86 protein-coding genes (1 of these 86 cut by a window edge) are annotated in these 93,787 nt (G+C 53.0%); 53 read left to right on the top strand and 33 right to left on the bottom strand.

Going from position 1 to position 93,787, the window contains the following annotated elements; translation table 11 throughout:
- Positions 1–532 precede the first annotated feature (532 nt).
- Positions 533–1,222 carry a FadR/GntR family transcriptional regulator gene (locus IV433_RS16170; protein ID WP_195814994.1) on the top strand — a complete coding sequence of 230 codons (690 nt, stop codon included), beginning with the start codon at positions 533–535 and terminating at the stop codon, positions 1,220–1,222.
- Here IV433_RS16170 and rbsR read toward each other — a convergent pair.
- From rbsR to kup, 7 genes are all read right to left on the bottom strand, one after another.
- Entirely contained in the window at positions 1,205–2,215 is a 1,011-nt protein-coding gene (gene rbsR, locus IV433_RS16165) for a ribose operon transcriptional repressor RbsR (protein WP_195814993.1), read from the bottom strand. The two genes, IV433_RS16170 and rbsR, sit on opposite strands and share 18 nt — an antisense overlap.
- A complete protein-coding gene (gene rbsK, locus IV433_RS16160) occupies positions 2,216–3,145 on the bottom strand; it encodes a ribokinase (protein ID WP_195814992.1) in 930 nt (309 codons plus the stop codon).
- A 60-nt stretch (positions 3,146–3,205) separates the two neighbouring features.
- Positions 3,206–4,096: a ribose ABC transporter substrate-binding protein RbsB gene (gene rbsB, locus IV433_RS16155; protein WP_152323778.1), complete on the bottom strand. Its 891-nt coding sequence runs from the start codon at positions 4,094–4,096 to the stop codon at positions 3,206–3,208.
- Positions 4,097–4,119: 23 nt separating this feature from the next.
- Entirely contained in the window at positions 4,120–5,091 is a 972-nt protein-coding gene (gene rbsC / locus IV433_RS16150; protein WP_195814991.1) for a ribose ABC transporter permease, read from the bottom strand.
- A 6-nt stretch (positions 5,092–5,097) separates the two neighbouring features.
- On the bottom strand, positions 5,098–6,603 hold the full coding sequence (gene rbsA, locus IV433_RS16145) for a ribose ABC transporter ATP-binding protein RbsA (protein WP_195814990.1): 1,506 nt from the start codon (positions 6,601–6,603) through the stop codon (positions 5,098–5,100).
- A gap of 7 nt (positions 6,604–6,610) precedes the next feature.
- On the bottom strand, positions 6,611–7,030 hold the full coding sequence (gene rbsD, locus IV433_RS16140) for a D-ribose pyranase (RefSeq protein ID WP_195814989.1): 420 nt from the start codon (positions 7,028–7,030) through the stop codon (positions 6,611–6,613).
- Positions 7,031–7,246: 216 nt separating this feature from the next.
- Complete coding sequence (gene kup, locus IV433_RS16135; protein WP_195814988.1) at positions 7,247–9,115, bottom strand: low affinity potassium transporter Kup; 1,869 nt, start codon at positions 9,113–9,115, stop codon at positions 7,247–7,249.
- Between the two features lie 267 nt (positions 9,116–9,382).
- Between kup and ravA the strand changes: the two genes are divergently transcribed.
- The 23 genes from ravA to phoU all read left to right on the top strand — a co-directional run bounded on the left by ravA (position 9,383) and on the right by phoU (position 33,509).
- Positions 9,383–10,891, top strand: a complete 1,509-nt coding sequence (gene ravA, locus IV433_RS16130; RefSeq protein WP_195814987.1) for an ATPase RavA — start codon at positions 9,383–9,385, stop codon at positions 10,889–10,891.
- Between the two features lie 2 nt (positions 10,892–10,893).
- Positions 10,894–12,363 (top strand): ATPase RavA stimulator ViaA, encoded by a 1,470-nt coding sequence (gene viaA / locus IV433_RS16125; RefSeq protein WP_195814986.1) that lies wholly within the window; start codon positions 10,894–10,896, stop codon positions 12,361–12,363.
- 20 nt (positions 12,364–12,383) lie between these two features.
- Entirely contained in the window at positions 12,384–12,845 is a 462-nt protein-coding gene (asnC, locus tag IV433_RS16120; protein WP_195814985.1) for a transcriptional regulator AsnC, read from the top strand.
- 89 nt (positions 12,846–12,934) lie between these two features.
- On the top strand, positions 12,935–13,378 hold the full coding sequence (gene mioC, locus IV433_RS16115) for an FMN-binding protein MioC (RefSeq protein ID WP_195814984.1): 444 nt from the start codon (positions 12,935–12,937) through the stop codon (positions 13,376–13,378).
- Positions 13,379–13,757: 379 nt separating this feature from the next.
- The gene (gene mnmG, locus IV433_RS16110; RefSeq protein WP_101077839.1) at positions 13,758–15,647 is read left to right on the top strand and encodes a tRNA uridine-5-carboxymethylaminomethyl(34) synthesis enzyme MnmG; all 1,890 of its coding nucleotides are present in this window, start codon (positions 13,758–13,760) and stop codon (positions 15,645–15,647) included.
- 130 nt (positions 15,648–15,777) lie between these two features.
- Positions 15,778–16,398, top strand: coding sequence for a 16S rRNA (guanine(527)-N(7))-methyltransferase RsmG (rsmG, locus tag IV433_RS16105; RefSeq protein ID WP_195814983.1), 621 nt, complete (start codon positions 15,778–15,780; stop codon positions 16,396–16,398).
- Positions 16,399–17,047: 649 nt separating this feature from the next.
- The gene (gene atpI, locus IV433_RS16100; RefSeq protein WP_195814982.1) at positions 17,048–17,446 is read left to right on the top strand and encodes a F0F1 ATP synthase subunit I; all 399 of its coding nucleotides are present in this window, start codon (positions 17,048–17,050) and stop codon (positions 17,444–17,446) included.
- A gap of 22 nt (positions 17,447–17,468) precedes the next feature.
- Positions 17,469–18,251 carry a F0F1 ATP synthase subunit A gene (gene atpB, locus IV433_RS16095; protein WP_195814981.1) on the top strand — a complete coding sequence of 261 codons (783 nt, stop codon included), beginning with the start codon at positions 17,469–17,471 and terminating at the stop codon, positions 18,249–18,251.
- Between the two features lie 49 nt (positions 18,252–18,300).
- Positions 18,301–18,540, top strand: coding sequence for a F0F1 ATP synthase subunit C (atpE, locus tag IV433_RS16090; protein WP_004093904.1), 240 nt, complete (start codon positions 18,301–18,303; stop codon positions 18,538–18,540).
- 65 nt (positions 18,541–18,605) lie between these two features.
- On the top strand, positions 18,606–19,076 hold the full coding sequence (atpF, locus tag IV433_RS16085) for a F0F1 ATP synthase subunit B (RefSeq protein ID WP_104923890.1): 471 nt from the start codon (positions 18,606–18,608) through the stop codon (positions 19,074–19,076).
- 14 nt (positions 19,077–19,090) lie between these two features.
- Positions 19,091–19,624 carry a F0F1 ATP synthase subunit delta gene (gene atpH, locus IV433_RS16080; RefSeq protein ID WP_152323765.1) on the top strand — a complete coding sequence of 178 codons (534 nt, stop codon included), beginning with the start codon at positions 19,091–19,093 and terminating at the stop codon, positions 19,622–19,624.
- Between the two features lie 12 nt (positions 19,625–19,636).
- Positions 19,637–21,178 carry a F0F1 ATP synthase subunit alpha gene (gene atpA, locus IV433_RS16075; protein ID WP_152323764.1) on the top strand — a complete coding sequence of 514 codons (1,542 nt, stop codon included), beginning with the start codon at positions 19,637–19,639 and terminating at the stop codon, positions 21,176–21,178.
- Between the two features lie 71 nt (positions 21,179–21,249).
- Complete coding sequence (atpG, locus tag IV433_RS16070; RefSeq protein WP_152323763.1) at positions 21,250–22,113, top strand: F0F1 ATP synthase subunit gamma; 864 nt, start codon at positions 21,250–21,252, stop codon at positions 22,111–22,113.
- Between the two features lie 32 nt (positions 22,114–22,145).
- The gene (atpD, locus tag IV433_RS16065) at positions 22,146–23,528 is read left to right on the top strand and encodes a F0F1 ATP synthase subunit beta (RefSeq protein ID WP_101077832.1); all 1,383 of its coding nucleotides are present in this window, start codon (positions 22,146–22,148) and stop codon (positions 23,526–23,528) included.
- Between the two features lie 27 nt (positions 23,529–23,555).
- Positions 23,556–23,978, top strand: a complete 423-nt coding sequence (locus IV433_RS16060; RefSeq protein ID WP_101077831.1) for a F0F1 ATP synthase subunit epsilon — start codon at positions 23,556–23,558, stop codon at positions 23,976–23,978.
- Positions 23,979–24,250: 272 nt separating this feature from the next.
- Positions 24,251–25,621, top strand: a complete 1,371-nt coding sequence (gene glmU, locus IV433_RS16055; protein ID WP_195814980.1) for a bifunctional UDP-N-acetylglucosamine diphosphorylase/glucosamine-1-phosphate N-acetyltransferase GlmU — start codon at positions 24,251–24,253, stop codon at positions 25,619–25,621.
- Positions 25,622–25,846: 225 nt separating this feature from the next.
- Positions 25,847–27,676 (top strand): glutamine--fructose-6-phosphate transaminase (isomerizing), encoded by a 1,830-nt coding sequence (glmS, locus tag IV433_RS16050; protein WP_195814979.1) that lies wholly within the window; start codon positions 25,847–25,849, stop codon positions 27,674–27,676.
- A 154-nt stretch (positions 27,677–27,830) separates the two neighbouring features.
- The gene (rluF, locus tag IV433_RS16045) at positions 27,831–28,703 is read left to right on the top strand and encodes a 23S rRNA pseudouridine(2604) synthase RluF (protein WP_152323760.1); all 873 of its coding nucleotides are present in this window, start codon (positions 27,831–27,833) and stop codon (positions 28,701–28,703) included.
- A 215-nt stretch (positions 28,704–28,918) separates the two neighbouring features.
- Entirely contained in the window at positions 28,919–29,959 is a 1,041-nt protein-coding gene (gene pstS / locus IV433_RS16040) for a phosphate ABC transporter substrate-binding protein PstS (RefSeq protein ID WP_152323759.1), read from the top strand.
- 94 nt (positions 29,960–30,053) lie between these two features.
- On the top strand, positions 30,054–31,010 hold the full coding sequence (gene pstC / locus IV433_RS16035) for a phosphate ABC transporter permease PstC (RefSeq protein ID WP_152323758.1): 957 nt from the start codon (positions 30,054–30,056) through the stop codon (positions 31,008–31,010).
- A gap of 1 nt (position 31,011) precedes the next feature.
- The gene (gene pstA, locus IV433_RS16030) at positions 31,012–31,899 is read left to right on the top strand and encodes a phosphate ABC transporter permease PstA (RefSeq protein ID WP_195814978.1); all 888 of its coding nucleotides are present in this window, start codon (positions 31,012–31,014) and stop codon (positions 31,897–31,899) included.
- 100 nt (positions 31,900–31,999) lie between these two features.
- Entirely contained in the window at positions 32,000–32,767 is a 768-nt protein-coding gene (gene pstB / locus IV433_RS16025; protein WP_013577692.1) for a phosphate ABC transporter ATP-binding protein PstB, read from the top strand.
- Between the two features lie 10 nt (positions 32,768–32,777).
- Positions 32,778–33,509 carry a phosphate signaling complex protein PhoU gene (phoU, locus tag IV433_RS16020; RefSeq protein ID WP_152323756.1) on the top strand — a complete coding sequence of 244 codons (732 nt, stop codon included), beginning with the start codon at positions 32,778–32,780 and terminating at the stop codon, positions 33,507–33,509.
- An 80-nt stretch (positions 33,510–33,589) separates the two neighbouring features.
- Here the strand turns inward: phoU and IV433_RS16015 are convergent, their stop codons facing one another.
- Positions 33,590–34,282: a TetR family transcriptional regulator gene (locus IV433_RS16015; RefSeq protein ID WP_195814977.1), complete on the bottom strand. Its 693-nt coding sequence runs from the start codon at positions 34,280–34,282 to the stop codon at positions 33,590–33,592.
- A gap of 110 nt (positions 34,283–34,392) precedes the next feature.
- Here IV433_RS16015 and IV433_RS16010 point away from each other — a divergent pair, with 110 nt between their 5' ends.
- Positions 34,393–35,223, top strand: coding sequence for a sugar phosphate isomerase/epimerase family protein (locus IV433_RS16010; RefSeq protein WP_195814976.1), 831 nt, complete (start codon positions 34,393–34,395; stop codon positions 35,221–35,223).
- On the opposite strand, the gene yieH is transcribed toward IV433_RS16010, so the two are convergent.
- Positions 35,213–35,878 (bottom strand): 6-phosphogluconate phosphatase, encoded by a 666-nt coding sequence (gene yieH, locus IV433_RS16005; RefSeq protein WP_195814975.1) that lies wholly within the window; start codon positions 35,876–35,878, stop codon positions 35,213–35,215. The genes IV433_RS16010 and yieH overlap by 11 nt on opposite strands.
- A gap of 152 nt (positions 35,879–36,030) precedes the next feature.
- On the opposite strand from yieH, the gene IV433_RS16000 reads away from it, so the two are divergent.
- Positions 36,031–37,368 carry an NCS2 family permease gene (locus IV433_RS16000; RefSeq protein ID WP_104923876.1) on the top strand — a complete coding sequence of 446 codons (1,338 nt, stop codon included), beginning with the start codon at positions 36,031–36,033 and terminating at the stop codon, positions 37,366–37,368.
- Positions 37,369–37,458: 90 nt separating this feature from the next.
- On the opposite strand, the gene IV433_RS15995 is transcribed toward IV433_RS16000, so the two are convergent.
- Together IV433_RS15995 and IV433_RS15990 are read right to left on the bottom strand one after the other, a co-directional pair.
- The gene (locus IV433_RS15995; protein ID WP_195814974.1) at positions 37,459–38,028 is read right to left on the bottom strand and encodes an NADPH-dependent FMN reductase; all 570 of its coding nucleotides are present in this window, start codon (positions 38,026–38,028) and stop codon (positions 37,459–37,461) included.
- Positions 38,029–38,121: 93 nt separating this feature from the next.
- Positions 38,122–38,847, bottom strand: a complete 726-nt coding sequence (locus IV433_RS15990; protein WP_195814973.1) for a 4'-phosphopantetheinyl transferase family protein — start codon at positions 38,845–38,847, stop codon at positions 38,122–38,124.
- Between the two features lie 324 nt (positions 38,848–39,171).
- Here IV433_RS15990 and IV433_RS15985 point away from each other — a divergent pair, with 324 nt between their 5' ends.
- Complete coding sequence (locus IV433_RS15985) at positions 39,172–41,067, top strand: methyl-accepting chemotaxis protein (RefSeq protein ID WP_195814972.1); 1,896 nt, start codon at positions 39,172–39,174, stop codon at positions 41,065–41,067.
- 68 nt (positions 41,068–41,135) lie between these two features.
- Here IV433_RS15985 and IV433_RS15980 read toward each other — a convergent pair whose 3' ends face one another.
- Positions 41,136–42,023, bottom strand: a complete 888-nt coding sequence (locus IV433_RS15980) for a LysR family transcriptional regulator (RefSeq protein WP_195814971.1) — start codon at positions 42,021–42,023, stop codon at positions 41,136–41,138.
- A 100-nt stretch (positions 42,024–42,123) separates the two neighbouring features.
- On the opposite strand from IV433_RS15980, the gene IV433_RS15975 reads away from it, so the two are divergent.
- Positions 42,124–42,723 (top strand): short chain dehydrogenase, encoded by a 600-nt coding sequence (locus IV433_RS15975; RefSeq protein WP_195814970.1) that lies wholly within the window; start codon positions 42,124–42,126, stop codon positions 42,721–42,723.
- Positions 42,724–42,787: 64 nt separating this feature from the next.
- Here the strand turns inward: IV433_RS15975 and mnmE are convergent, their stop codons facing one another.
- From mnmE to rpmH, 5 genes are all read right to left on the bottom strand, one after another.
- The gene (mnmE, locus tag IV433_RS15970; protein WP_195814969.1) at positions 42,788–44,152 is read right to left on the bottom strand and encodes a tRNA uridine-5-carboxymethylaminomethyl(34) synthesis GTPase MnmE; all 1,365 of its coding nucleotides are present in this window, start codon (positions 44,150–44,152) and stop codon (positions 42,788–42,790) included.
- Positions 44,153–44,256: 104 nt separating this feature from the next.
- Complete coding sequence (gene yidC / locus IV433_RS15965) at positions 44,257–45,891, bottom strand: membrane protein insertase YidC (protein ID WP_195814968.1); 1,635 nt, start codon at positions 45,889–45,891, stop codon at positions 44,257–44,259.
- Between the two features lie 2 nt (positions 45,892–45,893).
- Positions 45,894–46,151, bottom strand: a complete 258-nt coding sequence (gene yidD / locus IV433_RS15960; protein WP_095924029.1) for a membrane protein insertion efficiency factor YidD — start codon at positions 46,149–46,151, stop codon at positions 45,894–45,896.
- A complete protein-coding gene (gene rnpA, locus IV433_RS15955) occupies positions 46,115–46,474 on the bottom strand; it encodes a ribonuclease P protein component (RefSeq protein ID WP_071823635.1) in 360 nt (119 codons plus the stop codon). Before rnpA ends, yidD begins: the two co-directional genes overlap by 37 nt.
- An 18-nt stretch (positions 46,475–46,492) precedes the next feature.
- Complete coding sequence (gene rpmH / locus IV433_RS15950; RefSeq protein WP_009637487.1) at positions 46,493–46,633, bottom strand: 50S ribosomal protein L34; 141 nt, start codon at positions 46,631–46,633, stop codon at positions 46,493–46,495.
- A 685-nt stretch (positions 46,634–47,318) separates the two neighbouring features.
- Here rpmH and dnaA point away from each other — a divergent pair.
- From dnaA to IV433_RS15895, 11 genes are all read left to right on the top strand, one after another.
- Positions 47,319–48,710 carry a chromosomal replication initiator protein DnaA gene (dnaA, locus tag IV433_RS15945; RefSeq protein ID WP_014333276.1) on the top strand — a complete coding sequence of 464 codons (1,392 nt, stop codon included), beginning with the start codon at positions 47,319–47,321 and terminating at the stop codon, positions 48,708–48,710.
- Between the two features lie 4 nt (positions 48,711–48,714).
- Complete coding sequence (gene dnaN / locus IV433_RS15940) at positions 48,715–49,815, top strand: DNA polymerase III subunit beta (protein WP_195814967.1); 1,101 nt, start codon at positions 48,715–48,717, stop codon at positions 49,813–49,815.
- 9 nt (positions 49,816–49,824) lie between these two features.
- Positions 49,825–50,913, top strand: a complete 1,089-nt coding sequence (recF, locus tag IV433_RS15935; RefSeq protein WP_195814966.1) for a DNA replication/repair protein RecF — start codon at positions 49,825–49,827, stop codon at positions 50,911–50,913.
- 19 nt (positions 50,914–50,932) lie between these two features.
- Positions 50,933–53,347: a DNA topoisomerase (ATP-hydrolyzing) subunit B gene (gene gyrB, locus IV433_RS15930; protein ID WP_195814965.1), complete on the top strand. Its 2,415-nt coding sequence runs from the start codon at positions 50,933–50,935 to the stop codon at positions 53,345–53,347.
- A 147-nt stretch (positions 53,348–53,494) separates the two neighbouring features.
- Positions 53,495–54,310, top strand: coding sequence for a sugar-phosphatase (gene yidA, locus IV433_RS15925; RefSeq protein ID WP_195814964.1), 816 nt, complete (start codon positions 53,495–53,497; stop codon positions 54,308–54,310).
- Positions 54,311–54,617: 307 nt separating this feature from the next.
- A complete protein-coding gene (locus IV433_RS15920; protein ID WP_195814963.1) occupies positions 54,618–55,316 on the top strand; it encodes a FadR/GntR family transcriptional regulator in 699 nt (232 codons plus the stop codon).
- Positions 55,313–56,203: a 2-dehydro-3-deoxygalactonokinase gene (locus IV433_RS15915; RefSeq protein ID WP_195814962.1), complete on the top strand. Its 891-nt coding sequence runs from the start codon at positions 55,313–55,315 to the stop codon at positions 56,201–56,203. The genes IV433_RS15920 and IV433_RS15915 overlap by 4 nt, the downstream gene beginning before the upstream one ends.
- Positions 56,187–56,804 carry a 2-dehydro-3-deoxy-6-phosphogalactonate aldolase gene (locus IV433_RS15910; protein WP_195814961.1) on the top strand — a complete coding sequence of 206 codons (618 nt, stop codon included), beginning with the start codon at positions 56,187–56,189 and terminating at the stop codon, positions 56,802–56,804. Before IV433_RS15915 ends, IV433_RS15910 begins: the two co-directional genes overlap by 17 nt.
- Positions 56,801–57,949, top strand: a complete 1,149-nt coding sequence (dgoD, locus tag IV433_RS15905) for a galactonate dehydratase (RefSeq protein WP_195814960.1) — start codon at positions 56,801–56,803, stop codon at positions 57,947–57,949. Before IV433_RS15910 ends, dgoD begins: the two co-directional genes overlap by 4 nt.
- Positions 57,950–58,058: 109 nt before the next feature.
- Positions 58,059–59,354 (top strand): MFS transporter, encoded by a 1,296-nt coding sequence (locus IV433_RS15900; protein WP_195814959.1) that lies wholly within the window; start codon positions 58,059–58,061, stop codon positions 59,352–59,354.
- Between the two features lie 67 nt (positions 59,355–59,421).
- The gene (locus tag IV433_RS15895; protein WP_195814958.1) at positions 59,422–60,687 is read left to right on the top strand and encodes a DUF3748 domain-containing protein; all 1,266 of its coding nucleotides are present in this window, start codon (positions 59,422–59,424) and stop codon (positions 60,685–60,687) included.
- Positions 60,688–60,738: 51 nt separating this feature from the next.
- Here IV433_RS15895 and IV433_RS15890 read toward each other — a convergent pair whose 3' ends face one another.
- Positions 60,739–61,116, bottom strand: coding sequence for a YceK/YidQ family lipoprotein (locus IV433_RS15890; RefSeq protein WP_195814957.1), 378 nt, complete (start codon positions 61,114–61,116; stop codon positions 60,739–60,741).
- A gap of 391 nt (positions 61,117–61,507) precedes the next feature.
- Between IV433_RS15890 and ibpA the strand changes: the two genes are divergently transcribed.
- Complete coding sequence (gene ibpA / locus IV433_RS15885; protein ID WP_195814956.1) at positions 61,508–61,918, top strand: small heat shock chaperone IbpA; 411 nt, start codon at positions 61,508–61,510, stop codon at positions 61,916–61,918.
- A gap of 118 nt (positions 61,919–62,036) precedes the next feature.
- A complete protein-coding gene (gene ibpB, locus IV433_RS15880; protein ID WP_195814955.1) occupies positions 62,037–62,471 on the top strand; it encodes a small heat shock chaperone IbpB in 435 nt (144 codons plus the stop codon).
- Between the two features lie 78 nt (positions 62,472–62,549).
- On the opposite strand, the gene IV433_RS15875 is transcribed toward ibpB, so the two are convergent.
- The 11 genes from IV433_RS15875 to IV433_RS15825 all read right to left on the bottom strand — a co-directional run bounded on the left by IV433_RS15875 (position 62,550) and on the right by IV433_RS15825 (position 74,907).
- A complete protein-coding gene (locus tag IV433_RS15875) occupies positions 62,550–63,800 on the bottom strand; it encodes a valine--pyruvate transaminase (protein ID WP_195814954.1) in 1,251 nt (416 codons plus the stop codon).
- 129 nt (positions 63,801–63,929) lie between these two features.
- On the bottom strand, positions 63,930–64,907 hold the full coding sequence (ghrB, locus tag IV433_RS15870) for a glyoxylate/hydroxypyruvate reductase GhrB (protein ID WP_195814953.1): 978 nt from the start codon (positions 64,905–64,907) through the stop codon (positions 63,930–63,932).
- A 14-nt stretch (positions 64,908–64,921) separates the two neighbouring features.
- Positions 64,922–66,199 carry an MFS transporter gene (locus tag IV433_RS15865; RefSeq protein WP_195814952.1) on the bottom strand — a complete coding sequence of 426 codons (1,278 nt, stop codon included), beginning with the start codon at positions 66,197–66,199 and terminating at the stop codon, positions 64,922–64,924.
- Between the two features lie 28 nt (positions 66,200–66,227).
- The gene (locus IV433_RS15860) at positions 66,228–66,977 is read right to left on the bottom strand and encodes a sugar phosphate isomerase/epimerase family protein (protein ID WP_195814951.1); all 750 of its coding nucleotides are present in this window, start codon (positions 66,975–66,977) and stop codon (positions 66,228–66,230) included.
- Positions 66,978–67,188: 211 nt separating this feature from the next.
- Entirely contained in the window at positions 67,189–68,223 is a 1,035-nt protein-coding gene (locus IV433_RS15855) for a LacI family DNA-binding transcriptional regulator (RefSeq protein WP_195814950.1), read from the bottom strand.
- A gap of 67 nt (positions 68,224–68,290) precedes the next feature.
- On the bottom strand, positions 68,291–69,577 hold the full coding sequence (locus IV433_RS15850) for an MFS transporter (RefSeq protein WP_195814949.1): 1,287 nt from the start codon (positions 69,575–69,577) through the stop codon (positions 68,291–68,293).
- A gap of 57 nt (positions 69,578–69,634) precedes the next feature.
- Positions 69,635–71,761 (bottom strand): alpha-galactosidase, encoded by a 2,127-nt coding sequence (locus IV433_RS15845; protein ID WP_195814948.1) that lies wholly within the window; start codon positions 71,759–71,761, stop codon positions 69,635–69,637.
- A 141-nt stretch (positions 71,762–71,902) separates the two neighbouring features.
- A complete protein-coding gene (locus IV433_RS15840; RefSeq protein ID WP_195814947.1) occupies positions 71,903–72,910 on the bottom strand; it encodes a LacI family DNA-binding transcriptional regulator in 1,008 nt (335 codons plus the stop codon).
- 104 nt (positions 72,911–73,014) lie between these two features.
- Positions 73,015–73,677, bottom strand: coding sequence for an OmpA family lipoprotein (locus IV433_RS15835; protein ID WP_195814946.1), 663 nt, complete (start codon positions 73,675–73,677; stop codon positions 73,015–73,017).
- 223 nt (positions 73,678–73,900) lie between these two features.
- Positions 73,901–74,344 (bottom strand): N-acetyltransferase, encoded by a 444-nt coding sequence (locus tag IV433_RS15830; RefSeq protein WP_195814945.1) that lies wholly within the window; start codon positions 74,342–74,344, stop codon positions 73,901–73,903.
- Positions 74,341–74,907 (bottom strand): DNA-3-methyladenine glycosylase I, encoded by a 567-nt coding sequence (locus tag IV433_RS15825; protein ID WP_195814944.1) that lies wholly within the window; start codon positions 74,905–74,907, stop codon positions 74,341–74,343. Before IV433_RS15825 ends, IV433_RS15830 begins: the two co-directional genes overlap by 4 nt.
- 183 nt (positions 74,908–75,090) lie before the next feature.
- Between IV433_RS15825 and IV433_RS15820 the strand changes: the two genes are divergently transcribed.
- The 10 genes from IV433_RS15820 (at position 75,091) to IV433_RS15775 (ending at position 87,674) form a co-directional block, all read left to right on the top strand.
- Entirely contained in the window at positions 75,091–77,085 is a 1,995-nt protein-coding gene (locus IV433_RS15820) for an autotransporter outer membrane beta-barrel domain-containing protein (RefSeq protein WP_195814943.1), read from the top strand.
- A 73-nt stretch (positions 77,086–77,158) separates the two neighbouring features.
- Positions 77,159–77,407 (top strand): type II toxin-antitoxin system Phd/YefM family antitoxin, encoded by a 249-nt coding sequence (locus tag IV433_RS15815; protein WP_152323719.1) that lies wholly within the window; start codon positions 77,159–77,161, stop codon positions 77,405–77,407.
- Complete coding sequence (locus tag IV433_RS15810; RefSeq protein WP_195814942.1) at positions 77,397–77,681, top strand: type II toxin-antitoxin system RelE family toxin; 285 nt, start codon at positions 77,397–77,399, stop codon at positions 77,679–77,681. Before IV433_RS15815 ends, IV433_RS15810 begins: the two co-directional genes overlap by 11 nt.
- Before the next feature lie 111 nt (positions 77,682–77,792).
- The gene (glyQ, locus tag IV433_RS15805; protein ID WP_195814941.1) at positions 77,793–78,713 is read left to right on the top strand and encodes a glycine--tRNA ligase subunit alpha; all 921 of its coding nucleotides are present in this window, start codon (positions 77,793–77,795) and stop codon (positions 78,711–78,713) included.
- 7 nt (positions 78,714–78,720) lie between these two features.
- Complete coding sequence (glyS, locus tag IV433_RS15800) at positions 78,721–80,790, top strand: glycine--tRNA ligase subunit beta (RefSeq protein WP_195814940.1); 2,070 nt, start codon at positions 78,721–78,723, stop codon at positions 80,788–80,790.
- Between the two features lie 779 nt (positions 80,791–81,569).
- Complete coding sequence (locus IV433_RS15795) at positions 81,570–82,292, top strand: DUF3053 domain-containing protein (protein ID WP_195814939.1); 723 nt, start codon at positions 81,570–81,572, stop codon at positions 82,290–82,292.
- 186 nt (positions 82,293–82,478) lie between these two features.
- Positions 82,479–83,273: a DsbA family protein gene (locus IV433_RS15790; protein WP_195814938.1), complete on the top strand. Its 795-nt coding sequence runs from the start codon at positions 82,479–82,481 to the stop codon at positions 83,271–83,273.
- Positions 83,274–83,801: 528 nt separating this feature from the next.
- On the top strand, positions 83,802–85,715 hold the full coding sequence (locus IV433_RS15785; protein ID WP_195814937.1) for a PTS mannitol transporter subunit IICBA: 1,914 nt from the start codon (positions 83,802–83,804) through the stop codon (positions 85,713–85,715).
- Positions 85,716–85,840: 125 nt separating this feature from the next.
- Positions 85,841–86,989 (top strand): mannitol-1-phosphate 5-dehydrogenase, encoded by a 1,149-nt coding sequence (mtlD, locus tag IV433_RS15780; RefSeq protein ID WP_195814936.1) that lies wholly within the window; start codon positions 85,841–85,843, stop codon positions 86,987–86,989.
- 136 nt (positions 86,990–87,125) lie between these two features.
- On the top strand, positions 87,126–87,674 hold the full coding sequence (locus IV433_RS15775) for an MltR family transcriptional regulator (RefSeq protein ID WP_101077866.1): 549 nt from the start codon (positions 87,126–87,128) through the stop codon (positions 87,672–87,674).
- 130 nt (positions 87,675–87,804) lie between these two features.
- Here the strand turns inward: IV433_RS15775 and IV433_RS15770 are convergent, their stop codons facing one another.
- A complete protein-coding gene (locus tag IV433_RS15770; RefSeq protein WP_101077782.1) occupies positions 87,805–88,413 on the bottom strand; it encodes a LysE family translocator in 609 nt (202 codons plus the stop codon).
- Positions 88,414–88,553: 140 nt separating this feature from the next.
- Here IV433_RS15770 and IV433_RS15765 point away from each other — a divergent pair, with 140 nt between their 5' ends.
- A complete protein-coding gene (locus tag IV433_RS15765; protein WP_195814935.1) occupies positions 88,554–90,032 on the top strand; it encodes an aminotransferase-like domain-containing protein in 1,479 nt (492 codons plus the stop codon).
- 88 nt (positions 90,033–90,120) lie between these two features.
- Positions 90,121–90,480: a YibL family ribosome-associated protein gene (locus IV433_RS15760; protein WP_195814934.1), complete on the top strand. Its 360-nt coding sequence runs from the start codon at positions 90,121–90,123 to the stop codon at positions 90,478–90,480.
- Between the two features lie 169 nt (positions 90,481–90,649).
- Here IV433_RS15760 and yiiM read toward each other — a convergent pair whose 3' ends face one another.
- From yiiM to sodA, 3 genes are all read right to left on the bottom strand, one after another.
- Complete coding sequence (gene yiiM / locus IV433_RS15755) at positions 90,650–91,330, bottom strand: 6-hydroxyaminopurine reductase (RefSeq protein WP_195814933.1); 681 nt, start codon at positions 91,328–91,330, stop codon at positions 90,650–90,652.
- A 107-nt stretch (positions 91,331–91,437) separates the two neighbouring features.
- A complete protein-coding gene (locus tag IV433_RS15750; RefSeq protein ID WP_195814932.1) occupies positions 91,438–93,381 on the bottom strand; it encodes a methyl-accepting chemotaxis protein in 1,944 nt (647 codons plus the stop codon).
- A 307-nt stretch (positions 93,382–93,688) separates the two neighbouring features.
- Positions 93,689–93,787: the end of a superoxide dismutase [Mn] gene (gene sodA, locus IV433_RS15745; RefSeq protein ID WP_195814931.1), read on the bottom strand. It continues 522 nt past the right edge of the window; the window shows 99 of its 621 coding nt (coding positions 523–621); its start codon lies beyond the right edge, outside the window — the gene reads right to left on this strand; its stop codon occupies positions 93,689–93,691.

Genomic DNA, 93,787 nt, shown 5'->3' with positions numbered 1-93,787 from the left:
GATCAAACTCTTCAATTAAAAGTTCGATTTGCTTAAACAAGTTAAGCGGTGCTCAAAGTTTACTTTCGTAATAATTCAACTAAATGAATTACTGCTTGGTCACTCTAAGACTTGATATTTTTTTGCCACCGAGGTGGCTGATATCGTCTTGTGAGTGCCCACACAGATTGTCTGATAAATTGTTAAAGAGCATGCCGCGGTTCGCAAGGAATCTTATGCGGCGTGGGAGGCGTATATTACGTTTTCCCGCTGAAGAGTCAAGAGATTATTCATTCGAACTTTCATCTTTTTCTCTTCCTGTCCGAGCGACTTGTCAGTCGTTGTTCCCGGTCAGTGGAGGCGCATTATAGGGAGTTCTCAGAAGGCCGCAACCCCTAATTTCAATTATTTTATCAACCGTTCACTAATTCAACAATTTCGCCCGAATTGGATAATAAACAATCTAAATCGGCCCAAAAAGCGTCAGTTTAAAGCCAGAGGCTGGCGTAAACTCTCCTTTATAATAAGAGAAAGACATTCAGGAATACCTTACATGCTACTCAATGCACATCAACAGGCTGCTCAACGCAACCTTTCTTATTTACTGGCGGAGAAGATTGCACAGCGCATTTTGTCTGGCGAGTATCCGGAGGGTTCTATCCTTCCTGGTGAAAACGAGCTGGGCGAGATTTTTGGCGTCAGCCGGACAGCAGTGCGTGAAGCGGTCAAAACGTTAACTGCAAAAGGGATGCTATTACCGCGGCCACGTATTGGTACGCGGGTGATGCCACAGTCCAGCTGGAATTTCCTCGATCAGGAATTACTGACCTGGTGGATGACGCGTGAGAACTTTGATGAGGTGATGGCGCATTTTATTGTTTTGCGCCGGGCGCTGGAGCCACAGGCTTGTGCTCTTGCGGCCATCTCAGCCACGCGGGAGCAAAAGCATCAGCTCTCTCTATATATGTCAGAGATGCGCCAGCTGCATAAGCGCTTTGACCGGGAACGCTGGATAACCGTCGATACACAGTTCCACCAGCTAATCTATGAAGCAGGAAAAAACCCTTTCCTGACTTCATTTTCGAATTTGTTCAGTTCTGTCTATCAGAGTTATTTCCGGGCCATCACCGAGAATGAAGTTATCAGGCTGGAACATCATCAGCGCCTGACGGACGCAATCCTTGCAGGCAATGCGAAAGCCGCATTACAGGAATGCCAGCGTCTGTTACTTGCTGATGAGTGATCCCACGGACTGGCGTACAACCAGTTCCGGCGTCAGCACTAAAACCTGAGGCTCTGATTCAGGCTCTTGCAGACGATGTAATAATGCATCCACGGCCAGCTCACCCAGAGAATCTTTCGGCTGATGGATGGTGGTTAACGGAGGCATCAGATATTGCGCCAGCTGAATGTCATCGTATCCCACGACAGCGACATCATCGGGCACGCGCAATCCGCGCTGATAAAGTGCCTGATAGACGCCCACGGCCATCGCATCATTGCTGGCAAAAACGGCATGAGGCGGTTCGGGCAACATCAGCAACTGCTCCATCGCCACCAGACCGCCGCCAAATTCAAAGTCACTGCTGACTTCATAACCCGGCAGGATCTCCAGCCCGGCTTTTTTCATGGCCTGACGATATCCGTTCAGCCGTTCCTGCGCCGTCGTTTTGTCCAGCGGGCCGGAAATGCAGGCAATACGACTGTATCCATGACGGATTAAATAGTCCGTCGCCATTTCTCCACCCAGCAACGCATTATCCTGAATTACATCGATTGAACCTTCAAACGGCGACCAGTCCATCATCACAATAGGTAATGAAGGATAACGGCTGATGGCATCTTTCGAAGGCCGGTGATTTTCAGTACACATGATCAGTAACCCGTCGACGCGCTTTTGCAACAGCGTTTCCAGGCTGCGGTTCATGCGTTCCGCGTCCCCGTCGGTGTTACAGAGGATCAGACTGTAGCCGCGTTCATAGCAACTACGCTCAACGCCACGAACCACTTCGGAATAAAACGGGTTACTGCTGGCGGTCAGCAACATTCCGATGGTACGGGTTTGATTGAGTTTAAGGCTTCGGGCTAACGCGGAAGGGGCATAGTTAAGTTGTTCAACAGCAGCATTCACTTTGTCGGCAATGGATTCACTGACAAAGCGATTTTTATTGATGACATGAGAGACTGTAGAGGTTGAAACGCCCGCGAGGCGGGCGACATCTTTCATGGTGGCCAATCAGGCCTCCTGTTGAGCAAGAAAATCGTCGATTTCTTTACGCCACGGAACCGAGGGCTGCGCGCCAAGACGTGTTACGGCTATCGCGGCAGCGGCATGGGCGAAACGCACGGCGCTGTCCATAGCTTTGCCTTCAAGCAACGCAGTGACTAATGCACCGTTGAAGGTATCACCGGCGGCGATGGTATCCACTGCTTTGACGCGGAACCCGGCAACCTGCTTGCCTTCACCGTTCTGGCTGAGCCATACACCTTTACTTCCCATCGTAATAATGACCGTCGCGATACCTTTATCATGCAATACGCGGGCGGCGCGTGTGGCGTCATCATTATTTTCGACTTTAATCCCCGTCAGCTTTTCAGCTTCGGTTTCGTTCGGGGTGATCATATCCACCCGCGCCAGCAATTCATCTGGCAGTTCACAGGCCGGTGCCGGATTAAGGATAACCTGCGTGTCATTGTCTTTAGCCAGCTTCGCCGCTGCAATAACCGTTTCCAGCGGAGATTCCAGCTGCATCAGCAAGGCTGAAGCGTCGATTACGTTTTGTTTGTAACGCTCAAGGTAATCAGGCGTGACGGCTTTGTTTGCCCCCGCATCGATACCAATGACATTCTCACCTTCCGCATTCACAAAAATCAGCGCTACGCCGGTGGTTGTCTCTTTAATGGCTTCGATAGGTTGCGTATTAATGTGGTCACTCGCCAGCTGCTTGCGAACACGCTCGCCAATATCGTCATCACCGACACAGGCAATAAATGAAATATCAGCGCCACAGCGACCAGCGGCGACCGCCTGGTTTGCACCTTTACCGCCGAAAGCCACGGTGTATTGCTTACCGATTACGGTTTCACCCGGTTGCGGGAAATGGTTGATATTCAAAATATGGTCGGCATTGATACTGCCGAGAACCACCAGTTTGCCTGTCTTCACGTGTTGCTCCCTGAGTTAAATAGCGCCCCCGTAAGGAGGCGCGCGGATACAGCGTCAATATTACGGCTGAGCAACCAGTTTCAAATCAACAGGGATAACCGCCGGAACTTTTTCGCCTTTCAGCACTTTATCTGCGGTTTGGACGCCGATTACGCCGATTTGTTCAGGGCGTTGTGCCACGGTAGCGCCCATTTTGCCGCCATTGACCGCTTTGATGCCGTCTTCTGTGCCGTCGAAACCGACAACCAGCACGTCAGTTTTACCGGCAGTCTGCAGGGCACGCAATGCGCCGAGTGCCATTTCATCATTCTGAGCAAAGACTGCCTGCACGTCCTGATGCGCAGTCAGCAGGTTTTGCATAACGTTCAGACCTTTGGTGCGGTCGAAGTCAGCAGGCTGGCTGGCGAGGATCTGGAAGTGGTGTTTTTCAGCGGCCTGAGCGAAACCTTTACCACGTTCGCGGGCAACAGACGTCCCGGCAATCCCTTCCAGTTCAATAACTTTCGCGTTATCGCCCAGTTTCTTAGCAATGTAATCACCCGCCATCTGGCCGCCGAAGGCGTTATCAGAAGCAACGTGGCTGGCTACAACGCCCTTGGTCGCCTGACGGTCAAGGGTGATCACCGGGATTTTCGCCTGATTTGCCATCGCGACGGCGTTACCTACCGCGTCAGAATCGGTCGGGTTGATGAGCATCAGCTTGGTGCCACGAACGGTCAGGTCCTGCACGTTGGCCAGTTCTTTAGCCGGGTTGTTCTGAGAATCAAGAACCACCAGGTTGTAGCCCAGTTTATCAGCTTCTTTTTGCGCGCCGTCTTTCATGGAAACGAAGAACGGGTTATTCAAAGTTGAAACGACCAGCGCAATGGTATCTTTCGCCAGAACGTTTGCACTGAAGGAAGCGGTGATCGCTGCGGCGGAAACCCAGACAGCCAGTTTTTTCATATTCATGGTCATAAGTCCTGTAGGAGAGTTTATTTGTTGCTTTTGTTATCCACCAGAACCGCCAGCAGAATGACGACTGCTTTTACGATCATCTGGTAGTAGGAAGAAACACCTAATAAGTTCAAACCGTTATTCAGGAAGCCAAGGATCAAAGCACCGATCAGGGTGCCGACAATACGTCCTTTCCCGCCGGAAAGGCTGGTTCCCCCTAATACCACAGCGGCAATCGCATCCAGCTCGTAACCGGTACCTGCGTTAGGCTGCGCAGAAGACAGACGCGCCACTTCGATGATGCTGGCCAGAGCCGCCAGCAATCCGCACAGGGAGTAGACGATTATTTTGACTTTATCGACACTGATACCTGACAGACGCGTGGCAGATTCATTACCGCCCAGTGCGTAGATATAACGCCCTAAGCGTGTGTGATGGAGCATGTACCAGGCAGCAATAAACACTACAGCCATCAGCCAGACCGGCGTCGGAATGCCCAGCGGACGTCCGATACCAAACCAGCCGAACACGTCTGCCACATCGTTAAAACCGGTGCTGATCGGGCTGCCGTTGGTATAAACCATCGTGATACCGCGCAGCAGTAACATCATGACCAGCGTGGCGATAAACGCCTGCACCTTGCCTTTAGCGACAATCAACCCCGTGACAGCGCCGACACCGGCACCCAGCGCCAGCGCGCCCGCCACAGCAACCAGCGCATTAACTTCCAGCCCGACAATTGAAGCGGCAACCGCACCGGTCAGCGCCAGCAAAGAGCCGACAGACAAATCGATCCCGGAAGTCAGAATAACCAGCGTCATACCCACGGCCATAATGGCGTTGACCGACGTCTGCTGAAGAATATTGAACAGGTTATTGACCGTGAAGAAATTCGGGCTCATGGAGGAAACCACGGCAATCAACACCAGCAGCGCAATCAGAGACTTTTGCTCCAACAACCACTCTTTACTGATCCAGCGCTTTTTGGCTGGCAATGTCTGAGAACTCATATCTGATTACTCCTGCGTCACGCCGTATTGCTTGCCGACAGCGGCTGCCATCAGCACTTCTTGCGTTGCCTGTTCTATCGGGAATTCACCGCTCAAATGGCCTTCATGCATCACTAAAATCCGGTCGCTCATGCCGATGACTTCCGGCATTTCCGAGGAGACTAAAATGATGCTCAGCCCTTCGCGCTTGAACTGGTTAATAAGCTGGTAAATCTCTTTTTTCGCACCAACATCAACGCCGCGTGTCGGTTCGTCGAGGATCAGAACTTTTGGCCGCGTCATTAATCCGCGGGCAATCGCCACTTTTTGCTGATTCCCGCCGGAAAGCAGGCCGATGGTCTGCATCATTGATGGCGTTTTGATATTGAAGAGTCGGATGAAATCGCCCACAGCCTGTTGCTCATCGGCATGTTTCAAACGCCCGCCGCCGTGGCTGAAATAGCGCAACGCGGTCAGTGACATGTTTTCTTTCACTGACATCCCGAGCACCAAACCATCGCGCTTACGGTCTTCGGAAATGTAGACGATGCCGTTTGCCAGCCCGTCCTGCGGAGAATGTGTGACGACCTCGCGGCCATCCAGCGAAACGTAACCACTTTTACGTGGCAACGCGCCGTAGAGAATTTTCATCAGTTCAGTACGGCCCGCGCCCATCAGGCCGGACACGCCGAGGATTTCGCCGCTGTGAAGTTCAAAGCTGACGTTATCCACGCCCGGACCGCATAAATTACGGACCTGCAAACGCAGTGCGCCGCGTTCGTGGTTTATGCGCGGGTACTGCTCTTCGAGACGACGGCCCACCATCATTTCGATCAGCGTATCTTCCTGCAGCTCGCTGACCGGACGTTCGGCAATAAACTGACCGTCTCGGAATACGGTGACGTCATCGCAAATCTCAAAAATCTCTTTCAGGCGATGGGAGATATACACCACACCACATCCGGCAGCTTTCAGTTCGCGAATGACGTTAAATAAAGAGGCCGTTTCGGTATCGGTGAGCGCATCCGTCGGCTCATCCATAATGATGACTTTGGATTCAAAGCTCAGTACTTTGGCGATCTCAACCATCTGCTGGTCGCCAATCGATAATTCACCGACCAGCCGGTCACTTTTGTAACGCAGATTCAGACGCGCCAGCAGTTTATCGGCTTCGGCGTACATCTTCTTCCAGTTGATGCAGCCAAAGCCGTTGACGAACTCACGGCCAAGAAAGATGTTTTCAGCGATAGTCAGCTGTGGGATCAGGTTTAATTCCTGATGGATGATGCCAATCCCCGCTTCCTGAGAAGCTTTCGGGCCATTGAAGGTGGTTTCCTTGCCAAGAAACTGTACTGAGCCGGCGTCTTTCTGGTAGATGCCGGTCAGCACTTTCATCATGGTGGACTTGCCCGCGCCGTTTTCTCCCACCAGCGCCATCACACGTCCCGGATAAACGCTGAGCGCCGCGCCGGAAAGTGCTTTTACGCCGGGAAAGGCTTTATCAATCCCTGTCAGTTTCAGCAAAGGTTGCATAAAGGCCTCAGAAGGTTACGCCGGCACACAGAATAACATTCGCGTATGGCGAACATTCCCCGCTGCGGATCACAGCCCGACTTTTTTCGCTTTGCGCTTTGAATGCCTCATGACTGACGTAATCCAAAGCAATGGTGTTTCCCTGGTGTTGTTCGAGTTGTGTCAATTGGGCGAGCAACGCTTCATGGAGTTGAGGATTTTTAGTGAGGATTTCCTCCGCGAGGATAGCCCGCTCAACCTGCATCTCGTGTGTCACTACCTCAAAGACTTGTAAAAAGGTGGGGACTCCCTGGGTTAGCGCCAGATCGATGCGTTGGCAAGCTGCTGGCACCGGAAGACCGGCATCGCCAATAACCAGCTGATCGGTATGACCTAACCGGGCAATAACATTTGAGATTTCGGCATTTAATAGCGGTGACTTCTTCATTGTTAACTCCTACAGCGAAACGTTTCGCTCACAGATGAGTTTATGAGACTCGCAGAACTTGGCAATCAAGATGTGATGGAATTGTGATCAGCGTCGAAACGTTTCGCTGAACGTTTCGTAAAACGCCGATCAATTTGAGTTAGCGAATAAATAAAGGGAGAAGGCAGAAATAAAACAGGGCACCCGAAGGTGCCCTGTTCACAGCAGAATGGGAAATCAGATTTCCACCTGCGTACCGAGTTCGATCACACGGTTCGGCGGGATCTCAAACTGGTCCGGCGCGCGCAGGGCGTTACGGCTCAGCGCCATAAACAGTTTGCCGCGGAAATACAGATACCACGGACGCTTGGTAAGGATCAGCGATTCGTGCGACATAAAGAATGAGGTTTCCATCATCCTGCACGGCAATCCTTCCAGACCACAGCGGTGGAAGACTTCTTCCACATTCGGCGTTTCTTTAAATCCGTAACTCGCGACCACGCGCCAGAATGTTGGCGAAAGCTGCTCAATGGTGACGCGCCGGACGTTATGCACATAAGGCGCATCTTCCGTTCGCAACGTCAGCAGGACAACACGCTCATGCAACACTTTGTTGTGCTTGAGGTTATGCAGCAGCGCAAACGGGATCACGTTGATGGCGCGCGACATATAAACCGCAGTCCCCGGAACACGAACCGGCGGTGATTTCTCCAGTGATGCAATCATCGCTTCGAGAGAATTCCCGTGCTCGTTCATGCGACGCATAAGACGGAAACGCTCGCTTTTCCAGGTGGTCATGACGATGAACATGCAAAGACCCAGCGTCAGCGGCAGCCAGCCACCGGAGAACAGTTTCGTGGCGTTCGCAGCGAACAGCGGGATATCCATGAACAACAAGGCAATCAGCAAAAGCCCGACCAGGAACGGTTTCCAATGCCAGTTTTTAAGCGCCACCGTGCAGGAAAGAATGCTGGTCAGCACCATGGTGCCGGTGACAGCAATACCATAAGCCGCCGCCAGATTACTCGAATGCTCGAAGCTGGCAATCACGATAACCACCGCGAAATACAGCAGCCAGTTAATCGCAGGAATGTAGATCTGACCCGCTTCCATTTCTGAGGTGTGGATAATGCGCATCGGCGGTAAATAGCCCAAACGCACAGCCTGACGGGTCAGGGAGAACACACCGGAGATAACGGCCTGAGACGCGATGATAGTTGCCAGCGTCGCCAGAATCAGTAAAGGAATCAGCGCCCAGTCGGGTGCCAGCAGGAAGAACGGGTTTTTGATCGACTCCGGGTTTTTCAGCAGTAATGCGCCCTGACCGAAGTAATTCAGCACCAGAGAAGGCAATACCACGGTGAACCAGGCCAGACGGATCGGGAATTTCCCGAAGTGCCCCATATCGGCATACAACGCTTCTACCCCTGTGATCGACAGAACGACCGCGCCGAGCGCCAGGAAGGAGAAGGATTTATGCTCAATAAAGAAGTTAACCGCCCACATCGGGTTCATGGCGCGCAGCACTTCCGGGTTCTGCATGATGCTGTTCACACCGAGAACCGCCAGCGACAGGAACCAGAGCAACATTACCGGTGCAAAGAGTTTGCCCACAATGCCGGTGCCGTGCTTTTGAATAATGAAGAGCAACGTCAGGACAGTAATAGAAAGAGGGACGATATAAGGATCAAGGGCAGGCGCGGCGATTTCCAGACCTTCCATCGCGGAAAGCACTGAGATAGCCGGCGTGATGACCACTTCGCCATAGAAGAAGCTGCCACCAATCAGGCCGAGGATCACCAAAACGGCGGTGGTACGTGCCGACGTATTTCTGCCAGCCAGAGACATCAGCGTAAGAATACCGCCTTCACCTGCGTTGTCTGCCCGCATCACGTAAGTGAGGTATTTGAGCGAAACAATGAGGATTAACATCCAGAAAATCAGAGAGAGAAAACCAAAAACGACGCTGGGTTCAACGTTGAAACCATAGTGACCAGAAAAGCACTCTCTTAAGGTATAGAGAGGACTGGTACCGATGTCGCCATAGACCACACCAATGGCGGCCAGGGTTACTGCTGGGAGTGACCGTTTATGTTCAGTGCTCATATTTCGTTTCTTTTTTGCTCGAACATCCGTAAGCGATGCGTGCGCTCAGTCTTATGATGCCCACTAAAAGGCGCACAGTATGCACGAATAAATCAGATTGCCTACCCTTAAATGTGCAGCTAAACCGCCATTCAGATGAACGCGGTCACAATTCTGATAATAGAAAATTTTTAGTAATCAACAAGCTATAGCGATAAAAATAAACGTGGCATATCGTCATAAGCCAGTACACTATTCAACAACTAAATGGAAACCGGAAGAGACAGTATGGCGCAATCCCCCCTTCTGGCAGAACGGATAGCCCGTCTTGCTAACGCATTAGAACATGGCCTGTACGAGAGGCAAGATGCCATACGCCTGTGCCTGCTGGCGGCCCTGTGCGGCGAGAGCGTTTTTCTGCTCGGCCCGCCCGGCATCGCGAAAAGCCTGATCGCCCGTCGCCTGAAATTTGCCTTCCGCCATGCGCGTGCTTTTGAATACCTGATGACGCGCTTTTCCACCCCGGAAGAAGTCTTTGGTCCGCTCTCGATTCAGGCCCTGAAAGATGAAGGCCGCTATCTGCGTCTGACCGAAGGTTATCTGCCGGAAGCGGAAATTGTCTTCCTTGATGAGATCTGGAAAGCGGGTCCCGCCATCCTTAATACCTTGCTGACGGCCATCAACGAACGCCGTTTCCGTAATGGCGAGCGCGAAGAACCGATCCCGCTGCGTTTGCTGGTCAGCGCTTCCAACGAATTGCCCGAAGCTGACGGCGGCCTGGAAGCATTGTATGACCGCATGCTGATTCGCCTGTGGCTGGATAAAGTGCAGGATAAGCAGAATTTCCGCTTACTGCTAACCAGCCGTAACAATGAAAGCACCAATCCGGTGGCGGAATCCCTGAGTATCAGCGATGAAGAATACCAACAATGGCAGCCGGAGATCGATAAAGTCAATCTTTCAGATAGTTGCTTTGAACTGGTGTTTCAGCTTCGCCAGCGCCTTGATGCACTCGACACGGCGCCTTATGTTTCTGACCGTCGCTGGAAAAAGGCACTCCGCCTGTTGCAGGCCTGCGCCTTCTTCAGCGGCCGGAATACTATCACTCCGATAGATCTGATTCTGCTGAAAGATTGTCTGTGGCATGACCTGAATACCTATCAGCTGCTGCAAACCCAAATAGAGCAACTGATCACCGAACAGGCTTATCAGCAGCAAGCCTTGCTGATGAAAATCCAGCAACTCAACCAGCAATGGATGCAATACCAGCAGCAACAAAGCTCACGCCAGTCGATTAAGCTGAGCAAAAAAGCCGGTATTTTCAGCCGTAAGCCACAATACAGCCTGCCGGATGCGCTCGTTGCCAGCGGAGTGACGCTGTTACTGCAAACGCCTTTGCATCTGCACGAGATTAAAGTCACGCATCTGCTTTTTGAACGCAGCGTTCTGGAAGAGTGGATAAATAAAGGTGGTGTTCTGAAAGCCAAACTTAACGGGATTGGTTTTGTTCAAACGATTGATGCCGAAATCGATGATAAGCAGCAATTGCTGGTGCTGGATGTCAGCCGCCAAAGTACGCCGCTGACGCTGCCGGGCAACGAGCACATCGCGGTGCCGGACGAAATGAAAAATACGCTGAATGACCTGACCGCAAAACTCGCTCAGCAAAGACATGAGTTCGGCCAGCAGCAGAACTGCCTGTTTGTTCCCGCGGCGTGGATGGCAAAGATTGAAGCCAGCCTGTTACAGGTTTCTGAACAGCTGCGCCTCCAGCAACAAACCTTCAGCGGCCACTGATCGTGTTTACCCTGGAATCACTGGATCTTCTGCTGGCCATCAGCGAAGGGGAACTGATCGAGGAACTGATCGTCGGTTTACTGGCCGCGCCAGCCCTGGCGGTTTTCTTCGAGAAGTTTCCTCGGCTCAAACGCGCACTGACCCAGGATCTTCCTGAGTGGAAATTACGCCTGCGCCAGAGGATCCACGAAACCCCGGTGCCCCCGGATCTGGCAAAAGAGTTTTATCTCTATCAGCATTGTCAGCAAACTGATGCCGTGGCGTTTCAGTCAGAGCTGGGCTCCCTGCTTGATGAGCTGGCGCGGCTGAATTCACCGTTTGCGACTGAAGCCCGTACTTTACGGGACAATAATGAAACCTCCCGCACGGCGCAAACCGGTAACAGCTTTCAGATCTTATTCCTCCAGCGCTGGCGCCTGAATCTGACATTCCAGACGGTGAACGTTCATCATCAGTTGCTCGAACAGGAGCAGGAACAGCTTCAGGAAGAATTGCTACAACGTCTCGAGCTGAGCAGCGAGCTGTCTCCTTTATTAGCAGAGAACGATACCGCCGCAGGCCGGTTGTGGGACATGAGTAAAGGAAAGCGTCTTCGAGGCGATATCCAGTCGCTGGCACGTTTTGGCGCTTTCCTCCAGCAGCAGCCGGAGCTGATGAAACTGGCAGAACAGCTCGGGCGCAGCCAGACGGTGAAAACCAGCCCGCATGAAGATGCCAAAATGGAAACGCACCGGCTGATGGTTCGCGAGCCGGCGACGGTGCCGGAAGAAGTGAATGGCATTCATCAGAGCGATGACATTTTGCGTCTGATGCCCACCGAGCTGGGCACCCTGGGCATCCCTGAACTGGAATATGAATTTTACCGGCGTCTGCTGGAAAAACGCCTGATGACCTACCGCCTGCAAGGCGACGTCTGGTGCGAAAAAGTCGTGAGGCGTCCGGTGGTTTATCAGCAGCAGGAGCCACAGCCGCGTGGCCCATTTGTGGTCTGCGTGGACACATCAGGTTCGATGGGCGGCTTCAATGAGCAATGTGCGAAAGCATTCTGCCTGGCGCTGCTGAAAATCGCGCTCGCCGATAACCGTAAGTGTTACATCATGCTGTTTGCCAGCGAAGTGATCCATTACGAGCTGACTTCTGCTGGCGGGCTGGATCAGGCGTTACGCTTTCTCGGGCAGCATTTCCGCGGCGGTACCGATCTGGCCGCCTGCCTCAATGCCACGCTGGACAAACTGGCCTCTCCGCAATGGCACGACGCAGATGCGGTCGTCATTTCAGATTTTATTGCCCAGCGCTTACCCGATGAGGTGCAGAGAAAAGTAAAATTGCTGCAACGGGAAAAGCAGCATCGTTTCCACGCGCTGGCAATGTCACACTACGGAAAGCCCGGAATTCTGCGCATATTCGATCATATCTGGCGCTTTGATACCGGCGTTAAAAGCCGCGTTCAGCGACGCTGGCAGAGAAATTAAGCTTAAAGAGAAAGAAAACCATGACTGAAATCAATCAGCTCGACGAGCTGGATCGCGGGATTCTGAACGCGTTGATGGAAAATGCCCGCACACCTTACGCTGAGCTGGCTAAAGTGTTTACTGTCAGCCCGGGAACCATTCACGTACGCGTCGAGAAGATGAAGCAGGCAGGCATCATTACCGGCGCACATATCACCGTAAATCCAAAGCAGCTGGGTTATGACGTTTGCTGCTTTATCGGCATCATTCTCAAAAGTGCCAAGGATTATCCGTCCGCGCTGAAAAAGCTCGAGAGTATAGAAGAAGTGGTGGAAGCCTATTACACCACCGGTCATTACAGCATCTTCATTAAGATCATGTGCCGCTCCATTGATTCCCTCCAGCACGTACTTATCAACAAGATCCAGACCATTGATGAGATCCAGTCTACGGAGACCCTGATCTCCCTGCAGAACCCCATCACACGGACTATCCAACCCTGAGCCTCCATTTCTATACCCCTATTATCCACAGGTAGATCCCAGCTCATTCACAGCGTACAATAGCCTCCTTTTCTCGGGTTGAGAGCACAATGGCAGACATTACCCTGATCAGTGGCAGTACGCTTGGCAGCGCCGAATATGTGGCAGAACACGTGGCAGAGAAACTGGAAGAAGCCGGTTTTTCGACCGAGATGTTTCATGGCCCGGAGCTGTATGAAGTCCCGCAGGACGGGATCTGGCTGATGGTGTGTTCAACACACGGTGCGGGTGAACTGCCTGACAATTTGCAGCCCTTTTTGGAACAGCTGGAAGATCAGCAACCCGATCTGTCCAAAGTGCGTTTTGGTGCCTTAGGTTTAGGCAGCAGCGAATATGACACCTTCTGTGATGCGATAGGCGCTTTGGATCGGAAACTGACCTCATTAGGGGCTAAACGGATCGGTGATCGTCTTGAGATCGACGTGACTCAACACGAAATTCCTGAAGATCCCGCTGAGGTTTGGGTCCTTAACTGGATTAATTTGATCAAATAAGTGTAAATTTCAGGCGATCAGATGTGGATAACTATGCTTAAAAGCAGGGTAAAACCCGTAGTTATCCCTCTAACAACTCCTGTACGCTTTTCATGCTGTGCATAACTCTCAATTCTGATCCCAGCTTATACTGGCCAGGATCACCGATCATTCACAGCATTGGATCCTTCTTAGCATCTTGATCTTCTTAAACAAAAGAGACTTATGCACAGAGGATCGCGATCCTAATAGAAGTATTAATAAGAGATCTTTAAATAAAAAAGATCTTCTTTTAATTAGTGAAGATCCCCGGGGACTTGTGGAACCTCTAAACTTGAGTAGAATCCCTCCTCCCAACGCCATACAAAGAAAGTTCGCTTGAACGCCGAGGTGCAGTCGCATGTTTTATCCGGATCAATTTGACGTCATCATCATAGGTGGTGGTCATGCAGGTACTGAAGCCGCCATGGCTTCTGCACGCATGGGACGTCAGACCTTATTATTAACCCACAATATCGACACGCTCGGACAAATGTCGTGTAACCCGGCGATTGGCGGGATCGGGAAGGGACATCTGGTTAAAGAAGTGGACGCACTGGGCGGACTGATGGCCACTGCCATCGATCATGCGGGCATTCAGTTTAGGATACTAAACGCAAGCAAAGGCCCTGCCGTAAGGGCAACCCGTGCTCAGGCAGACCGCGTGCTTTACCGCCAGGCGGTCCGTACTGCGTTAGAAAATCAGCCGAACCTGATGATCTTCCAGCAACCCGTTGAAGACCTGATCGTCGAAAACGATCGTGTCGTGGGTGCTGTGACCAAAATGGGGCTTAAATTCCGCGCGAAGGCCGTTGTGCTGACCGTCGGGACTTTCCTGGACGGGAAGATCCATATCGGTCTGGAGAACTACAGCGGCGGCCGTGCTGGGGATCCTCCTGCGATCTCTTTGTCACAACGCTTGCGTGAATTACCATTACGCGTAAACCGTCTGAAAACCGGTACACCGCCGCGTATTGATGCACGCTCCATTGATTTCAGTGTTCTTGCGCAACAACACGGCGATAATCCGGCGCCGGTATTCTCGTTCATGGGTAACGTATCGCAGCATCCGCGCCAGATCCCGTGCTACATGACCTACACCAACGAAAAAACGCATGATGTGATCCGCAATAATCTGGATCGCAGCCCGATGTATGCCGGGATCATCGAAGGGATCGGCCCGCGTTATTGCCCGTCGATCGAAGATAAAGTCATGCGTTTTGCCGATCGAAATTCTCATCAGATCTTCCTTGAACCGGAAGGCCTGACCAGCAATGAAGTCTATCCAAACGGAATTTCGACCAGCCTGCCATTTGACGTTCAGATGCAAATCGTCCGCTCAATGCAGGGGATGGAAAATGCGGTGATCGTTCGTCCTGGCTACGCTATCGAATACGATTTCTTCGATCCTCGTGATTTGAAACCGACGCTGGAAAGCAAATTTATCGCCGGTCTGTTCTTTGCCGGGCAAATTAACGGCACCACCGGTTACGAAGAAGCTGCAGCACAGGGCCTGCTGGCCGGTATGAATGCTGCACGCAGCGCCAGCGAACAAGAAGGCTGGGCACCACGTCGCGATCAGGCCTACCTTGGCGTTCTGGTTGACGATTTGTGCACACTGGGCACCAAAGAACCGTACCGTATGTTTACGTCTCGTGCTGAATATCGTCTGATGCTGCGCGAAGACAATGCCGATTTACGTCTGACTGAAAAAGGCCGTGAACTCGGTCTGGTTGATGACGCCCGCTGGGCACGTTTCAACCAGAAGCTGGAAATGATTGAACAGGAACGTCAGCGCCTGCGTGGGATCTGGGTCAATCCTCACCACGCTCAGGTTGAAGAGATTAACGCGCATCTTTCTGCACCGCTTTCGAAAGAAGCCAGCGCCGAAGAGTTGCTGCGTCGTCCTGAGATGACTTACGAACTGATCACGCGTCTCTCTCCTTTTGCCCCGGCTGTTCCTGACGTCCAGGCGGCAGAACAGGTTGAGATTCAGATTAAGTACGAAGGCTATATCGCCCGTCAGCAGGAAGAGATCGAAAAACAACAGCGCAACGAAAACACTGTGTTGCCTGTCGATCTTGATTACCGCCAGGTGAACGGTCTGTCGAACGAAGTGATTGCCAAGCTCAACGATCACAAACCGACATCCATCGGTCAGGCTTCGAGGATCTCCGGCATTACACCGGCTGCGATCTCCATTTTGCTGATCTGGCTTAAAAAACAGGGCTTACTGCGCCGCAGTGCCTGAACCACATCTTTAATGACCGCTCTTTAAACTCGAAGAGCGGTCAATTCTTGCTTTTCCCACTTTTCTGGCTGTTTTATCATTTCTAAACCGGGCTGTTCCCGGCATATCGACTCTGTCTGAGGATTTCACTGTGCAAAAGAAACTGGACTCGCTGCTTGCTGCGGCAGGAATAGCGTTACCCGATCAGCAAAAACATCAACTGATTGGCTATGTCGAACTGCTGCATAAGTGGAACAAGGCTTACAACCTGACTTCTGTCCGTGACCCGATGCAGATGCTGGTGCGTCATATTATGGACAGCATTGTGGTGAACGAGCATTTGCAAGGCAGCCGTTTCATTGATGTGGGAACCGGCCCTGGCCTGCCGGGCATTCCGCTCGCCATTGTCCGCCCGGATTCACATTTCACGCTGCTGGACAGCCTGGGTAAACGCGTACGCTTCCTGCGTCAGGTTCAGCATGAGCTGGGTCTGAAGAACATCGAGCCGGTACAAAGCCGCGTTGAAGAGTTTGAGCCAGAGCCACCCTTTGATGGCGTGATCAGCCGGGCATTTGCCTCGTTGCAGGACATGTTGTCATGGTGCCACCATCTGCCTCAGAAAGGGCAGGGGCGTTTTTATGCCCTGAAAGGCGTGCGCCCGGATGATGAGCTCAACGTGCTGCCGGAAGGTATCACTCTGGAAAACGTCATAAAATTGCAGGTCCCGGAACTTGACGGAGAACGTCATCTGGTAATTCTGACTGCAAACTAAAGTTGAGTTTTATCAAATAATCCTTAAAAAACGTGTGTGTTATCAGAGTTAAAATGAGCAGGCTAATTAAATAGCGTCGACGGCCTGTCAATTACTGATTTTTTACACACTGATAGCATTTCAGTGATGTTTTTATTTTAATCCGGGACGTAATAGTCACTTTTGAAATTGAACAATCGGCAACCTGCTGATATTCAACTTGTAATGAAAATGTTGTTATTTGTTGGCTTGTTGTATCAATAAATCGCGCCTATTTTTAAATAAGATTGATTATCAAACATGAGATTCTTAACAATCTGATTTATATGGCTTTTAAAAGGCCTGATTAGCTAAAGACATTCAAACAGCGCAAGGTATATAAAGAGGTCTGGGTTAATTATGTGATCCAGTGCACGCTTCTTTGTCAGGTGATGAAATAACCGAAGCAAAGTAAAAAGGGCAAATTCAGCTATAGTTTGGTGGTCAAAATAGTGATGAAGCGGAAAATTTAAATAATTGTTCACCTTTTCGCTACTTATCCATTGAATTCGTTCCAGTGCACCGTATAATTTGCTCGGTTTTTGCTGCTTGACTCAAAACAGTAAAGGCAGTGATATACGGCCTTCAGAATACCTCCAGCTAGGTACTTGATACGGAGAGAACAAACGTCATGTCTGTATCCGGTATTTTACACAGTGCCAATAGTGTGAAGGTTGCCAGAAAGCTGTTAATACTGCAGTTATTGACCTTTGTTCTGCTCAGTGCTGTATTTGGCTTTAAAAGCCTGGAATGGACCACATCGGCCCTTATGGGTGGTTTGGCCGCTTGGGTGCCAAATGTACTGTTTATGCTGTTTGCATGGCGCCACCAGGCGCAAACAACGGTCTCTGGACGGGTTGCCTGGTCCTTTGCTATCGGGGAAGCGCTGAAGGTTCTGGTTACGGTGATCTTAATGATTGTCGCACTTGGCCTGTTTAAGGCGGCTTTTGCTCCGTTGGGGTTGGCCTATTTATCGGTGTTGATGACTCAGATTTTGGCACCGGCCGTCATTAACAGTTACCGTACTTAACTACTAAAGGGTAAGAGGCATCATGTCTGCATCAGGAGAAATCTCTACTCCACAAGAGTATATCGGTCACCATCTGACTCAGCTTCAGATCGGGACGGGATTCTGGTCGATTAACATCGATTCGATGTTTTTCTCCGTGTTCCTCGGAGTACTCTTTCTGGTTATTTTCCATCGCGTAGCCAAAAACGCCACCAGCGGTGTTCCGGGTAAGCTGCAAACTGCAGTTGAACTGGTCGTTGGTTTCGTCGACAGCAGCGTGCGTGACATGTATCACGGCAAAAGCAAAGTGATTGCACCTCTCGCGCTGACCGTCTTCGTCTGGGTGTTTATGATGAACCTGATGGATTTGCTGCCAATCGATTTGCTGCCGTACATCGGTGAACACATCTTTGGTCTGCCAGCGCTGCGTGTGGTTCCAACGGCTGACGTGAACATCACGTTATCCATGGCACTTGGCGTATTCATTCTGATTCTTTTCTATAGCATTAAGATGAAAGGCTTTGGCGGTTTCATTAAAGAACTGACAATGCAGCCATTCAATCATCCGGTTTTCATTCCAATTAACCTGATTCTTGAAGGTGTCAGCCTGCTGTCTAAACCAGTTTCACTGGGTCTGCGACTGTTTGGCAATATGTATGCGGGTGAGTTGATCTTCATCCTTATTGCTGGCCTGTTGCCGTGGTGGTCACAGTGGATCCTGAATGTGCCTTGGGCCATTTTCCACATCCTGATCATTACGCTACAAGCCTTTATTTTCATGGTTCTGACGATTGTCTATCTCTCGATGGCATCTGAAAAACACTGATTTTCTTTCAACACTACTGCGTTTTAACTGAAACAAACTGGAGACTGTCATGGAAAACCTGAGTATGGATCTGCTGTACATGGCTGCCGCTGTGATGATGGGCCTGGCGGCAATCGGTGCTGCGATCGGTATCGGCATCTTGGGTGGTAAATTCTTGGAAGGTGCTGCACGTCAGCCTGACCTGATCCCTCTGTTGCGTACACAGTTCTTTATCGTTATGGGTCTGGTCGATGCAATCCCAATGATTGCTGTTGGTCTGGGTCTGTACGTGATGTTTGCTGTCGCCTAACACTGAGTTCGCTCAGCGTTAAACGAACTACATCAAATATTTCACTTTGAAAGAGGCATTGTGCTGTGAATCTTAACGCAACAATCCTCGGCCAGGCTATCGCGTTTGTCCTGTTTGTCGTGTTCTGTATGAAGTACGTATGGCCGCCAATTATGGCTGCCATCGAAAAACGTCAGAAAGAGATTTCTGAAGGTTTATCTTCTGCAGAACGTGCAAAAAAAGAACTGGATTTAGCGCAAGCCGATGCGACCGACCAACTGAAGAAAGCCAAAGCTGAAGCTCAGGTAATCATCGACCAGGCGAACAAGCGTAAAGCACAGATCGTCGACGAAGCGAAGACCGAAGCCGAGCAGGAACGTAACAAGATCGTAGCGCAAGCTAAGGCAGAGATTGACGCCGAACGCCAACGCGCCCGCGAAGAGTTGCGTAAACAGGTCGGGATTTTGGCCATTGCTGGCGCCGAGAAGATCATCGAACGTTCCGTGGATGAAGCTGCTAACAGCGACATCGTTGATAAACTGGTCGCTGAACTGTAAGGAGGGAGGGGCTGATGTCTGAATTTGTAACTGTAGCTCGCCCCTACGCCAAAGCAGCTTTTGACTTTGCCGTTGAGCACCAAAGCTTAGATCGCTGGCAGTCCATGTTAGCGTTCACGGCTGAAGTCACGCGCAATGAACAGATTGAAGAACTGCTTTCCGGTGCTAGCGCGCCAGAAACTTTGTCTAAAACGTTTATTGCCGTATGTGGTGAACAACTCGACGACGCAGGCCAGAACCTGATTAAGGTAATGGCCGAAAATGGACGTTTACGCGTTCTTCCTGAAGTGTTGCAGCAGTTCATCGAACTGCGCGCCTCACTGGAGGCGATTGCTGAAGTTGATGTGACCTCAGCAAATCCACTGACGGAAGAACAGCAGGCAAAAATTGCTGCTGCGATGGAAAAACGTCTGTCTCGCAAAGTTAAGCTGAATTGCAAAATTGACAAGTCTGTTCTTGCCGGTGTCATTATCCGTGCAGGTGATATGGTGATTGATGGCAGCGTTCGCAGTCGTCTTGAACGCCTGGCAGACGTCTTGCAGTCTTAAGGGGACTGGAGCATGCAACTGAATTCCACCGAAATCAGCGAACTGATAAAGCAGCGCATTGCTCAGTTCAATGTAGTGAGCGAAGCTCACAATGAAGGTACTATCGTTTCCGTCAGTGACGGGATCATCCGCGTGCACGGCCTGGCCGATGTCATGCAAGGCGAAATGATTGCGCTGCCGGGTAACCGCTACGCTATCGCCCTGAACCTGGAGCGCGACTCTGTAGGTGCCGTTGTCATGGGCCCTTACGCTGACCTCGCCGAAGGTATGAAAGTAAAATGTACTGGCCGTATCCTGGAAGTTCCCGTTGGCCGTGGCCTGCTGGGTCGCGTTGTTAACACCCTGGGTGCGCCAATTGACGGTAAAGGTCCGGTAGAGCACGACGGCTTCTCAGCTGTTGAAGCAATCGCACCGGGCGTTATCGAACGCCAATCCGTAGACCAGCCTGTGCAGACAGGTTATAAGTCCGTTGACGCCATGATCCCAATCGGTCGTGGTCAGCGTGAACTGGTCATCGGTGACCGTCAAACCGGTAAAACTGCTCTGGCCATTGATGCGATCATCAACCAGCGCGATTCCGGCATCAAATGTATCTATGTGGCTATCGGCCAGAAAGCGTCCACCATTTCTAACGTGGTTCGTAAACTGGAAGAGCACGGCGCACTGGCAAACACCATCGTTGTTGTTGCAACTGCATCAGAATCTGCTGCACTGCAATACCTGGCACCGTACTCCGGTTGCGCAATGGGTGAATACTTCCGTGACCGCGGCGAAGACGCACTGATCGTTTATGATGACCTGTCTAAACAGGCTGTTGCTTACCGTCAGATTTCCCTGCTGCTTCGTCGTCCACCAGGTCGTGAAGCATACCCTGGCGACGTTTTCTATCTCCACTCCCGTCTGCTGGAACGTGCTGCGCGTGTAAACGCCGATTACGTTGAAGCATTCACTAAGGGTGAAGTGAAAGGCAAAACCGGTTCCCTGACTGCGCTTCCAATCATTGAAACGCAAGCAGGTGACGTTTCCGCGTTCGTTCCGACTAACGTAATTTCGATTACCGATGGTCAGATCTTCCTGGAATCAAACCTGTTCAACGCTGGTATTCGTCCTGCGGTTAACCCGGGTATTTCGGTATCCCGTGTTGGTGGTGCTGCTCAGACTAAGATCATGAAAAAACTGTCCGGTGGTATTCGTACCGCTCTGGCACAGTACCGTGAACTGGCTGCGTTCTCGCAGTTCGCATCTGATCTGGATGAGGCAACCCGTAAACAGCTGAATCACGGTCAGAAAGTGACTGAGTTGCTGAAACAGAAACAATACGCTCCGATGTCCATCGTTGCGCAGTCTCTGATCATCTTCGCAGCAGAACGTGGTTACCTGGAAGACGTTGAGTTGTCCAAAGTCGGTAGCTTCGAAGCGGCACTGTTGGCTTATGCTGACCGTGAGCACGGCGAGCTTCTGCAGCAAATCAACCAAACTGGTGCGTACAACGATGAGATCGAGGGGAAATTCAAAAATATCCTCGATACCTTCAAAGCAACCCAGTCCTGGTAATACTAAACGGCCCTGCTGCCCTGCTTTTAGCAGATAAGCAGCAGGCCGTTTGGTCATGAGGAGAAGCAGAGATGGCCGGCGGAAAAGAGATACGTAGTAAGATCGGCAGCGTGCAGAACACGCAAAAGATCACTAAAGCGATGGAAATGGTCGCCGCCTCCAAAATGCGTAAAACGCAGGATCGCATGGCGGCCAGCCGTCCTTATGCAGAAACCATTCGTGAAGTGATTGGTCACCTCGCGCTCGGGAATCTGGAATACAAGCACCCTTACCTGGATGAGCGTGAAGTTAAACGCGTCGGGTATCTGGTGGTGTCTACCGACCGTGGTCTTTGTGGTGGTCTGAACATTAACTTGTTCAAAAAACTGCTCACAGAGATGAAAGATTGGTCCGCGAAAGGCGTTGAGGTTGACTTAGCCCTGATCGGTTCCAAAGCAGCTTCTTTCTTCGGATCCGTTGGGGGCAACGTTGTTGCTCAGGTGACTGGCATGGGGGATAACCCTTCCCTGTCAGAGCTGATCGGACCGGTGAAAGTGATGTTGCAAGCTTTCGACGAAGGTCGTTTAGACAAGTTATGCGTTGTTAGCAATAAATTCGTCAATACCATGTCTCAGGAACCACGCATCGTTCAGTTGTTGCCTCTGCCACCGGCAGAAGACGGCGAACTGGCGAAGAAATCCTGGGATTACCTGTATGAGCCAGACCCTAAAGCACTGCTGGATACCCTCCTGCGCCGCTATGTGGAATCTCAGGTTTATCAGGGCGTCGTAGAAAACCTGGCCAGCGAACAGGCCGCGCGAATGGTAGCGATGAAAGCCGCAACCGATAACGGCGGCAGCCTGATCAAAGAGCTGCAGTTGGTATACAACAAAGCTCGTCAGGCCAGCATCACTCAGGAACTCACCGAGATCGTCGGGGGAGCCTCCGCGGTTTAAGCTAGGTTTACGAATTACGTAGAGGATTCAAGATGGCTACTGGAAAGATTATCCAGGTAATCGGCGCCGTGGTGGACGTCGAGTTCCCTCAGGATGCGGTACCGAACGTGTACCATGCTCTTGAGGTAGAAAACGGTACCTCCAAGCTGGTGCTGGAAGTTCAGCAACAGTTAGGCGGCGGCGTTGTTCGTTGTATCGCAATGGGTACATCAGATGGCTTGCGTCGCGGTCTGAAAGTGAACAACCTGGAACACCCAATTGAAGTTCCGGTGGGTGTTGCAACACTGGGTCGTATCATGAACGTATTGGGTGAACCAATCGACATGAAAGGTGAAATCGGCGAAGAAGAACGTCGTGCAATTCACCGTGCTGCGCCTTCTTATGAAGAGCTGGCAAACTCCCAGGAATTGCTGGAAACCGGTATCAAAGTTATGGACCTGATGTGCCCGTTCGCTAAGGGCGGTAAAGTCGGTCTGTTCGGTGGTGCGGGTGTAGGTAAAACTGTAAACATGATGGAGCTGATCCGTAACATCGCGATCGAGCACTCCGGTTATTCAGTGTTTGCAGGCGTGGGTGAACGTACTCGTGAGGGTAACGACTTCTACCACGAAATGACCGAATCCAACGTTATCGACAAAGTTTCCCTGGTCTATGGTCAGATGAATGAGCCACCAGGTAACCGTCTGCGCGTTGCACTGACCGGCCTGACCATGGCGGAGAAATTCCGTGATGAAGGTCGTGACGTACTGCTGTTTGTTGACAACATTTACCGTTACACCCTGGCCGGTACCGAAGTGTCTGCACTTCTGGGCCGTATGCCATCAGCGGTAGGTTATCAGCCAACGCTGGCGGAAGAGATGGGCGCTCTGCAAGAACGTATCACCTCTACCAAAAGTGGTTCTATCACCTCCGTTCAGGCCGTTTACGTTCCTGCGGATGACTTGACTGACCCATCTCCAGCCACCACCTTTGCTCACTTAGATGCAACCGTGGTACTGAGCCGTCAGATCGCGTCTCTGGGTATCTACCCGGCGGTTGACCCACTGGATTCCACCAGCCGTCAGCTGGATCCACTGGTTGTTGGTCAGGAACACTATGATGTGGCTCGTGGCGTGCAGTCTATTCTGCAACGTTACAAGGAACTGAAAGATATCATCGCGATCCTGGGTATGGATGAGTTGTCAGAAGATGACAAACTGGCCGTATCCCGTGCGCGTAAAATCGAACGCTTCCTGTCCCAGCCATTCTTCGTGGCCGAAGTCTTCACCGGTTCTCCGGGCAAGTTCGTATCGCTGAAAGATACCATTCGTGGTTTCAAAGGCATTATGGACGGCGACTACGATCACCTGCCAGAGCAAGCGTTCTACATGGTCGGCACCATTGAAGAAGCAGTGGAAAAAGCCAAGAAACTGTAACGCTAGTTTGTTGTGAGAGAGGATGACATGGCTGAAAAAGCTTACCATCTGGATGTTGTCAGTGCGGAAAAACGTATGTTTGCCGGCATGGTACAAAAAATCCAGGTGACGGGTAGCGAAGGCGAACTGGGTATTTTCCCGGGGCATGCTCCGCTGCTCACCGCCATCAAGCCTGGCATGGTGCGCATTGTTAAAGAACACGGTGAAGAAGAGTATATCTATCTTTCCGGTGGCATCCTTGAGGTGCAGCCGAATGCAACGACCGTGTTGGCTGATACTGCAATCCGTGGGCAAGACCTCGACGAAGCGCGCGCGCTTGAAGCTAAGCGCAAAGCGGAAGAACACATTAGTGGTTCTCACGGCGACGTTGATTACGCTCAGGCGTCAGCGGAACTGGCTAAGGCGATCGCGAAACTTCGCGTTATCGAACTGACCAGAAAAGCGATGTAACAACATCATTGAGAAAAGCGACCTTCGGGTCGCTTTTTTTTTACCTTTAAAAAAGGGTGTTTTTCAGCATTTTCCCCAAGGCTAATTTTGGCTTTTGGTGGAATACTTGCGTGATTAATGGACGTATTACCCTCAGTTTTTTTGTTATAGTCTATATCGTGTTCAACCCTTGCGGGCTGTGGCTTACAGGCGGTTTTTGACGCGAAATATGTAGTAATTCGTTCATATAACGGGTTACTTTTGTCACTCAAATTGGATTTGTCAGGTCATCTATGTCAAACAGCGCACTGAGTGTGGTGATCCTTGCCGCGGGCAAGGGAACACGCATGTATTCCAACCTCCCTAAAGTTCTTCATACATTGGCGGGCAAGCCAATGGTTCAACACGTCATTGATGCGGCCACGCAAGTGGGTGCCAGAAACGTGCATCTGGTCTATGGCCACGGTGGCGATCTACTGAAGAAAACGCTGGCTGGCAGTGAACTGAACTGGGTATTACAGGCTGAACAGCTGGGTACCGGACATGCAATGCAACAGGCTGCGCCTTTCTTTGCGGATGACGAAGATGTCCTGATGCTTTACGGTGATGTTCCGCTGATCTCGGTCGAAACGCTGGATAAGTTGCTGAAAGCTAAGCCTGAAGGTGGTATCGGTTTGCTGACCGTCGTACTGGATAATCCAACCGGCTATGGCCGCATCGTGCGTGAAAATGGCATTGTGACCGGCATCATTGAGCAGAAAGATGCGAATGCTGAGCAGCTTAAAATCCAGGAAATTAATACCGGTATTCTGGTGGCCAACGGCGCATCGTTCAAACGCTGGCTCGGTCAGCTGAACAACAATAATGCGCAGGGCGAGTATTACATTACCGACATCATCGCGATGGCACATGCGGAAGGCAATCTGATCGCCACCGTTCATCCGGCGCGTGACAGCGAAGTGGATGGCGTGAATAACCGCCTGCAACTTTCCCGCCTTGAGCGCGTATATCAGACCGAACAGGCCGAACGCCTGCTTCTGGAAGGCGTAATGCTGATGGATCCGGCGCGCTTTGATCTCCGTGGCGAGTTGTCTCATGGGATTGATGTGGTGATCGACACCAACGTCATTATCGAAGGCCACGTTAAACTGGGCGATCGCGTGAAAATCGGTGCGGGTTGCGTGCTGAAGAATTGCGTGATCGGCGATGACTGCGAAATCAGCCCTTACAGCGTATTCGAAGATGCGGTGCTGGAAAGCGGTTGTACGGTCGGACCTTTCGCCCGTCTGCGTCCGGGTGCCGAACTGGCTGAAGGCGCTCATGTGGGTAACTTCGTCGAAATCAAAAAAGCGCGTCTGGGTAAAGGTTCGAAAGCAGGACATCTTTCCTATCTTGGCGACGCTGAAATTGGCGACAACGTGAATATCGGCGCGGGGACAATTACCTGCAACTATGACGGCGTGAACAAAAGCAAAACGATTATCGGCAATGACGTCTTTGTCGGATCGGATACGCAGCTGATTGCGCCGGTCACCGTGGGCAATAACGTCACCATCGCTGCCGGAACAACCGTGACGCGCGATGTGCCGGATAACGGTTTGCTGCTGAGCCGCGTCCCGCAGGTGCATAAGCCGGACTGGCAGAAACCTGTGAAGAAAAAATAAGCTACCCTGAAACGTAGTGCGTCAGGCGCAGAAATTTGCGCCTGATTTCTTTCTGTCGCTTTGTATTTTGGTCTGCATTTTTATCCGAATGCAGACCAAAACATAATAATCCCCAACTTCTACAAGGCTCGGGGAACCGTACGTACACCGGAAAACGGGGCGTGTGGATAAATCAGGTCAGGCATCAAAAAAGGTCCCGAAAGACCTTCAATAGGAATAAAACTGATGTGTGGAATTGTAGGCGCAGTAGCGCAACGCGATATTGCTGAAATTCTGTTGGAAGGTTTACGCCGTCTGGAATACCGCGGTTATGACTCAGCGGGTCTGGCCGTGATTGATGCAGACGGAAAAATGGGGCGCCTGCGTCGTCTGGGCAAAGTCCAGATGCTGGCTGACGCTCTGGATCAACATCCTTTGCACGGCGGTACCGGTATTGCACATACCCGCTGGGCAACGCACGGTGAACCTTCTGAAGCGAACGCACACCCGCATGTCTCTGATTACATTGCGGTAGTGCACAACGGAATTATCGAAAACCACGAACCTTTGCGTGAATTACTGATTGAACGCGGTTACCGTTTTGATTCCGAAACGGATACCGAAGTGATCGCGCATCTGGTGCATTGGGAACAACTTCAGGGCGGCACGTTGCTGGAAGTCGTTCAGCGTGTGATCCCTCAGCTGCGCGGCGCTTATGGCACCGTGGTAATGGACCGACGTGATCCGTCCGTTCTGGTCGCAGCCCGTTCCGGCAGTCCGCTGGTAATTGGTCGTGGCGTGGGTGAAAACTTCATTGCCTCCGATCAGCTGGCGCTGTTGCCTGTCACCCGTCGCTTCATGTTCCTGGAAGAAGGCGATGTGGCCGAGGTTAAACGCCGTTCGGTCAGCGTGTATGACAAAAACGGTCATGCCGTTGAGCGCGCAGAAATTGAGTCCAAAGTGCAGTACGACGCCGGTGACAAAGGCGAATACCGTCACTACATGCAAAAAGAGATTTACGAACAACCGCTGGCGATCAAAAACACGCTGGAAGGTCGTTTCAGCCACGGTGAAGTGAATCTGAGCGAGCTGGGCGAAAAGGCGGATGAGATCCTGTCCCGCGTTCAGCATGTTCAGATCATTGCCTGCGGCACGTCATACAACTCCGGTATGGTGGCGCGTTACTGGTTCGAATCACTGGCCGGTATGCCTTGTGATGTCGAGATTGCGTCGGAATTCCGTTATCGCAAATCTGCCGTTCGTCCTGGCAGCCTGATCATCACCCTGTCTCAGTCCGGTGAAACCGCCGATACGCTGGCTGCGCTGCGCCTGTCCAAAGAGTTGGGTTACCTCGGTTCTCTGGCTGTGTGTAATGTTGCCGGTTCTTCGCTGGTGCGTGAATCCGATCTGGCGCTGATGACCAAAGCGGGCACGGAAATCGGCGTGGCCTCGACGAAAGCGTTTACTACACAGCTGACCGTTCTGCTGATGCTGGTGGCGCGTATGGGTCGTCTGAAAGGCATGGCACCGCAGGTTGAACATGACATTGTTCACGCGTTACAGGCGCTGCCTGCGCGTATCGAACAGATGCTGTCGCTGGATAAAACCATCGAATCGCTGGCGGAAGGCTTCTCTGATAAACATCATGCGCTGTTCCTCGGCCGTGGCGATCAATACCCGATCGCGATGGAAGGTGCGCTGAAGCTGAAAGAGATTTCTTACATTCATGCGGAAGCCTATGCGGCAGGCGAGCTGAAACACGGCCCGCTGGCGCTGATTGACGCGGATATGCCGGTGATCGTCGTCGCACCTAACAACGAACTGCTGGAAAAGCTGAAGTCGAATATCGAAGAAGTGCGCGCCCGCGGCGGCCTGCTGTATGTCTTCGCCGATCAGGATGCCGGTTTCACCGACAGCGACGGTATGAAGATCATTCAGTTACCGCACGTTGAAGAAATCGTCGCACCGATTTTCTACACGGTTCCGTTGCAGCTGCTGTCTTACTACGTCGCGCTGATAAAAGGTACTGACGTAGACCAGCCACGTAATCTGGCCAAATCGGTCACAGTAGAATAAGCCTCGCTGGCTTTGAAACTGCCTGCTAAGCGCCCATCCAGGGCGCTTTTTTATTTCTAAAAGGCTAAGGCGTGGTCACGATTCTCCTCTCTCAGGCTTCGTTAGCCGCCACGGATAAGGTATAGTCCGCCTTTTTACGAAGGTGATTTGCTGAATGCTGTCCAACCCCTCCATTCGTCTCAACAAATACATTAGCGAGAGCGGGATCTGCTCACGCCGTGATGCCGATCGTTACATTGAACAGGGAAACGTTTTTATCAATGGCAGACGCGCCTCCGTGGGCGCACAAGTATTTGCCGGTGATGTGGTGAAAGTGAACGGCCAGCTGATTGAACCACGTGATGAAGAAGATTTAGTACTTATCGCGCTCAATAAGCCCGTGGGGATCATCACCACGATGGAAGACGGTGAGCGGGACAACATCAGTGACTTCGTTAACCACAGCAAACGCGTTTTCCCTATCGGGCGTCTGGATAAAGATTCTCAGGGCCTGATTTTACTGACCAACCACGGTGATCTGGTCAATAAAATCCTGCGTGCGGGCAACGACCACGAAAAAGAATATGTCGTAACGGTCAACAAACCGGTGACGGATGAGTTTATTACCGGCCTGGGCGCGGGTGTACCGATGCTGGGAACGGTGACCAAAAAATGCAAAGTGAAGAAAGAAGCGCCCTTTGTATTTCGTATCACGCTGGTTCAGGGGCTTAACCGCCAGATCCGCCGTATGTGTAAGCATTTTGGCTTTGAAGTCACCAAGCTTGAGCGTGTGCGGATCATGAACATCAACCTGAAAGGCCTGCCTTTGGGGGAATGGCGTGATTTGACGGACGATGAGTTGGTCGAATTATTCAGACTGACTGAAAACTCAACTTCGGAAGAGAAGCCGGCCAAAAAAACGCAGTCTAAACCTGCTCAGGCCAAAAAACCGGTTGTCACAAAACCGAAAAATACCGAGAAACCCGACGGAAATTCAGCTTCCCGTAAACGTTTTGCACAACCAGGACGTAAAAAGAAAGGGCGTTAAGTCCGCATCCCTTTCCGCTGCCACCGGCCTTCGGGCCGGTTTTTATTTGATCAGTCCGCTTCAGTTTGCCCATCTCGCCTAAATTGTGACCAGTGTCATAAAACTGTCATATAACGTACATTTTACTGTCACCAAACTGTCCTATTTTCCTCCTGTGCCAAACACTTTATAAATCTCGACCTGGGTCGAACAAAAAAAACCACTAGGAGTGGAACATGAAATTGATGCGTAACACCGTCGCCGGTATTGTAGCAGCGACTTTCTCCCTCACAGCAATGTCTGCTTTCGCTGCTAGTAATCTGACTGGCGCTGGCGGCACCTTCCCTGCACCTGTCTACGCTAAGTGGGCGGACGCATACCAGAAAGCAACCGGTACTCAGGTTAACTATCAGGGCATCGGTTCTTCCGGCGGCGTGAAACAAATCATCGCCAAAACCGTTGATTTCGGCGCATCTGATGCTCCGATGAAAGAAGAAGATCTGAACAAAAACGGCCTGTTCCAGTTCCCTACCGTGATCGGTGGCGTGGTACTGGCTGTGAATATCCCGGGTATCAAATCAGGTCAGCTGACGTTGGACGGCGCAACGCTGGGTGATATCTACCTGGGCAAAATCAAAAAGTGGAACGACGCGGCGATCACTAAGCTGAACCCGGGCGTGAAACTGCCAGATACCAATATCGCCGTTGTTCGTCGTGCTGACGGTTCCGGTACTTCTTTCGTGTTCACCAGCTATCTGGCAAAAGTGAACAACGAGTGGAAAGAGAAAATCGGTTCAGGCTCAACAGTTAACTGGCCTACCGGTCTGGGCGGCAAAGGTAACGACGGCGTGGCCGCATTTGTACAGCGTCTGCCGGGCTCAATCGGTTACGTAGAATATGCTTACGCTAAACAAAATAACCTGGCTTACACCAAGCTGGTTGATGCGGATGGCAAGGCGATTAGCCCGACAGAAGAATCCTTCAGTGCAGCAGCTAAAGGCGCTGACTGGAGCAAAACCTTCGCTCAGGACCTGACTTTCCAGAAAGGCGACAACGCGTGGCCAATCAGCTCCACCACCTTCATCCTGATTTACAAAGATCAGCAGGATGCGACCAAAGGTGCTGAAGTTCTGAAGTTCTTCGACTGGGCTTACAAAAACGGCAATAAACTGACGACTGACCTGGATTATGCAACGCTTCCACCTTCAGTGGTTGAGCAGGTTCGTGCAGCCTGGAAAGCAAATATCAAAGATAGCAGCGGCAAAGCACTTTACTAGGATCTGACGTCTCGTCTGATATAGAGTACAAGTCTTCTGCTTCATTCCCTCTCCGGCCGGGGAGGGAATTAAATCTTAATTAAAAGAGAGTGGTATGGCTGAATACAAGCCGGCTATCAAAGCACCAAGCAAAAACGGTGACATCCTTTTCGGCGCGCTGGTCAAACTGGCTGCGCTGATCGTGTTATTAATGCTGGGCGGAATCATCGTCTCGCTGTTTATTGCTTCGCTGCCTAGCATTGAAAAATTCGGATTATCCTTCCTGTGGACGAAAACATGGGATGCCCCGAATCAGCAGTTCGGCGCACTGGTGCCTATTTACGGTACCGTCGTGACCTCGATTATCGCCTTACTGATTGCCGTTCCCGTCAGTTTTGGTATCGCATTATTCCTCACTGAACTGGCACCTAACTGGATGAAACGTCCGCTGGGTATTGCCATCGAACTGCTGGCGGCGATCCCCAGCATTGTTTACGGCATGTGGGGTTTATTCGTTTTCGCTCCGTTGTTTGCGCAGTATTTCCAGACACCGGTCGGTGATGTGCTTTCTGGGATTCCGATTGTTGGCGCGCTTTTCGCCGGCCCGGGATTTGGTATTGGCATTTTGGCGGCAGGAGTCATTCTGGCCATCATGATCATTCCGTATATTGCCTCCGTCATGCGTGACGTGTTCGAGCAAACGCCGGTCATGATGAAAGAATCGGCCTACGGAATTGGTTGTACGACCTGGGAAGTGATCTGGCGCATCGTGCTGCCGTTCACCAAAAATGGTGTCATCGGCGGTGTCATGCTCGGTCTTGGCCGTGCGCTCGGCGAAACCATGGCGGTGACCTTCATTATCGGTAACACCTACCAGCTCGACAGCATTTCGCTTTATGCGCCCGGCAACAGTATTACCTCGGCGCTGGCGAACGAATTCGCCGAAGCTGAAGCGGGTCTGCACACGTCCGCTCTGATGGAACTGGGTCTTATCCTGTTTGTTATCACCTTTATTGTTCTGGCGCTGTCGAAAGTCATGATTCTGCGTCTGGCTAAGAAAGAGGGCCGTTAAGATGACGACACTCGAAATGCAAAGTAACGCAGCCTTACTGGAATCGCGTCGTAAACGTCAGGCATGGCGCCGTCAGAAGAACCGTCTGGCGCTGATGATTTCCATGCTGACCATGCTTTTTGGCCTGTTCTGGCTGGTCTGGATCCTGTTCACGACCGTCGTGAAAGGCGTAGACGGCATGTCCCTGGCGCTGTTTACCCAAAACACACCGCCGCCAAATACGGCAGGCGGTGGTCTGGCGAACGCCATTGCGGGTAGCGGACTGCTGATTTTATGGGCGACGGTTATCGGTACGCCGCTGGGCGTGATGGCGGGGATTTATCTGGCAGAATATGGCCGTAAATCCTGGCTGGCGGAATTCATTCGCTTCATCAACGACATTCTGCTTTCTGCTCCTTCCATTGTGGTTGGCCTGTTCGTTTACACCATCATGGTGGCGAAAATGGGGCACTTTTCTGGCTGGGCGGGCGTACTGGCGCTGGCGTTGCTGCAAATCCCGATTGTTATCCGTACCACGGAAAACATGCTGAAACTGGTGCCGGACAGCCTGCGTGAAGCGGCTTATGCGCTGGGGACGCCGAAATGGAAAATGATTTCTGCGATCACCCTGAAAGCCTCTGTTTCCGGCATTATCACCGGTATTTTGCTGGCTATCGCCCGCATCGCCGGCGAAACCGCACCGCTGCTGTTTACGTCGCTCTCCAACCAGTTCTGGAGCACCGACATGATGCAGCCGATCGCCAACCTGCCGGTGACCATCTTCAAGTTTGCGATGAGCCCGTTTGGCGAATGGCAACAACTGGCCTGGGCGGGCGTGCTGCTGATTACAGTGTGTGTGCTGTTGCTGAACATTCTGGCGCGTGTGATCTTCGCCGCGAAGAAGCAGTAAGTTAATTCATTACTGATGGCAGAGTTTTTCACTCTGCCGTCACTGTTTACCCGGCGTCGCACAGCGGCGCGCGCAAAAGAGAGATGTCTTAATGAGTCGAATGACTGACGCATCCAACAGCAAGATTCAGGTTCGCGATCTGAATTTTTATTACGGTAAATTCCACGCGCTGAAAAATATTTCCCTGGATATCGCTAAGAACGAAGTCACGGCATTCATCGGCCCGTCAGGTTGTGGTAAATCCACGCTGCTGCGTACGTTTAACAAAATGTACCAGCTTTACCCTGAGCAGCATGCAGAAGGCGAAATTCTGCTCGATGGCGAAAATATTCTGGTCGATAAACAGGATATCGCGCTGCTGCGTGCCAAAGTCGGCATGGTCTTCCAGAAACCGACGCCGTTCCCGATGTCGATTTACGACAACATCGCGTTTGGTGTTCGTCTGTTTGAAAAACTTTCCCGTACGGACATGGATGAGCGCGTGCAATGGGCGCTGACTAAAGCCGCTTTGTGGAATGAATCCAAAGACAAGCTGCACCAGAGCGGTTACAGCTTGTCCGGCGGCCAGCAACAGCGTCTGTGCATTGCGCGCGGCATTGCTATCCGTCCTGATGTTCTCCTGCTTGATGAACCGTGTTCGGCGCTGGATCCCATTTCAACCGGCCGTATCGAAGAGCTGATCACCGAGCTAAAATCTGATTACACCGTGGTGATCGTGACCCACAACATGCAGCAGGCTGCGCGTTGTTCAGACCGCACTGCGTTTATGTATTTGGGTGAGCTGATCGAATACAGTGACACTGACTCGCTGTTTACTTCGCCAGCGCGCAAACAGACTGAAGATTACATTACTGGCCGCTACGGTTGAGGTAAGAACGATGGACAACCTGAACTTAAACAAACACATTTCCGGCCAGTTTAACGCCGAGCTCGAGCACATCCGTACGCAGGTTCTGGCGATGGGCGGGCTGGTTGAACAGCAACTGACTGATGCGATCACCGCGATGCACAATCAGGATGCCGAACTGGCGCAGCGCGTCATCAAAGGTGATGACAAAGTTAACCTGATGGAAGTGGCGATTGACGAAGCGTGCGTGCGCATTATTGCCAAGCGCCAGCCGACCGCCAGCGATCTGCGTTTGGTGATGGCGATTATCAAAACCATTTCTGAGCTGGAACGTATCGGCGATGTGGCGGATAAAATCTGCCGTACCGCGCTCGAGAAATTCTCGCATCTGCATCAGCCGCTGCTGGTCAGCCTGGAATCTCTGGGCCGCCATACGGTAGAAATGCTGCACGACGTGCTCGACGCATTCGCGCGTATGGATCTTGACGAAGCGGTGCGTATTTACCGTGAAGATAAGAAAGTGGATCAGGAATACGAAGGCATTGTGCGTCAGCTCATGACCTACATGATGGAAGATCCGCGTACTATTCCAAGCGTCCTGACCGCGTTGTTCTGCGCCCGTTCCATTGAGCGGATCGGCGACCGTTGCCAGAATATTTGTGAATTCATCTTCTACTTCGTTAAAGGGCAGGATTTCCGTCACGTTGGCGGCGATGCGCTGGACAAATTGCTGACAGACGGCAAAGACGCGGCGAAAGACTGATCGGTCACTGATACTCGTCATACAAAATTTTCGCCATAAAAAAGGCCTCTTACGAGGCCTTTTTGCTGTGCGCTGATGCGTTATTTCATCACATACCGCAGTGCCACCACCACCGCCAGCTGGCGATAATGCGCGACCTGCAAATCCACTTCATCAGGGTTTTCGAACAGCGCTCCGAACGTGTACTGGTTCGCGACCTGATGCACACACAGGCTGCTGATCAGCCGGTGAACGTCGCGCGCCTGGGAATCTTCCTTAAATAAATGGCTCTGTTTTCCACGTTCGAGAATATCTTCCAGCAGCGTTAACGCCGTTTTGTTGATTTCGCGGATGCTGGTGGACTGACGGATAAAGCGGCCGCGCAGCATGTTTTCTGTCGACACAATGCGGATGAATTCCGGGTGAGAAACGTGAAAATCGAAGCTGGCTTCCACCAGTTTGACGATCGCCTCCGCCGGGGGAAATGACGACAAATCCAGATCCAGCTCGTGCTGGCGGATGCCGCGGTAAACGTGCTCGAGCACCAGCATGTACAGGGCTTCTTTGGTCTTATAGTGATAGACCACCATACGTTTTGTGGTGCTGGCGTTTGAGGCGATATTTTCCATACGCGCGCCCATCAGGCCGGATTCAGCGAATTCAGCCAGAGCACTGTCGAAAATGCGCTGTTTCAGTCCTATCGGATCATTTTTACGTCCCGGCGCCGGGGAACTTTGGCTGCTCAGCGTCATATCCTCATTAATAACCTCAATCTCGCCACAGAGATTAACCATTGATTCGATCAGTTACAATCTGTGCGTTCATACAAGCCGCCAACACTTGACGAATGCGGCATGAAGGTCCACTACTGTAAGTCTCGAAGCCTGACAAAAAGGACGCTATTTTGCCTGCTACCACCCGGTTACGTTCTATTGCGACAGTTTCAGTACCAGGAACTCTGCCCGAAAAACTCACCGCCATCGCGGCAGCGGGGTTTGATGGCGTGGAGATTTTTGAAGATGATTTACTCAAAAGCCCGGTTAAACCCATCGCCATCCGGAATCTGGCGGATTCGCTCGGATTACGGATTTTCCTGCTACAGCCTTTCCGCGACTTTGAAGGCGTTCAGCCGGAAAAGCGTAATGAGAAGTTAGCCAGCGCGCGCCGGCAGTTTGAGCTGATGAATGAACTGGGTTGTGACCGCCTGCTGGTCTGCAGTAATACCGACCCCGAAAGTTCGGCGGAGCGCGATGTCCAGATTGCCGATCTCGCCGCTCTGGCCGAAATGGCGCAGCCTCATGATATCCATATTGGCTTTGAGGCGCTGGCGTGGGGGAAACACATCAACCGTTACCGGCAGGCATGGGATCGCGTGCGTGAAGTGAGCCATCCGGCGCTGGGGATTGTGCTCGACAGCTTCCATATTCTCGCCGCGGGCGACAACCTCGACCGTCTGGACGAAGTGCCGCTGGAGAAAATCAGTTTCCTGCAACTGGCTGATGCGCCGTTCAAAGACATGAACGTGCAGCAATGGAGCCGCAGTTACCGGTGTTATCCCGGCCAGGGCGACTTGCCGCTGGTGGATTTCGTCAGCACGCTGAACCGGAAAGGTTTTACCGGGCCGTGGTCGCTGGAAATCTTCAACGATAAAACCCTGCCGCTCGCAGAGGGCCTGAGTTCCCTGACGGAACTGGAGCGGCGCATGCGGGCTTACGACCAAACCCTTAACGCGTAATCTGATAACCCTTTTTACGCCAGATCGCCGGCAACTCGCGCATGTCGTGGAAAGTGGTCACCAGCGGATTGTCCAGCGGCGGGTTGTGCGGATCCGCGCAGTAATAAAATACCGGGATCCCGGCGGCGATCCCGGCCTGTGCGCCCGCCACGGAATCCTCAACCAGAATGCAGGCTTCCACCGGCACTTCCATCACTTCGGCGGCTTTGTATAGCACCGCCGGATCGGGTTTCCAGCGCTGCAAATCGTAGCCACTGAACAGCTTATCACCCATAAAATGCAGTAATCCGGTCAGGCCGAGCGAGTGCTGCATTTTGGTGACCGGGCCGTTGGAGACAACGCACATCGGCACGGTGATTTGTTCGAGCAATTCGCGCGCACCGTCGATCGGCTGGAGTTTACTGTCAAAGAGGCGGGCAACGTGCTGACGGAAAACGACTTCCATCTCTTCTTTCGGCACATCAATGCCGTGTTCTTTATTGATGATGGCGACGATTTCGTAAAGCTTTACGCCTTTGTATTTTTTATACATTTCGTCAAAAGAAACTTTCACACCAAAATGTGCAAACATCTCGACATAGGCTTCACAGCACAGCAATTCGCTGTCGACCAGCGTTCCGTCGCAATCAAAAAAGACACATTGGATCCCCGTCATACTTCCTCCCTTTGAGTGTTTCATCTATTCGCGTGGTTTATGGCACTGTACCCGAACGATAGATTTAATCCCACACATCCAGTGCTGGCGCTTTACGGCTAAAATCCTTAGGATACCCCCCGATTGTTTTTCCCCCATTTTGGAACTCACTAATGAGCACACCACACAGCAATGCTACCGGCGGAAAAGGTCTGGCTGAACGTCTGTTTAAACTGACGCAGCACGGCACCACGGTACGCACCGAAACTATCGCAGGCTTAACCACCTTCCTGACCATGGTCTACATCGTTTTCGTGAACCCGCAGATTTTGGGTGTCGCGGGCATGGATAAACAGGCCGTCTTTGTGACCACCTGTCTGATTGCCGCGTTTGGCAGCATTCTGATGGGCGTGATTGCCAACCTGCCGGTTGCACTGGCGCCAGCGATGGGTCTGAACGCCTTCTTCGCCTTTGTGGTGGTGGGTGCGATGGGCGTTTCCTGGCAGATCGGGATGGGCGCTATTTTCTGGGGCGCTGTTGGCCTGCTGCTTCTGACCATTTTCCGTATCCGCTACTGGATGATCGCGAACATTCCGGTCAGCCTGCGCGTGGGGATTACCGCCGGTATCGGGCTGTTCATCGGCATGATGGGGCTGAAAAACGCCGGCATTATTGTCGCGAATCCGGACACCATCGTCACCATCGGCAATCTGACATCCCACAACGTGCTGCTGGGCGTGCTGGGCTTCTTCATCATTGCGGTGCTGGCGTCACGTAACTTCCACGCTTCCGTTCTGGTGTCGATCGTAGTGACCACGGGCATTGGTCTGGCGATCGGTGACGTGCATTACAACGGTTTCTGGTCGATGCCGCCGAGCATCACCACCGTCGTCGGTCAGGTTGACCTGAAAGGCGCGCTGAATATCGGTCTGGCTGGCGTGATTTTCTCCTTCATGCTGGTCAACCTGTTTGACTCCTCCGGTACGCTGATTGGCGTGACGGACAAAGCCGGTCTGGCGGATGAAAAGGGTAAATTCCCGCAGATGAAACAGGCGCTGTACGTCGACAGTATTTCCTCTGTGGCGGGGGCTTTCATCGGGACATCTTCCGTTGGCGCGTATATCGAAAGTACGTCCGGCGTGTCTGTGGGTGGCCGCACCGGTCTGACCGCTGTCGTGACCGGTTTGCTGTTCCTGCTGGTGATCTTCATTTCTCCGCTGGCGGGCATGGTGCCGGAATACGCGGCAGCCGGTGCGCTGATTTATGTGGGCGTTCTGATGACCTCCAGCCTGGCGCGCGTTTCGTGGGATGACCTGACAGAAGCGGTTCCTGCTTTTGTGACGGCAGTAATGATGCCATTCAGCTTCTCCATCACCGAAGGCATTGCGCTGGGCTTCATCTCTTATGTGGTGATGAAACTGGGCACAGGCCGCTGGAGAGAGATCAGCCCGTGCGTCGTTGTCGTTGCCCTGTTGTTCGTGCTGAAAATCGCGTTTGTTGACGGGCATTAATCCGTACGCGATTTAGCCTCTGCGAACGATAAAAAAACAGCCCGCCACTTTCTGAAAGTTGCGGGCTGTTTGTATTTCAGTGGCTGAAAATTATTTGCTGACGCGGTGCGTATAGTCGGCAAATGCGGTCAGCTGGCCTCTGAGGAAATCCAGCGTCCCCTGATCGATAACTTCACCGGTTTGGGCATCGACTTTGTTCTGAATGACGCCACCCATAAACTCAGGCTTGTTCATCACCATCGCGTCGAGGAAGACCAGGATCTGGCGCAGATGATACTGGCAGCGTGCGCCGCCGACCGGCCCCATTGAACTGGTCTGAATCAGCACCGGTTTGCCCGCCAGTGGCTGGTCAGGCAAACGTGAAATCCAGTCGATGGCGTTCTTCAGGCCACCGGGAACGGAATAGTTATATTCCGGCGTCACGATGATCACACCGTCCGCCTGGCGGATTTGCTCCGCAATCGCGTCTAAATCGGCCGGAAAACCCTCTTCCTGCTGAATATCGGCATCGTACAACGGCAGAGTACCGATAGACGGTAACGCTTCAATGGTGACGCCCTCAGGCGCGACTTTCGGCAGCGTGCGCGCGACCATGCCGTTGTAAGACGCTTTACGAAGACTACCTAACAGTGTGACAAACTTCAGAGGCTTAACTGACATGATTAACTCCTGTTATGGATGACTCTCTGATTCTTACCTTAAACGAAAAACGGCACGTCGATATACAAGGTTTTTGAAAACATGAGTGAAGTTTTATTTGGCAGGCGGCAGGCTGGTGAACTTCATGTAATGCGGTGAATCAGATTGCTGATCTGCTGACAGCGTTTGTGTGCGGGTAAAGCCATTTTCCGGTTCGTAGCGCCAGCACTGTAACCGGATAATCGACGGTGACTGCGCGCACGCCCAGGTAATCGACCCTTCAATATCACTCATCACCTGCGCCTCCGGCGTAACCGTTGATCGCAGGCGCCCGGAAGCCGGATTCAGGCTGAGTGTCAGCTGGCTTTGTTCGTTCAGGCCGGACATCTTCAGCATACTTTGACGTATGCACCAAAGCTGCAGGGAGGATTCTATCGGGTCGGACTGCATGGCAATCCAGGTTTTTTCGACGGCGGAAAGTTGCAGCTGGTGCTGCGGATTAACCAGTGCGCTGCGCGCGTGAATGATTTCGAGATCGAGGCCGACTTTTCCTTCGCTGCTGATCAGCACACCGACGGTGCTGCCTGCATAGGCCAGGCTGAAATCGGGAAGATCGGAGGATTCAAAACTCGGGCGACCGCTCGGCAGGGTGATGACGTGAGGAAGTTCCGCAATACCGTAAAGATAGAAAATCATTTCGGCCAGTAAAACACGACCGTTTAAAAATCGTTTTCGTTGTTTTTCGGAAAGATGTTTTGCGGATACAACAATTTCTCTGGGCAACCGATGTGTATCGGGTTCAGCTTCCGTCACAGCCCATCTTGCAAAGTGGCACGCCATTGTTCACTCCATGATTAATGGTTCGACCGTATTTTCTCTGTATTCGTGAAGAATAACATTAAGAGAAATCATTAAAAACCGCTTAAACCCCGCGTCCGCGCACACTTTTTTTACTTTTCAGAAAGTTTTTCATAACGATAAAGCGAAAAGAATCACAGTATTAACCGCAAATTGAGAAAGAATCTCATCGGGACGATGTTCTGGATTTTCACTCATATGATCTGGGTGCCAGATATATCTACTATAGCCTCATAAAGAAACCTCAGAAAATGCCGTTATAAGTTAAGCAGCGATCTCGCTGCTTTGCCTGTGAGTTACCCTAAAATGTTAAAAACAACGCAATCCCGCTTTATCGCATTGATCAGCTTGTTTTTTATTGTGCTGGTCATCGTCACGCTCATTGTGATCCAGGTCTTTGTTGCCCCTCAGCTGAAACAAACAGAAAGCACTCTGGTTGCGAATCAGGTAGATGATATCGCCGTCGTTATCAACGACCGGCTGAACAAAGTGGAATCTCAGGTGCGTACCATCACTCAAACCGTCGCACAAATGGACAGCGACAGCATTGACCGGCTGCTGCCCGCACTGGTGGATCAATACGGTGATTCCGCCGTATTTGGGGGCGGGATCTGGCCTTTGCCGAATCAGCGTGATCCGGCAAAAATCAAATTCAGCACCTTCTTCGCGCGAAATAACAATAATCAGCTGACGGTAAACACTTTCTGGAACAGTGCCGAATCGCCGAATTACTTCGAGCAATCCTGGTATCTCGCCGCTTCAAAAGGCGAAAAGGGCCAGTGTGTCTGGGCGCCTGCCTACTTTGATGACGCCAGCACGCAGCCGCGTACCAACTGCGCGATGCCGATTTATAAAGGCGATAAACTTTGGGGCGTGGCTACCATTGACGTCACGCTGGGTTTCTTTAACCAGCTGGTGACCGAAATGGAGAAGAAAGTTCATGGCACTATTTATATCGTAGAGAAAGACGGCACCATCGTGGGTACCAGCCATTCCGGCGATGAAAAGTTGCCGAAGCTGGCTTCTCTGGGCGAACAATCTCCGCTGGCGATGCAGATCCGCAAAAGCCTCGACCAGATTGACGGGCAGGCGAATCTGGTTGCCGACTACGACAACAACGGTACGTCTCACACGATGTTCATGAGCAACATTCAGGGGCCGTGGTATATCGCTACCGATATGCCAACCAGCCAGTTGCTGACGCGGACGCATGGCATCCTGCAAAGTCTGGGTCTGGTGCAAATTCCGATGGTGATTTTGCTGCTGGTTGTGCTGATCCTGGCGATCAAAATCTTTATGCGCCAGCTGGACGCGCTGCATAAAAATATCAGCCAGCTTTCCGCCGGTGGGGCCGATCTGACCCGTCGCTTGCCGGAAAGCCGCAGTCCGGAATTCAACCGCGTAAATCAAAGCTTTAACCAGTTCCTGTCATTCCTGCAATCGATCCTCCGGCAGGTCGGCGACAGCAGTCTGGCGATCACCTCGGCATCGCGTGAAATCGCCAGCGGTAACATGGATCTCTCCGGGCGTACCGAAGAACAGGCGAGTTCGATAGTTGAAACGGCGGCGTCCATGGAACAGCTGACCAGCACAGTGAAACAGAACGCCGCCAACGCCGAAGGCGCTAACCAGCTGGCGCGCGATGCGTCTGCGGTGGCGCAGAAAGGGTCGGAAGTGGTGAAACAGGTGGTCGATACCATGGGTTCGATCACCCGTTCCTCGCACAAAATTGTCGATATCATCAGCGTGATCGACGGTATTGCTTTCCAGACCAACATTCTGGCGCTGAATGCCGCCGTTGAAGCGGCCCGTGCGGGCGAACAGGGGCGCGGATTTGCCGTCGTGGCTTCGGAAGTGCGCAGCCTGGCGCAACGTTCTGCTACGTCTGCCCGCGAAATCAAAAAACTGATTGAAGATTCCGTCGCGGATATCACCACCGGCAGCCAGCTGGTGGCAACCGCAGGAACGACGATGGATGAAGTCATGGGCGGCGTGAATAACGTGGCGACGCTGATGAACGAGATCATGTCTTCCAGTCAGGAACAAAGCCTCGGTATCGAGCAGGTGAACGTTGCAATCACCCAGTTGGATAACGCCACCCAGCAGAATGCGGCGCTGGTGGAACAGGTTTCTGCGGCCGCTCAGGCCATGCAGGATCAGACCGTTCAGCTGGAAACTGTGGTGGCGGGCTTTAAACTCTGATTGTTTTTTCACTGTAAATCGAACGGTAAGTGAGCGATCACTTACCGTTTTTTTTATGGAAGGAATAATCAGTAGAAATCTTTTTCTGTCATGTAGTTAATCAGGCTGTTCAGTTTCGCACGCGGGCGGAAATCGGGCAGATAAACCACATGCACGGCGCGCGGTGTGGGAATGAAAGACTCGAGAACCGGAATAAGCCTGCCGCTGAGAATATCTTCGGCCAGCAGTACCTTCGGCTGAAGCAGTAAACCGGCTCCTTCCAGCGCGGCATTACGCAATGCATGGCCATCGTTGGAGACATACCGGCTGTTCACCGGCCACGCCGACGTGGTTTGCCCGGCGTTCGCCAGATGCCAGCCTTCACTCTGATTCCACACGGAGTGGATCAGGCACGGATGCGTTTTCAGATCTTCCGGCGATTCGGGTATGCCGTTGCGCTGCAAATACTCCGGCGATGCGCAAATCACCATTTCGTAGGGTTTCAGCGGCCTGGCAACCAGCCGGTCATCCCCGATTTCACCAATACGGATGGCGAGATCGAAATTTTCCACGATCAAATCGACGCGGGCGTTGCTCAGTACCAGTTCCACTTTGACCTGCGGGTAGAGATTCAGATAGCGGGCGAGCATCGGCGCAATCACGCTGGATCCTAAAGAAACTGGCGCACTGACGCGCAGCAATCCGGTGGGAACGCTTTGCAGACTTTCCATCGCGTTCTCAGTGGATTTTATCTGCTCCAGCACCCGTTTGCCATTTTCGTAAAACACGTCACCGGCATCGGTCAGGCTTTGTTTACGGGTTGTGCGCTGCAAAAGCCGGGCGTTCAGATGTTTTTCCAGCTGCTGAATATGCTTGCCGACCATAACCGCTGAAATCCCCAGTTTTTCGGCCGCGCTGCTAAAATTTCCTGATTCGACCACGCAGATAAAGACTTCAATATTCCGCAGCTTATCCATATTACTAACCCAGAGTTAGGACAGAACAAATATTGTAAGTCTATATCTAACTTTTAGTTTGGTTAATGATGAGCCTGTACACAAAATCGAGGAATGAAAAATGAAAATTTTAGTCATTGGCGGTACGGGCACATTGGGCAAAGCAGTGGTCAGCGCATTAGGCGATAACCATAACGTCATCACAGCAGGCAAAACGCGCGGCGATTTTCAGGTGGATATTACCGATGAAAGCAGCGTGAAAGCGCTTTTTGCCCGCACCGGTAAACTCGACGCGATTATCTCCACGACCGGCAGCCTGCATTTTGGCCCGCTGGAAGAAATGACCGTAGAACAATTTAATACCGGATTGCAGGATAAACTGCTCGGGCAGGTTCGTATCGCGCTGATTGGCAAGGCGTTTCTTAACGATGGCGGCTCAATCACATTGACCAGCGGTATCGTTGCCGACGAACCTATCCGTCAGGGAGCAAATGCAACGGCAGTGAACGCTGCGGTAGAAGGTTTTGTGCGCGCCGCCGCGATCGAATTGCCGCGAGGCCTGCGCATCAATGGCGTCAGCCCGACGGTCGTTGAAGAATCTCTTGAAGGTTACGGACCGTTCTTCCCGGGCTTTGAAGCTGCTCCGGCGGTGCGCGTGGCAAAAGCTTATGTGCGCAGCGTGGAAGGTGCGCAAACCGGGCGGATTTATAAAGTCTGGTAAGCTAACATTATGAATCACATAAAAAAGCCCGCAGGATAGCGGGCTTTTCTGCATTTTCAGGTCATTATTTCCCGATACAGAAACTCGAGAAAATACGGCCCAGCAAATCATCAGATGTGAATTCGCCGGTGATTTCACTCAGCGACTGCTGCGCCAGGCGCAGCTCTTCCGCCAGCAATTCACCTGCCCATGCGCCAAGCAGCTGATCTTTACCCTGAACCAAATGCTGCGCAGCGTCTTCCAGCGCCTGCAAGTGGCGACGACGGGCAAGGAATCCACCTTCCATGTTGTGATTAAAGCCCATCACCTGTTTCAGATGATCGCGCAGCAAATCCACGCCGTCGCCGGTGCGGGCAGAAAGGCGAATAAGTGAGTGACCATTCACTTCGGTTTGCCCCAGCGCTTCGCCAGTAATATCGGCTTTGTTGCGTACCACGACGATAGGCAAGGAAGCCGGAAGGCGTGCCATAAACTCCGGCCAGATCTCTGCCGGTTCGGTTGCCGCTGTGGTGGTGCCATCAACCATAAACAGCACTAAATCAGCCTGTTCGATCTCATTCCATGCACGTTCGATACCGATGCGTTCTACTTCATCACTGGCTTCGCGCAGACCGGCGGTATCAATGATGTGCAATGGCATGCCGTCGAGATGAATATGTTCGCGCAGAACGTCGCGTGTGGTGCCCGCGATGTCGGTCACAATCGCTGCTTCACGACCGGCCAGCGCGTTCAGCAGGCTGGACTTACCGGCGTTAGGGCGCCCGGCAATCACCACTTTCATCCCTTCACGTAACAGGCTGCCCTGACGGGCTTCAGCACGGACAGCATCCAGATCGCCCATCACGGTGTTGAGTTTGGCTTCGATTTTGCCGTCAGACAGGAAGTCGATTTCTTCATCCGGGAAGTCGATCGCTGCTTCGACAAAGATTCGCAGGTGAGTGAGTGCTTCCACCAAATGGTGAATACGCTGCGAGAAAGCGCCCTGAAGCGAGTTCACCGCCGAGCGTGCGGCCTGTTCTGAACTGGCGTCGATCAGATCGGCAATAGCTTCTGCCTGTGCCAGATCCAACTTATCGTTGAGAAATGCACGTTCAGAAAACTCGCCCGGACGCGCGATACGCACATTTTCCAGCGCGACAATTCGCTTGAGCAGCAGGTCGAGAATGACCGGGCCGCCGTGGCCTTGCAGCTCCAGTACGTCTTCACCGGTAAAGGAGTTCGGGCCGGGGAACCACAGCGCAATGCCCTGATCCAGCGTGCTGCCGTCTGCGTCCTGAAATGGCAGGTAATCGGCATAACGAGGTTTTGGCAGCTTACCTAAGACAGCCTGTGCCACATCACGCGCCGCACGGCCGGAAATGCGCAAAATGCCAACGCCGCCGCGACCGGGAGGTGTTGCCTGGGCAATAATGGTATCTGAGGTACTCATAGCAATTGTCTCTTTCTGAATATGCAAAAAGGCGGTCTCGATGACCGCCTTCGTGTCTTAATCATGAGTGTAGCGGTCAGGACGGGAAGCGCCCTGACGCTGACTTATGACTTTTTCTTGTCGCGGCTGTGCAGGCCACGTTTTTCCAGCCCGCGATAAATCAGCTGCTGCTGGAGAATGGTTACCAGGTTACTGACGATGTAGTACACCACCAGACCGGACGGGAACCACAGGAAGAACACGGTGAAGATGACCGGCATGAAGGTCATGATCTTCTGCTGCATCGGGTCAGTAACGGTAGTCGGCGACATCTTCTGAATAAAGAACATCGTGATACCCATTATGACCGGCAGAATGTAGTACGGGTCTTGCGCTGACAGGTCATGGATCCACAGGATGAACGGCGCGTGGCGCAATTCGATGGAACCAGACAGCATGTAATACAGTGCCAGGAAGATAGGCATCTGAATAACCAGCGGCAGACAGCCACCCAGCGGGTTCACTTTCTCAGACTTATACAGCGCCATCATTTCCTGACTCATGCGCTGTTTGTCATCACCGATACGTTCACGCATCGCGGCCAGTTTCGGCTGCAACATACGCATTTTCGCCATCGACGTGTACTGAGCACGGGTCAGCGGGTACATGATACCGCGCACGATGAAGGTGATAACAATGATTGAGAAGCCCCAGTTGCCGACGAAGCTGTTGATGAATTTCAACAGTTTGAACAGCGGCTGAGAGATGAACCACAACCAACCATAATCGACAGTCAGGTCAAGGTGTGGCGCGATAGCAGCCATTTTGTCCTGAATTTCCGGGCCCACCCACAGGATTGAAGCAACCTGCTGTTGTGCGCCAGGAGCAACGGTAAACGGTGCGCCTTTAAAGCCAATCGATGAGATACCGTTGTTGGTGGTCGTGAAGAACGTGTTGGTGTCCTTCGCTGATGGGATCCACGCCGTTGCAAAATACTGCTGCAACATAGCAACCCAACCGCCCTGTGTGGTGACATTCAGCGCTTCGCTCTTATCGAACGCATACTTCTGATATTTGTCATCACTTGAGGAGTAAGCCGCGCCACGGAACGTATGCAGAGCAAAGTTATTGCTGCCAGTATCGCGGTGCTTAGGCAAATCTGTGGTTTGTTTGAGCTGGCCAAACATGGTCAGTTCAAGCGGGGCAGCCGTGGTGTTGTTGACGTTGTACTCAACATTCACCGCATAGGAGCCACGTTTGATCACGAAAGTTTTGGTAAAGATGGCACCGTTTTGAGCCGTATAGGTCATCGGGATGCGCAGTTCAGACTGGCCTTCTGCCAGGGTGAACGAATCCGAGCTGGCCTGGAACAGAGGACGTTCGCCGTTCGCCGGATTATCTGGACCATTTTTACCTGTCAGACCGCTTTGTGCCTGATAGATGAAATTAGGAGTGGTTTCCAGTAACTGGAAAGGCTGGTCAGAGCCCAAAGATGTAGGGTAAGCAGTCAGAAGAGCCTGCTCAATATCGCCACCACGGGTGTTGATCGTTAATGACAGCACATCACTGTTAACTGTAATTAATTTGCCCTGTCCGCTACCAGGAACAGCCTGGTTAGCAGCATCACCGTTTGCAGTGTTCGCAGTCTGTTGCGTGGTCTGGTTGGCGGGTTGCGGAGCGTGGTCCGTTTGCCATGCCTGCCAGATCATGAAAGACACGAACAGCAGAGCGATGAGGAAAAGATTGCGTTGCGAATCCATCGTTAGTGTTCTCTGTTATTGTCGGTTTTCGGCGGTACGGGGTCATCACCACCTGGGTTCAAAGGATGGCATTTTAATACGCGTTTCAAAGTCAACCAACTGCCTTTTAACATGCCAAAACGACCAATTGCCTCAATACCGTATTGAGAGCAGGTTGGTCGAAAGCGGCAATGTGGCCCGAGCAACGGACTGATGAATAACTGATAACCACGTATCAGTTTAATCAGGATGCGGGAGCCTGTCGGCAATGTCGACGCCATAATTTCTCCAACGCTTCCGTCAGCGCGCGATTATCTAAATCGGCGACACCCTTCTTGGCGACCACCACAAAATCCATCGACGGCAGCGTATGCTGATTCAACCGGAAGCTTTCGCGGGTTAGGCGTTTGATCCGATTGCGTTCATGTGCGCGTTTGACGTGTTTTTTTGCGACGGTGAGACCGATGCGGGGATGCCCCAGCTCGTTCAGGCGGCCGAGTATGGTGATTTGCGGCGTGCCAGCCCGTTGTGGCTGCTGGAAGACGAAAGTGAAATGACGGGGAGTTAACAAACGTAACTCCCTGGGAAAAGCGAGCTTAACCACTAAATAGGTTAGCTTTTATTACTTAGAAGCTGACAGACGGGTACGGCCTTTCGCACGACGGCGAGCCAGAACCTGACGACCATTTTTGGTGGCCATACGAGCACGGAAGCCGTGGCTACGGTTGCGCTTCAATACGGACGGTTGGAAAGTGCGTTTCATGGCGATTTCTACCTAAACTTAAATTATTACTGATCAGTAAACGCGAAGACATTTCGGCGAAAATACGACCGATGCCTTTGTCGCAACATATAAAGAAGCGGGATTGTAATAACTGTACAGTCCTGAGTCAATTTACATTGCCAGAAATGGCTCAAGTGTTTACCAGAATGGCCCGTGGTCACACCGCAATATCCATCTGGTTATGACCATCAGGAACACAGGCTTCACACGTAGGGCTGAGGATTATACGGACTCTGCCATAAATCGCAAGGATCCTCGGCTGATCCTTATCCACAGGGGTGAGATCTTTCTCTCAATACGACGAAAATAGCGTCAGCGGACTCCTATTTTTTCACCAGAGTGATGATTACATCGCCTAATTTTAAAAGGATCGGCTAAGCTTACCCACTTGCCGATCAATGCCTGTGGATAAAAAGGATCTAAACTCTCAGGAAGGGGAGGATCTCTGTGACGGATTGCGTTATGATCCGCCATTCCGATCGCGATCCCAGCACGGGTGCTTTCGACAAAAACCGTAAAAAGCGGTTCACACGTGACTTTACGCCACTGACAGGGTGGTGAGAGAAATTTCCCCCATTGCCGGGCGGAACGTGTGCCAAAAATCATGATTTAAAAAATATCCTGATCCTTTTCTTTTTTTATACTTGTTCGAGTGGAGTCCGCCGTGTCACTTTCGCTTTGGCAGCAATGTCTTGCCCGTTTGCAGGATGAACTACCTGCCACAGAATTCAGTATGTGGATACGCCCCCTACAGGCGGAACTCAACGACAATACGCTGGCGCTTTACGCCCCGAATCGTTTTGTCCTGGATTGGGTTCGTGACAAATACTTAAACAATATTAACGGCTTGCTTAACGATTTCTGCGGTACGGATGCTCCGTTGCTGCGTTTTGAAGTCGGCAGCAAACCGGTGATTCAACGCGTCAGTCAACCTGTCGCGGCCAGCGTCAGCTCACAGGCTGCGCCCGCTATTCCACGTCTGGCTCCGTCCCGCCCAAGCTGGGACAGTTCTCCGGCTCAGCCCGAACTTTCTTACCGTTCTAACGTCAACCCGAAACATACTTTCGACAACTTCGTTGAGGGTAAATCAAACCAGCTGGCTCGCGCGGCGGCGCGTCAGGTGGCTGATAATCCGGGTGGCGCTTACAACCCGCTTTTCCTTTATGGCGGCACCGGTTTGGGTAAAACCCACTTATTGCACGCGGTCGGCAACGGCATCATGGCGCGCAAAGCCAATGCAAAAGTGGTGTACATGCACTCCGAGCGCTTTGTGCAGGACATGGTGAAAGCCCTGCAAAACAACGCCATTGAAGAGTTCAAACGCTACTACCGCTCAGTCGACGCCTTGCTCATCGATGACATCCAATTCTTTGCTAATAAAGAACGTTCGCAGGAAGAGTTCTTCCACACCTTTAATGCCCTGCTGGAAGGTAATCAGCAGATCATCCTGACCTCTGACCGCTATCCGAAAGAGATCAACGGTGTTGAAGATCGTCTGAAATCGCGTTTCGGCTGGGGGCTGACGGTGGCGATCGAGCCGCCTGAGTTAGAAACCCGCGTGGCGATCCTGATGAAAAAGGCTGATGAGAACGATATCCGTCTGCCCGGCGAAGTTGCGTTCTTTATTGCTAAACGTCTGCGTTCCAATGTGCGTGAGCTTGAAGGTGCACTGAACCGCGTAATTGCCAATGCCAACTTTACTGGCCGTGCGATTACTATCGACTTCGTTCGTGAAGCGCTGCGCGATTTGCTGGCGCTTCAGGAGAAGCTGGTCACTATCGATAATATTCAGAAAACAGTGGCCGAATATTATAAAATCAAGGTCGCTGACCTGCTCTCCAAACGGCGTTCCCGTTCGGTAGCCCGCCCACGCCAGATGGCGATGGCGCTGGCGAAAGAGCTGACCAACCACAGCCTGCCAGAAATCGGCGATGCGTTCGGTGGTCGGGACCATACCACGGTGTTGCACGCCTGCCGGAAAATCGAGCAGTTGCGTGAAGAAAGTCACGACATCAAAGAAGATTTCTCCAACTTAATCAGAACATTATCTTCCTAGCGCTATGAAATTTATTGTTGAACGTGAGCATTTGCTGAAACCACTGCAACAGGTCAGTAGCCCGCTGGGTGGACGACCGACGTTGCCAATTCTGGGTAACCTGTTATTGCAGGTGACGGATGGCGCGTTGTCGCTGACCGGGACGGATCTGGAAATGGAGATGGTGGCGAAAGTCGCGCTGTCTAAGCCACATGAAGCCGGGGCGACCACCGTTCCTGCGCGTAAATTCTTTGATATCTGCCGTGGATTGCCAGAAGGCGCGGAAATTTCCGTCGCACTCGATGGTGACCGCATGCTGGTTCGTTCAGGCCGCAGCCGTTTCTCGCTGTCGACCCTGCCGGCAACAGATTTCCCTAATCTCGATGACTGGCAAAGCGAGGTGGAATTCACCCTGCCGCAGGCCACGTTGAAACGTCTGATTGAAGCCACGCAGTTTTCCATGGCGCATCAGGACGTCCGGTATTATTTAAACGGCATGCTGTTTGAAACCGAAGGTGAAGAACTGCGTACCGTGGCGACCGACGGTCACCGCCTGGCCGTTTGTTCGATGCCTATCGGCCAGTCACTGCCTTCGCATTCGGTGATCGTGCCTCGTAAAGGTGTGATGGAACTGGTGCGTTTGCTCGACGGCGGCGACACCACGCTGCAACTGCAAATCGGCAGCAACAACATCCGTGCGCACGTCGGTGACTTCATTTTCACGTCCAAGCTGGTTGATGGCCGTTTCCCTGATTATCGCCGCGTATTGCCGAAAAATCCGGACAAAACGTTGCAGGCAGGTTGTGACCTGCTGAAACAGGCCTTTGCCCGTGCAGCCATTCTTTCTAACGAAAAATTCCGTGGTGTGCGTTTGTACGTCAGCCATAACCAGCTGAAAATCACCGCCAATAACCCGGAACAGGAAGAAGCAGAAGAAATTCTGGATGTCGGCTACGAAGGCACCGAAATGGAAATCGGCTTTAACGTCAGTTACGTGCTGGATGTGCTGAACGCGCTCAAGTGCGAAGACGTTAATCTGCTGCTGACCGACTCGGTTTCCAGCGTACAGATTGAAGATGCTGCGAGCCAGTCGGCCGCGTACGTTGTCATGCCGATGAGGCTCTAGTCTGAATTAATGGCCTTAACGCGCTTACTGATAAAAGATTTCCGCAACATCGAGGCGGCGGATTTAGATCCCTCGCCGGGTTTTAACTTTCTCGTCGGTCCCAACGGCAGCGGTAAAACCAGCGTGCTCGAGGCGGTATATACGCTCGGGCATGGCCGCGCTTTTCGCAGTTTGCAGGCCGGACGCGTTATTCGCCACGATCAGCCTGAATTTGTGCTGCATGCGCGGGTTGATGACGGCGGCGATCGTGAATTATCGATTGGCCTGAGCAAAAGCCGTCAGGGCGACAGTAAAGTGCGCATCGACGGCAGCGACGGACATAAAGTGTCTGAACTGGCGCAGATGTTGCCGATGCAACTTATCACGCCCGAAGGCTTCACCCTGCTCAATGGCGGGCCGAAGTACCGGCGGGCGTTTATCGACTGGGGTTGTTTCCATCACGATCCCGGTTTTTTTATCGCCTGGAGCAACCTGAGACGGTTACTCAAGCAACGCAACGCCGCGTTGCGACAGGTGAGTCGCTATGCGCAAATTCGTGCCTGGGATCAGGAACTGATCCCGTTAGCCGAGCGTATTAGCGAATGGCGGGCGGCATACAGCGAAGCGATCGCGGCTGATATCAGCGCGACCTGCGCACAATTCCTGCCTGAATTCGCCCTCAGTTTTTCTTTCCAGCGTGGATGGGACAAGGAAACCGAGTACGGCGAGTTGCTGGAGCGTAATTTTGAACGCGACAGAGCCTTAACCTATACCGCATCAGGTCCACACAAAGCGGATTTCCGCATTCGTGCCGACGGCACGCCGGTGGAAGATTTACTGTCCCGTGGGCAGCTGAAATTACTGATGTGTGCGCTCCGGTTAGCGCAGGGTGAGTTTCTCACCCGACAGAGCGGGCGGCGTTGCCTGTATCTTCTTGACGATTTTGCCTCCGAGCTGGATGCCGACAGACGTCGGTTGCTGGCGGATCGCCTGAAAGCCACCCAGGCACAGGTTTTTGTCAGTGCGATAAGCGCTGAACAAGTGACCGACATGATGGGTGAAAAGGGCAAGATGTTCCGCGTGGAACAAGGTAAAATAGCCGTTCTATCACAGGACTAAAAATGAGCGAGAAACGTTGATGTCGAATTCTTATGACTCCTCAAGTATCAAGGTATTAAAAGGGCTGGACGCGGTGCGTAAGCGCCCCGGCATGTATATCGGCGATACCGATGACGGCACTGGTCTGCACCACATGGTATTCGAGGTTGTGGACAACGCTATCGACGAAGCCCTCGCGGGCCACTGTTCAGAGATTCAGGTCACGATCCACGCAGACAACTCCGTCTCCGTGCAGGATGATGGTCGTGGTATTCCTACCGGCATTCATGAAGAAGAGGGCGTTTCTGCTGCTCAGGTCATCATGACCGTTCTGCATGCTGGCGGTAAGTTCGACGATAACTCGTACAAAGTTTCCGGTGGTCTTCATGGCGTGGGTGTTTCCGTCGTTAACGCCTTGTCGGAAAAACTGGAGCTGGTTATCCGCCGCGAAGGCAAAGTGCACACCCAGACTTACGTGCACGGCGAGCCACAAGATCCGCTGAAAGTGATCGGCGATACCGATCAGACCGGGACCACGGTGCGTTTCTGGCCGAGCTTCAACACTTTCACCAATAACACCGAATTCGAATATGACATTCTGGCTAAACGCCTGCGCGAACTGTCATTCCTGAACTCGGGTGTCGCAATCCGTTTGCTCGACAAGCGCGATGGCAAAAACGATCACTTCCATTACGAAGGCGGTATCAAAGCTTTCGTGGAATATCTGAACAAGAACAAAACGCCAATTCACCCGACCGTATTCTATTTCTCCACGGTGAAAGACGATATCGGCGTTGAAGTTGCGTTACAGTGGAACGACGGCTTCCAGGAAAACATTTACTGCTTTACCAACAACATTCCACAGCGCGATGGCGGGACTCACTTAGCCGGTTTCCGTTCGGCGATGACCCGTACCCTGAATGCGTACATGGATAAAGAAGGTTACAGCAAGAAATCGAAAATCAGTGCTACCGGTGACGATGCCCGTGAAGGCCTGATTGCTGTGGTTTCCGTAAAAGTTCCGGATCCTAAGTTCTCTTCTCAGACCAAAGACAAACTGGTTTCTTCCGAAGTGAAAACCGCGGTTGAAACGCTGATGAACGAAAAACTGGTGGATTACCTGATGGAAAACCCATCAGACGCCAAAATCGTTGTCGGTAAAATCATCGATGCAGCGCGTGCCCGTGAAGCGGCGCGTAAAGCACGTGAAATGACCCGTCGTAAAGGCGCACTGGATCTGGCAGGTTTGCCGGGCAAACTGGCGGACTGTCAGGAACGCGACCCGGCTCATTCCGAACTGTACTTAGTGGAAGGGGACTCAGCGGGCGGCTCTGCAAAACAAGGCCGTAACCGTAAGAACCAGGCGATTCTGCCGTTGAAAGGTAAAATCCTCAACGTTGAGAAAGCGCGCTTCGACAAAATGCTGTCTTCTCAGGAAGTGGCGACGCTGATCACCGCACTGGGTTGTGGTATTGGCCGTGACGAATACAACCCGGACAAACTGCGCTATCACAGCATCATCATCATGACCGATGCCGACGTCGATGGTTCACACATCCGTACTTTGCTGTTGACCTTCTTCTACCGTCAGATGCCTGAAATTGTTGAACGCGGTCATGTGTTTATCGCACAGCCGCCGTTGTACAAAGTGAAGAAAGGCAAGCAGGAACAGTACATTAAAGATGACGAAGCAATGGATCAGTATCAGATCTCCATTGCGATGGACGGCGCAACGCTGCACGCCAACGCGCATGCACCGGCACTGGCGGGCGAACCGCTGGAAAAACTGGTGGCTGAACATCACAGCGTGCAGAAAATGATTGGCCGTATGGAACGTCGTTATCCGCGTGCACTGCTCAACAACCTGATTTATCAGCCGACGCTGGCCGGTACTGAACTGGCCGATCAGGCTAAAGTTCAGGCGTGGATGGAGTCGCTGGTGGCGTTGCTCAACGAAAAAGAGCAGCACGGCAGCAGCTACAGTGCCATCGTGCGTGAAAACCGCGAACACCAGATTTTCGAACCGATTCTGCGTATCCGTACTCACGGCGTAGATACCGATTACGATCTGGATGCTGATTTCATTCAGGGCGGCGAATACCGCAAAATCTGTGCTCTGGGTGAAAAACTGCGTGGCCTGATTGAAGAAGACGCGTACATCGAACGTGGCGAACGCCGTCAGCCAGTGACCAGCTTCGAGCAGGCGCTGGAATGGCTGGTGAAAGAGTCCCGTCGTGGTCTGTCGATTCAGCGTTACAAAGGTCTGGGCGAAATGAACCCTGATCAGCTGTGGGAAACCACTATGGATCCTGAGCAACGTCGCATGTTACGTGTGACCGTGAAAGATGCCATTGCCGCTGACCAGTTGTTTACGACGCTGATGGGCGATGCGGTTGAACCGCGCCGCGCCTTCATCGAAGAAAACGCCCTGAAAGCCGCCAATATCGATATCTGATGAACGTCTGATTGGGTCTGCTGAAAAAGTCCGAAACGGGAAACCGCTTCGGGCTTTTTTTTCGTCTGTTGTTCCCCGCATTCTGGCTGGCTTTAGCCCGGCATGTCGCTTAGCATTGAGGAAGATTTTTCAAACTCTGAGGATGCTATGGCTATTGAATTAATTGCAATTGATATGGACGGGACATTGCTCAATCCGCAGCATGAAGTGACACCTGCCGTAAAAAAAGCGTTATCCGATGCGCGTGCGAAAGGTGTGCAAATTGTTCTGGCGACGGGCCGTCCGTTTATCGGCGTGCAGCGTTATCTGAAAGAACTGGATTTGCAGCAGGAAGGTTGTTACTGCATCACCAACAATGGTGCGCTGGTCCACAACGCGAAAGATGGCAGCGTAATCGCCGAAATATCCCTCAAAATTGAAGATTATCATTACTTCGAGCAACTGGCGCGTGAGCTTGGCGTGCATTTTCATGCGCTGACCAAAACCGACCTTTACACCGCGAACCGTCATATCAGCAAATTCAGCGTGCATGAATCCTTCACGACCGGCATTCCGCTTCAGTACTGCCCGGCGGAAGAAATGGATGCATCCCTGACCTTCCCGAAAATCATGATGATTGATGACCCTGAAGTGCTGGATCGCGCCATCAGCCAGCTTCCGCAGGAAGCCAAAGATCGTTATACCGTCATGAAAAGCTCACCGTATTTCCTCGAAATCCTGGATAAACGCGTGAATAAAGGCGAAGGCGTTAAAGTGCTGGCCGAAAAACTGAGTATTCCGCGTGAAAACGTCATGACGCTGGGCGACCAGGAAAATGACATCGCGATGCTGGAATACGCCGGGGTGGGTGTTGCGATGGGCAATGCGCTCGACAGCGTAAAAGCCGTCAGCCAGTTCGTCACCAAAACCAATACTGAAGACGGTGTGGCGTTTGCCGTGAACAAGTTTGTGCTGGGCCAGTAATTTCCTTTCCTGATAAAAATCGTCTGTTTCTGTGAAGGGAAACGGACGTTCTTTCTGCCGTGATCGCTGTTTCCTCTCTTTCTGATTAACCTCTCACGCTCTTTCTGACGTTTTTTTCCGCAATTCTGCCCGCTTTTGTCTTTGTGTTGTCCGTTTTGTGATCTGAATTGTAGTACAACAATAATGAATGGTACTACCATATGCGCAATGTGAGTGTTAAGTCATACAGGATTGTGCAGCAATCCCAAGACCTGAATGCGCCGGAGCGGTAAAGTACGTTGTTTATTCTTTCAGCCCAGGAGCATTTATGAACTCATCTGAACTCAGCAAAACCGATCGTCTTGTCATTGAAATGGGGCAGCAAATCGTGAGCGGGAAATATATTCCCGGCGCGGCGCTGCCTTCTGAAATGGAGCTTTGCGAACAGTTTGATACTTCACGCAACATCATTCGTGAAGTGCTGCGTTCGTTAACGGCGAAACGGTTAGTGGAAATTAAGCGCTACCGGGGCGCGTTCGTCTGCCCGCGTAATCAGTGGAATTACCTGGATACCGACGTCTTGCAGTGGGTTCTGGCCAGTGATTACGACCCGCGTTTAATCGCGGCAATGAGCGAAGTGCGTAACCTGGTTGAACCGACCATTGCGCGCTGGGCGGCAGAGCGGGCGACATCTGGCGAACTGGCGGTCATTGAAGACGCGCTCAACAGCATGATTGCCCATCATCAGGATCGCGATGCGTTTAACGAAGCGGATATCCGCTTCCATGAAGCCGTGCTGGCGGCGGTGCATAACCCGGTTTTACAGCAACTGAGTATCGCCATCAGCTCGCTACAACGGGCGGTGTTTGAAAGAACGTACATGCCGGATGACAGCAATATGCCGCTGACACTGCGTGAACATCAGGAATTGTTCAACGCAATCCGGCACCAGGATGCCAATGCAGCGGAGCAGGCGGCCATGAAAATGATTGCCTCTTCGACGAAACGACTCAAGGACATTACATGACAGCAAGCTATATCGCGCTCGACTGGGGTTCAACCAACCTGCGCGCTTTCTTGTATCAACAGGGGAAATGTACCGCACACATCCGTTCAGAACGTGGGATCACCCGGCTGGACGGCACCACGCCTCAGCAGGTTTTCAGCGAAGTGATTTCGCCGTGGCAGTCTTTGAATCTGCCCGTGATTATGGCGGGCATGATTGGCAGTAACGCTGGCTGGGTAGATGTTCCTTATCTTTCTGCGCCGGTAAATATTGATTCTCTCGGTCAGCATCTTTTCCCGGTAGAAGCCGCCCTGCCGGTAAAAGCCTGGATTGTGCCGGGGATCTGCTTCAATCGTGACGATAACTGCAACGTAATGCGCGGCGAAGAAACCCAGCTTCTGGGCGCCTATGACGAATCTCCCGCCTCCTTATATCTGATGCCCGGTACGCACAGTAAATGGGTACATGCCGAAGGCAGCAAAATTTGTGATTTTCGCACCGCGATGACGGGCGAACTTCACCATCTCCTGATGAATTATTCGCTGATCGGCAAGGGTCTGCCTGAACAGCAAAACTCTGCGGACATCTTCCGGCAGGGGCTCGAATCCGGTTTTTGTCAGCCTGAAATCACGGGGCGCTTATTTGAAGTCCGCGCCGCGCATGTGCTGAACCGGCTGGCGAAAACGGCGGTCAGCGACTGGCTTTCCGGCCTGCTGATCGGCAGCGAAGTCGCGCAGATGCTCAGCCACTTTGGCGGTGAACATCGCATCACCGTTATCGGGAATCCGCTGTTAACTGGCCGCTACGGACAGGCGCTCGATCTGGCCGGTATTGGCTGGCAGGCCCTCGACGGCGACCAGGCTTTTCAATCAGGTATAAGGAGAATTGTGAATGCAATGGGCAACTGAAATTCCACTGATCGGTATTTTGCGGGGGATCCGCCCTGAGGAAGTGAACGCGCATATTTCGGCGCTGCTCGATGCCGGTTTTGACGCCATCGAAATACCGCTCAACTCGCCGGACTGGCAAAAAAGTATTGCGCTGGCGGTCGAAAATTTTGGGGGGCGTGCGCTGCTCGGAGCAGGAACCGTGCTGAAACCGGAACAGGTCGACGAACTGCATTCGCTGGGAAGCAAACTGGTGGTCACGCCAAATACCTGCCCGGACGTTATCCGCCGCGCGGTTGAGCGTGGCATGACCGTTTGCGCGGGATGCGCGACGGCCACCGAAGCGTTCAGCGCGCTGGATGCCGGTGCGCAGGCGCTGAAAATCTTCCCTTCTTCCGCTTTTGGCCCCGACTACATCAAAGCGCTGAAAGCCGTACTTCCGCCGGATGTGCCGGTATTTGCCGTCGGCGGCGTCACGCCTGAAAACCTTTCGGTTTACCTGAACGCCGGTTGCGCCGGTGCCGGGCTGGGCAGTGATTTGTACCGCGCAGGCCAGACGCCTGAAACGACCGCGCAGAAGGCGAACGCATTTATCAAAGCCTATAAGGACGCAACGCAATGAAAGTCACCAAACTGACCACCTACCGCTTAGCCCCGCGCTGGATGTTTTTGAAGATTGAGACGGACGAAGGCATTACGGGCTGGGGTGAACCGGTTATTGAAGGGCGCGCGCGCAGCGTGGAAGCCGCGGTTCATGAGCTGAGTGAATATGTTATCGGGCAGGATCCGGCGCGTATCAACGACATCTGGCAGACGCTGTATCGCGGCGGATTCTATCGCGGTGGTCCGATTCTGATGAGCGCGATTTCCGGTATTGATCAGGCGCTGTGGGACATCAAAGGCAAGGCGCTGAGCGTTCCGGTTTATCAGCTTCTGGGCGGTCTGGTGCGGGACAAAATCAAAGCCTACAGCTGGGTCGGTGGCGACAGACCGTCTGAACTCATTGATGGCATTAATAAATTACGCACAATTGGCTTCGATACCTTCAAGCTAAACGGCTGCGAAGAAATGGGTATTATCGAAAACGCCCGTCAGGTCGATGCCGCAGTTTCACAGGCGGCGCAAATCCGCGCTGAGTTCGGCAATGAAATTGAATTTGGTCTGGATTTCCACGGTCGCGTCAGCGCGCCGATGGCAAAAGTGCTGATCAAAGAGCTCGAACCGTATCGCCCGTTGTTTATTGAAGAACCGGTTCTGGCCGAACAATCTGAATATTATCCGCGCCTTGCCGCACAAACGCATATTCCGATTGCCGCCGGTGAACGCATGTTCTCGCGCTTCGATTTCAAACGCGTGCTGGCCGACGGTGGCCTGGCGATTGTTCAGCCTGATTTATCTCATGCAGGCGGCATTACCGAGTGCTTCAAAATTGCCGCAATGGCGGAATCTTACGACGTTGCCCTCGCGCCACATTGTCCGCTTGGCCCGATTGCACTGGCCGCGTGTCTGCATATTGATTTCGTTTCGCGCAATGCCGTACTTCAGGAACAAAGCATGGGGATTCATTATAACCAGGGTGCTGAATTACTGGATTACGTTATTAATAAAGACGACTTTAAAATGAATGACGGATATTTCTATCCTTCAAATAAACCGGGCTTGGGCGTCGAAATTAACGAAGAGCTGGTAATTGAACGCAGTAAAAATGCCCCTGACTGGAGAAATCCACTCTGGCGTTATCCGGACGGTACTGTAGCAGAATGGTAAAACGAATTTCGTAAAATATAAAAAATTACTTCGCATTAAAAATATCAGGGGAATTTCTGAGTCACCCTTACGCCTGTTATTATAGGATAACCATTAATAGGAAATAAAAATGGATACCACCCTACAAGTCAGACCGACCAAAAGACGTTATATCACCTTGCTGATGATCTTTATTACTGTGGTGATTTGTTATGTTGACCGCGCGAATCTGGCCGTCGCGTCTGCCCATATTCAGGAAGAATTTGGCATCAGCAAAACGCAGATGGGCTATATATTTTCTGCTTTTGCGTGGACGTATACCGCCTGTCAGATCCCCGGCGGCTGGTTTCTCGACAGATTCGGGTCGAGAGTCACCTATTTTATTGCCATTTTAGGCTGGTCCGTCGCCACCTTATTCCAGGGTTTCGCCGGCGGATTAGCGTCACTGATTGGCCTGCGCGCCGTGACGGGCATGTTTGAAGCACCGGCTTTTCCGACCAATAACCGCATGGTTACCAGCTGGTTTCCGGAGCAGGAACGTGCGTCTGCCGTGGGCTTTTACACCTCCGGGCAGTTTGTCGGTTTAGCCTTCCTGACGCCGCTGCTGATCTGGATCCAGGAGATGCTGAGCTGGCACTGGGTGTTCATCATTACCGGCGGTATCGGGATTATCTGGTCCGTACTGTGGTTCTGCATTTACCAGTCTCCGCGTAAAAGCAAAGGCGTGAATGCTGAAGAACTGGAACATATCCGTGCCGGTGGCGGATTAATTGATGGCGATACGCAAGCGGATAAGAAGACATCCGTACCGTTTACGGCGTCTGACTGGAAACTGGTTTTTAACCGCAAGCTGGTCGGCGTGTATTTAGGGCAGTTCGCGGTGGCTTCCACGCTGTGGTTTTTCCTGACCTGGTTCCCCAATTACCTGACGCAGGAAAAACACATTGCCGCGCTGACCGCAGGCTTTATGACTACCGTGCCGTTCCTGGCTGCTTTTCTCGGTGTGCTGTTATCCGGGCTGGTGGCGGATAAACTGGTTCGCAACGGTAAATCCATCGGCTTTGCACGCAAACTGCCTATTATCAGCGGGCTCTTATTATCCACCTGTATTATGGGCGCGAATTATACCAATGATCCGATGTGGATAATGATATTAATGGCACTGGCTTTCTTTGGTAACGGATTTGCTTCAATTACCTGGTCGCTGGTTTCCTCTCTTGCTCCGGTACGGTTAATCGGATTAACGGGCGGCGTATTTAATCTTGCGGGCGGATTGGGCGGAATTACCGTGCCATTGGTTGTCGGGTATTTAGCGCAGGATTATGGCTTTGCACCGTCATTAATTTATATTTCCGCCGTGGCTTTATTAGGTGCGCTTTCTTATATATTCCTTGTGGGTGAAGTGAAACGCGTCGGCGATATCTGACGATTGTCTCCGCTGTCTGCCTGTCGTAGTCTTAGCCCATTCCAATAAGGTATGGGCTTTTTCACACATGAACGAAAAACAGTTAACTTCCGATGCCCGCGGGCATCAGTTGACCAACATTAACGTCTGGACGCCGGACAGCCAGTGGCTGGTGTATGACGTGCGTCCGCACGGTGGCTCTTTCACCGGCTCGACCATTGAGCGTGTGAATGTGAAAACCGGCGAGACGGAAGTCCTTTATCGCGCCGGTGAAAATGCTCATGTGGGCGTGGTGACAGTCAGCCCGGACCAGCCGGCCCGTTATGCGTTTATTCATGGCCCGGAAAACCCGTATGACAGCTGGCAGTATGATTTCCATCATCGCCGCGGTGTCATTGTCTCTGAGCCGCAGCGCGCGCAGGCCGTTACGCTCGACGCGATGGACATCACCGCGCCGTTTACGCCGGGTGCTTTACGTGGCGGCACGCATGTTCACGTTTTCAGCCCCGACGGCTCCTGCCTCAGCTTTACCTACAACGACCATGTTTTGCATGAACTGAATCCTGCTCTGGATTTACGCAACGTCGGCGTCGCCTTATCGGCACACCCCGTCACGCCGCCAAAACATCATCCCCGCGAATACGCTGGCAGCCATTTCAGCGTTCTGGTCAGTGAAACCACCGTGACGCCACAGCCCGGCAGCGACGACATCAACCGCGCTTATGAAGAAGGCTGGATAGGCCAGAAAGGCTATCTCAAACCGGACGGCAATCGTCAGCGCCGGGCGCTGGCTTTCATTGGCGACACGCTTTCCGCCAGCGGAGAAAAGCATCCGGAAATTTTCGTGGTGGATTTGCCGCAAGACGACGCGGATTACCTGAAAGCAGGGGAAAAACCGTTGCAGGGAACGCCGGACACACTGCCTGCGCCACCGGCGGGCGTGAAACAGCGACGCATTACGTTTACCGAAAAAGGCATCGCCGCCCAGCCGCGTCACTGGTTACGGTCTTCGCCGGATGGCAGCCAGATTGCGTTTCTGATGAAGGATGAAAAAGATGTGGTGCAGTTCTGGACGGTATCGCCCAATGGCGGCAAACCGGTGCAGATCAGCCATTCGTCCAGCGGAATTCAGTCGGCGTTTAGCTGGAGCCCGGACGGAAAAGCGGTGACGCTGGTATGCGATAACAGCCTGATGCGCCTTGATGTGGAAAGCGGAGAAATGCACCGGCTGACCGTAAGAACGGACATCGCGCCGTGCGCGGATGCCGTAGTGTATTCCCCCGATGGCAGCCAGATAGCTTTTATGCGTCAGGTGGGGGAATTTGCGCAAATCTTCGTGACGGCCAGCCGCTGATATTTTATCTAACCGGCCGGTCTGGCCGGTTTCACTCCCTCAGGCCGAGGCTTACTTTTTATGCGTGGAGGATTTCTGCGTGCGCGGCGTCGTGGTCATCGGCGGAACGTGATCGATATCGACCCCGTTGCTCAGCGCAATGTTGTGCTCTTCGCTGGCTTTGACGCGGTCGCGCGTCGTGACTTTTCCGCTGCGATAATAATCATAAGGCAGCAAAACCGTATCGAGTAAGGCGCTGAAAGGTAAATCCACTAACAGCAGCGGGGTCATCGCCCAGCTGGTGTCGTCGCTTTTCATCATGTTAACGTCTGAACGCGTGCCCGAATAATACCCTGTATCGCCACCGGTATGGCTCATGACGCTGGAACAGCCGCTCGTCGCTAAAAAAACACATCCTGTCATCAGCGGCGTTAATACAAATTTCTTCATGATAGAACTCATCTTATGCTGTCAGGCTGAGCTTTTACGTCAAAGTGACTTATACCACTCAGCACAAAAAATTAACAAAGCAAGCTGTAGCTCTGTGGCTGCGATCCCATTAAGTGTAATTACTATTTGAAATCTTGCAGGAAACCGCCTGCTGTCCCTGGCTTTTCGCCCTCGTAATATTTGTATTCTGACGCCCGCAGTTCAAACGAAAACAAAATTTTTGTCTTTTTCTTGCGAATGCCTACTTGAAATACTCTCTTTCATCGCCATTTTTAATGTACGACGCAGGGGAACGATCGCCGGAAGGGATCGTGAATATAAACTGCGCCGCGAGCCTGTCCCATCCGGAAGGCTATATACATACACTCGCTGAATGTCAGGAGAAGTAGTAATGCGTAATTTTGATTTATCACCACTATACCGCTCTGCAATTGGTTTTGACCGTTTATTTAATCTTATCGAATCGGGTCAGAATCAGGGTGGCGGCTATCCTCCTTATAATGTTGAATTGGTTGACGAAAACCATTACCGGATTGCCATCGCGGTAGCGGGATTTGCCGAATCCGAACTGGACATTACAGCGCACGACAATATGTTAGTGGTCAAAGGCGCGCATGCACCGTCTGACGCTGACCGCACATATTTATATCAGGGCATTGCTGAGCGTAATTTCGAACGCAAATTCCAGCTGGCCGAACACATTCAAATTAAAGCGGCCAATTTGTCGAATGGTTTGCTGTATATCGATCTGGAACGCATCGTTCCTGAAACGTCTAAACCACGGCGTATCGAGATCCGCTAAGCGTTTATAAAGACAACGCACAAATGAAAAAGTTTAAGCTCGCCGTCAGGGGGCTGAACCGTCACACCCCAATCGGGCGACGGATTAATTAATCTCGCTTCAAAGAAGGAGTTACACCATGCGTAATTATGATATTTCCCCATTACTTCGTCAGTGGATTGGTTTTGATAAATTAGCCAGCTCAATGCAGGGCGGCGATCAGGCTTTTCCTCCGTACAATATTGAGAAGTCTGACGACAATCATTACCGCATTTCACTGGCACTGGCCGGTTTCCAGCAGAGTGAGCTGAATATTGAAGTTGAAGGGCCGCGTTTAACCGTCAGCGGCGCCCCGGCTCAGCAGGAAACCAAAGTGGAGTATTTGCATCAGGGATTAGTGATTAAGCCTTTCACCCTGAGCTTCACGCTGGCAGAGCACATGCATGTGTCGGCCGCCGAGTTTGTAAACGGCCTGCTGCACATCAATCTGGTGCGTGACGTACCGGAAGCTTTGCAGCCACAGAAAATTGCGATCGGCACCGAGAAACCTGCACTGGAGAATCAGTCAGCGTAATCCGGCGGCAGAGTCGCTAAAAACGAAAACAGGAGGACAAATGTCCTCCTGTTTTTTTATGCCTGCTGCGCAGAAAAATTAATTTTCGGCGTGCGCTTTCTCGACTTCTTCCGCCAGAATTTTCACGCCGCGTTCAATCTGTTCGGCGTCCGGCACGTAGTTCATGCGCATGCACTGATGCGTGTGCGCCCACGGATGCTCCAGCCCCGGGAAGAAATAATCCCCCGGCACCATCAGCACGCCGCGCTGTTTCAGGCGCTGATACAACACTTCAGTCGTAATCGGCAGATCCTTAAACCACAGCCACAGGAAAATTGCGCCTTCCGGTTTGTGGATCAGGCAACGCTCTTCCGGCAGATAGCGGCGCAGCGTGGCGATGGTTTCCTGCACGCGCTGGTAATAAAACGGTTTGATGACGTCTTCGGAAAGCCGCAGTAAATCGCCACGGGCGATCATTTCATTGGCGATGGCTGGCCCGACGCTGCCGGGCGACAGGCTGATAATCCCGTTCATGTTGCTGATCGCTTTGATGATTTTCTCATCGGCAATCACGATGCCGCAGCGGGAACCCGGCAGGCCGAGTTTCGACAGGCTCATGCACAGAATGATATTCGGGTTCCACAGCGGTGTTGCATCGGTAAACACGATGCCGGGGAACGGCACGCCATAGGCGTTATCGATTAATAACGGGATATCTTTTTGCTGCGCCAGTGCATCGAGGCGGATCAGCTCTTCGTCAGTAATCACGTTGCCGGTCGGATTGGTCGGGCGTGAAACGCAGATCAGGCCGATGTCATCGGTGATATTCAGATGATCAAAATCGACGTGATATTTGAACTGGCCTTCGGGCAACAGCTCGATATTCGGTTTGGCGGAAACAAACAGGTTTTCGTCCAGCCCGGCGTCTGCGTAACCCAGATATTCCGGGGCCAGCGGGAACAGCACTTTCGACATGCTGCCGTCGGCGCGGCGTCCTGCGAACAGGTTAAACAAATAGAAGAAGGCGCTCTGGCTGCCGTTCGTCAGCGCAATATTTTGCGCATCGAGCTGCCAGCCGAGTTCTTTCTGCAACATTTCTGCCAGTGCGTGACGCAGTACGTCCTTGCCCTGCGGGCCGTCGTAATTGCACAGCGCTTCGGTCAGCTTGCCTTCAGCCAGCATTTCCGTCAGCAGCGTCTGGAAATAATCCTGCATCTCAGGGATCTGCGCCGGATTACCGCCGCCCAACATCACAGCACCTGGTGTGCGTAAACCGTCATTCATATCGCCCATCAGGCGGGTAATGCCTGAAAAACGGGTAAATTTGTCACCGAAAGCAGAAAACGTCATAGAAAGCTTTGTATGTTATCGAAATGTGATGCCCACCATAACGCCTGAGGCAAAGCAGTGCAATCCGACCACGGGGTTTTGAATTGTCCTTCCCCTTCAAAACAACTGAAAGGGAAGGACAGGAAGGGATTACTTTCTGAGAACTTCCGGATTCACGCAGAACTGTTTAACGTCGCCGTTCAGGGCGGCGATCAGGTTATCCACCGCACAGGCCGCCATATCGTAACGGGTCTGATGCGTCGCGGAACCCACGTGCGGCAGCGCCACCACGTTGGGCAGGCTCAGCAGCGGGGAACCTTTCGGCAACGGTTCTTTCTCAAACACGTCCATCCCGGCACCATAAATCGTCCCGTCTTTCAGCGCTTCAATCAGCGCTGGTTCATCAATGACCGGGCCACGACCGGCGCTGACCAGCACGGCGCTGGACTTCATTTTCGCCAGCTGTTCCTTGCCGATCAGGTGGAACGTCTCTTTGGTCATAGGCAGCAGAACACAGACGAAATCTGATTTCTCCAGCAGTTCGTCCAGCTCACATTTGCGTGCGCCAAAACGCTCTTCCGCTTCGGTATGCTGACTGCGTGCGTTGTACAGAATCGGCATATCAAAACCGAAATGCGCACGTTGCGCGAGCGCCAGGCCGATACGGCCCATACCCACGATGCCCATGGTTTTGTGGTGAACATCAATGCCGAACCAGTCCGGGCCTACGTTTTGTGTCCATTCGCCCGCTTTCACACGTTCGGCCAGATTCACGACGCGGCGGGCAGTCGCCAGCACCAGCGCCATCACGGTATCGGCGACCGTATCGGTCAGCGCGGTCGGGGTATGCATCAGCGGGATTTCACGACGCGTCAGCTCTGCCACGTCAAAATTATCGTAGCCTACGGAGCTGGTGGAAACGGCGCGCAGGCGCGGTGCGTGATCCAGCAAATCTTTATCCACCCGCCCGCCTGAGCCCAGCAACCCTTCTGCATTCTGCAATGCGTCTAAAACCTGCGCACGGTTTTCTTCAGTGATGTCATCAAATTGAGTGATGGCGAAATGCTGTTCCAGGCGTTGTTGCAGGTCTGCGGGTTGTTTCTTATACACAACGATAGACGGCTTCATCAATTACAACTCCCTCAGGTTAAGGAAACTTCTTTTTGTTTCATTTCAGATTGTCGCGGTTTTACCAGCAGGGTTAATCCTGCGGAAACCAGTAACGACACGGCCATAAAAATAAAGGAGGCTGCCGGGCTGCCCGTATTACCGTTCAGATAGCCGACAAACCAGGAACCAAAGAACGAGCCAAGCGCTCCGAGGCTGTTGATTAACGCCATTGCGCCGCCGGAAACATTCTTCGGCAGCATTTCAGGAATGATGGCGAAAAACGGGCCATACGGGGCATACATTGCCGCGGCAGCGACCACCAGTAAACTGTACGAAAGCCAGAAATTGTTTGTGCCAACGGCCCATGAACCAAAGAATGCCAGCGCGCCGACCAGTAAAAGCGGCCAGACAAATAACCGGCGGTTTTGCATCTTGTCAGAAGCCCACGACACCAGAATCATGGCGATAGTGGCCGCCAGATATGGCACGGACGACAGCCAGCCCGCTTCGACCATGCCCATCGATTTCCCGTCGCGCAAAATCGACGGCAGCCACAATACAAAGCCGTACACGCCGATGCTCCAGAAGAAATATTGCAGGCAAAGAAAAATGACGTTCCGCGAACGGAAAGCGTCGCGATAACCGCCCACCGCCTGAATACTTTTCTGCTCTTTTTCCAGCTGTTCGGCCAGCGCGCTCTTCTCCTGACTGCTCAGCCAGCTGACTTCTTCGGGTTTATCCTTGACGGTAAACCACCAGATAATCGCCCAGATCACCGCAGGAATGCCCTCGAAAATAAACATCTCGCGCCAGCCGAACGACTTGATCAGATAGCCGGAAAGCACCGACATCCACAACACCGTGACCGGATTGCCGAGGATCAGAAACGTATTGGCGCGCGAGCGTTCGGACTTCGTAAACCAGTTGCTGATATACACCAGCATCGCGGGCATGACCGCGGCTTCCACCACGCCCAGCGCGAAACGGATCACCGCCAGCATCGGAATATCAGTGACGACACCGGTCAGCGAGGCGAATCCGCCCCACAGCAAAAGGCACCAGAAAATCAGCTTTTTAACGCTGCGCCGCTCGGCGTAAATAGTGCCGGGGATTTGGAAGAAGAAATAACCTAAGAAAAACAGCGCACCCAGCAGGGACGACATACCTTTGGTGATGCCGAGATCGTCATTAATGCCCGCCGCCGACGCGAAACTGAAATTCGAGCGATCGACATAGGCCAGGCTGTACGTGATGAACACGACCGGCATGATGTACCACCACCGGCGGGCGGCGATCCCGGGCTGTTTCATGGCGATTTCTCCTGATGAGGCATCAGAATTATTGACGCAGCAGTTCGGTGTAATAACGTGTCACGGCGGTCAGGTCATCCCCTTCCAGCGGGAATTCGATGCCGCGCGGCACATCCTGAGGCAAAAGTTTTAACAGCGGTTCCCAGCTGCCGTCGCTGTTATCGAGCGCCACGGCGTGCCATTTGCCGTCGCGCTGTTCCGCCGCTTTCACATGCACATAACCCACATGGCGCGCCAGGCGTTCAGCGGCGGCGGTCGGATCCTGACCCACCCACAGCCAGTTCGCTGTATCAAACGTCAGGCTCAGCGGCAGATGCAGCGATTCCGCCGCAAACGCAAAGGCATTAATGCGCGACAAAATTCCGCAATCGCTCGACTGGTCATTTTCCACCACCAGTTTGACGGTCTGAGAATCCAGCAGTACGCGCAACGGCGTCAGATCCGCACCGGGTTCAAATTCGCCCAGCGAAAACTTAATGGTGCGGGCACCTAAAACATGCGCTTCGGAAAAATACTGTTTTGCATCCGGATTCAGTTTGCCGCCCGAAATGAACAGCGGGAAGGGCACCGAATAGACCGAAAACAGCCCGTGGCGCTTAATGTTTTCCGCCAATTCGGGCAGGGCATCCAGTTCCTGCTCGCTGAACAATTCACGACGAATTTCCACACCGTTTGCCTGCGCGTCTGCAATGATTGAAAGCAGCGCGGCCTGCCCGCCAAGGGCCTTCACCACGCTGTTTCCGTAAGCGGCGGTGACAATGACGACTTCTCTTTTCATGCGAGTGTATCCTGGTAAACGCGCCACTGCGGCGGCGCAGGCGATCAAATCCAAAACATCATTTTAGTAAAACAAACGGCAGTTGGAGATGTTGTTAATGTTTTGTTTCGTTTTATACAACCTAATTGGAACCGGTTCCAATCAACAGGACAAAAGGCCAAAAACATGATCCCGCTCACGAAGAACGGGGCAGAAAACGGAGGAAAAAGAATCAGCGCGCTGCGGTGGAACCGCGTGCAATCAGCTCGCCGGAGAATTCCAGGTCTTTAACGGGATCGGTATTTCCCTGTATCCGCGCGACCAGCTGGCCGAGCGCGGCGACGCCCATTTCGTAGGTCGGCTGTTTGAGCGTGGTGATCCCGACGCCTGCCAGTTCGGCCCAGACCAGTTCGTCGAAACCGGACAATCCGATGTCCTGTCCCCAGACAATCCCCAGCCGTCGCATGGCGCGCGCGACCTGCAATGTGAGCGTACCGTTCACGCACATCACGGCTTTTCGTTTGTCGGGATGGCGGGCAATAAATTCACGCAGCAGATTATCCAGTCCGTCGGTATTCGAAATCTCAATCTCGCCCTGTTCGGCGATGTGCTGCGGCGACTGCTGCATGCGCTGGAGGAAAGTACGCAGACGGTCGAAACGGGTATTAATAGTGGCGGGTTCGCTGATAAAAAGCAGAGCGTCGAAACCCTGTTGCAGAAGGTGATCGGTCATCATCTGCGTGGCTTCGACGTTGTTCAGGCCGATCACATCACAGGCGAAATTCGCGACTTTGCGGTCGATCAGCACCATCGGTAAATTGGCCTGTTGCAGTGTGGAAATCGCTGCTTCACGCATGCCGACGGCGTTCACGACAATGCCGTCCACGCGATAACTGCTGAGCAATTGCAGGTAATGTTTTTCCTGATCGAGCTCGTTATTGGTGTTACACACCAGCAGCGTCAGCCCTTGCTGGCGGCAGGCGGCTTCGACGCCGCGCATGACTTCAACGGAATACGGGTTGGTGATATCGGCAATAATCAGCCCAATCAGACGCGTCTGGCCGCTTTTCAGGCTGCGCGCCATCTGGCTGGGCTGATAATCGAGCAGGGCGATCGCCCGTCCGATACGTTCTTTTAACGCGTCGGACAGCAGGTCTTTTTCACCGTTGAGATAACGTGAAACGCTGGTTTTACCCGTTTTCGCGGCGCTGGCGACATCACGTATCGTGGCGCGTACCGGTGCGCCCGGCTCCTGTTTTTTGCTCACAACCTTTCTCCCGTCATGCTTGTCCCACGGAGACTAGCACAGAGTGCCGAAAGGCTGCATCCGTTACTCAGCGCAACCCTTCCGCCGGTCTGGCCGCCGGAACCGCCTGTTTCTCCGGCCGGTTACTCAGCGTAAACGCGGAAATGAGGGTGACGCCAAAGGCGATGCCGCCGAGGATCAGATAGGTATCGCTGAACCCGATGCGGTCATACAAACTGCCGGCAAACGCCGAAAGGAAAATCGCCGCCAGCTGTTTGGCAAAGTTAAACCCGATCAGATAAATGGTCGCCGAGAACCGGACATCAAAAATCTGCGTGATGTATTTGAATACGCCGACCAGCAGGAACGGCACTTCCAGCGCATGCAGCATTTTCAGCAAAATGACTTCGATGGCGGTGGTCGCAAATGACGAGCCGACAATGCGGATCGACATAATGGTGCCCGCCAGCAGCAGCGTATTTTTTGCGCCGATGCGGTTAATAATCCACGGCGAACAGAACATGATCAGTGCGTTACACAGCTCGCCCGCGGTGGTGACGTAGCCGAACATTTCCGTGCCTTGTTGCGGTGAGGCAAAGAAGGTTTTGAAGAACGTGGCGAATTGCTGATCAAACACGTCGTAGACGCAGGCGACGCCGATCACGTACAAAATCAGCATCCACAGTTTGCGTTCTTTCAGCAGCAACGCCGCCGTTTTCAGCGAAAATTGCGGCTGATTGGCGCCCAGTTTATCCATCACCACGGCATTCTTGTTTTCCTGCGGACGGGAAATCAGCAGCAGAACCATCAGGATCAGCGCCGCGCCGGAACCCATCCAGAACACGATATTCGGGTTGATGTTAAACAGCACGCCTGCGGTCGAGGCGCAAATCCCCCAGCCAAAACAGCCGAACATCCGCGCCTTACCGTATTCAAAGGCGCTGTTGCGGCTGACCCTTTCGATATACGCCTCGGTTGCGCCAGAACCGCCGGCAAAAACGAAGCCGATATACGCGCCGCCGAGGATCGCGCCGAGCACGATATTGATTTTCAGCAGCGGGGCGAAGACGTAAATAAAGAACGGCGCGAACAGGAAAAGCAGCACGGCGATAATCCACAGCAGATGTTTTTTGAGGCCGAGCTTGTCAGAAATAACGCCGAAAATGGGCTGAAACAGAATCGCAAACAGCGACATGCTGGAGAACACGATGCCGGTTTCCGTTTTGCTCAGGCCGATAATGTCCGAAAGCCAGATCGGTAAAAACGGATAACAGGTCGCCATAATGAAGAAATAGAGGAAGAAATAGGCGCCAAATATCCAGAAGTTGGTATTTTTTTTATAGAAACAGCGATCGGAAGTTTGTGTAGGATTCATAGTGATTTCCTTGCCGAAACCATGAAAACCGGCACCTGAGTACCGGCGTTATTTTTGTTATCTGATTTCTTCGAAGCCCAGAAGCAGGGCGCTTTCCGGATCCATCACCGGCAATGTCAGCCCGGCATTCGCCAGCCATTCACCGCTCAGCACCGGCGATTCGTGCAGCCATGCCGGTTGAACGCGCATGGTGTGGCCGCTTCCGCCGCCTGCCAGCAATTCCGGTTCATCCAGCACGGTGACGCGATAACGGGCGTCCGGGTTCAGCCCCGGCACCCGCAGCGTTCCCGGTAATGACCAGGTCGGCATCGCAAGCTGGCTGACCAGAAACACCGCGCGATCGCCGCTGTCGCTGACCACGCCGTTAATCAGCATGGAATCATCGTGACTGTCGACGCGGTACACATCGCCGCTGTGCAGCAATGGCCGAAGTTGCTGATGCAGGCGGGTATATTTCGCGAATCCGGCGCGTTCGGCTTCGCCTTCTTTCACCGGATCCAGCTCAATGCCCATGTGCCCGAACAGCGCCGTCAGGCCGCGAAACGCAATGCTGTGCTGGCGCGAGGTGGCGTGGCACAGCTTGTTACCGATGTGCGATCCCATCACTTCCGGCGGGAAGAAATAGCTCATGCCGCGCTGAATTTTCTGCCGTTCCAGCGCGTCATTGTTGTCCGATGTCCAGAAACGGTGGCTACGTTTGAGCACCTCAAAATCAATGCGCCCGCCGCCGGAAGCGCAAGATTCAAACTCAATGTGCGGGAAGCGGCCGCCGAGTACGTCGAGCAGACGATAAAACTGCTGCGTCTGGCTGGTCAGCGCCGCGCGGCCTTCATGCCCCGGCTGAACAATTTCGCGGTTCATGTCCCATTTCACATAATCCACGTCGTGCTCGCCGAGCAGCCAGCTCATGCGTTCCACCAGATAATCAAAGACCTGCGGATTATTCAGATCGAGCACGAACTGATGGCGGCCACTTGGTTGCTGATAACCCGGCAGCGCCAGCAGCCAGTCGGGATGCGCGCGGTACAAATCCGAATCCGGGTTAATCATTTCCGGTTCAACCCAGATACCAAATTCCATGCCGAGTTTTTTGACATGGTCAATCACCGGTTTTAGCCCGTTCGGGTATTTCTTCTCGTCGAGATACCAGTCGCCCAGCGCGGCGCGGTCATGATCGCGCCCGCGGAACCAGCCGTCGTCGATAATGAAGCGTTCAACGCCTAACGCCGCGGATTCGGTCGCCATCTGCATGATGTAGCCGGGATCGTGATCGAAATAGATGCCTTCCCAGGTATTGAGGTGCACCGGACGCGGTTTTTCCACCGGGAAGCGCAGGATCTGCTCACGCACAAACCGGTGAAACTGCTGGCTCATGCGGTTCAGGCCGCTGGCGGAATAACTGGCGTAGAGCCACGGCGTTTCCAGCGTTTCTCCTTCTTCGAGACGCTGTTCGCCGGGGAAATACAGGACTTCAGCCTGCACCACGCGGCGGCCATCGGTTTTGATATCTGCCCGCAGGCGATGATTGCCGCTCCAGCCCAGATGCATTCCCCAGACTTCACCCTGTTCTTCGCCAAAACCCGGATGACCGATCATCATCGCCGGAAAATGTTCAGAGGAGGTTTTGCCGCGACGGTTTTCCTGAATTACGCCGCCGTGATCCAGCAACGTGCGGTGCGGCTGAAACTCTTTGATCCAGCGGCCATGAAACGCCATCACTTCGGCAGCGCGCTCCGGCAGCGGCAGCGTAACGGCCAGACGCGTCAGCTGATAAGTGCCGGGTTTCAGGTTGGTCAGCGCATTTCGTGCCTGCAAAACACCGCTGGCGTCCAGATGCAGTTCACTGCGAAATTGCAGCCCGGCTATCGGGTCTTCGGTGGTGATGGTCAGTTGATTACCGTGATGCCGGACGTCCGTGGTATTGAAGACCGGCGACCAGTCCAGGCCGTCGCGGTGGCCTTCCACGCCCGGATTTCCGAACGAACCGCGGCCAGAATCGGCGCTGAGATTGACCGGTGCATCGACATCAATACGGCCATTGGGTACTGCGCGGCTCAGGGAAATCAGGTCTTGCGCTGAAAACTGGCTGAGGCGTTTTCCCCAGTAAAGGATTTCGGCAAACGGCGTGCAGCGCACGATCAGGCTGGTGTGTTCACTGGTTAAATGGACGGTCTGGTTTTCCATATTGTCACAACTCCACAAGGGTAAAATGCGGCGATAAAACGCGATTTTGTGGAGTAACTATTGATCCGAAACGTTTCGGATGTGAAATGTGACATTCCAAATTTGTGATATAGGGTGGAAAAATAATCTAAAGAGGAAGTATCAGCGTGGTGGATGTGCGGTGACGCCCGCCTGCAATTCTGGCTGCCAGAGAACCTGCAAATTCTTCAGGGGTTCGTTGCGGATCAGCGCCCGCGTCATGTCGGCAATTTGCAGCCCGACCGCTTCGCGCGTGCCCTGACGAACAGCCGTGACGGCGACGTCGGGCACGCTGTCGGAAGGTAATCCGTCAAAAATAATCAGCGAAACGCCGCCGCTGAGCAGCAAACCAGCTTCGTGCAACGCCAGCGCCGCGCCTTCGCCGTGCATATTGCAGTCGCAGACCAGTGCGGTTGGCGGCTGAGGTAACGCCAGCAGCGCCTGCGTGGCCTGATAGCCGGCACGACGGCTGGGGCTGACTTTATGCGCGTAATCCGGATTGAGCGGCAGATGGTTCGCCCGCAAGCCATCGAGATAGCCCTGATGGCGCTGCCCGATAAACGACTGCTGATTGTTCTCGCCGAGAAACGCGATACGGCTGTGGCCAAGTGCCGCCAGATGATCGACCGCCATCTGCATTCCGGCGCGGTTATCGAAATCAAACCAGGCGTAATCCTGCGTCAGACACTGGCTGCGCCCCAGCGCCAGAAACGGGAAATTACGCTGCTGCAAATCCAGCAGGCGCGGGTCGTTATCCAGCGTATGCGCCACCAGCATGGCATCCACACGTTTACTTTCGATCAGCCGCCGCCACGAAAACGTGCCGAGTTCGTCCGGTACCAGCAGCAAATCGATTTCATATTTCGCCAGTTCACGGGTGATACAGCCAACCATTTCGATAAACGCAGAATTGCTTAAGGGATGGGAAGTGAAGGGGAAAATCAGTCCGACGGCGTCGATCTTGCCCATTTTCAAACGGCGGGCGAGAGTGTTTGGCCGGTAGCCGCGTAAATCTGCTGCCGCCTGAACCCGCGCTTTGGTATCCGCTGAAACGTCATCGTAACCGTTCAGCGCACGGCTGACGGTGGTGACAGAGAGACCGAGATCTTTCGCGATAGCTTTCAGCGACATACTGATTTCCGTTGCACAAATAAGGGAGGATTCTTTGGCGGAGGATAGCACAAACGAAAAAACGGAGCCCTGAGGCTCCGTTCTTATTTTGGATCTGACCGCGATTACTGCATCGGGCTGAGGGTGATTTCCACGCGGCGGTTCTGCGCTTTACCGGCCTCAGTGCTGTTGCTGGCAATCGGATTATCCGGGCCTGCGCCGGTCGTCCGCACGCGGCTGCCTTCAACGCCTTGCGTGATAAGCGCGCTGCCGACGCCATCAGCACGTTGCTGCGACAGCTTCATGTTGAGTGCGCGTGTACCGGTGCTGTCGGTGTAACCGACGACGTTAACGGCGGTTTTCGGATACTCTTTCAGTACCATCGCCACGCCGGTCAGCGTGTTCGCGCCTGCCGGTTTCAGCGTGCTGCTGTTGGTGTCGAAGGTCACATTGTTCGGCATATTCAGTACGATATTGTCGCCCTGACGGGTCACGCTGACGCCGGTGCCTTTCATTTTGTCGCGCAGTTTAGATTCCTGCACATCCATGTAATAACCCGCACCGCCACCCAGTGCAGCACCTGCCGCCGCCCCGATCAGCGCGCCTTTACCGCGATCGTGTTTGGATGAAGAAAGCATGCCGACGCCCGCGCCGAGTGCGGCACCGATGCCCGCGCCAATGCCGGATTTGCCTGCTTCTGATTCCCCGGTGTAAGGATTGGTGGTACAGGCGGAAAGGCCCATCGTCACACACAGCACGCCTGCAACCACTAGAAGTCTTTTGTTCATCTTATTTCCTTTCTGGATGTTTATTTTTTCAGAACTTTACTGCGGCATTATGACTGCTCTTTTTACGGCAAGTTGCACAGAAAAAGGTGTCAAAACATAAACAAATGCAACAGGCAGATTTCAGCCCTGCGGCGTTCTGGCGCTCTTTATGCGCAATTTCGGGGCGTTAAGCAGTAGGAGAATTCCGGTTATCTGTTTTTGTATTTTTGCGGATTTTGGGAACTTATTCGGAAAGGGGATGGAACCAGCGGAGGATCCAGGTGGGCATGTCGGTGCCGGGATGGCGGGTTTCGGCGGTGATCTCAAAGTTTTCCTTACGATAGAACGCCATCGCACGGTGGTTTTGCAGATACACCTCGAGCAGCAGAACCGGATATTCCTCTTTGGCCGCCGCCATCAGACGTTGCGCGGTGCCGTCGCCGTAGCGGCTTTCTTCCACAAACAGCGCGCCGATAAACTGCTGATTCAGCACGCTGATAAAGCCGCTGATATGACCTTTTTCGTCACACTCAACCCAGGTCCGGGCTTTAGGCAGGAAATCTTCCCTCACCATTTGCAGGCTTTCAATCCAGTAGGATTCGGCAATAAAAGAGTGTGATATCAGAGAACTGCGCAGCCAGAGCAACAGAATGGCTTCGTGATCGGCGGGCTGCGCAAGGCGGATCATGACGGCTGATTCGCCGGATGGCAGAAGCAATAAGACTGATGATCGTTCACCAGCCCGGCCGCCTGCATAAAGGCATAACAAATCGTTGAACCGATAAACTTAAAGCCTTTCTTTTTCAGCGCCTTGGACATTGCATCGGACACCGTTGTTTTGGCCGGAACGCCTTCCGGGCCGAGCGGGTTATTGATGACCGGTTGATTGCCCACGAAGCTCCAGATGAAATCTGAGAAGTCCTCGCCGCTGGCCTGCATCGTCAGATAAGCCTGTGCGTTGCCAATAATGGCTTTGATTTTTCCCCGATGGCGGATGATACCGGCATCAAGCACCAGGCGTTCGACGTCGTCGTCGGTCATTTTGGCAATTTTCACCGGATCAAACGCGTGGAAGTTCTGGCGGTAATTTTCGCGCTTTCTCAGCACAGTTATCCACGAAAGCCCGGCCTGCTGGCCTTCGAGGCACAACATCTCAAACAACTCGCGGCCATCTTTGACCGGCACGCCCCATTCTTTATCGTGGTAATCGAGGTAAATCGGTTCTTTGGAAACCCAGCTACAGCGCGTCATCTCGTTTTCTCCTTGAAAGCGTGGGCTCCAGTGTGTGGTTTCTCGGATAACTCTGCAACGTCGCAATTTGCGCACCGTGAACTTGACGCTGGTCGGATCTGAACAATATTTAAAGCCATTCATTACGGATTCCTTACATTTAATCAGGGGCATGCGCCGCTGAAACTTCAGGAAAACAGGTTTATGGCAGGCACAAAAAAGTACGCAACACGGCTGACGCAGGGCGCATTCGCCGTGGCGCTTTGCCTCGGAACGCAGGCTTCAGCGCAGGCTTACGATCAGCTTTATGTTTTTGGCGACAGTCTGAGTGATACCGGCAATATCGGCCGCTGGACCTTCGACAGCAACACGCATCAGCTGTATGACGAGATTCTGGCGAACAATATTGGCACGACCTTAAAACCCTCTTCGCAAGGCGGGCTGAACTATGCCGAAGGCGGCGGCGTCGCGGTGCCGGGGCTGGATTCTGATTACACCACGCAGGATCAGGTGAAAAGTTATCTGGCCTCGACCGGCGGCAAAGCCGATCCCGACGGGCTGTATATTCACTGGATTGGCGGTAACGATCTCGCGGCGGCGGCGCTCAATCCGCTGAACGCGCTGGATATCGCCACCAACAGCGCGACGCAGGCCGCGTCCCAGGTGAACGATTTGCTGAAAGCGGGTGCCGGAACGGTGATTGTGCCGACGGTGCCAAATATTGGTCTGACGCCGGTTCTGATGGAAGGGATTATTCAGGTCGGATTGCTGCCGGTTCAGCAGCAGGCGCTGGAAGCGGCCTATCAATATCTGAATGCGCAGAACACGCCGGATGCGGCGGCGCGTACTGAAGCGATTCATAATGCGCTTGCGGCCGCGGCGGCCGAAGGTTCAGGTATTCCGCTGGTTCAGGATGTGATCGCGAAAGGGCTGGCCGCCGCTTATGACGCACTGAAAGACGTCGCAGGCGGGCTGACCGACACTTACAACACGACCGAGGACATTGCGCTGGCGAAAACCGGCGGCAATATTGCGCGTGTAGATATTAACGGTTTGTTTAATGAAGTGATCGCCGATCCGGCGCTGTACGGCTTCGCGAATACGGCGGGCACGGCTTGCCCGGTCGGGACTTCAGCTTCCGAATGTACGTCAAATCTGCCGGGTTTCGACAGCAGCAAAGCTTTCCTGTTTGCTGACCATTTTCACCCGACACCGCAGGCGCACGCGCTGATCGCCGAATACATGCAGTCCGTGCTCAACGGCCCGCTGGAAGCGACGGCGCTGAATAAGGGCTCTCTGGCGCTGGCGCGAAATACGCAGGGGATTCTCGACAGCCGTTATCAGCAATTACGCACGCAGGATAACGACGCCGGAACCTTCGGCATGTTCGGCGGTTACGCCGGGCAAAGTGCGGACAGCAAAATTAACCCGTCGCTGGGTGATGGCTCCCTGACCTCGAATTCGCTCAATGTCGGGATGGATTATCAGATGACCGATCGCTGGATGATGGGGCTGATGATTTCCGGTTCCGACGATAAACAGGATCCGACTGACCACTACAGCTACCGCACACGCGGCTGGATGGCGACGGCGTTTACCGGCGTGAAAATTGCCGAAAACGGCTGGATTAACGGCGATGTCCACTACGGCTCGCTGAATTATGACGACATCAACCGCAGCATCAAACTCGGGCCAACCACCCGCACTGAGCGCGGCGAAACAGACGGTAAGCAGATTGGCGGCCGCGTCACCGCCGGCTGGGACTTCCCGATTTTACCGGTGCTGAAAACCGGCCCGGTGGCGCAGTACAGCTGGGATTACAGCAGCATTGAGGGTTACAGCGAGAAGGGCAATAACAGCACGTCGATGCGCTTTGGCGACCAGACCTCGCACTCACAAATCGGCGCGCTGGGCTGGCGTCTGAATGCAGAGCTGGGCATTGTGAATCCGTATGCACAGGTCACGTATGACCGCCAGTTCGGCGACAAAACCTATACCGCGACCGGCGCCATCAAATCCACCCGCACGCATTTTAGCCGCACCACCGGCGAGCAGGACGACGACTGGGTCGACATGACCGTGGGCGCCAACGTCCAGATCACCCACAGCATTTCCGCCTTCGCCGCCGTCTCCCAGACTACTGGCCTGGATTCCGGCGAACAAACGTCCTACAACGCGGGGATCAGCGCAAGATTTTAAAAGCATCTTAAAGGGTGCTTTTAAAGATGCTTTTAAGGCTATAATAACGGCATTGTGTGACAGGAGAAAAGCTATGCCGTTTGAAATACTCACTTCCTCAGCCGCCAGTATTACCGAGCTAAAACGTGATCCGATGGGGACGTTCTCCGCCGGAGAAGGTGAAGCCGTGGCGATCCTTAACCGCAATGAACCGGCCTTTTATTGTGTTCCACCAGAGGTCTACGCCTATTTCCTGAGTCTTGCAGAAGACGTGGAACTGAACCGCATAATGGATGCGCGGCAGGGCGAAGAAAGGATAAGGCTGACACTGGATGACTTATAAAATCGATTTTCTGAAGTCAGCCCTGAAAGAATGGAAGGCGCTGGCACCTCCCATTAAAGACCAGTTTAAAAAGAAACTCGCTGAGCGGCTCGAAAATCCTCACGTCGTTTCTGCCCGTTTATGCGGCCCAAAAACTAACCGGTATAAAATTAAATTGAAGAGCCTCGGCTACCGTCTGGTCTATCAGGTTGAGGATCAGGAAATCGTGGTAATTGTTGTCGCGATTGGTAAACGTGAGGGCAATGAAGCCTATAAACTGGCAGAGAAGCGCTGAATACTGGCGTTTTTAAGGTAATTCACAGGGATCTGTTGTGTGATTATCTTCCGTTCAGCGGGTATACTGTCCGACTCTTTATAAACCCACTTTCTCGCGTGCGAATCCAACATGCAAAAGTTTGATACCAAGACATTTCAGGGCCTGATCCTGACACTGCAAGATTATTGGGCGCAGCAGGGCTGCACCATTGTTCAACCGCTGGATATGGAAGTCGGCGCGGGCACCTCGCACCCGATGACCAGCCTGCGCGCACTCGGCCCTGAGCCTTTTGCGGCAGCCTATGTTCAGCCTTCCCGCCGCCCGACCGATGGTCGCTACGGTGAGAACCCGAACCGCCTGCAACACTATTATCAGTTCCAGGTGATGATCAAACCGTCACCGGAAAACATTCAGGAACTGTACCTCGGTTCCCTGAAAGAGCTGGGTCTTGACCCGCTTATCCACGATATTCGCTTCGTAGAAGACAACTGGGAAAACCCGACGCTCGGCGCCTGGGGTCTCGGCTGGGAAGTGTGGCTGAACGGTATGGAAGTGACGCAGTTCACTTACTTCCAGCAGGTCGGCGGCCTGGAATGTAAACCTGTGACCGGTGAAATTACCTACGGTCTTGAGCGTCTGGCGATGTATATCCAGGGCGTGGACAGTGTTTACGATCTGGTCTGGAGCAACGGTCCGCTGGGCAAAACGACCTACGGCGACGTGTTCCATCAGAACGAAGTGGAGCAATCCACCTATAACTTCGAATACGCCGATGTCGATTTCCTGTTCACCTGTTTTGAACAGCACGAGAAAGAAGCGCAAACCCTGCTGGCTCTCGAAAAGCCGCTGGCACTGCCTGCTTACGAGCGCATCCTGAAAGCAGCACATTGCTTCAACCTGCTCGACGCGCGTAAAGCGATTTCTGTGACTGAACGTCAGCGCTACATTCTGCGCATCCGGACCCTGACTAAAGCGGTAGCTGAGGCGTATTATGCTTCCCGCGAAGCTTTGGGCTTCCCGATGTGCAAACCAAAATTAGAAAACGAGTGAGTCAGCCATGACTGAAAAAACTTTTCTGGTGGAAATCGGCACGGAAGAACTGCCACCGAAGGCTCTGCGCAGCCTTGCTGAATCCTTTGCCGCTAATCTGACTGCGGAACTTGATGCGGCGAATCTGCCACACGGTGACGTTAAATGGTTTGCTGCACCGCGCCGTCTGGCGCTGAAAGTCTCCGGTCTGCATGAATCACAGGCCGATCGCGAAGTTGAAAAACGCGGCCCGGCTGTGGCGCAGGCGTTTGATGCAGAAGGCAAACCAAGCAAAGCCGCTGAAGGCTGGGCTCGTGGTTGCGGCATCACCGTCGATCAGGCTGACCGTCTGGTCACCGACAAAGGTGAATGGCTGGTTTACCGCGCGCACGTCAAAGGCGAAAGCGCGCAACAACTGCTGCCGGCGATGATCGCGACATCTTTGTCCAAATTGCCGATTCCAAAACTGATGCGCTGGGGCGATTCCGACGTGCAGTTTGTGCGTCCGGTTCACACCGTGACGTTGCTGTTAGGCGACGAACTGATCCCGGCGAAAATCCTCGGTATCGATTCTGCGCGTACCATTCGCGGCCACCGTTTCATGGGCGAGCCGGAATTCACTATCGACAACGCCGATCAGTACCCGCAAATTCTGCTGGAACGCGGCAAAGTCATTGCGGATTACGAGCAGCGTAAAGCCATCATCAAACAGGATGCTGAGAAAGCGGCGAAAGAGATTGGCGGTATTGCCGATCTGAGCGAAAGCCTGCTGGAAGAAGTGGCTTCTCTGGTGGAATGGCCGGTGGTTCTGACCGCTAAATTCGAAGAGAAATTCCTGGCAGTTCCGGCTGAAGCGCTGGTTTACACCATGAAAGGTGACCAGAAGTATTTCCCGGTGTACGACGCCGCGGGCAAACTTCTGCCGAACTTCATCTTCGTGGCCAACATCGAATCGAAAGATCCGCAACAAATCATCTCCGGTAACGAGAAAGTGGTTCGCCCGCGTCTGGCCGATGCGGAATTCTTCTTCAACACTGACCGCAAAAAACGTCTCGAAGATAACCTGCCGCGTCTGGAAACCGTGTTGTTCCAGAAACAGCTGGGTACGCTGCGTGACAAAACCGACCGCATTCAGGCGCTGTCTGGCTGGATTGCCGAGAAAATCGGTGCCAACGTTGAAAACGCAAAACGCGCGGGTCTGCTGTCCAAATGTGATCTGATGACCAACATGGTCTTCGAATTCACCGACACGCAGGGCGTGATGGGCATGCACTATGCGCGTCACGACGGCGAGCTGGAAGAAGTCGCGGTTGCGCTGAACGAACAGTACCAGCCACGCTTTGCGGGCGACGAATTACCGGCATCGCTGGTGGCTTGTGCGCTGGCTATCGCTGACAAAATGGACACGCTGGCCGGTATCTTCGGCATCGGTCAACATCCGAAAGGCGATAAAGACCCGTTCGCACTGCGCCGTGCAGCACTGGGCGTGCTGCGTATCATCGTTGAGAAAAACCTGTCTCTGGATCTGCAAACCCTGACCGAAGAAGCGGTGCGCCTGTACGGCGACAAGCTGACTAACGCCAAGGTTGTCGATGAGGTGGTTGATTTCATGCTCGGTCGTTTCCGCGCGTGGTATCAGGAAGAGGGTCACGCGGTCGATACCATTCAGGCCGTGCTGGCGCGTCGTCCGACCAAACCGGCTGATTTCGACGGCCGTGTGAAAGCAGTGAGCTACTTCCGTACGCTGGATGAAGCGGCAACGCTGGCTGCGGCTAACAAACGCGTTTCCAACATCCTGGCGAAATCCACCGACGTTCTGCTGGATCACGTTCACGCCTCCGTGCTGAAAGAACCTGCCGAGCTGAAACTGGCTACGCATCTGGTGGTTCTGCGTGACAAACTGGAGCCGCTGTTTGCTGCCGGTCAGTACAAAGAAGCGCTGGTCGAACTGGCAGCCCTGCGTGAAACCGTGGATACGTTCTTTGACACCGTGATGGTGATGGATGAGAACGAAGCGATTCGAATCAACCGGTTGACGCTTCTCTCCAAGCTGAGGGAGTTGTTCTTACAAGTGGCAGATATTTCTCTGCTTCAGTAAGGTCAAGGTCGTGGGCGTCGGCCCACACCGACTTGGGGGCGGCATATCGCCGCCGCCCCCAAGACCCCCGGCTCTTTCACTGCGCGCTACCGCTCGCTGGCTATGTTTCAGCCACTCCTCTTATTGCCGCAAACTCCGCCGCTACGCGGTTCTCTCGCCTCGGATTCGAACCTGCTCGAAAAAAGACTCTCGCTGTTTCTCACCACTCACTCGACGTCGTTTTGAAAGCGGCCACTGGCTTTCTAAAGCACAACCTTACTGGCTGTTTTCTAAAGCACAACATTACAGACTTTTTTCTAAAATAATTATTGGCTGGTTTGTCTCTGAATTTAAAAAGTCTCCAGCCGCTTTCAGAAGGCTTGCCGAGCGAAGTGTTTCGAGACCCATGGCTCGAAACCGAGTAAGGGAACCGCGCAGCGGCAAGTTTTCGCGGCAATAGCGGTGGCTTCTGAAACATAGCCAGCGAGCGGTAGCGCGCAGTAAAAAAGCGTGGAGGAGTCCAGAGGAGGAAAAGCACTTTCCTCCTCTGGGCGGTTTCGGCGCAGCGAGTTAAGTGATCGCAATTATTGAGAAACCGAAATGTTGTCGATCCAATTTTAAAAAGCGTCTGTGCAGCGCAAAGCACGCAAGTCGCGCGGTTATGCGCAAAAAAAGGGATTTTAAGGCGCAGCCTTAAGTATCACATCCCCCCCAGATGTTCTATCCTATATCCCGCATGGACGCACAGCATCGGCACGGAATTCGCCGGCAAAGAACATTGAAATCAGGAGTCAGGACTCATGGCTGTAGGGATCAGAAGCGGTGCATTTTCTCGCTGGCTGGCGCCGTTTATCGCACTGCTGGTAGTGTTTCAGCTCACTGCATGCGGCGATAAAGAACCGGAACAACGCAAAGCCTTTATCGATTATTTGCAAAATACCGTGATGCGCAGCGGGCAAAACCTTCCATCGCTGAGTGAAGATCAGAAGCAACGTTTTGGTAATTACGCGAATGACTACGGCATCATTCTGTCATTCTCCCGTCAGATGAAAGGTGCCGTTGAAGGCAGCTTTGTGCCGGTGGTTAACGCGATTGGTCAGGTGCGCACGCCGCAGGATTACATGACCCAGCGTAGCGCGCTGCAACAGGCTGCCAGCACGCTGAGTATGATGAATGCGCAGCTGCGCGATTCGAAAACCAAAGCGGATACCGCGATGGCGGGCCTCAAACAGCCTGATGACCTGAAAGCCGTTTACGGTCAGGTCTATAGCACCGTGGTGACTCAGCCTGCAAACGTGCTGACCCCGCTGGTGCCAGCGCTGCAAAGCTTCACGCAGGACATCGTCTCCGTGGGTGATTTCCTGCAACAGCAGGGCCCTCAGGTGGCATTCGCTAACGGCGGCGTGCAGTTCCCGACGCAGCAACAGGCGACGCAGTACAACACAATGATGTCGAATCTGGTCGGCAAACAGCAGACATTGCTCCAGGCGCAGAAAGTCGCGCAGGGCGATTTCAGCAACTAAGCAGTGCTGGAATATTCGTAAAAGCCACGTCCTTTTTGTACGTGGCTTTTTTGTTGGAAAAATCCGGTCATTAATGGCGTCATATTTATAAAAAATGACAATTTTTAACCTGCAAACTGCACTGAATTCCTCTACTTTTGAAGGCAACTGTCCGATTTCCCCCGTATTTCACTTTAAGGATTTTTGATGAAACGTCAGACGATGACTCTGTTGGCTTCTCTGGTGCTGGCACCTGCGCTGGCCAACGCCGCCGACAGCGCAACGGCAGATTTCACCCCGGCGCAGCAGGAAGCCATTGGTAAAATTGCAGCAGATTACATGCTTCAGCACCCCGAGCTTCTGGTGCAGGTCAGCCAGAAACTTCAGGCGCAGCAGGCCGATCAGCAGCAACAGGAAACCCTGAGCGCCGTTCTGGCAAATTCAAAAGCTCTGATTGAAGACCCTGCCACGCCGAGTTATGGCCCGAAAGATGCCAAAGTGGCCTTTGTAGAATTCTTCGATTACCAGTGCCTGTATTGCAGCCACATGGCTCCGGTGGTTGAGCAAACGGTAAAAGCCAATCCGAACGTCCGTTTCGTTTTCAAAGAATGGCCAATCTTCGGCGACCGCTGGAAAGCGTCCATTACTGCAGCTGAAACCGGTATGGCTATCTGGAAAGAGAAGGGCGCGCAGGCGTACTTCGACTACCACAACAGCATTTATCGCACCGGCCATGACGAAGGCAAACTGACCGATGCCGATATCGCCGGTGCGGTTAAAGCGGCCAAAGCCACCCAGCCAACTGACGCGCAGCGTAAAGCCACGCATGAAGCCATCGCATCCAATGACGAACTGGCCCGTACGCTGGGCTTCAGCGGTACGCCAGGCTTTGTGGTGATGCCAACCAGCGGCGCAACGGCGGCGAACACCACCGTGCTTCCGGGCGCGGTTTCAGCCGAAGAGTTGCAGGCTGCCATTGTTAAGGCACAAGGCGGGAAGTAATTTTTTCTCTGCGAAAAACTTATTAAATAGCGGCGGGCTGTCAGACAGCTCGCTTTTTTTATTCAGCCCCCATTCTGTAATTTTATTTCAAACTCTCCCCCGTAAACTCAATTCCGCATTCACCTGACACGTTTGAACGGTTTTTAAGCGAAATAAGCAAGGTCATCGAAAAATACTTTGTGATGAATATCACGTTTTTATGATAAAGACTCGTTAATAAAAAGTGACTTTCATCACGTTTTTATGCGTATCAAGCTCAAATTATCGTCGGTGTAGCCGGATTACAGGGGTGTTTTGTGATCGTGATCACCAAAATGCAGGGGGTAGTGGTCGTATACGTGTGATCTCTGTCACGGGCTGTGGGGTGGCTACGCGAGGCCTATAATCACGTGGTAGAGTCCGCCTCGCAGACAGCAATTCGACGGACGGATTTTTAAAGCAGTGGCAGAAAAACCGAAATAACCGTCACCGATAATTAACTGATATCACGCGCTCTATTGTCAGCGCGTATCAATAGGGGTGCGTTTTATGTTTTCACCAGACGTTAAGATCAAGGTTCAAAACTTTGGTCGCTTCCTGAGTAACATGGTAATGCCCAACATCGGCGCGTTTATCGCCTGGGGTATCATTACTGCTCTGTTCATTCCTACCGGCTGGATCCCTAATGAAACATTAGCGAAGCTGGTTGGCCCGATGATCACTTATCTCCTGCCATTGCTCATCGGTTTCACCGGTGGTCGTCTGGTCGGTGGCGATCGCGGTGGTGTGGTCGGCGCAATCACCGTTATGGGTGTTATCGTCGGTGCGGATATGCCAATGTTCCTCGGCGCAATGATTGCAGGTCCGCTGGGCGGCTGGGCAATCAAGCGTTTCGACCGCTGGGTTGACGGTAAAATCAAAAGCGGCTTCGAGATGTTGGTTAACAACTTCTCCGCCGGGATTATCGGTATGCTGCTGGCGATCCTCGCCTTCCTGGCTATCGGTCCGCTGGTAGAAGCGCTGTCTAAAGTGCTGGCTGCAGGCGTGCACATCATGGTTATTCATAACCTGTTGCCGCTGGCCTCTATCTTTGTTGAACCGGCGAAAATCCTGTTCCTTAACAACGCCATCAACCACGGTATCTTCTCTCCGCTGGGTATCCAGCAGGCGACTGAAACCGGTAAATCAATCTTCTTCCTGATCGAAGCGAACCCGGGTCCGGGTATGGGCGTCCTGATGGCGTACATGTTCTTCGGTCGTGGCAGCGCTAAGCAATCTGCTGGCGGCGCGGCAATCATCCACTTCCTGGGTGGTATCCACGAAATTTATTTCCCATACGTTCTGATGAACCCACGTCTGTTGCTGGCGGTAATTCTGGGCGGTATGACTGGCGTGTTCACCCTGACCATGCTGAACGGCGGTCTGGTTTCTCCGGCTTCTCCGGGTTCAATCCTGGCCGTGCTGGCGATGACGCCAAAAGGTGCTTACTTCGCTAACATCGCCGCTATCGTGGCTGCGTTTGCGGTGTCCTTCGTGATTTCTTCCTTCTTGCTGAAAACCACGAAAGCGAAAGAAGGGGATGATCTGGAAGACGCAACCCGTCGCGTTCAGGACATGAAAGCCGAATCTAAAGGCGGTAAACCAGGCGCGACTGGCGTTGCTGGCGACCTGTCTACCGTACGCAAAATCATCGTTGCCTGTGATGCCGGTATGGGTTCGAGCGCAATGGGTGCCGGTGTTCTGCGCAAAAAAGTGCAGGATGCAGGACTGACCAACATCAGCGTGACCAACAGTGCAATCAACAACCTGCCGGACGACGTTGACCTGGTCATTACTCACCGTGACCTGACTGAACGTGCGATGCGCCAGGTGCCACATGCACAGCACATCTCGCTGACTAACTTCCTCGACAGCGGCCTGTATACCGACCTGACTGCACGTCTGGTTGAAGTGAACAAAAGTAGCCAGTACAAAGAGAAAGTGACCACCACATTGGGCGACAGCATCGTGTCCGACAGTGAAAACGAAAACCTGTTCCGTATCAGCGAAAGCAACATCTTCCTGGGCCTGCACGCGGCAACGAAAGAAGACGCCATTCGTTTTGCGGGTGAACAACTGGTTAAAGGCGGTTACGTTCAGGCAGAATATGTCGATGCGATGCTGGCGCGTGAAAAACTGACGTCCACGTATCTGGGCGAGTCAATCGCGGTGCCACACGGTACAATCGAAGCGAAAGATCGCGTACTGAAAACCGGTATCGTGTTCTGTCAGTATCCTGCGGGCATCCGCTGGGGTGAAGACGAAGATGATTCAGCGCGTCTGGTCGTGGGTATCGCCGCACGCAATAACGAACACATCAACGTGATCACCAAGCTGACGACTGCGCTTGACGAAGACGGCGTTATCGAACGTCTGGCGAACACCACCAGCGTTGAAGAAGTTCTGACGATTCTTCGCGGTTAATCAGTAGAGCGTTACTAAGCGGGTCTTGATATCGAGACCCGCTTGTTGATTCGGAGCCGGGCGGCTCCCAGCTTTACCTAAAGCTTTTTACCAGAAAGTATGGCCCCCGATTTGAAGGAAATATTATGAAAGCATTACATTTTGGCGCAGGTAACATTGGTCGCGGTTTTATCGGTAAATTACTTGCTGATGCCGGGGCTGAACTGACATTTGCCGATGTCAGCCCTGCTTTACTGGATGCACTGAACAGCCGCAAAGGCTATAACGTGCACGTTGTCGGTGAACAGGCCACCGTTGAGCCTGTCAGCAATGTGAATGCCGTCAACAGCGCCGGTCAGGATGCCATCAACCTGATTGCTGAAGTCGATTTAGTGACCACCGCCGTGGGCCCAACCGTGCTCGAAAAAATCGCGCCGAACGTGGCGAAAGGTCTGGTGCTGCGTCACCAGCAGGGCAACGAAAAGCCACTGAATATTATCGCCTGTGAAAACATGGTGCGCGGCACCAGCCAGTTCAAACAGCACGTATTCAACGCGCTGCCGGAAGATGAAAAAGCCTGGGTTGAAGCGCATATCGGCTTTGTCGATTCTGCCGTAGACCGCATCGTGCCACCAGCCGCCGCCGGTTCGACCGATCCGCTGGAAGTCACCGTTGAAACCTTCAGCGAGTGGATTGTGGATAAAACGCAGTTTAAAGGCCCTCTGCCGGAAATCGCCGGAATGGAGCTGACCGATAACCTGATGGCGTTCGTGGAACGTAAACTCTTTACCCTGAACACCGGCCACGCGATCACTGCGTATCTCGGTCAGCAGGCGGGCCATGCGACAATCCGTGATGCCATTCTCGACGAAAAAGTGCGTCTGGTGGTTCGCGGTGCGATGGAAGAGAGCGGTGAAGTGCTGATCCGTCGTTACGGTTTTGACCCGGAAAAACACGCGGCGTACATCGAAAAAATTCTGTCCCGTTTCGAAAACCCGTATCTGCATGATGATGTTGAACGCGTTGGCCGTCAGCCACTGCGTAAACTCAGCGCGGGCGATCGTCTGATCAAACCTCTGCTGGGCACTCAGGAATATCGCCTTCCTCATGAAAATCTGGTGAGAGGGATTGCGGCTGCGATGCACTACCGCAGCGAGCAGGATCCACAAGCCAAAGAGCTGGTTGAATTGCTGGAGAAAGTCGGGCCAAAAGCTGCCCTCGCCCAGATTTCAGGCCTGCCGGAAGAGGGTGAAGTGGTTGCCCAGGCTGTAAAAATCTACGAATCCATGCACTAATACTGCGTTCGTTTTGATTTCGCCAACACCAGGCAAAGAAAGCCCTGTCGGGCAGGATCTTCCTGCCCTTCATGCGCGCATCATGGATGACGCCAGGGGCGCTATTAGCACCGGTTCTTTACTGCAAGTAAGCCCTATGGAAAAAGCTCAGGCGTTTGAAAACCGTGTACTGGAAAAGCTCAATGCGGGTAAAACTGTGCGCAGCTTTTTGATGACCGCCGTGGAATTGCTGGCTGAAGCGCTGGATATTCTGGTCGTGCAGGTTTTTCGCAAAGACGATTATGCAGTGAAGTACGCCGTTGAACCGTTGCTGACCGGCACCGGGCCGCTTGGCGATCTTTCCGTCCGCCTGAAACTGATTTACGCGTTGGGTGTGATCAGCCGTCATGAGTACGAAGATGCGGAATTACTGATGGCGCTGCGTGAAGAGCTGAATTACGACGGCGAAGAATATCGTTTTACCGACGATGAAATTCTCGGCCCGTTTGGCGAATTACATTGCGTGACGGAGCTACCGCCTGCGCCAACTTTCCTCAAACCCGGTGAAGCCGACGAATCACTGATCGCTATGCAACGTCAGCGTTACCAGCAAATCGTCCGCTCCACGATGGTCCTTTCTATTACCGGCCTGATCGCACATATCAGCAATCAGCAGCCATCACGCCTTTCCCCGGTCAAAAAATAAATCCCCGTCATACTTCGATCCGCAGATGCGTTGGCTGCGTTCAGTCACCCGAATCACTTACCTGAGTAAGCTCATCGGGATCCCATCACTTGCCGCCTTTCTGCAACCCGAACTATTTTGGGGATTCGCTTTAGTTAAGCGCGTGACGCACTTCGCCGACCAGCAGCCACAGTGCGGTTAACGCCATCATTCCGCCCATAATTGTGTTGAACAGTTTCAGCTTCCATTCCACACGTAACGCCTGACGTAATCTGTCACCCATCACCACCCAGATCAGAATGCACGGCAGGTTGATCAGCGCGAAGCCGACGCAAATCAGCAGCGTGTGATGCAGCATATTGCCGTCCGGCGGTGTAAACAGGATCGCCACGTTAGTCGCCATCAGCCAGGCTTTCGGGTTAATAGCCTGAAAAAGCGCGCCGCCGACCATATTCATCGGTTGCTGTTTTTCGCCTTCTTTCGGCGTGCCGGAACGGTAAATTTTCCACGACAGCCAGAACAGATAAGTACACCCCACAACCGCCATCGGCAGACGCACGACGTTCATCCAGCTCAGTAAAATCGCCAGCATGGAGGTCATCAGCGCGCATTGCACCACGCAGCCCAGCGTGATCCCCAGCATCATCGGTACGCTGCGGCGTAACCCAAAATTCACCCCGGACGCCGCCAGCAACAGATTGTTCGGGCCCGGTGTAATGGACATCACGGTGACGTAACTGACAAAAGCGGTATCTATCATTTTTTATTTTTCCCCTGTATTCCAGATAACCAGAATAATCAGCTCAGAGGGAAGGTGACAGAACCAGAAATACGCTATTGTTAGGGTTACAGTTTCAACAGAACAAAACTGTACCCTTTCAATTTTACGGAACTGACACCATGACCGATATTGCGGAACTGCCCGACACCCGTTACAACCAGCTGGCGGAACAACTGGCCGAAGCCATTCGCCGCGGCACGCTGGCACCGGGCAGCCGTTTGCCGTCAGTGCGGCGCAGTGCGCAAACCTGGTCGGTCAGCATTAACACGGTAGTCGCGGCGTACCGGCGGCTGGAAGATCGTGGTTTTATTGAGGCGCGCCCGCAGTCCGGCTTTTATGTACGCGCCGCATTGCCCGCGCTGGAACATCAGCCGCCGCAGGAACAGCCTCAGACGCCAGCCGCCGAACCGGCAGACGAAGTACTGGATCTGATCGACACCGTTTTTGCCTCGCAAACTGACCCGGCGTACACCAATCTTTCGCTGGCGTGCCCGCAGTCCAATGACTTTTATCCGAGCGGAAAACTCGGCCGCATTATGTCGTCCCTGTTGCGTCGTCAGCCGGACCTGATCGGGAAATATGCTTTGCCGCCGGGGCATCCGGCGCTTCGGCAACAAATCGCCCGCCGCGCGCTGGCGCTGGGCATGATTTTAGAACCGACCGATATCACGATTACGCACGGTTGTATGGAAGCGTTGCAGCTGGCATTGCGCGTGACGACCAAACCGGGCGACAGCGTCGGGCTGGAAACGCCGACCTATTTTTATCTGCTGCCGATGCTGGCGAGCCTCGGGCTGAAAGCGGTGGAAATCCCGACCGATCCGCAAACCGGACTTTCTCTGGATGTGCTGGAAATGCTGCTCAGCGAGAAGCGCCTGAATGCGGTTATCGCGATGCCGACAGCGCAAAATCCGCTGGGCTTTACCATGCCGCTTGCTGCCAAAAAACGCCTGGCGCGGTTGATGAACGTTCATCAGGTACCGCTGATTGAAGATGGTCTTTATGCCGAAATCCAGTTCGGTGCGACGCTCTCTCCGGCGGTGAAATCATTTGATACCGATGGCTGGATCCTGTTTTGCACCAGTTTTACCAAAACGCTGGCACCGGATTTCCGCATTGGCTGGGTGGAAGGCGGCCGGTTCGCCGACCGGCTGCATAAGCTCAAAGCCGTTTCCTCGATGGCCGAATCTGCCCTGTTGTCGCAAACGCTGACCCTTTTTCTCGAGTCCGGCGGTTACGACCATCATCTGCGGACGTTGCGCCGCCGCTATGCCTCGCAGGTTGAGCAGGCGCGTGCGCTGATCGCGCTGCATTTCCCGCAGGGCACGCGTGCGACACAACCGGCGGGCGGTTTCGTCATCTGGGTTGATTTCCCGCCCGAAGTGGATTGCGTCAGGCTGTTCCATCAGCTGTTGCAGGATAAAATCTGCATGACGCCGGGCCAGCTGTATTCCCCGAGCGGGCGCTACAGCAACGGTCTGCGGCTATCGTGTTGCTATGTGTTCGACACGCGCTATATTTCGGCGATGATCCGTATCGGCCAGCGTGCCTGCGAGATGTGCGGCTTACCGCCGGGGCTGGCGCAAGTGCAGGAGTGAACTGAAGAATCGCGCACTTTCTGATACACTGAGCGTTATTATCCCTTTTTACAGTTGTGCCCGCTGCGGCATGAACGGATCTGACACCATGAAAGAAATCGAAAAAGCCGAAATTAAGCGCCTCAGCGACATGCTGGATGCCCTGAACCACAAAGATGCGACCGTTATTCAGGCTGGTAATGCTGAGCTGATCGACAAACACGAAGAAGAGAAAGAAAAACTGACGGCAGAAATCGCGCGTCTGAAAGAAGTGCGTGTGAAAAAACTCAGCACCGAAGCGCAGAAACTGGAAAAGCTGTTCAGCCGTGAAATCACCAAGAAAGAACAGGCTGATATGGGCACGCTGAAGAAAACCGTACGCGGTATCGTGGTGGTTCACCCGATGACCGCACTGGGCCGCGAAATGGGCCTGAAAGTCGTCACCGGTTTCGCCAAAAAAGCCTTCTGATTTTAGCTCCACGGCAGGCGAGTCGGCCGTGCTCCTCCCCCTGCGAAGGGGGAGGTCGGGAGGGGGTTTAGCTGGCAACACAATAGCTAAAGCACACTTTAACTTATGTTTTTGACCTTGATACCCCACCCCACCCCAACCCTCCCCTTCGCAGGGGAGGGAGCTAAAACTACTTCCCTTCCGAACCGAACAATCTCCGTCCAAAATCCTCGATCTTGCGCTGAACCAGACGCGTTTGCATAGTCTTGCTCCAGCTGGCAGAAAGCCCGGCAGCCGACATCAGACGGCGATACTGTTCCTCATCAAACGGCATGTTAAAGGCAATCGAAATCGCTTGCGCGACGGACACCTCGCTGTTGCGCGTCAGTAACTCCAGCGGGCGATCGCCGCTGACATTTCCGGTGCCGATGACGCGATAAAGCCATCCGCAGCGCCCGCTTTGTTGCAACAACGGCGACAGGTTTTTGCATCCCAGAAAATGATTGAGCTTATAGCAGGGCGCACGCGGCTGTGTGACCTGAATCAGCGCTTCGCCCCAGCGGAAAATATCGCCGATAAACACGTTATCTTCCGTCATGCCGAGCGTTGAGAGATTTTCGCCAAAGGCGGGAGGATGGAAACGGTCTTCTTCTTCGGGAAACTGCTGACGCAGCCAGGCGTAGTGTTCGCGAGGGAAATGGCACAGCGCGCGGTCTGCGCCGCCGTGATAACTCTTTTCTGCCTGCTGATCGCCTTCGAGCCCGGCAGACGTCAGAACGACCGCGCCGTCGATCTGGCGTTTAGCAATCGCACTGGGCGAATAATCCGGGTAGCTTTCGATATTGCCGATATAAACGTCGGGATAATGCATAAGGTCTCCGCGAGGAATCAGTCGTTAACCTCAGCATAACCTGCATTGCCGGTTCGGAGTATCAGGAATCGCCCCGCGCGAAAATCACGCAGGGCGACGGGGAGAAATCAGAAGGTTTCCCAGTTATCCTGACTGGTTTTACCCTGCACAGCCGGCAGAACCGGGCGGCGCAGCGCGCCGGAAGCTGGCGCTTTCAGCATGCTGCCGTTATCGGCCAGACGGAATACCGATACCGCCTGCGTCAGCGTTGCGGCCTGATCTTCCAGAGAATCCGCCGCTGCCGAAGACTGCTCAACCAGCGCGGCGTTCTGCTGGGTGGTGCTGTCCATTTCAACAATCGCCTGTGAAATCTGGCTGATCCCGCGGCTTTGTTCGTCAGAAGCCGACGCAATTTCGCCCATAATATCGCGGACGTGCGAGACGGATTTCACGATGTCCTGCATCGTGCGTCCGGTATTTTCTACGAGCTTCGCGCCGGTATTCACACGTTCAACCGATTCGGCAATCAGCCCTTCAATCTCTTTTGCTGCCTGCGCACTGCGCTGTGCCAGCGTGCGGACTTCGGACGCCACCACCGAGAACCCGCGTCCCTGTTCACCGGCGCGCGCGGCTTCTACGGCGGCGTTCAGCGCCAGAATATTGGTCTGGAACGCAATGCCGTTGATGACGGAGGTGATTTCTGCGATGCGTTTTGAACTGCCGGAAATCTGCTGCATGGTATCGACGACTTCGCCGACCTGCTTGCCGCCCAGGGTGGCGGTGCCCGATGCTTCGCTCGCCAGTTTGCTGGCGTGATGGGCGTTATCGGCGTTCTGTTTCACCGTGGCGCTCAGTTCTTCCATGCTGGCGGCCGTTTCTTCAACCGCGGCGGCCTGCTGCTCGGTGCGTGAGGACAAATCGGTATTACCGGCGGCAATTTCCGCTGCTGCGTGGGAAACCTGCGAGACGCCTGAGCGGATTTCATAAATCATCGTGCTGAGATTCTGGCTCATCCCCGCAACCGCGTTCATCAGCATGCCCAGTTCGTCACGGCGCGTGGTGGTGCGTGCGGCGGTCAGATCACCCTGTGCAATGGCTTCGGCGGTTTTCAGCGTATCGCGGATCGGCTGCGCAATCTGGCGGGTAATACGCCACGCAATCAGGATACCGGCGAGCATTACAATCAGCGTGATCACCATCATGATCATCTGCGCATTGCTGATATCGTTGTGCGTATTATCCAGTTCATTTTTGAAGATTTTCGATACCAGCGCGTTCATCTCGGCGGCTTTCACGGACAGAAGTTGCGAGTTTTTCTGCTCATCTTCATAGGCGGGCATGTACGCCACAACGTGGCTTTTGTAGGTCGCCAGCGCGGTCATCAGCGGGGCCAGCGTCGCCTGCTGATTGGGCAGCAGCAGCGCGTTAAGTTTTTTGGCGTTGGTCTGCGTATCGTCGATGGCCTGCAACAATGTTGCCTCAGATTCCTTGTTGATGCTGAGTAACAGGCCGCGCACGTAATAACGCACACTGATCAGTTTCTGAATCACTTCCGCAAGGGAAAGACGAATCGACGGATCGGCGTCTTCGACGCGTAACTGGTCTTGCAGACGCTTCACTACGGCTTCGGTTTCGGAAAGGTTCCAGCTGGCACGCACCGCATCTTTTCTGTCGACGGCCTGTTTGAAGGCGTCCTGCGCTACCTGATATTCACGGATTTTTACCGGTACCTGATTGAGATCGGCCTGGCTGGTCGCATCCCATTCCAGTTTGCCTTTCGACTGCGCAATCAGCTGCGACAGTGCATTAATTTTGTCCTGATTTTGCTTGAGATAGGCAGGGTCATAGTTGAGCTGATACAATGTGCGGCTGAGGCGGGCATCATTAAGTAACGCGTTCATCTGATTACTAAAATCAACTTTCTCAGCGCGCTGGCTGATGTCATTAAACTTAATCATTCCGGCTGCGGTGATCACCGCGGCGATCAAAAGAACCAACCCGAAGCCGAGGCCCAGTTTGGTGCCGACTTTGAGATTACTCATCCACTGCGAAAGACTCGTACCGTTGCCCATTGCTGTTCTCCGTCAAGCATTCCATGCAATAAAATTTGCGATTTTGTGACGCCTTTGTGAACAATCTATCGTCAGGACTTAAGAGAAACTTTATAGGTGCCGGGGGGTATTTTTGATTAATGAGAGGGCGGTCTAAAAATGGCGGAAGGTGAAGGGATTATTCCCTGTAACACAGTGATCAGGCTTACGTTTTTTGCATAAAAGCCATGACATAAAAGTCGGGGCATTAAAACGAGGCATAAAAAAGGCAGGTCACCGACCTGCCTCTTGCGAAAACATCGTGCCCGCTAAGGGCAGCAGAGCGAAATTATTTCGCTTCAGCCAGACGTTTTGCTGCTTCGTCCCAGTTTACAACAGCCCAGAAGGCTTTGATGTAATCAGGACGTTTGTTCTGATATTTCAGGTA

This window comes from Rahnella laticis, assembly GCF_015644585.1.
Classification (GTDB): domain Bacteria; phylum Pseudomonadota; class Gammaproteobacteria; order Enterobacterales; family Enterobacteriaceae; genus Rahnella; species Rahnella laticis.
The sequence above is the reverse complement of the archived record's forward strand: the minus strand, read 5'-3'. Positions and strand labels throughout refer to the sequence as shown.

What these genes read in the sequence shown, in the direction of transcription:
- IV433_RS15890 (WP_195814957.1), bottom strand. Translation starts at nt 61,116, where the DNA reads ATGAAGAAATTTGTATTAACGCCGCTGATGACAGGATGTGTTTTTTTA.
- IV433_RS15845 (WP_195814948.1), bottom strand. Translation starts at nt 71,761, where the DNA reads ATGGAAAACCAGACCGTCCATTTAACCAGTGAACACACCAGCCTGATC.
- gyrB (WP_195814965.1), top strand. Translation starts at nt 50,933, where the DNA reads ATGTCGAATTCTTATGACTCCTCAAGTATCAAGGTATTAAAAGGGCTG.
- IV433_RS15985 (WP_195814972.1), top strand. Translation starts at nt 39,172, where the DNA reads ATGTTAAAAACAACGCAATCCCGCTTTATCGCATTGATCAGCTTGTTT.
- IV433_RS16170 (WP_195814994.1), top strand. Translation starts at nt 533, where the DNA reads ATGCTACTCAATGCACATCAACAGGCTGCTCAACGCAACCTTTCTTAT.
- kup (WP_195814988.1), bottom strand. Translation starts at nt 9,115, where the DNA reads ATGAGCACTGAACATAAACGGTCACTCCCAGCAGTAACCCTGGCCGCC.
- atpI (WP_195814982.1), top strand. Translation starts at nt 17,048, where the DNA reads ATGTCTGTATCCGGTATTTTACACAGTGCCAATAGTGTGAAGGTTGCC.
- atpE (WP_004093904.1), top strand. Translation starts at nt 18,301, where the DNA reads ATGGAAAACCTGAGTATGGATCTGCTGTACATGGCTGCCGCTGTGATG.
- IV433_RS16060 (WP_101077831.1), top strand. Translation starts at nt 23,556, where the DNA reads ATGGCTGAAAAAGCTTACCATCTGGATGTTGTCAGTGCGGAAAAACGT.
- IV433_RS15865 (WP_195814952.1), bottom strand. Translation starts at nt 66,199, where the DNA reads ATGAAACAGCCCGGGATCGCCGCCCGCCGGTGGTGGTACATCATGCCG.
- IV433_RS15820 (WP_195814943.1), top strand. Translation starts at nt 75,091, where the DNA reads ATGGCAGGCACAAAAAAGTACGCAACACGGCTGACGCAGGGCGCATTC.
- asnC (WP_195814985.1), top strand. Translation starts at nt 12,384, where the DNA reads ATGACTGAAATCAATCAGCTCGACGAGCTGGATCGCGGGATTCTGAAC.
- IV433_RS15995 (WP_195814974.1), bottom strand. Translation starts at nt 38,028, where the DNA reads ATGTCAGTTAAGCCTCTGAAGTTTGTCACACTGTTAGGTAGTCTTCGT.
- glyS (WP_195814940.1), top strand. Translation starts at nt 78,721, where the DNA reads ATGACTGAAAAAACTTTTCTGGTGGAAATCGGCACGGAAGAACTGCCA.
- ibpB (WP_195814955.1), top strand. Translation starts at nt 62,037, where the DNA reads ATGCGTAATTATGATATTTCCCCATTACTTCGTCAGTGGATTGGTTTT.
- phoU (WP_152323756.1), top strand. Translation starts at nt 32,778, where the DNA reads ATGGACAACCTGAACTTAAACAAACACATTTCCGGCCAGTTTAACGCC.
- IV433_RS15790 (WP_195814938.1), top strand. Translation starts at nt 82,479, where the DNA reads ATGAAACGTCAGACGATGACTCTGTTGGCTTCTCTGGTGCTGGCACCT.
- IV433_RS15990 (WP_195814973.1), bottom strand. Translation starts at nt 38,847, where the DNA reads ATGGCGTGCCACTTTGCAAGATGGGCTGTGACGGAAGCTGAACCCGAT.
- IV433_RS15835 (WP_195814946.1), bottom strand. Translation starts at nt 73,677, where the DNA reads ATGAACAAAAGACTTCTAGTGGTTGCAGGCGTGCTGTGTGTGACGATG.
- IV433_RS15980 (WP_195814971.1), bottom strand. Translation starts at nt 42,023, where the DNA reads ATGGATAAGCTGCGGAATATTGAAGTCTTTATCTGCGTGGTCGAATCA.
- IV433_RS15825 (WP_195814944.1), bottom strand. Translation starts at nt 74,907, where the DNA reads ATGACGCGCTGTAGCTGGGTTTCCAAAGAACCGATTTACCTCGATTAC.
- yidD (WP_095924029.1), bottom strand. Translation starts at nt 46,151, where the DNA reads ATGGCGTCGACATTGCCGACAGGCTCCCGCATCCTGATTAAACTGATA.
- dnaN (WP_195814967.1), top strand. Translation starts at nt 48,715, where the DNA reads ATGAAATTTATTGTTGAACGTGAGCATTTGCTGAAACCACTGCAACAG.
- IV433_RS15975 (WP_195814970.1), top strand. Translation starts at nt 42,124, where the DNA reads ATGAAAATTTTAGTCATTGGCGGTACGGGCACATTGGGCAAAGCAGTG.
- IV433_RS15770 (WP_101077782.1), bottom strand. Translation starts at nt 88,413, where the DNA reads ATGATAGATACCGCTTTTGTCAGTTACGTCACCGTGATGTCCATTACA.
- ravA (WP_195814987.1), top strand. Translation starts at nt 9,383, where the DNA reads ATGGCGCAATCCCCCCTTCTGGCAGAACGGATAGCCCGTCTTGCTAAC.
- mioC (WP_195814984.1), top strand. Translation starts at nt 12,935, where the DNA reads ATGGCAGACATTACCCTGATCAGTGGCAGTACGCTTGGCAGCGCCGAA.
- ghrB (WP_195814953.1), bottom strand. Translation starts at nt 64,907, where the DNA reads ATGAAGCCGTCTATCGTTGTGTATAAGAAACAACCCGCAGACCTGCAA.
- yidC (WP_195814968.1), bottom strand. Translation starts at nt 45,891, where the DNA reads ATGGATTCGCAACGCAATCTTTTCCTCATCGCTCTGCTGTTCGTGTCT.
- mnmG (WP_101077839.1), top strand. Translation starts at nt 13,758, where the DNA reads ATGTTTTATCCGGATCAATTTGACGTCATCATCATAGGTGGTGGTCAT.
- rpmH (WP_009637487.1), bottom strand. Translation starts at nt 46,633, where the DNA reads ATGAAACGCACTTTCCAACCGTCCGTATTGAAGCGCAACCGTAGCCAC.
- IV433_RS16000 (WP_104923876.1), top strand. Translation starts at nt 36,031, where the DNA reads ATGAGCACACCACACAGCAATGCTACCGGCGGAAAAGGTCTGGCTGAA.
- IV433_RS16015 (WP_195814977.1), bottom strand. Translation starts at nt 34,282, where the DNA reads ATGGTTAATCTCTGTGGCGAGATTGAGGTTATTAATGAGGATATGACG.
- atpH (WP_152323765.1), top strand. Translation starts at nt 19,091, where the DNA reads ATGTCTGAATTTGTAACTGTAGCTCGCCCCTACGCCAAAGCAGCTTTT.
- ibpA (WP_195814956.1), top strand. Translation starts at nt 61,508, where the DNA reads ATGCGTAATTTTGATTTATCACCACTATACCGCTCTGCAATTGGTTTT.
- yidA (WP_195814964.1), top strand. Translation starts at nt 53,495, where the DNA reads ATGGCTATTGAATTAATTGCAATTGATATGGACGGGACATTGCTCAAT.
- IV433_RS15920 (WP_195814963.1), top strand. Translation starts at nt 54,618, where the DNA reads ATGAACTCATCTGAACTCAGCAAAACCGATCGTCTTGTCATTGAAATG.
- IV433_RS15775 (WP_101077866.1), top strand. Translation starts at nt 87,126, where the DNA reads ATGGAAAAAGCTCAGGCGTTTGAAAACCGTGTACTGGAAAAGCTCAAT.
- IV433_RS15900 (WP_195814959.1), top strand. Translation starts at nt 58,059, where the DNA reads ATGGATACCACCCTACAAGTCAGACCGACCAAAAGACGTTATATCACC.
- rbsC (WP_195814991.1), bottom strand. Translation starts at nt 5,091, where the DNA reads ATGAGTTCTCAGACATTGCCAGCCAAAAAGCGCTGGATCAGTAAAGAG.
- pstS (WP_152323759.1), top strand. Translation starts at nt 28,919, where the DNA reads ATGAAATTGATGCGTAACACCGTCGCCGGTATTGTAGCAGCGACTTTC.
- pstB (WP_013577692.1), top strand. Translation starts at nt 32,000, where the DNA reads ATGACTGACGCATCCAACAGCAAGATTCAGGTTCGCGATCTGAATTTT.
- glmS (WP_195814979.1), top strand. Translation starts at nt 25,847, where the DNA reads ATGTGTGGAATTGTAGGCGCAGTAGCGCAACGCGATATTGCTGAAATT.
- rbsA (WP_195814990.1), bottom strand. Translation starts at nt 6,603, where the DNA reads ATGCAACCTTTGCTGAAACTGACAGGGATTGATAAAGCCTTTCCCGGC.
- IV433_RS15810 (WP_195814942.1), top strand. Translation starts at nt 77,397, where the DNA reads ATGACTTATAAAATCGATTTTCTGAAGTCAGCCCTGAAAGAATGGAAG.
- rbsD (WP_195814989.1), bottom strand. Translation starts at nt 7,030, where the DNA reads ATGAAGAAGTCACCGCTATTAAATGCCGAAATCTCAAATGTTATTGCC.
- IV433_RS15765 (WP_195814935.1), top strand. Translation starts at nt 88,554, where the DNA reads ATGACCGATATTGCGGAACTGCCCGACACCCGTTACAACCAGCTGGCG.
- atpB (WP_195814981.1), top strand. Translation starts at nt 17,469, where the DNA reads ATGTCTGCATCAGGAGAAATCTCTACTCCACAAGAGTATATCGGTCAC.
- IV433_RS15875 (WP_195814954.1), bottom strand. Translation starts at nt 63,800, where the DNA reads ATGACGTTTTCTGCTTTCGGTGACAAATTTACCCGTTTTTCAGGCATT.
- IV433_RS15795 (WP_195814939.1), top strand. Translation starts at nt 81,570, where the DNA reads ATGGCTGTAGGGATCAGAAGCGGTGCATTTTCTCGCTGGCTGGCGCCG.
- yieH (WP_195814975.1), bottom strand. Translation starts at nt 35,878, where the DNA reads ATGACGGGGATCCAATGTGTCTTTTTTGATTGCGACGGAACGCTGGTC.
- IV433_RS15850 (WP_195814949.1), bottom strand. Translation starts at nt 69,577, where the DNA reads ATGAATCCTACACAAACTTCCGATCGCTGTTTCTATAAAAAAAATACC.
- atpA (WP_152323764.1), top strand. Translation starts at nt 19,637, where the DNA reads ATGCAACTGAATTCCACCGAAATCAGCGAACTGATAAAGCAGCGCATT.
- atpD (WP_101077832.1), top strand. Translation starts at nt 22,146, where the DNA reads ATGGCTACTGGAAAGATTATCCAGGTAATCGGCGCCGTGGTGGACGTC.
- atpG (WP_152323763.1), top strand. Translation starts at nt 21,250, where the DNA reads ATGGCCGGCGGAAAAGAGATACGTAGTAAGATCGGCAGCGTGCAGAAC.
- glmU (WP_195814980.1), top strand. Translation starts at nt 24,251, where the DNA reads ATGTCAAACAGCGCACTGAGTGTGGTGATCCTTGCCGCGGGCAAGGGA.
- glyQ (WP_195814941.1), top strand. Translation starts at nt 77,793, where the DNA reads ATGCAAAAGTTTGATACCAAGACATTTCAGGGCCTGATCCTGACACTG.
- mnmE (WP_195814969.1), bottom strand. Translation starts at nt 44,152, where the DNA reads ATGAGTACCTCAGATACCATTATTGCCCAGGCAACACCTCCCGGTCGC.
- IV433_RS15750 (WP_195814932.1), bottom strand. Translation starts at nt 93,381, where the DNA reads ATGGGCAACGGTACGAGTCTTTCGCAGTGGATGAGTAATCTCAAAGTC.
- yiiM (WP_195814933.1), bottom strand. Translation starts at nt 91,330, where the DNA reads ATGCATTATCCCGACGTTTATATCGGCAATATCGAAAGCTACCCGGAT.
- dgoD (WP_195814960.1), top strand. Translation starts at nt 56,801, where the DNA reads ATGAAAGTCACCAAACTGACCACCTACCGCTTAGCCCCGCGCTGGATG.
- IV433_RS15760 (WP_195814934.1), top strand. Translation starts at nt 90,121, where the DNA reads ATGAAAGAAATCGAAAAAGCCGAAATTAAGCGCCTCAGCGACATGCTG.
- IV433_RS15815 (WP_152323719.1), top strand. Translation starts at nt 77,159, where the DNA reads ATGCCGTTTGAAATACTCACTTCCTCAGCCGCCAGTATTACCGAGCTA.
- IV433_RS15915 (WP_195814962.1), top strand. Translation starts at nt 55,313, where the DNA reads ATGACAGCAAGCTATATCGCGCTCGACTGGGGTTCAACCAACCTGCGC.
- rbsB (WP_152323778.1), bottom strand. Translation starts at nt 4,096, where the DNA reads ATGAATATGAAAAAACTGGCTGTCTGGGTTTCCGCCGCAGCGATCACC.
- pstA (WP_195814978.1), top strand. Translation starts at nt 31,012, where the DNA reads ATGACGACACTCGAAATGCAAAGTAACGCAGCCTTACTGGAATCGCGT.
- pstC (WP_152323758.1), top strand. Translation starts at nt 30,054, where the DNA reads ATGGCTGAATACAAGCCGGCTATCAAAGCACCAAGCAAAAACGGTGAC.
- IV433_RS15860 (WP_195814951.1), bottom strand. Translation starts at nt 66,977, where the DNA reads ATGAAAAGAGAAGTCGTCATTGTCACCGCCGCTTACGGAAACAGCGTG.
- IV433_RS15830 (WP_195814945.1), bottom strand. Translation starts at nt 74,344, where the DNA reads ATGATCCGCCTTGCGCAGCCCGCCGATCACGAAGCCATTCTGTTGCTC.
- IV433_RS15840 (WP_195814947.1), bottom strand. Translation starts at nt 72,910, where the DNA reads ATGTCGCTGAAAGCTATCGCGAAAGATCTCGGTCTCTCTGTCACCACC.
- IV433_RS15785 (WP_195814937.1), top strand. Translation starts at nt 83,802, where the DNA reads ATGTTTTCACCAGACGTTAAGATCAAGGTTCAAAACTTTGGTCGCTTC.
- IV433_RS15910 (WP_195814961.1), top strand. Translation starts at nt 56,187, where the DNA reads ATGCAATGGGCAACTGAAATTCCACTGATCGGTATTTTGCGGGGGATC.
- mtlD (WP_195814936.1), top strand. Translation starts at nt 85,841, where the DNA reads ATGAAAGCATTACATTTTGGCGCAGGTAACATTGGTCGCGGTTTTATC.
- IV433_RS15895 (WP_195814958.1), top strand. Translation starts at nt 59,422, where the DNA reads ATGAACGAAAAACAGTTAACTTCCGATGCCCGCGGGCATCAGTTGACC.
- recF (WP_195814966.1), top strand. Translation starts at nt 49,825, where the DNA reads ATGGCCTTAACGCGCTTACTGATAAAAGATTTCCGCAACATCGAGGCG.
- rluF (WP_152323760.1), top strand. Translation starts at nt 27,831, where the DNA reads ATGCTGTCCAACCCCTCCATTCGTCTCAACAAATACATTAGCGAGAGC.